The sequence below is a fragment of the Streptomyces sp. NPDC058637 genome (assembly GCF_042717325.1).
Classification (GTDB): Bacteria; Actinomycetota; Actinomycetes; order Streptomycetales; family Streptomycetaceae; genus Streptomyces.
In genome coordinates this window covers 1-82,925 of the sequence record NZ_JBHXRD010000006.1, presented here as the reverse complement: position 1 = coordinate 82,925, position 82,925 = coordinate 1, and the positions used below count along the sequence as shown (strand labels likewise).

The following is an 82,925-nucleotide window of genomic DNA, read 5'->3' as shown; positions in this document are numbered from 1 at the left end:
GGACACCGCGCCGCCGACCGTTGAAGGGACGGTGTCGACCGAGGAACTCGACGCGATCGGGGTGGAGCTGTCCGCCGGCCGGTCCATGGAGGCGGTTCTCCTCGGTGGCCGACTGCCCGTGGACGGACTGGAACTTACTCCGCAGCAGCTGCGCCTCCTCCTGCGCCACCGGGCCGAATCCGCCACACCGCCACCGCCACCGCCGGAGCCTGAGGCTGAGGCTGAGCCGGAGGTGTCCGGGACCTCGCCGACGCACCTGCTGCTCAACTCCCCCGAACCGTCGTCCCCGGGCAGCTCCGTCGACTCCCTCGACATGATCCTGGACTGGGAGGACGGCGAGGACAGCGACGGGGAGGACCGCGAGGACAGTCCGCCCGCCGAACCGGACCACCACCAGATCCTGGTGGACCTCTACGGCCCCGGCATCGGGGACCACGCGCTCTACCCGGCCCTGCGTGACACCTTGGAGCGGCTGGACACCCTGCGCCGGGCCGGACCCGGATTGGCTCTGCGCGAGGGCCCGTTCGACCTGGACGCGGTCACGCGGTACGTGCTGGGTCTGGGCGAGCACGACGTCGTGACCAAGGCGCAGCACGGCGAGCTGTTCCGGGTGGCACTGGACGAGAACACCGAAGGCGCGGTGGGTCTGGCGGAGCTGGCCGCGTTCCGTCTCGTCCTCGAAGGCGTGTTCTCCGTCGCCCGTACGCTGCCCCGGACGGGCGGCAGCCGGGGCCGGAACTGGACCGGCGGAAAGATCACGCGCCTGGACCTGACGGGAGCGGGCCGGTCCGTCCAACAGCCGCAGGGCGTCCCCGTGTTCGACGGCGACGGCCCGGCCCCGTACGTCGTCCTGGCGTCCGAGGGCGGCCAGGACCACGTCGTCGTCCTGGACGGCGACGGTACTCCGCACCGCGTGCCGTCCGAGGTCTTCGCCGAACTGCTGGCCATGGACCCGGTGCTGGCCGCCCTTCCGGCCGACGTCCCGGTGGTCCTGCTGGTCCCGGAGGCGGGCGCCGGGGGCCTGGACCTGCCGCGCCTGGCCGCCGACCGGACCGGCCGTACGACCTGGTCCCACAGCGGCCGGCTCCGCTTCACACCGCAGACCCAGGACGGTCCCGCCACCGTCTCCCCGGAACAGCGCCCCGGTGAGGCCGCAGGGGTCTGGATCGCCGACGAGCCGGGCCAGGTGCCCGACGACGCCGCACGTCAGGACGCGCCGGACTGGGAGAGCGAGGTGGTCTCGTACACCCAGGTCTCGGACGAAGGGCGGTCCGTCGGACGGTTCGTCTTCCAGCCGGAGGAGGCCGCGCGCTTCGCGGGGCTCATGCGGAAGATGCCGGACACCACCGAGCTCTGGCACCAGAACCCGGTCACCGGCGTCCTGACCCAGGACCCCGACCCGGTGCCCTGGGCGGGCCGCCCCGCCTACTTCTTCGCCGTCCACGGCTTCCCGGGCGTCACTGAGATGGTCCTGAAGGGCGGCGGCGTCCACCACGCGCGCGGCCCCCGGACCGGCGGATTCCTCAAGCGCAGGCCGAGCGTGGCCCGGCTCTCCGACGACCATGTGATCGTGATGGACGCCTGCTGGCACGCCACGCCGGAGAGCCGGGACTTCTTCAACGGGGACTCCCCGCTGGATCCGTACGTGGCCGACCGCCTGGCCACCGTCAGCGACGCCCAGCACACCGCCAACGAGACCGGCCGTACGGTCTTCGGCTCCACCCGGCCGAGCGGGATCCAACAGCTCGGCGCACAGCAGGGCGGCGGCCACGTCCGCATCATGAGCACCGACCCGCAGGGCAGGCGGGGGCGCTGGGTCGAGTACCGGCCCGAGCCCACCGGCAGTGCGCTCGACGAGGCGGCCCGCACGGCGGGCCTGCATCCGGACGACGGCCCCGCCCCTCCGGAGGTCCGGGACGCGACCCTGCGCCTGGTGCGTGCGCTGCGGATCGTCCTCGGCGCGGGCATCGACCAGGACCCCTCGTACCCCCGGCTCCTGGCGGGAGCGGGGGCGCTGGAGACGATGCGGGCGAACGACCCGTCGCTGGCCGGGAACACACCGTTCACCATGGACCTCCTGGAGCAGGCCGTACGCGCGATCCGGGGGCCGCGCCCCGACGCCGGGACGGACACCGCGCTCACCCCGGCCGACCACCGTGCCGCCCTGCTGCACGCGGCCACGGCATCGGCGTCGGCCTCCGGCACGGCGCTCACCGCGTTCCTGCCCCTGCCCTCGCTCGTCGCGGCGGCACGGAAGCTGGCCGCCTTCACCGACCCGGCGGCCCTCGACGCCGAAGCCGCCCGGGTCCTGCGGCCGGCGGCCGGTACGGAGACCGGTCCGGTCCTGCGGGCCCAGCTCTTCCGGGCGATGGCGGCCGCCCTGGAGTGGGAGCGCCGGACCCCGGACCCCGACGCCGCCGGGGCGAGGATCCTGCACCGGGACCGGCCCGACCCGGCACGGCGCGAGGAGGTCATCGACCTGGTGGCCCGGGCGGCAGCGGCCGGACGAGACCTGGACAACCCGGCGGCCCTGGCGGCGTTCCACCTGGAGGTGCTCGGTGCCCTCGCACCGGAGACCCGACTGCTCGGCCCCGACGGCGGCGTGGCGGGCCGTACGTGGTTCCTGAACGCGCAGCAGCCCGGACGCCTGTCCACACGGCGACTCGTCACGGCCGTGCCCCAGCCGTCCGGCGGCCACCGGCCCGGCACACAGGCCCCGGCGCCGTGGACGGCCCCGGGGAGCCCCGATCCGTACGTCGTCTGGGCCCCCGGGAACTCCACGTACGTCCTGATGTCCTTCCCCGGCAGCCCCGTCCTGCGGGTGCCCTACGACGAGGTCGGTGAACTACTGTCACGCGACCGGGAGCTGGTCGGACGTCCGCTGAGTGTCGACGTGGTGCTCGCCGTCCGGGAGGCGGGAACGGTGACCGGCACCGATCCGCGTGCCGTCGTCGGCGGGGTGACGGGCCGGGGGGTCTGGTCCACCACGGACAAGGTGTTCCTGACCGGCTCCCCAGGGCCGACCGGTACGTACGCCGTCGTCGTCATCCGCGACTCGACGAGCGCGCAGGGACCGGCGTCGGAGTCGTGGTCCGTCGTCCGGCCCGGGGACGCGCAGCCGGAGCCGGCCACTTCGGTGCCGCCCGTCGGCGAACCCGGATTCCTGCTGGACGAGGCGGTACCCGTTCCGCACGGCAGCAGGTGACCGACGCCCGTACACCCGCGCTGCGTGGTGCCGGGCGCGGTCGGCTGTGCCCCGTTGCCGTGTGTTCATCCAGGCTTCACCTGTCAACAGCCGTGTGACGCAGAATGGTTATCGCCCCCTTGATGGTCTGGGTAGGGGATCTTTGGCGCGCTTCGACACGTGAGGACCGTATGACTGAGCTCGGAGCCGGGCAGTGAGCCGGTGGTCCCTGAGACGCAGGGGGACGTCCGGGCACACCGACGGGCCGCAGGCCCGGGACGAGCCGGTGTTCGCCGTCGAGGAGTACGACGGAATCGTGCTGCTCCGCCTGTCGTCCGACGACGCGCTGAGCGCCGCAGACGTCGACGAGCTGGCCCGGTCCCTGCCCTCGGACGACGGCACGGTGACCGTCGTGACGGGGACGGACGAGTCGACGGCGGACGCGCTGTGGCCACGCCTCGCCACCCTGCTCGACTCCCTCCGCGAGGAGGACGTCACCTCCGTCAGACTGGTCATGTCCGGTGCGGGGTACGACCGTCCGGGCCACGAGGCGCCGGCCCGCCGCATCGCCGAGGCGTGGGGCATGGAGGTCATCGCGCCCGACACGGTCGTCCTCGTCGTCCCCGGCGGCGGCCTCTTCGTGCCCGGGCTGCGACCCGGATCCCGGGACAGCGGCAGCTGGTGGCGCTTCGCGCCCGGCGCCGAGCCGGTCGCGCTGGGGCCCCGGCAGCCCGCTCCGGCCTGGCAGCCCGGCCCGCCGGGCCCGCAACCGGTCACCGCGGGCGGATGCGTCGTCGAGCAGATACCGGCGGGCCTGCTCGTCCGGCCCAAGGACGCTCTCGCCCCGCGCCTCGGCGACCTCTGCTACGCGATACCCGTCGACCGGCACGGCCCGCTCGTCCTGGTCGGCGTGCCCGACGGGGAGGACGTGCTGACCACCGACGTCGGCGAGGCTGTCGACTCCCTGCCGCCCGCGGCACGTTCCCGGATCAGGATCGCGCCGGGCGGACGCCGCGACGTACTGGAGACCGGCCGCTCGCTCGCCGGCACGCTCGGCCACGAGGTGGTGGTCCACACAGGACTGCCGCTGCTGCCCACGGGCGGACTGACGGCCCGGCACGGCGTACGGGCCACGCTCGCCGACGCGGACGGCAACCCGCGCTGGCACCCGTACGTCGACGCCGTGGTCTGCGCCCCGGCGAAGGTGCCGGGCGAGGCCGCCCCGGCGCCCCGGCTGCTCCGGTGGAGCTCCCCGATGCCGGGGCGCGGCCGGGGGGAACAGGGCGTGCTGCCGCTCTCCGACCGCTGGCAGGTCACCTTCACACGGGCCGGCCTGTGGATCAGCGGACCGGACGGAGCCCCCGTGCCGCTCGCGGCACGCCCGGTGGCCGCCGACGGGCCGCTGATCGAGGTGGGCCGCCCCGGGGAACCCCTGGACATGTCGCTCTGGCCGGAGCTTTCGCGGCTGCTCACCGCGCTGGGAACGCATGTCTGCTCCCGGGCCCGGCTGATGGTGCACGGCACGTGTGTGGACGGCGGACGCGCCCTGCGTGGTGTGGCGGGGCGTCACAACGTACGGAGCCTCCGCTTCGGCAGGCTCCGCGCGCCCGCGTCCGCAGCGGTGCCGGCAGCGACGCGGGCACCGGCACCGGCACCGGTTCGATCGGAGGCCGGGGTGCCTGTTCCCGTGCTGCCCGCTCCTGCGTCCGCTTCGGTGCCCGTTCCTGCGGCGTCGAGACGGATCCCGCTGGCCGAACTCCTGGAACCGGATACGGAACCGGTGACGGCGACTGATCCTGCTCCGCCGACCGCCCCGGCGTCCGGCACGGAGGGGTCCACGCCCACGAGCGCACCGGAAGCGGCCGAGCCCGCGCCGTCGCCCACGGCGAGTGCGGTGGCGCAGGCCACGGCGACTACGGTGTCCGCCCCGGAGCCGGCCGCCCCGGAGCCGGCCGCCCCGGAGCCGGCCGCTCCGAAACCGGCCGTTCCGAAGGCATCCGCCCCGACCGCATCCGCCCCGAGGACGTCCACCCCGAAGGCATCCGCCCCCGAACCCGCCCCCGCCGCCCCGCCCGCGCGGGTCCTCTCCACGTCCTCGTCGCCGGGCCCGGCCGTGCCTGCCCCGGCCGTGCCTGCCCCGGCCGTGCCTGCCCCGGCCGTGCCCGCCCCGACGGCATCCGGAGTATCCGAGGTCGCCCCCTCACAGACATCCGCCCCGCCGCTCGAACCGGTTCCGTTCCTCCCGGGGTACAGCAGCACCGACGCCGAGCGGGCCGCGTTCCGGGTGCTCGCGGAGTCCGGATGGGAACGGCACGGGGCCGCGGTGGCCCGCATGCTCACGCGGATGCCCGCACTGCGCGGGCAGGAGCAGGAGGCGGCCAGGGCCGACCTGATCGCCGCGCAGCTCTATGTCCGTGGCCGCGAGGGCCCGTTGAGCCATACCGCCCTGCACCTCGCCCTGCGTACGGGGGACGAACGGCTGCTGCCGTACGTGGCCTGCGTGGCGTCCGGGCTGCGCCGCCTGCCCGCCTTCCGGGGCGCGGCAGTGCGGGGCGCCCCGGAAGGTGAACTGCCGGTGCCGGGTGGCTGCTTGCGGGACCCCGGTCCGGTCAGTGCGCTGCCGGTCGAGGGCGGTGCTCCGGCGCCGGGCGGTACGCGGTACGCGATATGGTCGGTCACCGGGCGGCGCGTACGGCAGCTGTTCGACGGGCCGGCGCCCGACGCGCGTACCGAAGAGGTGGTGTTCCTGCCGGGAACGGTGTTCAGGGTCCTCGACGTCCGTACGGACGTCGCCTCTTCCCTGATCCTGCTGCGTGAACTCCCCGGCGCCCCGGCGTCGGCCGCCCCCGGGCAGGAACCGCTCGACGACCAGGACCGCGCCGCGCTCGCGCGCCTGGACGCCTCACTGAGCGGCCACCCCGCCGGGGCGGGACCGTCCTCCTGGCCGGACCGCTGCTCCGGTCCGGTCGGCTCCCACGGCAACGGCAGGATGGGCTGATGCGTAGTCAAGAAGGAATCATGGGAACGGCGGTGCGACGGGTGACGGCCCTGCGACGGTGCCGTCCGGACCGTAACCACGCGGGCAACGGCCAATGCCTGGACGTCGTGGGCCCCGAGGTTTCGGTGGCCGGGGCGCCGACCTGATGCCGTTCGACTGCTCGGACCGGGACGACCCCCTGTGGCTGTTCTCCTGACCCCGGCGGGCCCGTCCCCGTCCCCCTATCCCACGGAGGATTGATCCGATGTCCGCTCCCCGAGCTTCCGAGGAACCCGAGGCCACCGCAGCGGCCTCCCCGCCGGCCGACCCGGCGGCGGCGGGTCCGCCCGCCGTGCGTCAGGCGGTCACCCTCCCGACGGCGCCCGGAGCCCCTGTAGGTGCTCTGACCCCGGCGGCCACCGCCGCGCGCCGGACCGCCCCCGCATCCCGACAGGCCCCCGCCCCGGAAGGCGAGGCCGCCACCGCGACCGCCGCCACCGCCACCACCGCCGCCGAGCCCGAGGGCGAGGTGGCCCCGGCGGCCGAGGGCGCGGAGCCGGAGGCCGAGACCCGGGCGACGACGGGCGAGCCCCGGGCCGCGGTGGCGGCCTCGGCGTCCCCGCCCGGCGACGCGGCCGGTACCGGCGAGGCACATGCGGCGGGGCGCCCCAAGAAGCCGCTGCTGGCCGCCGCCGCGATCGTGGGATCGCTGCTGCTCGCGCTGCCGATCGTCCTGGCCTCGGACGGCGGGCGTGACGATTCGGCGAAGGGTCTCGTCGCGGCGCCCACCGCGGGCACCGTCCTCCAGGACGACCCCCTTGTGCGGCCGGGGGCCTACAGCGCCGAATCCTCGTCCCCGTCGGCATCCCCCTCGCCGTCACCGAAGCCGGGCAAACCGAAATCCGCGAAGATACCGGGCCAGCCCGCCGCGTCCGCGTCCGTGAGCGGTACCGGTGCCGGTGCGGGGGCGGCGGACGAGCCCGCGCCGAAGAAGAGGACCGCCGTCTCGCCGAAGCCGAAGGCGACGGCCGCGGCCAACACGAAGAAGGCGGCCGTCGTACCGCCCGGACGCGCCCTGGTCAGCGCCCAGTCGGGCAAGTGCCTGAGCGCGGGCACCGGCAAGGACGGCACCCAGCTGCGACTGTGGACCTGCGACGGATCGGCGGCCCAGCGCTGGGACTTCAGGGCGGACGGCACCGTGCGGGCGATGGGCATGTGCATGGACGTGGCGTGGGCGTCGACGGACGATCGCACCGCGATCCAGGTCGCCCACTGCAGCGGCAACGCGGCCCAGCAGTTCTACCTCAACTCCACGCAGGACCTGGTGGCCCGGATCGCGACGAAGTGCGTGGACATCTACGGCGCGGGCACCGCGAACGGCACTCCGGCCGTGCTCTTCCCCTGCTCCGGCAGCCCCAACCAGACCTGGTCCAAGGCCTGACCGGGGCGCGGGCTCAGCGGCCCGCGTGCTCCGTCGGCTCGGACTCGTCCTCGCTCACGAACCTGCCGCACGCGGGGTTCCGGCACGGGCCGGGGCCCCACAGCGGGACGAAGATGCCGAGGGTCTTGTGCCGCGCCAACACGGTCGCGACGGTGTGCTTGCAGGCCGGACACGCGTACTCCGCCTGCCTCTGGGTCTGACGCTTGGTACTGGCCATGTATTTACGGTAGCCCAAAAGGGTGCAAAGCGAGACTTTTGGCATTCTTTACCCGGGCCCCAGGAAAGGCGCCCGCCGCCGGAACCTGGTGCCATGGAAGGGGGACACCCGACGAAGGGACCACCCGCTCATGGCAGCCGTACTGTCTCCTGCCGCGTGCCTGCGTTCCGTGCGCGCCGTGGTCTTCGACACGGACGGGGTGATCACCGACTCCGCGCCGGTGCACGCCGCCGCCTGGAAGAAGGCGTTCGACGCCTGTCTGTCGTCGCACGAGGGGCAGCGCCCCTTCGACGAGGACGGCGACTACCGGCGCCATGTCGACGGCCGGTCGAGGAAGGACGGCGCGGCGGCCTTCCTCGCGTCACGCGGGCTGGACCTCCCCGAAGGAAGCCCCGACGACCCGCCGGGCACGGCGACGGTGTGGGCCGTCGCCGCCCGCAAGGACGAGGCGTTCACGGAGAGCCTGCGCGCCGCCCCGGTCGCCGTCTGGCCGGGCACGGTCCGCCTCCTGCACGTGCTGAAGGAGCGGCGGGTGCCCTGCGCCGCGGCCTCCGCCTCCCGGCACGCGACGGAACTGCTGTCCGGGGCCGGTCTCCTGGACCTGTTCGAGACCGTGGTCGACGGAAACGAGGCGCGCCGGCTCGGACTGCCCGGCAAGCCGGACCCCGCCCTCTTCGTGGAGGCGGCCCGGCGGCTGCGCACCCCCGTGGAGGACACCGCCGTCGTGGAGGACGCCCTCGCGGGAGTGGCGGCGGGCCGCAGAGGCGGCTTCGGGCTGGTCGTCGGCGTCGACCGTACGCACACCCCCGCCGGAGCCGCCGACCTGCGCCACCACGGCGCCGACGTCGTGGTCCCCGATCCCGGGGACCTGCTGATCGGCGGGGACGACTGATGGCGCGGGCCTGGGCCTGGTCCTACGAGGGGTACGACCCGGCGAAGGAACGCCTGCGCGAGGCGCTGTGCACCCTGGGCAACGGCTACTTCGCCACCCGGGGAGCCGCAACGGAGGCCCCCGCGGGCGGGCCGCACTACCCGGGCACCTATGTGGCGGGCTGCTACAACCGCCTGACCTCCGCCGTCCAGGGCCGCCAGGTCGAGAACGAGGACATGGTCAACCTCCCCGACTGGCTGCCCCTGCGCTACCGCATCCACCCGGCGGGAGCGCCTCCCGGCCCCTGGCTGTCCCCCGACCACCCGCACCTGGTGGACCACCGCCAGTCGCTCGACCTGCGCGGCGGGACCCTGACCCGCCGGTCCGTGTACGAGGACGGGGCCGGCCGCAGGCTGACCGTGGAGCAGGACCGCCTGGTGCACATGGGCGACCCCCATCTCGCCGCGCTGCACACGGAGTTCACCGCCGAAGGCTGGGCGGGCGAGGTGGAGGTGGAGTCCGCGATCGACGGCGACGTACGCAACACCGGGGTCGCGCGGTACCGGGACCTCGCGAACCGCCATCTGACCGGCTGGGAGACCGGCACGGAGCCCGGCTCCACGGTCTGGCTGCGCTGCCGCACGGTGGAATCCGACATCACCGTCGCCCTCGCCGCCCGCACCGTGGCCGTGAGCGGAGCCGGGGTGAACGGTTCCGCGAAGGGCGCCCCACCTGCCAACGGTCCGGCTGCCAACGGTCCGGCCGGGAACGGTCCGGCTGGGAACGGCGGTCCGGCGGCCGGGAGGAACCACCGGGCACTGCCCCGGCAGATGCCGCGCTCCGTCCTGCAGACCCTCGTGCTGCCGCTGGGACCGGACGCCGGCGCCGCCGTCGACAAGACGATCGCGCTGTACACCTCCCGCGACCCGGCGATCGGCAGCCCCCGGCAGGCCGCCGTGTCCGCGGTCCGCCGCGCCCCGGCCTACGCCGGACTGCTCGCCTCGCACCGCGGGGCCTGGGCCAACCTGTGGCAGCAGGCCCGACTGGAGGTGCCGGGGGAGCCGGGCCGCATCCTGCGGCTGCACCTCTTCCACGTCCTGCAGACCCTCTCCCCGCACACCGCCGAGCTCGATGTCGGGGTACCGGCCAGAGGGCTGCACGGCGAGGCGTACCGGGGCCACGTCTTCTGGGACGAGCTCTTCGTCCTGCCGTTCCTGAACCTCCATCTCCCCGAGATCTCAAGGGGGTTGCTCGACTACCGCTACCGGAGGCTGCCCGCGGCCTGCCGCGCGGCGCGCGAGGCGGGCAGGGCCGGGGCGATGTACCCGTGGCAGAGTGCCGCCGAGGGACGTGAGGAGACCCAGGAGGTCCACCTCAACCCGCGCTCGGGCCGCTGGCTGGCCGACCGCTCGCGGCTGCAGCACCACGTCGGCTCGGCGGTCGCGTACAACGTGTGGCAGTACTGCCAGGCCACCGGTGACACGGAGTACCTGTACTCCAAGGGCGCCGAGATGATGCTGCGGATCGCCCGCTTCTGGGCCGACAGCGCCACCTGGGACGACGGACTGGGCCGGTACCGCATCCGGGGGGTCGTCGGTCCCGACGAGTACCACGACGCCTACCCGGACGCCATGGTCGCGGGGCTCGACGACAACGCCTACACCAACGTGACGGCGGCCTGGGTCCTGGCCCGCGCGGGCGAACTCTGCCACGACCTGCCCGACAGCAGGTGCCGTCAGCTCCTGGACCGGATCGGGCTCGACCCCGCCGAGCTGTCCCGCTGGGACGACATCTCCCACCGGCTGCACGTGCCGTACCACCGGGGCGTCATCAGCCAGTTCGCCGGCTACGGCGACCTGGCCGAACTCGACTGGGAGGGCTACCGGAAGAAGTACGGGGACATCCGGCGGCTCGACCGGATCATGGAGGCGGAGGACGACACCGTCAACCGCTACCAGGCTTCCAAGCAGGCCGACGTCCTGATGCTCGGCTACCTCTTCTCCCCCCAGGAACTCGCCGCGCTGTTCCGGCGGCTCGGCCACGAACTCGACGACGAAACCTGGCGGACCACGGTCGACTACTACGTGGCCCGTACGAGCCACGGCTCCACGCTCAGCTCCCTCGTCCACGCCTGGGTGCTCGCCAGGGTGCACCGCGACGACGCGTGGACGTACTGCGAGGAGGCACTCACCGGCGACGTGGCCGACATCCAGGACGGCACGACGGAGGAGGGCATCCACCTGGGGGCGATGGCCGGCACCCTCGACTTCGTCCAGCGCGGCATGACGGGTCTGGAGACCCGGGAGGACGCGCTGTGGCTGAGCCCGGCCACACTTCCCCAGCTGTCGAAGTTCGGGGTGCGCCTCCGCTTCCGCCGGCACTGGGACGTGGACCTGCGCATCCGCGCCGAGCGCCTCAGGATCGCCGTGCCCGACGACGGCAGGCCGGGCGTGCGGGTCGTGCTGGGCGGGCACACCTATGTGATCGCTCCCGGCACGGCCCGGTGGCTCGAACTGCCCGAGGAGTGACCCGGCCTGTCCGGGTCGAAAGGGACGGCGGGGCAGGGAGGTCAGGACGGCCGCGAGGACACCAGCACGCCGATCTTGTCGATGCGGTGCTCCGGATTGCCGTTGCTGTCGCGCCAGTGGTTCCCGGCGGCGTCGTCCTCCGGCGTCGCACACGTGGAGAGGGTGATCATCGCCCGGGCCGGCCTCTCACCCGGCTCGCCGGGGACCTCGGCCCGCTGCTCGGCCAGGGAACGCCCGGACCGGAACGACGTCTCCCGCGTCCCGGTGATCTCGTACGCGTACACCGTGCCGCCCGCCGTGACGAGGACGGTGTCGCCCTCGTCCAGGGACGGGAGGTCGCGCAGCGGCCCGCCCGCGGAGAGCCGGTGTGCCGTCACCAGGTAGTTCCCGACCTCGCCGGGACCCACGCCGCCCTCCTCACCGTACGGACTCGCGGCGACACCACGGTCCTGGATACGGGTCCCCGCCCGGTCGTCCGTCGTGCCCTCGTACGGAACGACGCGCAGATCCGTGAGGCCGATCTGGGGGATCGTCAGCCTCGCCGTCCCGGTACGCGGGTCGGTCCGGTCGGCCGGGGGCCGCACGGGCGGGGCGGCGGGTGCCGGGGCGGCGGTACCGGCTGCGGCGACCGCGGCGGAGGCCTTGGCGGGGGCTGTGGCGACGGGCGTCGCGTCCGGGGGTGACTCGGCGGCCACCGCCGCACAGCCGGTCGCGAGGACGACGGCCGCCGCGCCCGCGACCGCCCGGGGCGCTCTGCGGAGTCCGTGGAGAGGATGCATGGGGGACCGGGATTCGGTAGCCGGTGTGTGCCGGGGGGCGGGCCGGGAGGTGCGGGCCCGCCTCCTTCCAGTACAACACCGGCGGCCCTCACACGCCCGGGTCCGGGGCGTCGAGCAGCTCGCGCACCTCCTCGGCGGTGGTCTCCCGCAGCTCCTCCCCGACGAGCAGCCAGCGGGTGATGCCGACCGACTCCAGGAACGCCAGGTCGTGCCCGGCGATCACGAGCGCGCCCTCGTAGGCGTCGAGCGCACCCGCCAGCTGCCGGACACTGGCCAGGTCCAGGTTGTTGGTCGGCTCGTCCATCATCAGGAGCTGCGGGGCCGGTGCCGCGAGCATCGTCGCCGCGAGGGCGGCCCGGAAACGCTCACCGCCCGAGAGGGTGCCCGCGAGCTGCTCGGCCCGCGCCCCCTTGAACAGGAACCGGGCGAGCTGGGAGCGGATGTGGTTGTCGGTGACCCCCGGTGCCGTGCGGGCCACGTTCGCCGCGACGCTCAGCCCCTCGTCCAGCACATCCAGCCGCTGCGGCAGGAAGCGCAGCGGTACGAAGGTCCTGGCCTCGCCGGACAGCGGCGCGAGCTCCCCCGTGAGGGTGCGCAGCAGCGTCGTCTTGCCGGCGCCGTTGCGCCCGACCAGCGCGATGCGTTCCGGACCCCGGACGTCGAGCTCCCCGTCACGGAGCGTTCCGAAGCGGGGCCGCAGCCCGCGCGCACTGAGGACGGTGCGGCCCGCGGGTACGGCGGTGTGCGGGAGGTCCACCCGGATCTCGGCATCGTCGCGGATCGCGTCCGAGGCCTCGTCGAGCCGCTCCCGTGCCTCCTGGAGCCGGTCCTCGTGCAGCCCGCGGAGCTTGCCCGCCGCCTCCTGGGACGACCTCTTGTGCGCTCCCGCCACGATCCTCGGGGCGCGCCGCTGGGCATCCATCTTCTTGTTGTGCCGCTGCCGCCGGTCCACCTTGACCTGGGTCTCCTCCAGCTCGCGCTTCTGGCGCCGCACGTCGGACTCGGCGGCCCGCAACACGCGCCCCGCCGCCTCCTGCTGGGTGGCCAGCGCCTCCTCGTACGCCGACCAGCCGCCGCCGTACCAGCTCACCGACCCGGCGCGCAGCTCGGCGATGCGGTCGACCCGTTCCAGCAGGTCACGGTCGTGGCTGACCACGACGAGCACGCCGGAGCGCCAGGACTCCACGGCCTCGTACAGCCGACGGCGCGCGAACACGTCGAGGTTGTTCGTGGGCTCGTCGAGCAGAGTGACGTCCGGGCGTTCCAGCAGCAGTGCGGCCAGGCGCAGCAGGACGGTCTCACCGCCGGACAGCTGCCCCACGGTGCGGTCCAGGCCGACGCCGCCGAGGCCGAGCGACCCCAGGGTCGCCAGGGCCCGCTCCTCGACGTCCCAGTCGTCCCCGATCGTCTCGAAGTGCTCGTCGGCGACGTCCCCGGACTCGATGGCGCGCAGCGCCGCACGCCGCCCGGCGATGCCGAGGGCCACGTCGACGCGGAGTTCGGTGTCGAGGGTGAGGTTCTGCGGGAGGTAGGCGAGGGCGCCGCCGACGGTCACCGAACCGTGGGAGGGCCGCAGCCGGCCGGCGAGCAGGCGCAGCAGGGTGGACTTGCCGGACCCGTTGGTGCCGACGAGGCCCGTGCGGCCCCGGCCGATGGCGAGCGAGAGCCCGTCGAAGACCTCGGTGCCGTCCGGCCACCGGAAGGACAGGGCCGAGCAGGTGAGGGAGGCCGTGGGCGTGAGGGGGTGGGACATGGTGGTCCTCGCAGTCGCAAGCGTGTGAACAGGGGCTTCGTATGCGAGCACCACGCGGCGACCCGGGCCGGGAAGGGAAAGGGGTGCGGTCCTCCGGAGGGCGGGGGACGGCTCATGCACCGAGGTCGCATCCACGCGGGGTCACGGGCGGCAGGAAGGCCGACAGGGCGTGACGGGTTACGGCAGGGCCGTACCGCGCGATGATCGCGGACCTCAGATGCGCAACGTCCACCTCTATCGGAGACAACAGGACTCGAAAACGGTACACCGGACGGTCTCCGGACGTCCGGGCATTTACGCCGGGCAGCCGGTGCGGGCGGGCCCGTCCTCCCCGGGCCGGGCCCGCTGCGGTCAGGGCGACGACGTACCCGTCGGCGATCGGCGAGCCGGCGGTAGGCGAGCCGGCGGTCAGAGGATCGGCGGGCGGCCCAGCCGGGTCATGCGCCAGACCGTGAGCCACCTCATCGGCCTGCGAGGCCCGCACGGGGTCCGCACGCCCTCGGCGAAGCCGCCCCACCAGGCTTTCAGACCGGTCAGGGACCGCATCCGCATCATGGTGAGAAGGATCCACACGCCGAGGTAGACGGGGACGAGGGGCACCGGCAGCCGACGGCGGGCGAGCCAGACGCGGTTGCGGGCGGTGTACCGGTAGTGGCCCGCGTGCCGGGCGGGGGACGTCTTCGGGTGCTGGAGGACGAGCTCGGGTTCGTAGAGGATCGTCCAGCCCGCGTCGAGCGCCCGCCAGCCCAGATCGGACTCCTCATGTCCGAAGAAGAACTCCGCGGGCCACAGGCCGATCTGCCGGAGCATCGGCAGCGAGAAGGCGTGGCCGCCGCCGAGGAAGGCGGTCACCGGGCCGCGGCGCATCGGATCGTCCGCGCGCAGCCGGGGCACCCAGCGCCGCTCCGTGTGGCCGTGTTCGTCGGCGACCCTGAAACCGATGATCCCGAGCTCCGGGTCCTCTGTGAACAGCCTTTGGACCGTGCGGAACACGTCGTCGGCGATGAGCAGGCCGTCGTCGTCCAGCTCGACGGCGACATCGACCTCGCCCGAGTCGAGCAGCGTCCGCAGACCGACGTTGCGCCCGCCCGGACAGCCCAGATTCTCCTGGAGCGGGATCTTGACCGCAGCCGTCGCGACCTCGGTGAGTGGTGTCGCGTTGCCCACCAGCACCACACGCGTGGCGGGAACGTCCTGCTTCGCCACCGAAGCGAGCAGGGCCTCCAGCTCCCGTGGGCGCGTGCCCATGGTCACGATGACGACTCCGATGCGCGGCAGGGACATGGTGGTGAACTCCGGAGGTCGGCGGAGTGCCGATGCTAGTGCCGCGCGACATCTCCGCCTCGGCGCCTCACACGCATGTCCTCGACGTGCCGTCCATGCCGATCGGCGCACCGAGGCATCCCAGGGGTGCCACGGGGCTCCGAGGGCTCCGGAGCAGGCGGCCGGGAGGACCCGACGCCCGCGCCGTGCACGGGAGCGGGAGCGCGCGATCGACCCCACGTGACGCCACTCGATGCCGAGCAGAGACAAATTGGCGCAGCGCGGTGCCATGTCTTCCGACCTGCGAAAACTGGAACATGGCCTGTGCTGCGCACAGTCGTGAGTCACTCATGGCACCTAAGAGCTTGCGCATGGCGCCATAGTGATGCCAGTATTGCGTCATGGACCTCACGCCGTACGTCGAAACACTCCGCAGGGAACTGGCCGCGGCCGTCGAGGCCGGGGATGACGAAGCCCGCGATCTCGCCGAGCGGCTGACCGTGCCGCTGGAGTCGGCCACCCGGCTGGCACTGCTGGATGTGCTGTCCGCGGCCATGGACGAGATCACCCGTGAAATCGCTCCCGGCTCGGTCGACGTACGACTGCGCGGCCTCGACCCCGACTTCGTGGTGGTGCTGCCGCGGTACGAGGACCGGATCGAACCGTTCGGCGCGCCGACGCCCGCACCGGCCCCGGTTCCCGCCGGTGCGGACGAGGGTGGCGCCGCCCGCGTGAACCTGCGCCTGCCCGCCCACCTCAAGGCCCGCGCCGAGGAAGCGGCGGGCGGTGACGGCCTGTCGGTCAACGCATGGCTCGTACGCGTCGTCTCGGCCGCGGTCGACACGGGCGGCGCCGCCACCCGCCGCACGCCCGCGAAGGCCGTGAGCATCGGCGGGAGCTTCACGGGCTGGGTGCGCTAGCCGCCCTTCCGGACCACTTCACACGCACCACGTCCCGCCGGTCGGGACGCCACCGACATCCAGGACGACCCAGGAGGACGGGACAGCCATGCCTTCTTTCGACACCCCCAGCCCGATTTCGGTCAACGCCCACGTCGACGCGGGAGCCATCCGGTTCGCCGCGGCCGACCGTGCCGACACCGTCGTGGACGTAACCCCTCGCGACGCCAGGAAGGACCAGGACGTGCGGGCCGCCGAGAAGGCCGAAGTCACCTACTCCGGAGGCACGTTGCGGATCAAAACGCCGAAGCCCGGTGTCCTCGGACGCGTCGGGACCGTCGACATCACCGTATGCCTGCCGGCCGGCTCCCAGGTGGAGGCGACCGGCGGGTGGGCCGAGGTCCGCGGCGAAGGGCGCCTCGGTGAGGTAAGCGTGAAGACCTCGTCGGGCGATGTCCGCTTCGGCACGACCGGCCCGCTGCACCTGACCGCGCCCCACGGGGCCGTCACCGTGGACCGCGTCGAGGGGCCCGCCGAGATCACCACCAGCTCCGGCAGCATCCGCGTCGGTACGGTCGCGGGCATCGCCGTACTCAAGAACGCGCACGGCACCACCAGTGTCGGCGACGTCACCGGCGACCTGCGGGTCAGCGGTGCCAACGGCGACGTCATCATCGACCGCGCCCACGCCTCCGTCGAGGCCAGAACCGCGAACGGCACGCTGCGGATCGCCGAAGTCGCGCGTGGGTCCGTCCAGTTGGAGACCTCCTACGGGGCCATCGACGTGGGCGTACGCGAGGGCACCGCCGCCTGGCTCGACGTCAGCTCCGGCTTCGGAGCCGTGCACAACTCGCTGAGCGGGTCAGGCGGCCCGGAGAAGTCCGAGGACAACGTCGAGGTCCGCGCCCGTACGCGCCACGGAAACATCGACGTCCGCCGCGCCCGCGCCTGAGAAACCACCTTCCACCCCACTCCAGCCTTCGATCGGTAGGGCCCCATGCCTTCATCTGTCATGCCCACATCCAAGAGCGGTACCGCCCAGGAACCGCCCGCCGCCGTCTCCGCCGTCGGTCTGCGCAAGTCGTACGGGGACAAGCTCGTCCTCGACGGGATCGATCTGCGCATCCCGGCCGGGTCCGTGTTCGCCCTGCTCGGCCCGAACGGTGCCGGCAAGACCACCGCCGTGAAGATCCTGTCCACACTCATCGGCGCCGACGGCGGACAGGCCCAGGTCGCCGGCCACGACATCGCCACCGACCCGCAGGCCGTACGGTCCGCGATCGGGGTCACCGGGCAGTTCTCCGCCGTGGACGGGCTGATCACCGGCGAGGAGAACATGCTCCTCATGGCGGACCTGCACCACCTGTCCAGGAGCGAGGGCCGACGGGTCGCCGCCGACCTGCTGGAGCGCTTCGACCTGGTGGACGCCGCGAAGAAGCCCGCCGCCACCTACTCCGGCGGCATGAAGCGCCGCCTGGACATCGCCATGACCCTGGTCGGCAGCCCGCGGATCATCTTCCTCGACGAGCCGACCACCGGCCTCGACCCGCGCTCCCGCCACACCATGTGGGGGATCATCCGCGAACTCGTCACCGGTGGCGTCACCGTCCTCCTCACCACCCAGTACCTGGAGGAGGCCGACGAACTCGCCGACCGCATCGCCGTCCTCAACGACGGAAGGATCGCCGCCGAGGGCACCGCGGACGAGCTGAAGCGGATCGTCCCCGGCGGACACGTCCGGCTCCGCTTCGCCGACCCCGCCGCCTACCGGTCCGCCGCCGCCACCCTGGGCGAGATCACCCGGGACGACGAGGCCCTGTCCCTGCAGATCCCCAGCGACGGCAGCCAGCGCGAGCTCCGCACCATCCTCGACCGGCTCGACTCCGCCGGCATCGAGGCGGACGAACTCACCGTGCACACCCCCGACCTCGACGACGTGTTCTTCGCCCTGACCGGCGGGACCGGCATCCCCCACCAGACCAAGGAGGACGCCCGATGAGTTCCCTCCCGCTCGCCGTACGCGACTCGTCCACGATGCTGCGCCGCAACCTCCTGCACGCGCGCCGTTACCCGTCCCTCACCCTGAACCTGCTGCTCACCCCGGTCATGCTGCTGCTGCTCTTCGTGTACGTCTTCGGTGACGTGATGAGCGCGGGGATCGGCGGCGGCGGCGCGGACCGCTCCGCGTACATCGCCTACATCGTCCCCGGCATCCTGCTCATGACCATCGGCGGCACCACGATCGGGACCGCCGTCTCCGTCTCCAACGACATGACCGAGGGCATCATCGCCCGCTTCCGCACCATGGCGATCCACCGCGGCTCGGTGATCGTCGGGCACGTCGTCGGCAGCGTGCTGCAGTGCGTCGCCAGCGTCGTCCTCGTCGGAGCCGTCGGCGTGGCCATCGGCTTCAGGTCCACGGATGCCACCCCTCTGGAATGGGTGGCGGCGTTCGGGCTGCTCGTGCTCTTCTCCATGGCGCTCACCTGGATCGCGGTCGGTATGGGACTGGTCAGCCCCAGCGCCGAGGCCGCCAGCAACAACGCGACGCCCTTGATCCTGCTGCCGCTCCTGTCCAGCGCATTCATCCCGGTCGACACGATGCCCGGCTGGTTCCGGCCGATCGCCGAGTACCAGCCCTTCACCCCCGCCATCGAGACGCTGCGCGGCCTGCTGCTCGGCACCGAGATCGGCCACAACGGCTGGCTCGCCGTCGCCTGGTGCGTGGGGCTCACGGTGCTCGGTTACGTCTGGTCGACCTCGAAGTTCAACAGCGACCCGGCGTAACCGCCTTCAGGAACTCGGCCCGGCCGCGCAAGCACCTCACGGCCCGAGACCGACGGAGCCCCAGGCCACCGGCCTGGGGCTCCGCGGCTGTCCCGTAGTGCACCTGCGGCTTCCAGCAAGGGGTGTTCAGCACTTCGCGCACCGTGCTGCCGGCTCGCTTCACGACTGCGGCCCGTCAGGCCGGCAACCCGGCGAGACCCCGGCACCCATGGGCAGCCCAGGTGTTACGCGGGCCCGTTCGCCCGACGGCGCGCCCGCGGTCATGTGGCGTTCCTCACAGCGAAAACACAGGTAGTGAAAGCAACTGCACCCTTTCGTCTTTTCTGTCTGTCGGCACGTCACGGTGCGGGCCGGAACAGGTGAAGAAATCGTGTGGGCCGGTCGTTGTCCCGGCCATACGATCACCCCAGGTCGCATCTGCGTGTCCCATTCCGCTGCGACTTCTCTTATCTCGGACCCGAAGGGCTCTTGTGAAGATTCGCCGGATTCTTGCCACGGCTGTTGCCGCCGCAGTGACCACGCCCGTTCTCCTGCTGTCGGTTACCCCCGCGTTCGCCGATGACAAGCCGGCAGCGCAGACGCAGGAGAAGAAGCAGTCCATCGCGGAACTGGAAAAGGCCGCCGCCGCGGCCAAGGCGGTGTACGACGACGCCGTGGCCGCCGAGAGCGCCGCCGAGGCGGCTCTGGAAGCCACCATCGCCGACACCTTCCCCCTGACGGTGGCCGCCAAGGCCGCCGAGGTCGTGGCGGCCGAGGCCGCCACCGCCAAGACCGCTGCCGACCAGGCGGTCACCGATGCCAAGGCGGTCGTCGACGGCCTTCCGGAAACGGCCACCGAGGAGGAGAGGACCGCTGCGGCGACGGCTCTCACCGAGGCGGAGGCCGCCGCTGTGACCGCCGACCAGGCCAAGACCGCCGCCGACGCCGCGGTCGTGACGGCCGTGGACGCGCGGGACGACGCGCGGGTCGAGGCAGCCCGGGCACTGGGCCAGGCGCAGGAGGCCACGAAGGTGGCGCTCGCCGACAAGACCGCTGCGGACAAGGCGCTGGCCGACGCGAAGGAGGAGGCCGAGGAAGAGGGCGAGGACTGCGTCCCCGAGGCCAAGCTCACGACGGTCGTCACGGGCCTGCCGTCCACCGTCGTCGCCGGTACGAAGGTCAACTTCAAGCTCCGGGTGACCAACGGCACCGACAGGACGATGGACGAGGTGCTTCCCTTCGCCTACGTCCACGCGACCGACAAGAGCGGGCTCGACGAGCTCGACGACCTGGTGAAGCTGCAGTGGCTGTCCGGCTCGTCCTCGAAGTGGAAGACCGTCGACAACGAGCACTACATGGACGCCATCAGCCCGCTGAAGGCCGGCGCCCACGCCGACATCAAGATGCGCCTCGCGATCGACGCCGCCGCCCCCGCGGGCAACGGCGTCACCTTCGTCGCCGGTGACTACTTCAACGACAACGGCACCTGCGGCGGAACCCCCGACCTCGAGGGCTACGAGTTCATGATCGCCGCCGCGGGCAGCAAGCCCGGCAAGGTCGACGACGCCAAGCCCGGTGCGACCAAGCCGAACACCTCGGACCTCAAGCCGCAGAGCGGCACGTCGGCCAGTCCCGTGAACGGCAGCCTCGCCGCCACGGGCTCGTCCTCCGCGACGTCGCAGCTCGCCCTCGCGAGCGGCGCGGCCCTGGCGATCGGAGCGGGCGCCATGTTCGTCGTACGCCGCCGCAAGGCCGGCTCCCACGCCTGACGCCTGAGACGGGGCGCGCGGCCACGCACCCTGTATGAGGCCGGGCGCCGGCACGCACCCCGCATGAGTGCGGGGCGCCGGCACGCACCCCGCATGAGTGCGGCCGCCGCCCGGCCTCCGGCCTTCGGACTCACGCGCCGAATGCCCGACGGGCCCGACACCGACCGGTGTCGGGCCCGTCGTGGTGACACGGACGCCCTGTCGAATGCCCTGAACCCGGCAGCTACTCGAGCGGGTTGAGCTTGCGGAAGTACGTCCAGCTGGTCTCGTTCGGCTCGCTCCACTCCTCCGGCGCCCGGGCGAACTCCGGGTGGTGGTCGGCGATGTAGGCACGGGTGCGCTCGGGAACGTCGTCGTACGAGTCCAGCTTGCGGCCCCGGCAGTGGAAGGTGAGGCCGCCGGGCGCCTGGCCACGGGCCATCCACGGGAGCCACGGGGACATCCTGGTCCACGACATGGTGGCAGGGACACCGGGAGCGGGGCCGGCCAGATCGGCGCGGTCGGCGAAGAACTGGAACAGCTCCAAGGCTTTGTACGTGTCGCCGGCCGAGTGGACGGGATACTCGGCCACCGGCAGTGGCGAGGGGTAGGCCAGCGGGATCTCCAGGCTGAAGCAGACCTGTCCGCCGAGCTCGGTCGTCGGGATCGGGAAGGGCCGCCACTTCTGGTTCGCGGGATCGTTCCAGACGTGCACCACCGGCAGGTCCTGCCACGTCTCCAGGATCTCGCGGGTGCCGGGGTCCAGGTAGAAGGCGGCCTCGCGGGTGAGCAGCCGGTAGGCGTCCGGGCCGGCTTCGGCGTCCCGGACCAGCCGGGCGACATTGAGCCCCTCGAAGCCGAACACGCGCTGATAGGGCTCGTCAGGCCCCCAGGAATACACGTCTCCTGACCACCAGTACGTGACGTGCTCGCCGTCGAGCGAGGCGCGGGTGCGGGCGAAGGACCGGAGCAGCTCTGCGGGTGTCGTCCCCGCGTGTGTCGTCATACGGACCACTCTGCGCGGCCGCTGTCCCGGCCGGACGGGAAACACCGCACCCGGGACGGAACAGGCGGGAAGAAGCCGCTGCCACGTCCTCGCCCCCACCGCTTCGCCGGCCTCTTCGGCGGCCGCTGTCCACAGCCCGGACGGAGTCGGGCGGAAACAATCCACCCGCTTTTGATTCGATGGAAGCTTTCGCTCGTTACGGAGCACTATGAATGCGCATTTTGCTCGCGTATCTCCCGTCTCGCACGGTTCCGCAATCGCATGCTCCGCGCGTGCTGTGTTTCGCGGGTGATGTGGAGTGAGAGCCCTCGTTCTCCCGGTCGTAATTACTTGGAGGTTGACCGCTGTCGCTGTGAACGTGAGGCTGCGGGTAATGGAAAGTGGGTGATCATTTTCGTGGTAGAGTGTTAATGAATTCACAGGACGCCGCGATCAAAAGGGGAATGGCGTGAATACCGAGAAGGTTACGGCTCGACGTCTTACGGCCGATGAGGTTTCAGGCTTGGGCCTTCAGGACGGCATCTTCGTCTCGGCGGGAGTGGACGACCTCTCTCTCGACTGCTATGCGCCGGCTTTCCTCACGGAACCGGGCAAGAATTTCGAGGGAGGTGCCTTCGTGGCGAGGACCGTCTTCGGCGAGGAGGTCCACGTACTCCCGGACAATGCCGAAGAGGGCGGCATCTGGATCGCCGACAAGGCCGGGCAGGAAATCGAGGTCCTCCAGAGCGCCGGCGTCCTCCTGAACCTCGCCCTCTTCGTGCCCGCCGGGAACAAGGATTCCCTGGATTCGCTCTACTCCGCCGCGCGGGACGCATTCGGTGCGGGGGTCGTGCAGCGCTGGAGCGAGGAAATCGTCGCGGTGCCGGACGTCAAGGTCGACCTGTACGAGGAGCCGGCCCGGGGCCGGAAGAACACGAACAGCCAGAACCGCGACCGCCGTGCCCTGGACATCTATCCGACCCGCGTGCGGTTCCTGGAGCCCAGCGAAGGCTGGAAGTTCATTGTCGAGCCGCACAAGGAAATCGTCGACGACACACCGACGATCTGACCTGACGGCATTCTGGAAGCCGCATTCCAGAAGCCCGCCGGAGGCCCGAGCCCCTTTCCGGTGATGAATTCGGGAGGGCACAGCGACCAACCGCTCCGGCGGCTGTGGTCAACAGTTCGAACAGACGCCCGGCCGGAATCCCCGGCCGGGCGTCCGCGTGTGCGGACAGAACCCGTGCCCCGTGGAGATCAGCCGCCGGCGGTCCAGGTCCTCGCGTCCCCGTCCGTCGCGGAATTCGCGTGTATGTCGCCGGCCCACTCCGCTTCTGTCTGTGATCGGTAACAGAGGGAGCCTGCTGGGATGTTCGTACGTCTCCATGGGCGCAGGACATCGGCGGAGACGACAAAGGGGCGGGCTGACATGGCGAAGCACAGGGGAAGGGGATGGAACAGCCGGCTTGTCGCGGCAGCCCTCGGGGTGACGACGCTGGCCGCCGCCGCCTCGGTGTGGACCGCGCAGGCCGACCCCCTCGGCGGACGGCAGCCGCAGGCGCGTGTCTCGGCGCCGGGCCCCGAGCAGGAAGTGACCGAGGTGGCGGCGGACATCGCGCACGCGTCGGACCGTGGCGCACGGGGTGTCAACATCACCATCGACGACGGCCCGGACCCGGCCTGGACCCCGCAGGTGCTCCAACTGCTGAAGGACAGTGGTGTGAAGGCCACCTTCTGCATGGTGGGCCCGCAGGCCCAGATGTATCCCGACCTGGTCAAGGAGGTCGTGGCGGACGGGCACCGGCTGTGCAACCACACGGTCTCGCACGACACCACCATGGACACGAAGTCCGAGCAGTACCAGTCCCAGCAGATCCTGGACGCCGAACGCATGATCATCAAGGCGTCCGGCGGCGTACGGTCGCAGTACTACCGGGCCCCGGGCGGTGCCTTCACCCCGTACAGCCGCAAGCTCGCCGCGTCGCACGGAATGCGGCCGCTGGGCTGGAACGTCGACTCCAAGGACTTCGAGCGTCCCGGCGCGGACACCATGGTCGCCACCGTCAGGAACGAGATCTCCGGCGGGCCGACCGTCCTCTTCCACGACGCGGGAGGCGACCGCTCCCAGACCGTGGCAGCGCTGCGCGAGGTACTGCCCTGGCTGAAGGAGCAGGGGTACGTCTTCGGCTTCCCCGTGCGATGAGCGAGGCACCTGCGGGCGCCGCGGTGCGGAACCCCCAGCCACGGAAGGCCTGTACGCGGTCGTCACACACGCAGGTCCAGCAGCATGACGTCATAGAGGTCCGGGTTTCCCAGGTGCGCGCCTCGCCGGTCGTGCGATAGCCCACGCCCGGTAGGCCGCCGACGCGGCCTTGCCGTCCGGGTGGACGTTCGGCAACACCCGTCGGGCCTCGACGCGGTTGAGCAGGGTCTCGTGCAGACACCGCGCGACACCCTGCCCGCGCCACGGTCCGCGTACGGCGAGTTCCATGAGGCCGAAGGTGTGGCACCCGTCCTCGCGCCGCATGTCGTCGGGTACGGGCTCGGTCAGTTCGTCCCACCACCCCGTGTCCGCCTCGACCGCGAAGCCGTACGCGGTGCCGACGGGCTCGCCGTCCTCGGCGGCCGGAGACCGGAGCCTCATGACCGGCCGCCGTCAGCGCTCACGCCGCCGCCATGAGGCGCGAGACGAACGGCGCCCGGCCGGGTGGGGAAGGCGCCGCCTTCCTCCACGCCGTCCTCAGGTGCAGCAGGTGCATCCGGGGCGGCACCCGCATGCGTCTTCCGCCATTGCGGGAACGGCTGTCGCGGGGGGCACACAGCAGCCCTTGCCCTGCCAGGCGTCGCGGCCTTCCTTCACCGCGATGACGGCGATCACCAGAGCGGCGATCGGGTCGGCCCACGACCAGCCCAGGGTGGCGTTCAGGACCAGGCCGACCAGGAGTACGGCGGACAGGTAGGTGCACAAGAGGGTCTGCCTGGAGTCGGCGACCGCACTGGCGGAACCGAGTTCGCGCCCGGCCCCGCGCTGTGCGGCCGACAGGAACGGCATGATCGCGAGTGAGAGGGCGGCGATGACGATGCCGGGGACGGAGCGTTCGGCCTCGCCGGTGCCGGCCAGCGCGCGTACGGCGTCGATGCCGACGTACGCGGCGAGCGCGAAGAAGGAGACGGCGATGATCCGCAGGGTCGTCCTCTCGCGGGCCTCGCGCAGCGCGTGGTCGCGGGCCGAGAACTGCCAGGCGACCGCCGCCGCGGAGGAGACCTCGATGACGGAGTCCAGGCCGAAGCCGATCAGCGCGGTGGAGGAGGCGATCGTCCCCGCGGTGATGGCGACGACGGCTTCGACGAGGTTGTAGGTGATGGTGGCGGCGACCAGCAGCCGTATGCGCCTGGTGAGCGCGTCGCGGCGGGCCGGGGTGGGCCCGAGGGATATCGCGGCCATCTCAGCAGCAGTCCTTCGTCGCCGCGTCCGGGCAGGTCCTGTCCGCCTCGACGGCGACCACAGCGGTGCGCAGATCGTCCAGGGCGTGGCCGAGACGGTCGTCGGCCAGTTCGTAACGGGTCCGCCGGCCGTCGGGCACCGTGACGACCAGTCCGCAGTCGCGCAGGCACGCCAAGTGGTTCGACAGCCGGGTGCGGGAGACGCCGAGCGCGTCGGCGAGATCGGCGGGGTAGGCGGGGGCATCGCGCAGGGCGAGCAGGATGCGGCAGCGGATCGGGTCGGCGAGCGCGCGGCCGAACCGGGTCAGCGCCTCGATGTCACGGGCGAGAGTCAGCACCCGACAGAGAGTACAGCGCATCCTGAATTCAGAAAACCATGAACAGGCGGGGTGCGAGATCAGCGCAGCCCCCACCTTCGAAGGGGAGACCCGTACCCCGAACTCCTCGCCGCGCGCCCGGTCCACGAGGTGGCCGGGGATCACGGAGCGAGTGACGAAGCTCGAACTCGCCCTCCAGGCGCGCGAATCCCCCGCCCCTTGGTCCCGTGTGCAGCGACCACTAGAGTGCGATGCTTGTTCGATTCGCCGTGAGGCGGAGGGGGAGGGGGTTGTGGTGGGCGCACAACTGCGCAGCACTGCCGAGGAATTGGCCGTCATCCTGTGGCGGGAACACACCGTGTACCGGGAGCGGTCCGGCGGTGTGGTCATCCGGGGTGAGCATGTACGGCGGTGGATCAGCCTCGCTCCCGCCGGCGGCCGGGACGAAGTCCTCGTACGCGCGGGGCGCATCCTGGACGGCGGGACCACCGCTCCGGCGCGTTCGGAGGCAGTGGTGCCCCTGACCGCCGGTACGGGCGTGCTCGCCGCGACCTGTCGGCGCCTGCTCTCCGAGGCGGCTGCCGAGGTGGCGCCGGTCGCTCCGGGACGGGCGGCGCCCAAGCGGCCGAAGCAGTTCAAGCGGTCCGGGAAGGCCAAGCGGTCCGGGAAGGCCACGCGGCCCAAGGCCAGGGGGAAGCACACCGGCTTCGGCTCATGGGCGATCCTCGTCTGCGTCGCTGCTGTGATCGCCCTGTACGTCTACAGCACAGCGACGCGCGGCTGACTTCCACGGCCGCCTGGCCGCCTGCCTCTCCGCACGCCCAATCCCACGACGCACCAACCTGGTTGGTGCGCGTTCGCAACGCTTCGGCGCGGCGGAACCGGCAAGGGAAGTGAAGCTCAAGCTCGGCGCCGCGGCCGGCGGCCTCCCAGTGACACCTGTCCACCGCTCAGCGCTCCTTTACCGGGAGGCCGAAACCGGCCGCCCGATTCGAGGAGGCCTTGTTCACTTGCGCATCCACAAACGCACCGCCGTCGCGTTGGCGACAGCACTCATCGGCTCGCTGTCCCTGATCGGGGCGGGAGCGGGGACGGCCACGGCCGAGGAGACGAGTGTGGCGCTGCCCAGCGCCTCGTTCGGGGACATCGTCGTCGACGGAGTGCACGATCGGGTGTTCGTCAGCGATCCGACCGGTGGCAGCATCGTCGTCACCGACTACACGGGCGCGGTTGTCCAGCAGATCACCGCCGAGGAGGGGGCCGCGGGCCTCGTGCTCTCGGCGGACTCCACCAAGCTGTACGTGGCCCTGTCGACGGTCGGTGCGATCGCCGAGATCGACACCGCCACCCTCACCGGGACCGGCCGCTACCCGACCGGAGCGGACACCGCGCCCCAGAGCCTGGCGATGGCGGGCGGCAAGCTGTGGTTCGGCTACACGGTCGGCAGCACCGGCGGCATCGGCTCACTCGACGTGGCCTCTCCGGCCCCGGCGGCGACGCTCGTCCCGAGCGGCCGGTACTGGTACTACGCCCCGGCCCTGGCATCGTCCCCCGCCGACCCGAACGTCCTGGTGGCAGGCGAGGAGGGCGTCAGCCCCGCCTCGCTGGCGGTCTACGACACGGCGGACGGCAGCCTGCGCAAGCGCACCGAGCGCTCCTTCATCTCGGCGCCGTCGATCTCGTATCTCAACGACTTCGCGGTGACGGCGGACGGCCAGAACATCGTCGTCGCGGCGAACAACCCGTCCGAACACCAGATCGTCCGTCTGTCGGACCTGTCGTCGAACGGCTTCCACTCGAGCTGGCAATTCCCGAACGCCGTGGCCGTGGCGGCCGACGGAACAGTGGCGACGGGCGCGGACGGCGACTTCGTGAAGACCTACCGCCCGGGCACCACCTGGCCGGCGTTCCGCGAGTACGTCGTGGACGACCTCCAGCGTGACGGCCTGGCCTGGGCACCGGACGAGAACCGCCTCTTCGCGATCACGGGATTCTCGTACGGCAGCGCTCCCACGCTCCACGTCCTCCCGGACGCCGGCAAGCTGGACACCACCCTCGGCCTCCAGGCCCCCGCGACCTCCCGCAAGGGCCGGGACCTGACCGTCACCGGACAGCTGTCGGCAGCGGAGTCCTTCCCCACCGGCACCACGGTGGAAGTGACACGCACGGACGCGGAACACCCGGCCGGCACACCGGTCGGTTCCTTCCCCCTCTCCACGACGACGGGCGGGTTCACGATCACGGAACGCCCGCGCGAGGCAGGTGACATCACCTACACCGCCACCTACAACGGTGACGGACTGCATACACCCGCGACGGCCCAGGTGACGGTGACGATCACCAGGTAGCCACCCGGAACACCCCACCGAAGGCCCCGGACCAGCCAGGTCCGGGGCCTTCGACCCCAATACGGTTGCGGTACGAGGACGGCGGATGGACCGCGTGGCTCGGGGCCGGACATCAGCGTGTCGCGGAGTTCGGTGGAAACGCGCTCCCTGGGTGCGGTCCCGTCGAGCCGGAGCGTCACGCTGTGCGCCTTGCAGTGGCCGGCCCGGTGCACGCTGCCGTCGGTCCGATTCCGGCTACGCGCGTTCGATGGGCGCGCGCGCTCAGCAGGCGCGGTTGAGGTGAGGCATGGGTACCTGAGACGTGGCCCTCTGCAGCATGCCGATCTTCTGCTGGAGGGGGCGCTGCTGCTCTCCGTGCAGGGCGTTCAGCACCACGATGGCACCGGTGAGGGCTGGAATGACCCACTGCATCAGCGCCAGGTGACTGCGGGCCTTGTCCAGGTCGACGGGGTGGTTGACCGCCTTCTCCAGATCGTCCGGATCGCCGGACGTGGAGAGTTCGAGTTTCTTGCCCAGCACCCGGCTGTACGCGGTCGCGGCCAGCGCGGCCCCGGTCAGCGCCGTCTTGGCAAGGGTCGAGGCGGCGACCCCCTGCTGGGTCTGCACACGGGCGGCGTTGGCGGCCAGCAGGCCGGTGCCACCGATCAGGTGCGCACCGATCGCCACGCCGTTCACCGGTGTCCACTTCGCCCAGCCGGCACTGGCGATCCTGGAGGATTCGTCCTCCGTACGGCCCTCATGCCGGGCGGCGCCGTTCAGGCCGACGGCGCCCATCAGGGACCCGCCGAACCAGGCGGCCATGCCCAGATCGTGCACGCTGCGCAAGACGGTATTGCGTTCCGACATCGTTGCTCCTCACCGAGAGAAGGCCCGAAGGTGTCCCCGGACCACCCCTCACGCTCGCCGCAGTGAAACCGGTGCACCACAGGGACGACGCATCCGGGCTACACGCACACGGCGGTTGGTCGGGCCGGCAGGAGAACCCCGGCCCCCTGGTCCGTCCTGAGCACTGCCTTCGCCCGGTCGCCCGCGCCCCCGTATGCGGGCTTCCGGAAGGTCCGCCGAGCGAACGGCAGCCGTGTACCTGTGTCCGGTCAACGGGTGGCCAGGTGGAGTGGACGATCCGGACACGGCGCAGACACGGTCGCCTCCGGGACAGGCGCTGCCCCAGGACCGACAGGTCCTTCGCCGGTACGCCCTCGCTCGGGCATCCGAGGGCCCTGCGGACGCACCCCTGGAGAAAGGGCGGAGCCGGAGTGTCGGCACCGGCCACGGCGCCGCACCAGCTCTCAGTTCCTCCCGGTGCCTTGGGCGGTACCCCGACCGGCCCGCGCAGGCCACAGGCGCTGCCCACCTTTCCCAACCTGACGGTGACATGGGGAAGCAGAAGCGGTGGCAGGTTCGCGGGCACTCCCCTCGCGCATCTGCCGGACATTACCTCTTACCCGAGTGCTGGAGAATCTGTGTTGGCGGTAGTAGACATTGGGCGGTGGTGTGGCTATTGTTTCTCTCGTAGCCAGAAAGACAGCAGGGCCTGGCAGAGACGAACTGCCTGGCTGAAGTACCCGAAGTTCCCCGCAGATGCAGTTCGCAGGACGGTTCGGCGGTGGAGTCGCGAAGCCAGGTTTCGTGCAGATGGCGACGGGACTGACAGTCGGACCGGGTGGCCCGCAGTGATCAGGGGCCGCCGGGAGCAGTACCCAGCAGTGAAGTGAAGTGAGCAGCACCTCGGTGAAGGCGTCGGCTGCGGGCGCGCGCACCGGGAGGTTCGGCAGTGGGGTTCCAAGCCAGAGCAGATGCAGGACGGGCGACGGGGCTGGCTGTCGAAGAGTGGCGCTACCAAGGGCCACCGAGCAGTACCGGTAGTAGGCGAGTGAATGATCCCTGAGGGAAGAACGGAGGAACCAGGCGCCATCAGGATCGCCCGGGCGGAAGTCTTGAGCCCGGGTACCGCAGGACATCGATAGTGAGGTGGTCTCCGGTCAAGCAACCGCGATCCCCGTACCCCCGACGACAGCATTCAGGTCGGGCATGCGGAAACAAAAGGCCGGCGCAGTATCAGGGCCGGCAGATGGTGTAGCAGTTCCTTCGGGGCCCCGGTGCACATGGCACCGGGGCCCCTCGACGCGTTCCACGAGAGAGGTGCAATGACAGCAGATGACTCCTTCGGTCGTCTCGACGACGACGACTATCCCGCTTACACCATGGGCCGGGCTGCCGAAATGCTCGGCACGACCCAGGGTTTCCTCCGCGCCGTCGGCGAGGCCCGCCTGATCACTCCGCTGCGCTCCGCAGGCGGCCACCGTCGCTACTCCCGCTACCAGCTACGCATCGCGGCCCGCGCCCGGGAGCTCGTCGACGATGGCACTCCCATCGAAGCCGCTTGCCGCATCGTCATTCTCGAAGACCAGCTCGAGGAAGCCCAGCGCATCAACGCCGAGTACCGCCGCACTGCTGAATCGGCGCCCACGACCGCGGCCGAAGACGGCTGACCGGCGGGTGGATACACATGGCGGTGTGGCGCGGGACGCCGCGGGCTGAGAGAGCTCGCGGAGGAATGGGCGGACCAGTTGTCCGGAGACCGGCGGCGAAAGCCCCCAGGCTTCGCCGCGGGACCCGGGGCGAAGCCCTGGCCGTGACCAGACAACGCGGCCTCAGTCCAGGCAGGTGTGTCGAGCCGTGGAACGGGTGACGAGAATCGAACCCGCGCACCGAGCTTCCGAGTTAACGGCGCCTGGGCTGCCGAAGTGGCTCTGACCTGCATGTTTGGCCAAATCGAGTGAGCTCGGCGAGGCCTCTGGACGCCGTGCTTGACCGCTGTTCTCCGCTCCGAAGGGCACGGATGGGGCACGCCGACGGCAGGTCATCAACCTGAGGTGATTTGCCGGAGCGGTGGCAGAAAGCGGAAGCTTTCCGTGGTGCAGACGCTGCGGTGGCGCAGACGTCAGGCCCAGAAGGCATCGGTGACGACGATCTGTGGGTCGGCGTGGCGGCGCATGAAGGTGTAGATGAGCCAGCCGCGTCCGCCGGCCAGGTCCACGATGTGGGGGCCGCCGGGGTTCGTGGAAGCCGGTGGCCGGACGGTCATCCAGTGCGGGAGCGAGACTTCGGCGTCGATTCCCCGGAAGTACGGGTCTTCGGCGGTGATCAGTTTCGCACGAGCACTCATGACGAGGTCACTGCCTTCGGCGGGCATGCTCTGGAAGTCGTGCTGTGCCTGCTTCGTCCAGTCCATCTGCCAAGGCGGCCGGAGTGGTTCGTCGATCACTCTCCGGGCTTCCTCTCGGCGGCTTCGTGCCGGAGGCGGCTGTACTCCTCCAGGAGCCGGATGGATTCCTCGGGGTCATCGGACTCGGCTGCGCGGGCTTCGAGATCGCGAACGTGCGAGTCGAGAACGGGATTTCGCGCGATGGCGTACTGCGTCCACCACAGGCGCATGAAGGCTGGCACGGGGGTGATGCTGAAGGCGTCGCCAATGACGCGCTTCCAGTGGGCCTCGAAGTCCGGGAGGAGGTGTGGGGCGTGTTCCTGAATGGCCAACCGGAGTGCTTGAGGCGTGCGTTCGGGCGCGTGCGTTCGGGCATGGGTGGCAACCGCAGGGGTTCCCCCTCGTACCCATCGAAGTGGAGTGCGTGGGCGGGCATGGTTCGGGCTCCTTGATAGGAAGGGTGGTCAGGCCGCCGGTTCTTACGCTTTTTGGAGGGGCTCTGACCTGCGATTTCGGGATGCGCAGGTGGATGGCTTCCTGCCTCTGGGAGCCGTATCTGACCGCTGTTGTCCGCTCTGCTGGGCACGGATGGGGCACGAGAGCTGGCAGTGCGACGCGTGTTCCGGGCGGGCCGACGAGTCAGAGGGGGACGACGCGGACCTGGTTGCCACAGAGCTTGGTCATGTCGTCGCCGTCGGAGGTCAGGAGGGCGACGGGTTTCGGCTGACGTAGGGCGACCTCGGCGACCGTCGCATCGATGGCGTACTTGTGCCCGTGCAGCCCAACGCCCTTGAGCAGTTCCGCTGCAGCTTTCGCCGCTTGTTCGGTGACCGGCTCCACTTTGACCCGGGAGAGGGCCCAGTTCAGGCGAGGCATGTTGGTGCGGGAGTGGCTGACTTCCGCGATGGTATTGGCCCCGATCACCAGGTCGGCTCCCATGTCGTGGAAGATCTGAAGCATCGCGAGGAGCTTGCGGTCCTGCGCGATCCAGGCGGAGAGCCCTTCCGAGTCCAGGACGACGGTTTCGATGCGCTCGCTCACGCGGCGTCCGCGTCCTTCGCTGAGCCGGCGGTGCCGAAGATCTTCGCGCGGGCTTCGGCGAGTTCCTCGTCGCTGAAGCCTCCATGCTCTTCCTCGTGGCGGCGGAGGTCGTCGCCCAGGAGCTGGTGCCTGATCTGGCGGGCCACGGCTTCCGCTACATAGCCGGAGACGTTGTCCGTGAGCTTGCGGAGCTCCGCCACCTGAGCGCTGGGGAGCGTGACGGTGATGCGAGTCGTTGAGGACATAAGTCCAAGCATGCTGGAGTATGCGCGAGAGGGTTTGGGTTTGCGGCACCGATCGTTCCGGTCAAGGTCTCGCGACTGGAGGGTGCGGCTTCCGGCGCTGGGAGTATCCGCCCTCAGGCCATCCGCGTATTGGTTGGAAGGGCGGTTCGAGATAGCAGCGGCCATCGCTTTGTGGCCCCCAGTCCCAGGGCTCCTCCAGGAAAGGCTCAGGCGCGGGGACGTCGTGGCCCCATGCTTCGAGCGCCTTCCGGGCAACACGCCGGTTGGGGTCATCGCCGCTGGTGTCCAGGATGGCGCGCGCGTGCACGGCGAGGTGATCGCGGTGCTCGGCGAGCGCGGGGTGCTCGGCGAGGATGAGCGCGGCGATAACGGCGGCTTCGCGCACGTCCTCGTGGCTGTCTCGGAGGAAGGGCGAGACAGCCTGATAGAACATCGGGCGCAGGTCCCGGAAGGACGCCACGATGGTGCCGGGGGCTAGGAGGTCAGGGAAGTACTGCTCCGTGCGGCCCACGATCTCGTCGGAGGCGTCGTAGGCCGTGGAAACCAACCAGTTCAACAGTGCCGCGCGGATGGGGACGTTGCGATGAGCAGCCTGAGGTGCATCCTGCCGAGCACGTCCGGTCTGTGCGCGGCCCTCAGTCTTCGTGCGGAGCCTCCTGCTCCTGGAGTCGCTCGCCGATGTCGCCGGCCCATGTCTGTGCCCACTGCCGCAGCCTGGTGATTGCTTGCTCGTCGAGTCCGTAGGCGGTGAATTCCGTGTCGTCGATCCAGTCGGCTCCGCCCAGTCGAGCTTGCAGCTCGCTCAGGTCGAAGGAGTCGCGGGCATGGCGCCGTCCGAGCTCTTCGAGTTCGACGTGACTCCAGTGGTTCGCTGCGGCCTGAACGTCGATCAGGTCTCTGGCGAGCCCGCGGTCGGACAGCGCGCGGACCTTGGTTCCAACGACATCTTCGAGTGACAGCACCAAGCCGTGCTCGGTGTGCACAGGCGGTCGCCAGAGGGCTTCCTTGAGGATGTCGACTTCGCACTCTTCACGGCTGGTGGGATCGGTGACGATCAGGCGCGCGGACAGCGGGTCTGTCTCCAGAGCGCTGACCTGCCACCCGCGCTGCTCCAAGCCGATGCGCACGGCAGTCGCAATGTCCTCCATGCGCTCGGGGTTCTCGGTCGCGACGTCGAGGTCCTGGCTGAGCCGGTCGACGAGGCCGTGCGCCTGGACCGCATAGCCACCGGTAAGCGCCAGAGGGTATGCACCGCCTACGGCAAGCACGTCAGCAAGCAAGCGACGGTGCAGGTCGGTCAGGTTCACGCCGCGGCCTGGGCCCTGTGAGCCAACTCGTCGAAGGAGCGTTCCCAGACTTCACGGACATCACGGCTGATCAGCATGCGCAGTGTGGGCCACAGGCTGATGAGAAGGCCATGATTGAGGTACCGGATCAGATCGTCATGCTGGCCCTCGGCCAGGACGATGCGGTAGTAGCTCATCCGCAACCGGGGCTGATCGAGGTTGAAAGTGGTCAGTCCCGACCACGCCAGGTGGAGTGGCAGGCTCACTGTGCCGTGCTCGGGGCCGACGAGCTCGGAGAGCGCCGCGGGTGCCCGCCGGGCGAACTTGGCCCGGCGGAGATCGGAAAGACTGGGCTGTGATGCCATACCCCGATTATCCAGGGAGGGGCCGCTGGTGGCCGACCGGACAGTGACAAGGTGCTGCATACAAAGAAGCCCCCGGCCGCTGGCCTGGGGCTTTTTCATGGAGCGGGTGACGAGAATCGAACTCGCGCTCTGAGCTTGGGAATCAACGGTTCTTACGCTGCTGGAGGGGCTCTGACCTGCGGTTTCGGATCGGGCAGGTGGATGGCTCCCGGTCTCTGGGAACCGTATCTGACCGCTGTTGTCCGCTCTGCTGGGCACGGATGGGGCACGAGAGCCGGCAGTGCGACGCGTGCTCCGGGCGGGCCGACTGGTCAGAGAGGGATGATGCGAACCTGGCTGCCGCAGAGCTTGGTCGTGTCGTCGCTGTCGGAGGTCAGCAGGGCGACGGGTTTCGTCTGGCGGAGCGCGACCTCGGCGACCGTGGCGTTCGATGGCGTACTTGTGCCCGTGCAGTCCGGCACCTTTGAGCAGCTCCGCTGCCACCTTGATGCGGGACAGCGTCCAGTTCAGGCGAGGCATGTTGGTGCGGGAGTGGGTCACTTCCACGATGGTGTTGGCCCCGACGACCAGGTCGGCTCCCAGGTCGTGGAAGACCTGAAGCGTCGCGAGGACCTTGCGGTCCTGCGCGATCCAGGCGGACAGCCCTTCCGAGTCCAGGACGACGGTTTCGATGCGCTCGCTCACGCGGCGTCCGCATCCTTGGAAGAGCCGGCGGAGCCGAAGATCCTCGCGCGGGCCTCGGCGAGCTCCTCGTCGCTGAAGGCCCCGTGCTCCTCCTCATGGCGACGAAGGTCGTCGCCCAGGAGCTGGTGCCGGATCTGGCGCGCTACGGCTTCCGCCACGTAGCCGGAGACGTTGTCCGTGAGCTTGCGGAGCTCCGCCACCTGGTCGCTGGGGAGCGTGACGGTGATGCGAGTCGTTGAGGACATACGCCAAGCATGCCGGAGTATGCACAGGAGGGCTTGTGGCTTCCCCGGACGCTCCACAGTCGAGGTCGCATGATGAAAGCGGCGCGGCTTTTGCCGCTCCCAGCTATTCGCAGCGGAATGAGAGCCCGCAGCGATGCCCGTGGTACCGGCGGCCCGGCACTCGACCGGGCATGGGCGTTTTGGGGTCTGGCAGGGCGCCGGACCCGCCCTGCCAGGTGTGTACTGCGGTTCGTGCGCATGGTGATTTGGTAACTAGGACTCTTCGAGGGACCCAGGCTCTCGGGGCAGTGCTCCGCGACCCAATTTGCTCGAGAGGTCAGCTATGCACGGGTACCTCGTCTCCTGAGCGTGCTTGCCGATGGAGTTCTGTCGCTGCTACCCACTGGGATCCGAGGGCCCTGATGCGCTGTCCTGCTGTGTGGACGCTGGCCGTGCAGCGGTAACGCTGCTCAAGGCGTTGAAGTACGCCGATTCGGGAAGAAGCCAGGAAGTCGAGGGCTTCCACGACCGTACCCTCGTCGACACGGTACTCACGGGTCCGAAGCTCGCGTCGAATCGACGTGAGATCGAGCCAACCACCCTCTTCCAGTGGGTCCTGTGCTTCCGCATTCAAGATGTCGACCAGCGCGTACTCGAGTCGGCTGCGCATGTCCTGGGCCTCCCAGTACCCGCGCAAGGCGTCGCCGCGCTGAGCTGCCTTCAGGGCTGGGTCAACGAGGGGCGCCAGTTGGATCAGGGTGAGCGGCGTCTGCTCCTGATGACGGACGACTTCGGCCAGCAGCCCGGTGTCGATCACGGCGATGGCGGGATCGTCGTCGGCTTCCTTGAGCATGCGACGTTCAAAGCCTGGCCCGATGAGAAGGTGAACATGAGCCCCGACCCTCGCTCGGTGTTCCGACAACCCGAACAACGGCTGGCCCCTGACCGGACCAGTGGCCGAAGTCTTCGCTTCGATAGCCAGGATCCGCGAGTCCGTACCGACACCGAATCGCACATGGCCGTCCACCGCTCCAGGGCCGCCCACGTGCTGACCTGGCATGCCCAGGTAGCCCAGCGCGACGACGGCGGCCTTCTCCAAGCGCTTGGGGTTAGCGCTGTCCCGTGCAGCATCCTCCAGCTCCGCTGCGATGTGCGAGCCCAGGAAACTGGTTTGGTGATTGATGCCGGTAGGGCTGTCGCGGTGGTGGTTTTCGGTGGCTCCGTCGGACAGTGCGTAATCCGCAGAGTTGTCCGGCTGGAAGCCGGGCAGCGACTCCTTGAACGCTCGTCCGAGAGCCGTCGTACGGTAAGTGGTCTGCGAGAGCCGGGTGACGAGCCCACAGGCATCCAGCAGGTTCAGACGGGTATTGACCGCGCTGCGGGACAGAGGCTTCCCGCGGTTGGGGAGGTAAAGCGAACTGCGTTCCGTAATCGTGCCGGTCGTGGGTCGAAGCGTCTGGTCAAGCTCGCCCAGCACCTCGCCGAAGAATGCGATCGAGGCGTGAACAATGCGTGCGAGGTCCAGCGGTTCACCAGACTCGACCCAAGCAAGGGCAGCGGGCGTGGCGGTCCAGCTCTCGGATGACGTCCGCTGAATCAGTCCGAGTGCCTTCAGAGTATCCTTGGCCGTTCGTGCCGTGGCCACAGTTTGGGCCTTGGGGAACGTGCTCTGCACGGATCGCACGAAGTCCGCGTCACTGATCGAGGGAATGGCCTCCTCGGTGAGCACCTGCAGTGCATCCAGGACCCCGCCGTTAGCGGCGACTCCCGGAATATAGAGATTCGCGCCGTCCGCCCTCTCCTTGAGGCCGGTTTGGTCGAGCTGTTCGACAAGCCTGGCGATGGCTTTGGGTGTGGGGCCGAGCTGCACGACGGTGTCGGTCTCGTCGGGATCGGGCTTGCCCAGCTCCATGGCCGCAAGGACGCGTCGGCCTGTCTCCGTCAGGTGAACCTGACGGTCGAAGAGGTCAACCATTCCTGTGACAGCGAGCCAACCTGTGCGGTCGCGCACAGGGGCCGCGGTGTCCCACTGCAGGTCGAAGTCGTCGCGGGCCAGCTCCAGCAACTGATCATGTGTACGAGGCCCGGAGGACAAGGCGCCCATGGCTTCGCCCACGAACCTGACGTTGCAGTGGAGCGCTTCCACGAGCACGGCTGGGTCGCCACTTTGATGCCAGGCGGCAGCAGCGGCACTGGGCATAACCGTCGATCCGTCGCGAGAGAGCAGTCCGGCGCGGACGAGCCGCTGAAGCTGATACCCGTTCAGTCCACCGGCCCGAGGCAGTGACGCGTGATCGCTTGAGGCCGGCTCTCTGTTGGCAGACAGCTCCTCGATCAGCGTGTGAAGAGTGACGAGCCAGGTCGACCTTGCGCCTGGCAGCACTGGCATACCTGTTGATCGTTCCGCCCATGCCCGGGGGCGTATGAGGTCTTCCATGGTCGTGCACGTTACGTTCATCGTGGCGGCTATGGAGCAATCTCTGGAGAAAATGCTGACGGGAATCACAGGGGTCATAGCGTGCATCGAGCCGACCTTCGCGTCCCCGGACTGAACACTGCTCATCAGGTGATCGGCGATCGCACGGCCTATGCGGGTGAACAGGATTCCCGGCTCACTCGTCGGTCGGCTCACCATGGGCGCCTGGCATCCAGCCTGACGTGTCCGAGGGAAGCTGCCTTGCAAGCCTGGCGCCGGGTGCTGAGACGTCCTCGCTGGTCACCCGACGTCTGAGGTGCCGGGCTTGTCAGCACAGCACCTGCCCCGCCGCGCTCCAGTTGACCGTGGCTGACCGCTTGATCTGGCATGGATCTGGCACGCCGACACCTGCCTTGTAAGTTCGATCAGTCAGCCTCTGCCGCCAGCGCCCTCATGGCTGCCCATGTCGCGCAGCGACGTGCATGACCACCGTGGTCCGCTGCCGCTGATGTCGGCTGTAGATGTCAGATCCCACCGCGGTATGGCCATCGGTACGCAGGCGGGCGCCCCGCCTGCCTCTGAGCGTCAGGCCGGCGGGGCACCTGGTACGCATCGCCTGGATCCCGAACGCGTGATCGAAAGTAAGGCCTACGTGCGTGATTGCCGCTGCTGACCCTTTGGGAATGTCTGAAGTTGATTGTCCAACCACTACTCAGAGGAAGGCCCCGACTACTAGCATTCAAGATCTCGACCACGGCACGAGGTGGCGATCTATGCGCAGGGGTGCGAGGTGGTACTCCGCAAGCACCGCCGACCGGGGTGCAGAATGTCCAATCAGGCCGCCCCCCTTCGTCAAAACGGGTGACGGGGTTGACCGCCGCTAGCGTCGCGGCCTGCGGGGACACCAAACCGCAACAAGGATCACGCTCGTTCGCACTGCAGGGGGGGTGCCCTTAGTGTTTACTAAAGTAGTCCGCAGGGTAGTCTGGAGAGGTAACGGTGAGTCATGTCATGATCGCGTAGAGTGCGCCATACGGACGGACAGGTCGTCTCCCGCAGTCGCATTCTGGGATCGCCTCAGCAGGGGAGACTGGGCAGATGATCCGTATTTCACACGACCTCCAGACGATGACCAGATCCACAATGCGGCGAAAATTTTCGCCAAGATCGAATACGTGGGTCAGCACGGAATCCCATTGAACCGCTCGGACATCAATAGCCTCCGAGACGGAATCTGGGAATTCAGGCACCATCATCACCGGCTCGCTTACTTTGACACACCAGGCGACGGCACCTTCGCGGCAAAGCGTCGCATCAGGGACCGCCAGATCGTTGACCCCGAAGGGGCAGATGATTTCTGGTGGTATCCGCACATGGATGCGGTTTTGCGATTGACAAATGGTTGGGCGAAGGAGGACCAGCTAGCCCCACCAGAGGAAATTGAGACAGCGTTGAGAATTCGAGAGGAGGATGTACAACATGACAAGCAACGAGAAAAGTCTGATTGATCAGTACCAGAGCTTCCCCCGGGGTGCGCAAGAACTCTCGGCCGCGCGACTGGCTCAGTCGGTCGCTAGGGCACTCGACAGCAGCCTTAGTGCAAGTGGTAAGACGGCTCGTGAGATCGCCAAGCTCCTCGGAGTCACCGAGGGCGCAGTTTCCCAAGTGCTGAACGCGGAAGGAAACGTGCGCATTGCAACGCTAGGGCGCTATCTCCGGGCGATGGGTTATCAGGCCCGGATTGAGGTGACGCCGATCGACGCTTCTGTTCCACCTGTAGCCCAGCCGCGACGCCGACAGCGTCGGGAGCCGACAGGTAACTCTGCGATACCGCGAGAAAAGTCGGTGACGGTCTCGGTCTCGCGATGCAATGTAACTGACGGGAACGTCGTGGCTCAGGCGCTGTTGCTTGTCCTCCCCCACGACGAACCGGCTGCGGCGAGCGCCGCACAGAGCCACGCCAACAGGGAAAACCCGGTGTGGCACATTCTCGACGCTGGCATGCCGGAGAATTCCTTGCGCGAAGGATGGCGAATGTCTGCTTCATCTCGGAGGGCTCAGCGTTCTAGCCGGTCGAGGTCGAGCGATTCTCGCGGTGTCGATGAGAGCGCAGGGACTCGCGGATGAGTGCAGCGAAAATAGAGCAAACGGTCCTCATCAGCGACTCCGCCTCCCTTCTCGAAGTTCTCCTTGGTGACGCCATGGTGACCAGGGGCCCCGCCCTAAATCACAAGCCGGGGCCCGTCGAGCTATCGATTGACTCAACGGCAAGCTTTTCTCCGCATTCGCATCCACCCAACGCCGGGGGGTTGGTTGTCTGCAAGGATGACTATGTAGCGGAGATGAAGAACCAGAACGAAGAACTGGTTGCCAAAATTAAGGCGTCTTTCGTTGCGGCATTTGCCGTAGATTTCGAGAACGATCCCGGACCAGACGTCTTGAATGAATTTGCCAACTCAACCGGCAGATTGGTCATGCGGCCCTACGCTAGAGAGTTCATGCAACAGATGTCCATTCGCATGGGACTGCCTGCACTCACTCTTGAGGTGCTCCGTTTCAAGGGTTCTGTTGTGGAAGAAGCAGACGGGGAGCAATCACTCGAAGGTGAAGGGTTCGGTACGTAGACAATCCGCGCCCAAGCGTTCGTGACAAAACGTCGCGTAATAACCGACCCCGGCCAGCTCTACTGGTTCGGGGTCGTTCGCATATCCGGAGCCATGATTCAATCGCAGGAGCGACGGCAATTTCTAAGGCGGGTCTACAGGGAGCGAGTAATTTGCTTGGCTGAGGGCCCCTCCCGAGGTCGGTGTAGCGGCTTTGGGCGGGAGCTGCCATGGGGCGAGAGATCGGGGCCCGTAAGCTTGCCGCGACTCGGGCAGTCTGCGGACCCGCCCGCTAAAGCCCGATGTGGGCCCCGATCTTCGAGGCTCGCCCCCATGGTGGCTGCCTAAAGCCGCGGAGCCGACCGCCCCAGCCCCGTGCCGGCCGTTCTCACTTCGGACAAGACGCCTCGCTCCAGCCGCGCGACTGGCGTAGCCGGGGACGGAGCGGGGCGGAGACAGGAGCGTCGTCCCCGGCGGTGACGCCGGGGAGCGCGCGGCGAGCGGAGCGAGACGCCTTGATGAAGTAGGGAAAGATCTACCACGCTGAAGTCGGGCACTGCGTGGGTCGTGCCCGAACATGGCCGCCGACCGCACCTGGTGGGAGCGGCCGACGGCGGGTCCGGAGATTGTCAGGCAGATGTGGCGGCCTCCCGGCCCCTTCGCGTCCGGCGGTGGAGGATCTCGTCGAAGGTGGCGCGGGCACCCGTGGGATCGATGTAGTGCATTGCCAGGAGGGCGGCGATGACGGCGCCGACCAGGTCGTTCTGGACCTCGGACCAGGTGTGGGCGTCGCCGCAGGTGGTGAGGCCCTTCAGGCCGTGGAGGGCGTGCATGGCCTCGCCGGCCTCCTCGGCGACCTTGCCGACCTGGAGGCTCTTGAGCTCCTCGTCGGGTAGGTGGGCGCCAGCCGCTCGGCAGACTGCGGAGAGCTTCTCGATGTTGTCCCACAGGGTGTCCACGTCGGACCTCCGATCAATGGGTTCGGTTATTCCTGTGCAGGTCGTCCGAGCTGGCGTACGGTCCATCCGGCCATGCGCCAGGCGTCGGCGTCGATGAGGTTGCGGAGGTCGACGAGGACCTGGTCCGCGACCAGTGGGGCGAGGGCCTTGGGGTCGGCCTCTCGGAAGTGGGGCCACTCGGTGGCCAGGACGATCAGTTGGGTGCCTTGGACGGAGTCGTCGAGGGCTTCGGCGTAGTCGAGCTCCGGGTGCCGGCGCAGTGCCGTGGGCACGGCGTGCGGGTCGTGGACGGTGACGGTCGCGCCACGCTGGTGCATGAGGGCGGCGACCGCGAGGGCCGGAGATTCACGGACGTCGTCGGTGCCTGCCTTGAAGGAGGCGCCCCAGACGGTGACGCGTACGCCGTCGACGGAGCGGCCGAGAGTCTGCTCGATGAGCTTCAGCGCAGCGGTGGGGCGGGATTCGTTGACCTGCTCTGCCGCCCGCACTAGGGTCGCTGCCTCGGTGGCTCCGAGGGTGCTGGCTGAGGCTGTGAAGGCGCGGACGTCCTTGGGGAGGCAGCCGCCGCCGTAGCCGGGTCCGGCGTTGAGGCCGCCGCGGCCGATACGGGGGTCGAGGCCGATGGCTTCGGTGAGCTGCTGGACGTCGGCTCCGGCGGCGGTACACATGTCGGCGACGCCGTTGATGAACGAGATCTTCATGCCGAGGTAGGCGTTGGCGGCGCCCTTGATGAGTTCGGCGGTGGCGGGGTCGGTGACGAACAGCGGGATCCCGTTCGCCAGGAGAGGTGCGTAGACCTGGCGTACGGCGTCCTCTGCGCGGGCCGAGGGGACCCCGACGACGATCCGGTCGGGTCGCAAGGTGTCGTCGATGGCGTGGCCCTCGCGGAGGAACTCCGGGTTCCAGACGACCTCCACGTCCTCACCGGCCGGGGAGAGACGCGCGAGGAGTGCGCCGAGGTCGCGTGAGGTACCGACGGTGACGGTGGACTTGCCGATGATCACCGTCGGGCGAGACAGGTGCGGGGCGAGGGCGCGGGCGGCGCCGAAGACCTGGCCGGTGTCGTAGCTGCGTCCGTCCGCGTCGATCGGCGTGCCCACGGCGAGGAAGTGGACGTCCGCGAACTCGGCCGCCTCTTCGAGGCTGGTGGTGAACCGCAGTCGTCCGGTGGCGGTGTGGGTGGTGAGGAGTTCGGGCAGGCCGTCCTCGTAGATGGGGCACTCGCCGGCGTTGAGGCGGTCGATCTTCGCCTGGTCCAGGTCTACGCCGATGACCTCGTGGCCGATCTCGGCCATGGCAGCGGCGTGGGGGATGCCCAGGTGACCGCAGCCGATGACGGATACGCGCATGGGGCCGACGCTCCTTTCCTTGCCTCTCGCCCGCCCGGTGAGTCCGGGCCGGCCGGGTGCGTCACGCTAGCGTCACCACCCGGGGCGGCCCTCTTCGTGCAGGTAAATCAACCAGCGTGCTGCTTCAGGAGATTGACCAGTGCGGGCAACGCCTCAGCGGCGGTTGCCCGGCACACCAAGTCACCGTCCTGGGGCCCCTCCAGCGGGTACGGCATGAACTGGCCGTCGTGCCAGAAGCCCTCCGGGTCCAGGTAGACGACCTGCATCCCGCGAGCGCGGGCACGAGCCTGGACCTTGCGTCGGTCGGCGTGAAGGCCGACGACGAGGAGGGCCTTGGCGCCGTCGACCCACTCGACGTCGGGTACGGCCTGGTCGTAGCGGCGCATAAAGCACTCGTCGAGCCCGGCCCGCGCGGCGAGCACGTCGAAGTTGTTGGTGATGACCGGACCGACGAGGTGCCCAGCGTTCTTCAGTTCCTTCAGTGCCCACATGGCTGGGGTCGGCTCAGCCAGGAAGCAGGCACGGAACATCTCCACGAATTCCGCAGTCTTCTCCTCCGGCTCCGTCAGCACCTCATGGAGGAGTGTGTCCGCTGTCGGGGAGAGGGTGAAGCGGTGCTCCCGCGGCTCGTGGCCCTGGCGGTCGGTGACCCGGTAGATCTCGTGGAGCCGGTGCAGGGGCGGGATGCCCGCCTCGACCGACGTACCGCATCCGATCTCCACCTGGAACGGCCGCAGGTCTGCGAGGACGGACAGGTCAGGCACGCGGGTCGGGATGCCGGGGCGGTCTTTGAACCGGATTCCGGTGGAGAGCACGTTCCAGGGCAGTTGCCGGACAGCGGGCGGCGGTGCGTAGGACACCGAGGCGATCTGCACGTCCAGGCTCCGGTAGCCGGCTGGGAGGGTGCGGCCCGCAGAGGCGTCCTGGGGGTGGACGTCGTGCTCGGTGATCCGGCACTTCAGATCCCGTCGGGTCCATAAGAATCCACCAGGAGCCTCCTTCCAGCCGCCAGCGGCGAGCGAATCCCACAGGGCGTCATGGTGCGCGGCGACCTCGTCGGCCGGGGCGGACGCGGAGTGATAGAGGTACAGGTCGGTCAAGCCGATGGCCGGCGCAGCCGTGGTGGGCACCAGGCCGTACCGGTAGCGGTAGTGGATGATCCGCCGCCGTGCGTCGTCGGAGGCCGCCCAGCCGGACTGGCCGGCGGTGGCCTTCTCCTGGGTGCGGCGCCAGATGCCTTCCTCGATGTAGCGGGGGCGGTCGGCGTCGCCGAAGTACGTCTTCCAGACCTGCTGCTGGTCGGGGACGAGCTGGTCGATGACGATGTACGGGATGTCCATGATCCCTCCCTGGGGAATCACGCGTGGATGTTCCACATGGCTGACGAGGTGCAGGCCGTCCCGCCCCGGGCAGCCGAAGCCGCGCTGAGCGGGGCGGTTCTTCAGCGCCGCTCGACGAGAGAGCAGCGTGGGAGGCTCCGGCGGTCGAGCGCGGGCAGACGGCGTCGGTATCGGGAGCGGCCTCAGCGGTCGGAGGGCAGGCTCGCGTCCGGTGCGACGGCGGTGGGCCGATGGCCAGCTCCTTCAAGCAACGGGCCGGCGTGCTCACGCAGTGCCCAGGTCGGGCCGACCAGGCCGGCGACGGCCAGAAACGTGAGCGCGATTCGCCCTCCGTGGTCGGCCCGTGCGGTTCTGGACGTGGCGATTCGGGCATGGCGGCGCCGCGCCCCGGTCACGAGGTACCGCCGAGGGCGCGTTCGTGTGCATCCAAGAGGCGGCTGGTCTGCGCGTACAACCGCTCCAGCTCGGCCGTGGTGAGGATGAGGGCGCCATTGAGGGTCGAGCCGTCATCGAAGTGGAACTCGACGGGAACCGAACCTTGCCGGGCCCTCGGGTCGTAGACCGCGTCCCGGCCGGCCAGCAGCGTGGCGTGGGTGGCCTTGACCGGCACGGGTCTGAGCGTCGTCCCGTCGGCGGGCGCGGACCACTGGGTCCCGCCCCCGGGCGGGCGCAGGTGGTAGGTCGTGGCGGAGCCCTCACCAGGAAGAGCGACCACGACCCCCACACGGTCCTGGCGGGCGCTGTCGGTGGCGAGGTCGCCAAGCCGGGGAACGAAGGGAGCTGCGGTACCTAACTCGGATCCCTGCGAGGGAAGGTGGGGAGAACGTCGTTGCGTCATGCCCTGAAGTTAGGGACAGGGCAACCCTCGAATATGAGCCGGAGGAATACGACCCCTATCCGTCCAGGTGAAAGCGGTCGGACATGCGCCGCAGCTTCTCCCGCGTGGCTGCTCGTTCCGCGTAGACGATGCTGCGAAGCGTCGAACGGGCGATGGGGTGGTTCCGTACGAGCTGGGGCGCGATCCGCTCAGCCGTCTCCAACTCGGTCAGGGCCTTTCCCCGGTTCCCGTCCCACAGCCAGGCGCGCGCGACGTCCATGTGGTGGTGACCCTGCCGGGAGTTGGGCAGTGACCCGACCAGTACTGGGCTGGTACGGCGGTTTATCTCCAGTGCCTTGCCCTGCTCGCCCATTTCCAGAGCCACGCTGATCGCGTGGATCTGCACGTTCCCGGCGGAGAACGTCAGCGAATGCCGGTCGTACACAGGTGCTCCGACGTACGCGTCCATGCGTTCGGCAGCGTCCTTCGCGTGTCCGATCCGGTCCTCAGCCTCCGAGGCGCGGCCGGCTCGGGCGGCAGAGACCGCAGCCCGTAGCTGCAGCGTGCCCCAGGCCCGCACGGCCAGCGGCTCGCCACGGTCGTACTCCTGCGCCACCGAGGTGATCGCCTTGTCCGAGAGCGTCAGAGCGTCGGCCCAGTCAGCCGTCGCCCACATGTCCCAGACCCTCATCCAGTCGGCGACGGCGGGCAGCACCGGATCTCCCGACAACCTGGCTGACCATGCGGCGCGTTCGCAGGCCATGGCGACCAGTTCGGGGTGTCCGAGGGAGTGGGCGGCGGTGTGTGCGAACTTGCAGCACACGGCGTAGATGGCATACGCCTCCTCCCGCTCGTGCCCCTCCGACTCCTCAGCCAGGGCGCGCGCCTCGCGGAACAGGTCCGGGAGAACCCGGAGAATCGCCACGTTGGAAGCGGTGTCCCGCAAGCGGTGCAGCCGGGTTACCTCACGCCACAGCTGTGATGCGGGCCGCGGTGCGCCGTCGAAGACGGGGACGAGGTCGTAGCGGCGCAGCTCGCGCAGGATCGACGAGGCGGCAACCTGCCACTGGTTGTCGTCGGGGGAGCTGCTGTATGGCCGCCCGATCAGGTCGTTCGGATGGACGTGCAGCTCTGCGGCCACCTGGTTGAGCAGCCCGACCCGGTCCAGCTCGATCAGGCCACGTTCCATCTTCGAGACCCAGCCCTGCGACTTCCCCAGGGCCGTCGCCAGGTCGGCCTGCGGCATACCCAACCGCAGCCTCGCCCTGCGGACGCGCTTGCCGATCTCCTCGGCTTCCTCCAGCATCAGGACACCTCCCGGCCGCCGGACGATCCGGTGCGATCGCCGGTCTGTCCGTACAGAGTTCGTCTCCAGCACGGTACCCATGACGCGGCTTGCGCGTGAGTCCCGCTGTCGGGACAGGCACGCCACAGCCGCGCCCCCTGCTTCGCCGTGAAGTGCCGACACGAGGCAAGGGGACTTGTGCCCTATCGGCGGCCGGCCTGTCCGAGCCAGGTGCCCAGTCCTACGCCGTTACTGCTCCACGACAGCGGATCATGTTGATGAGGAACACACCACGTCGCATTTCGCAGGAGGCATCCAGTGACCGTCGTGACCGTCTTGCACCCGGGATCCATGGGCGCGGCGGTCATCGCTGAGTTAGTCGCTAGCGGCCATGAGGTGCTGTGGGTACCCAAGGAGCGCAGCGAGAACACGTGGCGCCGAGCGAGGGAGGCCCGCGCCACACCTTGCGACTCGCTCGCGGAAGCGCTGTCCCGTAGCGCGGTGGTTCTCTCGGTCTGCCCACCGCAGGCGGCGGAGGACGTGGCAGCGGCCGTGGCTGCGCACGCCTTCGCGGGGGTATACGTCGATGTCAATGCCATCAGTCCCCAGCGCATGCGGCGCATCGCCGACGAGATCCGTCCCGGCTTCGACGTCGTCGACGGCGCCGTCTTCGGTCCGCCGCCATGTGAAGGGCGTACGGCACGGCTCTATCTCGCTGGGGCCGGCCCCGCCGTCGACCTGGTGGAGCCGCTGTTTGCGAAGTCCTCGCTGCATGTACGCCGGGCAGGCGAGGCCATCGGTTCCGCTTCCGCCCTGAAGATGGCCTTCGCCAGTTATCAGAAAGCCGCTCGTACTCTCGCAGCGGTCTCCCACGCGCTCGCACGCGCTCATGGAGTCGGCGACCAGCTCACAGCTGAAGCCGAGATCATGGTCTCTGCGATCCTCTCCGATCCGGAGTACCTGCCGAGCGTGGCTGCCCGAGCCTGGCGCTGGGCGCCCGAGATGGCAGAGGTCGCCGATACTCTCCGGGCGGCCGACCTGCCCGCGGACATGGCCGAGGCTACGGCTCGGACCCTTTCGTTCTGGGAGCAGGACAAGGACCAGTACGAATTGCCGGTCGCGCAGGTCCTCTCTCAGCTCCGGTCAGGAAGAACGACTTGACCCCGCTGCTGCTGAGGGTGCCCACCCAGGGTTGATCACCTCCGCCGAGGCCGAGAGGTAGCGGTGGGTGTGGCCGGTGCCGCAGGCTGCGGGTGGGTTACGGGGCGCAGGACGCTGCTGCGTGCCTGTGCCGCCTGAGCTTGCCGGCTTGGAGCGGGCCTCTGCGAGAGCCGTTGTACGCGCCAGGCCAGTGTGCGTGCTGGGGAGCGGGCGTCGTCGAGGGCGCGTTCGTCTGACGCCTGCTGCAACAGGCGTCCGGGATCGTGGCCTGCGGTCTCCGCGGCGGCCAAGGCGGTAGTCAGCGCATCGGTGGCGGGGTCGGTGAGGATTTGGTCAGCGTGTGCGGGGGTGGTCTGGCGGATGAGCTGGGCGTACCGGACTGCGACCTTCTGAGGCGGTCGGTGCTGGCCGGAGGCGAGCAGGTGCCCGGATGAGGTTCGTTCGTAGGCGGCCTGGAGGTGGAGCAGAGTCTGGTGGGCGGCTGCGGCCTGCTGGTTGTGCTGTTGTTGGTCGTGCCAGCGGGCGGCGGCGATGACGGCCAAGAGCGCGGCATCGAGGAACATCGCCAGGAGAGCTCCGTCCTTGGGTGATGGCTCGCGGAGCATAGATTTCACTGCCCCGCGCAGGGCACGGGCGTGGTGGTGTTCGGCATGAATACGTGAACGGGTCGCCCGTTCGAAGGCAGAGGCTGCCGCCCGAAGTTCACTACGGATGTCCGGTGGTGCGGTGAGGGCCACGGCGTCGAGTGCTTCGCCGAGGGCGGCCAGGTGGGCCTGGGCGGCTTCGGTGTCCGGTCGGCCGAGGTGGTGAGGGATGCGCTCCGTGGCTGCGGTGGCTTGGTGCCACGGGTACGGCCGTAGATGCCCGTTGGGATTGCCGGCAGGGATGTCTGCTGCGGTGAGACGGCTCTGGATCTTGGGGAGGGAGAGGTCCGGTGACAGCGTCGAGCCGGAGAACCACACCGGTTTTCCTTCGGTGTTCGTGTCGTGTTCCAGGGCGACTTTGTAGCCGCGGGGTTCTCCGGAGGGGAAGTGCAGGACCTCGACGAGGACGCCGTTGGTGCGGGTGAGTAGAGCGAGGAACTCCTCGGTGTTGGTGGCGGCAGCCGCTGCTGTGCGGACAAGGGTGCGCAGGCGTGCGCGGGCGGGCTTGTCGTGGCCGGCCCGGTGGGCCTTCTCCTGCTCGGCGCGGGTGGGCCGTTTCGCGGCGGTGCGGTCTCCGCGTACGACTTGGAAGAGGCCGTATTCCTTCTCGATGGCTGCGAGTTCGCGGTCGGCGGTGAGGTAGTCGTTCCAGTGGCGTGCGGTGCGCAGGTCGCCTCGGATCTTGGTGGCAGCGATGTGGATGTGGTCGTCGGCATGCCGGACGGCGACCCACCGGCAGCCGTCCGGATCGTCTGTCGGTGCGATGCCGGTCGCTGTGACGACACGGCGGGCGATGTCCGCCCATTCGGCGTCGTCGAGGATGCGGTCGCCGGGTGCGGCGCGGACGGAGCAGTGCCACACGTGCTGCTTCGGGGCCCGGCCGAGTCGCCTGGCCTGCTGGGCGCGTAGGTCGAGGTCGGCCACGAGGAGCTTCTTCGTGGCGGCGGTGTCGTCGGTGCGGCCGGGGTCGGGTGCGAAGCCGTCCCAGGAGGCGACGAGGTGCGGGTCGGTGTGCTCGTTGGCCCGGCCGGGGCCGTAGAGGTAGCGGATGAGGCCGGCTGTGCTCTTGCCGCTGCTGATCTTCGCGATCACCGTGGCCCCTTTGTGGCGGCAACCTGATTGGTGGCTGCTGCGATGTGGCGGACGGCTGTGCTGGCCGTGCTGAGGACGCGTTCCGCATGGTCGAGGAGTGCGGTGTCCCCAGGGTGTGGACGGTCGCCGGAGTTGAGCTTCTTGGCGATCTGGTTGACGTTGTGGCCGATCTTGGCGACTTCACCTCGGAGGGCTGCGAGTTCGTCGATGTAGTCGTCGAGCTGAGTGCGCTGACCAGGCAGCGTGAGGTCTCCCTGTATGTGGGCCATGACGACGGCGCCGACGTAGTGGGCGGCGGCGATGTTCAGCGAGCGGGCCACGGTGAGGATCGCTGTTTTCTCGTCGGTGCTGTAGCGGACGTCCACGCGTTCCTTGCGCTGGGTCTCTTTGCGCTGACGGCGGCGGGCGACTCGGTGCAGTGCGGCGGCTTCGGCGGCACGCTGCGGCAGCACGGTGCGGGTGGTGGTGTCGACGGGCTTGTTCCGGTCGAGCGCCCCCTGGCGCCCGAGCTCCTCCGCCACCCCCGGGGCGGAGGCATCTGCGTTGGACCGGCCCGTGGACGGTCCAATGCCATACCTTGCTCCGCCTGATGCCGGGGTGGAGGTGGTCTGCTGCTGCGCCGACGAGGGCTCGCGGACGGGCCTGTGCATGAGGGCTCCTGCAAGCGGTGGTGGAGGGAGAGGGCCCGTTCCTCCGGTGCTGGTTCATGGGAGGAACGGGCTGGGGTGGTGTGGGGTGCGAGGTTCAGTCGGTGCTTGTGGTGATGGCGTCGAGTTCGGCCTGCAGCAGGTCCTTGACCTTGTCCAGGCGGGCGCGTGACATGCCGAATCCGTTGTCCCGGATCGCTTTCTCGACGTTGCGGCGTGAAACGCCGTTGCCTCGTCCGAGGGGAGCCGTGCGGCCGATGGCCACTGCCTGCTCCAGGGAAACGCTCGACTGCTTGCCTCCCGGCTTACCGGGCTGCTGCGGCACATCCGTGTCCGTGTCCGTGGTGTGTGGCGGCGCGAGTTCACCGATGGTGTGTTCCGCGCCGGGTTCGTGGCGGTCGTCGCTGTTGCGGCGGTCGGTGGCTGTGGGGCGTCGGGCGACGAGGAGGTAGAAGTGGACGGCTCCGGCCAGGGCGAGTGGGGCGATGGCGGAGATGACTCCGACGGTGATGTTGTCGAGGGCGAGGTTGGTGTGGCGGGTCTGCTGGTTGAGGCGGACGGCGTGCAGGACGTTGGCCCAGATGCTTGTGGCGGTGGCGACGCCGACCAAGGCGGAGACGTAGAGGCGGGCGGACAGGGGTGCGGTCCGCAGGATGAGCAGGGCGCCGATCCCGATGGCGATGAACCCGTCGATGACGAGGGGGAAGGCGTAGGTGAGCGCCGGGTGGATGTGGCTGGCGGCGGCCATCTGACGCAGCGCGTCGTAGGAGAGTGCGAAGGCGGCCACGGCCAGCAGCGACACGCCCGTGCGGATCGCGGTGGCCAGTGGCAGCGGGGCAGACGGTGCCGCGGTGATGGCGGGGGAGGACAAAGGGAAATGCTCCAGAGTGCGGGGTGCGGCTGAGGTGGCCCTGAGGGCGGGGGACCCGTCACGACTCGTCGCGTGCCTGGTCAGGGCCGGTACGAGTGCGGCGGTAGTGACGAGTCGACTCGTCACCGGACCGCGACTCGTCACCGCGCTGACCTGCGCGGAGACGGGTCGTGACGGGTCGTGCCGGGTCAGGCCCCGGTCGCCGTTTCGGGGGTGGGCTCGGGGCAGTAGCGCGCCCAGGAGTCGGCGAACTGCAGGCGGGTGAAGCCTCGGGCCTGGACGTTGCCGTGGAAGCGGCGGGTGACCGAGCTGATGTCGTACTCCTTGAGCAGGAGTTGCAGGCCCCGAGAGGTCAGCCCGTGGGTGGTGTACTCCGCCCAGGGCATTTCGTCGTCCTGGTTGAGGATGTCGAGGAGCCGGCTGGTGCGGAGTGCCGGCGGGTTGCCTTCAGTGGTGAAGGCGCGGCGGATGTCGGCCAGGAGGCGGCTGCCCAGGCTGCTGCGGTCTTGGTCGTGCTCGGCTTCGTGCTTGGCCATGATCTGGCAGGCGGTGCGGGCGAGGTCCGGCCATGCTCCGCCGGCGAGGTCGGCAACGCTCACCAGCGGCTGCCAGGTGTCGGCCGCCCGGTCTTCGACCGGCATGGCCGGTGTCAGCTCCATCGCCTCGGCGTGCAGGGGAGTCAGCCAGGCGACGAGCCGGTCACGTAGCGCGTGGAGGGGCGGGGTGTCGCGGAAAGTACGGAACTCCGCCACCTTCTCGCCCGGCCTGCGGCGCCGCATCCGGATCACGATCGACCGGTCCATGATCGTGTCCGGCAGGTCGCCGATGCCGGCGAGGGCCGCCATGGCGAACGTGGGGAACTTTGAGACCTCGTGGTTGGGTCCGGAGACCCGCAGGGTGGGGCGGTTGCGCTGGTGCCCCGCGTTGAGCAGGCCACGCATCTCCTCGTTCTTCTCCGCGACCTTCGCAGAGCCGAAGAGCGTGTCGGCCTCGTCGACCAGCAGGGTGGGCGGAGTGGCGGTGATCGACCGGAACACCGCGGCGGCCGACGCGTTGACCGTGATCAGCGGATCGTGGACGCTCTCGGTGATCACGTCCAGCAGCCGAGACTTGCCGCACCGCTTCGCCGGCCCCACCACGGCCAGTCGCGGAGCGTGCTGCCACGCCGTCTGCAAGTGCGTAGCCGCAACCCACAGGGTCACGGCCGTGAACGCCTCCCCGCTCGGCAGTACGACGTAGCGGCGAATCTGCTCCCGCAGCTCCGCGAGCACCGCCTCACCCTCGGACGGCGGAGCAGGTTCGGGCTCCTCCGCCGACGGCCGTACGGGCTCGGTGGGGCGGCCGGGTATGGCCACCGGCGGCCATAGGGCGGCGGTGTTCGGAAGGGATGGCGTGCTCTGGGCGGGATCGTCCATACTGGACACGTAGCTCCTCCGCTTGCGGGCCAATGGGACGGCAATCCCGGCCTCGCAGGTCAGTCGTTCAGGGATGGGCGGCATGAGGTTTGCGCTCTGAGCCCCTCGGTGTTGGGTCACCGGGGGGCTTTTTGTATGTCGGGGGCTGGTAGAAGGCATGCCTCAGCGGATCGGTGCGGTCTGCTGGGGTGCTTTACAGTACCACGGACTATGCAGATCGCATAGCGCTATGCGATCTGCAGAACAGATGCTAATCTTGTTCCATGCCGCACAACCGGCGGTACACGCAGCGAACGGGAGGAGGGGGCGATGCCGGATGACGAGGGAAACCCTGAGGGCGTGCTCCTCAGCGGCGAGGACAACGCCGCTGTGCGGGTCAAACTGGAGCGCGAGAAACGCGGCTGGAGCACCACCACGCTGTCCGACCGCATGAACGACGTCGGCTTCGACATGAACCCGTCTGCGGTCTGGCGCATCGAGAACCGCAAGCGCCGGATCAACCTCGATGAGGCCATCGGCTTCGCCGAGATCTTCGGCGTCCCGCTCAGCAACTTCGTCGGGCCGCCCAGCCTGGCGACCATGGGCCGGGCCATGGAGCTGATCGACAACGTCGTCGCCGCCTACAGAGCCTCCAACCGTGCCAACCACGAGGCACGCAAGGCCCGCGACCAGCTCGACGCCTATCTCGCCGACCACCCGGACATCCGCGAAGAGGCTGACGTGATGGTCTCCAACGCCATCGCCACCGAACTGATGAAGCGCAACGAAGAGTACGGGCCCGCCTCGGACTCATAGCGGCCCACACCACCTGGCGCAGCGGGAACGCAAACCCCCGCTGTGGCCGTCCTGCCCATCCCATCCCTGAACGACATGAGGCCAGGCCCGGGGTTGCCGCCCCGTCCGCCGGCCGGAACCGGAGCACTCACTTGCGCCCTTCGGCGATACCGCACGCCCCTGTTCAGCACCCGCGACCGCAGGGGGAGGTGACCACTACCGACACCCTCCTCACCGTGGAGCAGGCAGCCGAGCGGCTTGGCACCGGCGTGCGCTTCATCCGGCGACTCATCCAGGAGCGCCGCATCCGCTACGTCAAGCTCGGCAAGCCCGTACGGATCCCTGAGAGCGCCATCGCCGCGTACATCGAGGAGCGCACCGTTCCGACTCTTGGCGACGCGCGTTCCCGCTTCGGGAAGGCAGCCTGATGGCCGTCCGTAAGCCGCAGCGGCGGCGCGAGTTCGGCACCGTTCGTCAGCTCCCGTCGGGGCGGTGGCAGACGCGCTACTGGGCTCCGGACGGCAGCCGTCGCACCGCCCCGGAGACCTTCGAGACGCGTACCGAGGCCCAGACCTGGCTCACGCTCACCCAGGCCGACATCGAGCGCAAGCACTGGGTTGATCCCGACGCCGGCTCGATCAACTTCGAGACGTACGCCATGAAGTGGGTCGAGGAACGCGGGCTCTCCGCCACCACGGAGGAGCTGTACCGAAGGCTCCTGCGCCTGCACCTGCTGCCCGTGTTCGCCTCGGTGAACCTGGATGACATCACGCCGCCGGGCGTGCGCACCTGGCGGGTCGAGCGGCTGGGGGCTACCGGTGCGACGACCGTGGCCAAGTCCTACCGCCTTCTCAAGGCCATCATGGAGACGGCGGCCGACGACGAGCTGATCCGCCGCAACCCCTGCCGGATCAGGGGCGCAGGCAGCGAGAAGGCCAAGGAACGCCCGACGGCCACCGTCGAACAGGTCGACGCGCTCGCCGACGTCATGGGACCGAGGTGGCGGCTGATGGTCTACCTCGGCGCCTACGGGCCCATGCGCCCGGAGGAGCAGGCCGCCCTTCGACGGCCCGACGTCACCCTCGAACCGCTTGCGGTCAAGGTTCGGGACGCTGCACCCGAGCTGACCACCGGGCGTCGCGTTGAAGGCGACACCAAGTCGGCCGCGGGAAGGCGAACCCTCTTCCTGCCCGCCTTCCTGTACATCGAGGTGAAGCGTCACCTCGACTGGTACGCCGAGAAGGAACCCGACGGGCTCCTGTTCGTCGGGGAGAGGGGCGCCCCCTTCCGCCGGTCCACCTTCGGCCGCAAGTGGCGCAGGGCCCGCGGCCAGGTCGGCCTGCCGGAGGGCTTCCGCTTCTACGACCTCCGGCACACCGGCCACACCCTGTCCACCCAGTCCGGCGCCACGCTCAAGGACACGATGGTCCGCGCCGGCCAGTCCTCGGAGAAGGCGGCGCTGATCTACCAGCACTCCGATGGTGAGCGGCAACGGGAGGTCGCCAGGGGTATCGATGCTCGCGTCCAGGCCGCCCGCCAGTGTCCGGCGCGCGAAGCCTGAATTGGCCGCAGGGGCGTGTGGCACCACACCGCGCGCCCTTGCGGCCCGGGCGATAGATCTTGGCGGCGTGGAAGATTCATCGAAAGTGCAAGATTCGCGTGATCGACTAAAGTTCCTGCGGTAGCCTCCTCGGAGTAACGCAAGCTGTCGTGGATCGGAGTGATGCGTGGACGCGAACGTCGACGGGCCTATGCCGTCTTGGGCCAGTGGTCGATTTGGGGAAGATGTCGCCGGCCTTCGACTCGCGATTCAGATGGGGCTCCTCGACACGGAGTCGGCGATGCTTGAGTCGCATCTGGCTGGTCGGTCCAAGCACAAGTTCGCTGCTGGGGCGGCGCGCATGACCAATCAGTACGACCGGATCGCTGAGCACGTGCTTGACCTTGGCATCCCCGGGACCGAACTCATCAAGCCTGGCACGTTCTACGAGCTTGTGTTGGTGCACAACACCATCCTCTGCCCCTACCGCGTGGACTCGGTCGACGGCTTTGAGCCGGGCGACAAGTGGCCGAAGAAGCTGTCTCTCGTGATGCGGGAGCTGTTCGCCCTTACCGATGCGCCAGCACCCCGATGGATCGCGGATCCTCTGGTTGTAGTGGAAGGCCCGGAGCTGCTTCTTCGGCGATCACTGGCTGATCTTGCGCAGAGGGACCCCCGCCCCGGCCTGGTCCTCATCCCGTACGAGATGAACATGAGTGGTCTGCAGCGCGCCTGGTGGGGCCAGGCGAATCTCTTGGACGATGCTGGGAACCTGCAGTGGGTGACCGAGAAGTCTCTGCTCACGACCGGTGCCGAGAGCCGTATCTACGCTGTACCGAACCAGCGCGCAGGGGATAACTTTGCCTCTGGTGATCTTCCTGAGGTTGCGCTTTCCACACGCAGCGAGGCGGCCCGTGCCACGGGAACTCCGCCGCAGAGTGAGACCGAGTACGAAGCGTTCGTGAACGCTGCTGAGGACAATGAACATTGAGCAACCACTACTGCCGGGGACGAGCCTGGGCGGTACTTCGCCGAGGGCAGTCTGGGACGGTTTCCACGCACCTAGGCTGACTCAGGCACGTCGCCTTGCCGGCCTCACCAAGCGCGAGGTCGCGGACGGTATAGGCGTGTCGGCAGCTGCTGTTGGCCAGTACGAGGCGGGTACCAACCGTCCTCGCCCTGAGCTCATTCCTCGGTTGGCCGACGTGCTGGACGTGCCCATTCAGTTCTTCGTCGCAGGCCGCCCGATGGGTAAAGTCGATAGCTCCATGGCTCACTTTCGGGCCTTGCGTTCCACATCCGGGGCGCAGCGAGAGCGGGCCCTCGGCTTCGTCGAACAGGTTTGGGAACTCACTCACGCGCTGGAGAAGCGCGTGCAGCTTCCTCTCGTGAACCTTCCCGGCTTCACAGGAGGCGAGGTATGCCCCGGCGCCGAGCTACCTGACGACCCCGTGGGTGCTGCCCGAGCGCTCCGGCATCACTGGGGGCTGGGTGACGGCCCTGTGCGCCACCTAGCTCGCCGGATGGAAGCGAATGGCCTCATCGTCGTCGCGCCGGCGGAAGCCGAGGAGGCTGCGGCTAAAGTCGATGCTTTCTCCAGCTCTGGGCTGTTGAGACCCGTTGTAGTCCTCACGCCAAATCGCGCCGACGATGTCTACCGATACCGCTTCAGCGCGGCCCATGAACTCGGGCACCTGGTTCTCCACGCGGGTGCTACTGGCGACAGCCGTTTGGAGCGTGAAGCAGATGCGTTCGCTGCCGAGTTCCTCACCCCTCGGGAATCGATCCATCCGCTGCTACCGCAGAGGGTGGACCTTGCGCGGTTGGCCGGCCTGTCGCAGACCTGGGGCGTCTCGGTGAGCTCGCTCGTCTACCGGTACCGCGAACTTGGGCTTGTCTCTGATGCGACGATCAGTCGTGCGTACCAGCGGTTGCGAGGGCTCAGCGCGCAGCCCGGTTTCGCCCCGCAATCGGTACGTGGGTACCCCGGCGAACAGCCGGTGATGCTCAGTAAGGCATTCGAGCTGGCAGAGCAAGACACGGGACTGACGATACGTGCGCTTGCTGCGGAACTTGCGTGGAAGCCGGCGAGGGTACGTGAGCTGCTGGGGATGCCCGACAGCCGCCCTGTACTGAGACTTGTCTGATGAGTGGCTGGGGGAAGGGACTTGCATCGCTTCCCCAGCGACTGCCAGTCCATTGCCGTGGGACGAGAGTCAGAAATCCATCAAGAGCCCGCACTCTCGACGTACTTGATGACGTAAGGGGTCCCATCGCTTGAGTGACGTAGAGACTGCCCTGGCCATCGCCACGCGCGTGCTGGTGCTGGGCGTCATCGGCGCGGTGCCGACCATCGCCTTCGCCGCCGCCGAGTCCAAGGTGGGCCGGTGGCGGCGGAGACAGGCCGACAGAGTCCGCACCCTCCGCAGACGGCTGACCGTCCGCTTGGCACGGCACACGCTCACCCGGGCCGACGAGGCGATTTCCCCGGTGCTCCCCGACAATGGACTACACACCAGGCCGCTGATCGAGCAATCCATCACGCGCTGGTGGCACGAGGCCGTGATCGGCCTGCCCGCCGGCCTCATCTTCATGGCCTTCTTCGGCTACCTCGCCTCGTACGCGGTGGAGGTCTCCGAGGTCTTCCGCCGACCGCTGCCCCCACCGAACGCGAACCCGCAGGAAGAGGAAGGGGCGTACAGCGGCCTCGACCCTCTCGCCAGCCTCTACGCCGGGACCAGGGACGCGGTCCTGTTCTTCGTGGACCAGGCGGAGGATCTGGTACACCGCCTACAGAAGCTGTGGGGCCAGCCGTGGGAAAAGCCCTGGGACACGGCCACCACGCTCGTGTTCCTGATGCTCGTATACGTCGTGATCGACCTGGCTCGCCGGATACTTCCCGCAATCCTCGCCGCCTTCGGGGTAGCCCACAGGAAGAAGGAGCCGCCGTCGCTGCGCTCCGGCCTCGGTGTCGTGTTCGCCCCAGCCGTCGACAACCATGACGAGCAGCAGCACCGGCCGGTCGCAGTGATCCTCAGCTACGCCACTGGCGCCGCCCGAGCCCATCAGGAGATGGGTGAACGGTCCCCTCTGGACGCCCAGCGAGTCTCGGTGCGCGGCGTCGAAAGTGTCATACGACGGGCCTGGAAGGTCCGCCACGGCAAGCCCAAGCCGCCCCACCGTCGTGAACTCAAGACCCACGCCGCGAAGGTCGTGGGCGCGCTGCGCCGGGCCGAGGAACGCCAGTACACCGACGAAGACCCGGGCATGGCGTTGAGGGACCTCACCGAGATGCTGCTCACCATCGCCGAGCGATACGCGGAAGGCCGCACCGGACAGCTCCTGGACGATGTCGACGAGATCGAACCGGTGACCGACCGGACCGCGCTCCGCGTGGCCGGCGCCGTCGCCGTGTTTCTCCTCATCCTGTTCGGCGCCCCCAAGCTCGGCCTGCCGGAATCCGTCACAGGATCACTCCAAGGGATCGCCGCTATCGCGGCCGTCGCCCTATTCTTCAACCACCGGTACAACGCTACAGACCTGGTCGACATCTTCCGAGGCGCCGACCGTAAGTGAGAGGTACGGCCCGCATGGCAGTTCCTCCGCGATTCGCCAGCTTGGCTGCTGGACCGGGCCCCCACCTGGTCCGTCAACAACACGGCCGCAGCCTGGCTCAAATTGGCGCTGAGAGCCTTGCTTGAACCACCGAGGCTTGAGCGACTCCGCATATGGACGGTCTGGCAGCAGTAGCTCCGGGCGTCACGGCATCGATTCCCTGAGAGTCAGCGGAGATTACGGGCTAACTAACGCAGTCCGTACGCGTGGCTGTAGGGCGCTTCGGCGTCGGTGGCGCGGAGGAAGTGAGGCTGCTTTTTGGGCCCGGACATGGAGATGATCGGCAACTCCTGTCGCTGGCCCTGAAACGCCTGGGCCAGCGACATGCCCTGGCCGAGTAGGTGGGTGTTGTCTGCCCGGGCCTCCTCGTCGTCCGGCTCCTACAGAGGCAGAACGGCACGGCAGCCCATTCCAGTGTCGCGGGGTCGTGGTGGGCGTCCGATGCGACAAGAGATGCGGCGGAATCGAAACGTAACTCCAGACGATTCAGGCACGTCAGAAGCTCCGCCCCCGCGGGTGCGGCACCAGTCATGTGGTCAAACGCTACCCACTGGTCCCGCTGCCTGTGGGGCGTTTCCTGATACCAGCGACGTCCCTCTGCCCAATGGGGAGAGTCTTGGCTTTTCCCGCAGCAGTGAGCGTGCCGGGAGGCGGGCAAGTGGCCCGGATCACGGACCATGCGTCCCACTGTCGGACGCGGGTGCCGCCCGAGGTGGTGCGGGGTGGTGCGCCGCGTGCCCTCCGGGCTGGGTATTTCCGGGAGATAGGGCACGTGGAGGGCACGGCAGGTCGTGAGAGGTCTAGACAACGACGAACCCCCAGGTCGATGACCTGGGAGTTCGTGGAAGAGCGGGTGACGAGAATCGAACTCGCGCTCTGAGCTTGGGAAGCTCATGTTCTACCATTAAACTACACCCGCGAAGCGCGCCGGTGATCGGCGGTGCATCGTCGCACACTCTACCCCATGGCAGGCCCCCGGCACGCTCGCCGCGGGGTCTGTGCCGCGTTTCGGGGAGTGGACGCGGGTGCGGGTGCGGGGAGTTGGGGGCGTAGCGTGGGTGGGCGGAGTGCCGCGTGGAGTGGCGTCCTGTTCATCCCCTAATGTGGCGGTCTCGTCCAAGGCTTGGTTGGGGAAGGGACTTGATGGAGTCGATGGAGCGCACCGTCGTCCGCTGTGCCGCAGGGCACGTTTTTGCTACCTCGTCGTTCCCGATGCAGCAGCTCGGGTCCGACCGGATCGGTCCCGGGCGGCTTCTCCGCTGTCCGCGCTGTGCCCGGTTGCGGCAGGCCGTTCCGGTGGGGGGCGAGCGGCGGTAGCAGGTGGCAGGGCAGGCGCGCGGGGCGGTCCGGTTGGGGCGGGCTCGCGCGTTCTGCGTATCCTCGGTGCGTGCTTCTCTCAGATAAGGACCTCCGGGCCGAGATCGACGCCGGGCGGGTTCGCATTGACCCCTTCGACGCCTCGATGGTGCAGCCCTCGAGCATCGATGTGCGGCTCGACCGCTACTTCAGGGTGTTCGAGAACCACCGCTATCCGCATATCGATCCCGCGGTCGAGCAGGTGGACCTGACGCGCACGGTCGAACCGGAGGGCGACGAGGCGTTCATCCTCCACCCCGGTGAGTTCGTGCTGGCGTCGACGTACGAGGTCATCTCGCTCCCCGACGACCTCGCCTCGCGGCTGGAGGGGAAGAGCTCGCTCGGCCGGCTCGGGCTGGTGACGCACTCGACGGCCGGGTTCATCGACCCCGGGTTCTCGGGCCACGTGACGCTGGAGCTGTCGAATCTGGCGACGCTGCCGATAAAGCTCTGGCCGGGTATGAAGATCGGCCAGCTGTGCATGTTCCGGCTGACCTCGCCGTCGGAGTTCCCGTACGGCTCCGAGCGCTACGGGTCCCGCTACCAGGGGCAGCGGGGGCCGACCGCCTCGCGTTCGTACATGAACTTCCACCGGACGCAGGTGTGATGCGGCATGGCTGGTGAGGCGCGGGAGAATCTGACGTACGAGGCCTTCGGGCTCGCCGTGCGGGAGCTTGCCCAGGCGGTCGCCGACGACGGGTACGAGCCCGACGTCGTGCTGAGCATCGCGCGGGGCGGGGTCTTCGTCGCGGGCGGTCTGGCGTACGCGCTGGACTGCAAGAACATCCACCTCGTGAACGTCGAGTTCTACACCGGGGTCGGCACCACGCTGGACATGCCCGTCATGCTGGCGCCGGTTCCGAACGCGATCGACTTCACACGGAAGAAGGTCCTCATCGCCGACGACGTGGCGGACACCGGCAAGACGCTGAAGCTGGTGCGGGACTTCTGCGTCGACCACGTCGCCGAGGTGCGCAGCGCGGTCATCTACGAGAAGCCGCAGTCGCTCGTGAGCTGCGAGTACGTGTGGAAGAAGACCGACCGGTGGATCAACTTCCCCTGGAGCGTCGACAAGCCCGTCGTGCGGCGTACGGGGCAGGTCCTCGACTCGTAGGAGCCCTGGACGGGTGAGTACGGGCCAGGACACCAGGAAGGGCCCGGTGCCGGGAGGCGCCGGGCCCTTCCTGGTGTCCGGTCGGGTCAGATCGTGCCGAGCTTGATGATCGAGAGCAGCGCGATCAGCTGGATCGCGGAGGCGCCCAGCGCCTTCGGCCAGGGCAGGTCGTGCGACTTGCTCACCATGGACGTGAACAGCGCTCCGGCGGCCAGCCAGGTGATCCAGCCGAGGATCTGCACCAGGGAGTTCTCGCCGCCCAGGAACAGTGCGAAGAGCAGGCGGGGGGCGTCCGTGATCGACATGATCAGCATGGACAGGCCCACGGTCGGCTGCCAGGAGCCCGTGCCGCCCAGCTGGCGGGCCAGCGTGTGCGTGACGGCGCCGAGGACCAGGCCGCCGAGTACGAAGCCGATGCCCGTGATGATCACGTACGGGGCGGCCGTGGAGACCTCCGCGTGGATCGCCTCGTCGCGGGCCTGGTCGAAGCCGAAGAGCGCGAGCAGCCCGTAGACGAACGTGACGACGAGCGCGGGGCCCCAGACGGGGTAGTCGCGCATCTGCCAGAACGTCGGCCCCGGTCGCAGCACGACACCGCTCAGCAGCTGCTTCCAGTGCAGCCGCGGGCCCGTGGGCTGGGCGGGTGCCTGGCCGGCCTGGTAGGTGTTCCCGTCGGCGTACGGGTCGTCGTTGATGCTGAACGCCTGGGTGTGACCCGGGGCGTTGGCGTAGGGGTCCTGTTGCGGGGGCTGGTGGTACGGATCGCCGAAGTACTCCGGCTCATCGTGCCCGCCCCCGTGTCCGTTCCCTCCGTGTCCCTGTCCGTTGCCGCGCCGCCCGCCGCCGTACGGGGCGCCCTGAGGGCCTCCGTACGGTGCGCCGCTGCCGCCCGTGGGCGGCCACGACGGCCCGCCGTGCGGCGGCGGTGACGCCTGCGTGCCGTACGGCTGTTGCTGCTGCGGGTGTTGCTGCGGTGTGCGGTTGTCCCGGCCGCGTCCGATCCTGAATCCAGCCACGTATCGAACGTACCTGGTCCGTGCGGGTGTGGTGGGGGCGCCGGGGGAACACGGGCGCCTTTGCGGCCTAGCTGTGACATCCATTAGGGGAACCCCGAGGGGTCTGCCGGGGGTCCGGGCAGGAGGCAGCCGCACCCCGCGCACCGGCCGCAGGACCGACGGAAGCGGCCGGTCCTGCCCCCGAGGCAGGTCCGGCCGCTTCCGTCGGTGGGAGCGCGTGTTACTTCACGGGCTCGGGTTCGGGCCGGTCCGCAGTCGCCGCGTCGTCCGCGGGGTCGGCGGGCGTCTTCACGGACTCCAGGAGGAGCTGCGAGACGTCGACCACCTGGATCGACTCCTTGGCCTGGCCGTCGTTCTTCTTGCCGTTGACCGAGTCGGTCAGCATGACGAGGCAGAACGGGCAGGCGGTGGAGACGATGTCGGGGTTGAGGGAGAGGGCTTCGTCGACGCGCTCGTTGTTGACGCGCTTGCCGATCCGCTCCTCCATCCACATCCGGGCACCGCCGGCGCCGCAGCAGAAGCCGCGCTCCTTGTGGCGGTGCATCTCCTCGTTCCGCAGACCCGGGACCTTCGCGATGATCTCGCGCGGGGGCGTGTAGATCTTGTTGTGACGGCCCAGGTAGCAGGGGTCGTGGTAGGTGATCAGACCCTCGACCGGCGTCACCGGGATCAGCTTGCCCTCGTCCACCAGGTGCTGGAGCAGCTGCGTGTGGTGGATGACCTCGTACTCGCCGCCGAGCTGCGGGTACTCGTTCGCGATGGTGTTGAAGCAGTGCGGGCAGGTCGCGACGATCTTCTTCGTCGCCTTGGCCTTCTTCGTCGAGTCGTCGGCCCCTTCCTCGCCCGGGGCGGACTCGCCGAACGCCATGTTCAGCATCGCGACGTTCTCCTGGCCGAGCTGCTGGAACAGCGGCTCGTTGCCCAGACGGCGGGCGGAGTCACCCGTGCACTTCTCGTCGCCGCCCATGATCGCGAACTTCACGCCCGCGATGTGCAGGAGCTCCGCGAAGGCCTTCGTCGTCTTCTTCGCCCGGTCCTCCAGGGCGCCCGCGCAGCCGACCCAGTACAGGTAGTCGATCTCGCTGAGGTCCTCGATGTCCTTGCCGACGATCGGGACCTCGAAGTCGACCTCCTTGGTCCACTCGACCCGCTGCTTCTTGGCGAGCCCCCAGGGGTTGCCCTTCTTCTCCAGGTTCTTGAGCATCGTGCCCGCCTCGGACGGGAACGCGGACTCGATCATCACCTGGTAGCGGCGCATGTCGACGATGTGGTCGATGTGCTCGATGTCGACCGGGCACTGCTCCACACACGCACCGCAGGTCGTGCACGACCACAGGACGTCCGGGTCGATGACACCGTTCTCCTCGGCCGTGCCGACGAGAGGCCGCTCGGCCTCAGCGAGGGCGGCCGCGGGAACGTCCTTGAGCTGTTCCGCCGAAGCCTGCTCGTTGCCTTCCATGTCCTTGCCGCCGCCGGCCAGGAGGTAGGGGGCCTTGGCGTGCGCGTGCTCGCGCAGCGACATGATCAGCAGCTTGGGGGAGAGCGGCTTACCGGTGTTCCAGGCGGGGCACTGCGACTGGCAGCGCCCGCACTCGGTGCAGGTGGAGAAGTCGAGGATGCCCTTCCAGGAGAACTGCTCGACCTGGGACACACCGAACACGGCGTCCTCGGCGGGGTCCTCCCAGTCGATCTCCTGCCCACCGCTGGTCATCGGCTGGAGCGCGCCGAGCGCGACCTCGCCGTCGGCGTTCCGCTTGAACCAGATGTTCGGGAAACCGAGGAAGCGGTGCCAGGCGACACCCATGTTGGTGTTGAGCGAGACCGTGATCATCCAGATCAGCGAGGTGCCGATCTTGATCATCGCGGTGAGGTAGATGAGGTTCTGGAGCGTACCGACGTCCAGTCCCTCGAAGGCGAGCACCAGGGGGTACGAGACGAAGTACGAGGCCTCGTAGCCGTCGACGTGGTGGATCGCGCCTTCGAGACCGCGCAGGGCCAGGATGGCCAGCCCGATGATCAGGATGATGTACTCGACGAAGTACGCCTGCCAGGCGATCGAGCCGGCGAAGCGCGACTTGCGGCCGGCCCGCGAGGGCAGGTTCAGCAGCCGGATGGCCATCAGCGTGACGATACCGAGCACGGTCATGATGCCGATGAACTCGATGTACATCTCGAACGGCAGCCAGCCACCGACGATCGGCAGCACCCAGTCGGCCTGGAAAAGCTGTCCGTACGCCTGGAGCAGCGTCGGCGGCAGGGTCAGGAAGCCGATCGCGACGAACCAGTGGGCGAAGCCGACGATTCCCCACCGGTTCATCCGGGTGTGGCCGAGGAACTCCTTGGCCAGGGTGATCGTGCGCTGCTTGGGGTCGTCGGTGCGGCTGCCTGCCGGGACCGGCTGTCCGATACGGACGAACCGGTAGATCTGCGCGACGGCTCGGGCGATGAGCGCAACGCCGACCACAGTCAGCACCAGCGACACGATGATCGCGGCGAGTTGCATTTGGGGGCTCCTCGGGCCTGCGAGGGTGGGATCCAGCACGTACACACGTACAAGCGATTACTAAGCAGTAACTTAATCAGTCTGTGCTGACACTATCCACTTATTCCGTCACGCTGTAGCCGGGCAGGCGGTGATCTGTGTCGCTCAGGTGAGCCTTTCCCGGGCGGACGAGTCCGAGCACCGCCGTACGCAGTGGGATGTGTACGGACCGCGCGAGGATCGCCAGGTCGAGACCCGTCCCATGATGCTCCGCGTAGTGCGCGTCGAGCAGGGCGGGTTCGTCCCAGGGCATTCCGGAGCGGGCGCGCACCTGCGCCAGACCGGTCAGGCCGGGGCGCAGCTCCCGCCGCCAGCGGCCGGCGCCGGGCCCGCAGACCTCCGGGTCGTCGGGCGCCAGCGGGGCCGGCCCGACCAGCGAGAGCTGTCCCCGTACGACGTGCGGCAGGCGGGACAGCAGGTCGAGCCGCAGTCGCCGGGTGCGCAGCGAGCGCAGCTCGAAGGTGTGGCCGCCCAGGCCCGTCCGGAGTTCCCGGCTCAGTACGCCTCCGGGGCGGCGGCCCGCCCGGAGCGCCAGGGCCAGTGCGGCGAGGGTGAGCGCGGGGGCGGCCAGGAGCAGCAGAACGGAACCGAGTGCCAGGTCCAGGCTCCGCTTGACCGTCATGCCGGCCGGACGCGTGGTGACCCTGCGGGCGGCGCGTGCCGCCGCCCGTGATGCCGTTCGTGCCGCCGCCCGTGCCGCTGTGGTCGTGGTGGGGTGCGTCGTCCTACGTACCGCGGTCCGCTTCGCGTTCTGCATCGCACCTGCCCGGGATCGGTCGGGATCTGATTCGTGCCGTTATGACCGGCTCGCTGCATTTTGTGACAGAACGATCCCACGGTGCGATGGTGGGGCGGGGGTGCGTGGCGCGACGGAAGTGCGGGGTGTCGCGGGTGTTGCGTCAGCGTGACGCCGTCCCTTGCGTGTAGGAGCCGTATAAACGGCCAGCTCAGAGCATATGTGAGCACTTTAATTGAGTCGATATGGCTCAAGTCCTTTGACTCCGGGACGAGTGTCATGCATCCTTGAGTCAGATCCACTCAAGTAGTCAGTTGGAGGAATCGAAATGGCACGTGCGGTCGGCATCGACCTGGGCACGACTAACTCCGTCGTCAGCGTTCTCGAAGGCGGCGAGCCCACCGTCATCACCAACGCCGAAGGCGCCAGGACCACGCCGTCCGTCGTCGCCTTCGCCAAGAACGGCGAGGTGCTCGTCGGCGAGGTCGCCAAGCGCCAGGCAGTGACGAACGTCGACAGGACGATCCGTTCGGTCAAGCGCCACATGGGCACCGACTGGAAGATCGAGCTCGACGGCAAGAACTTCAACCCGCAGCAGATGAGCGCCTTCATCCTGCAGAAGCTGAAGCGCGACGCCGAGGCGTACCTGGGCGAGAAGGTCGCCGACGCGGTGATCACCGTCCCGGCGTACTTCAACGACTCCGAGCGTCAGGCGACGAAGGAGGCCGGTGAGATCGCGGGCCTCAACGTCCTGCGCATCGTCAACGAGCCGACGGCCGCCGCGCTGGCGTACGGGCTCGACAAGGACGACCAGACGATCCTCGTCTTCGACCTCGGTGGCGGCACCTTCGACGTGTCCCTCCTGGAGATCGGCGACGGCGTCGTCGAGGTGAAGGCCACCAACGGTGACAACCACCTCGGTGGTGACGACTGGGACCAGCGCGTCGTCGACTACCTGGTGAAGCAGTTCGCCAACGGGCACGGCGTGGACCTGTCCAAGGACAAGATGGCTCTCCAGCGTCTCCGCGAGGCCGCGGAGAAGGCGAAGATCGAGCTCTCGTCCTCGACCGAGACCACGATCAACCTCCCGTACATCACGGCGTCGGCCGAGGGCCCGCTGCACCTGGACGAGAAGCTCACGCGCTCGCAGTTCCAGCAGCTGACCGCCGACCTGCTGGAGCGCTGCAAGACGCCGTTCCACAACGTCGTCAAGGACGCGGGCATCCAGCTCTCCGAGATCGACCACGTCGTTCTCGTCGGTGGCTCGACCCGCATGCCGGCCGTCGCCGAGCTCGTCAAGGAGCTCACGGGCGGCCAGGACGCCAACAAGGGTGTGAACCCGGACGAGGTCGTCGCCATCGGCGCCTCGCTCCAGGCCGGTGTCCTCAAGGGCGAGGTCAAGGACGTCCTGCTCCTCGACGTGACCCCGCTGTCCCTCGGTATCGAGACCAAGGGAGGGATCATGACCAAGCTCATCGAGCGCAACACGACGATCCCGACCAAGCGTTCCGAGATCTTCACGACGGCCGAGGACAACCAGCCGTCCGTGCAGATCCAGGTCTACCAGGGCGAGCGCGAGATCGCGGCGTACAACAAGAAGCTCGGGATGTTCGAGCTCACCGGCCTGCCGCCGGCCCCGCGTGGCGTGCCGCAGATCGAGGTCGCGTTCGACATCGACGCCAACGGCATCATGCACGTCGCCGCCAAGGACCTCGGCACCGGCAAGGAGCAGAAGATGACCGTCACCGGTGGCTCCTCGCTGCCGAAGGACGAGGTCAACCGGATGCGTGAAGAGGCCGAGCAGTACGCGGACGAGGACCACCGCCGCCGCGAGGCCGCCGAGTCGCGCAACCAGGGCGAGCAGCTCGTCTACCAGACGGAGAAGTTCCTCAAGGACAACGAGGACAAGGTCCCCGGCGACGTGAAGGCGGAGGTGGAGACCGCGCTCACCGAGCTGAAGGAGAAGCTCAAGGGCGAGGACACCGCCGAGATCCGTACCGCCACGGAGAAGGTCGCGGCCGTCTCCCAGAAGCTGGGCCAGGCGATGTACGCCAACGCCCAGTCCGAGGGCGCGGCGCCGGGCGCGGACGCCCAGGGCGACGCCGGCGCGAAAGCCGACGACGATGTCGTCGACGCCGAGATCGTCGACGACGAGAAGGACACCAAGGGCGGTGCGGCGTGACCGAGGAGACTCCGGGCTTCGACGAGAAGCCTGACGTCCCCTCCGGCGCCAACTCCGACGAAGTCGAGCCGAAGGCCGCCACCCCCTCCGAGGAGGAGGCGGCGGCCCCGGCCGGGGACGTACAGCAGACAGTGGCTCTGACGGCTCAGCTGGACCAGGTCCGTACGGCGCTCGACGAGCGCACGGCAGACCTCCAGCGGCTCCAGGCCGAATACCAGAACTACCGGCGTCGTGTGGAGCGGGACCGGGTCGCCGTGAAGGAGCTCGCCGTCGCGGGTCTCCTGACCGACCTCCTGCCCGTGCTCGACGACATCGGCCGCGCGCGGGAGCACGACGAGCTCGTCGGCGGCTTCAAGTCGGTCGGCGAATCGCTGGAGACGGTGGCCGCCAAGCTGGGCCTCCAGCAGTTCGGCAAGGAGGGCGAGCCCTTCGACCCGACGATCCACGAGGCCCTGATGCACTCGTACGCGCCGGACGTCACCGAGACGACCTGCGTGGCGATCCTGCAGCCCGGGTACCGCATCGGGGAGCGCACCATCCGCCCCGCGCGGGTGGCCGTCGCGGAGCCGCAGCCGGGGGCGACGCCCGCGACCGCGAAGGAAGAGAAGACAGACGACGAGGAGAGCGGTGGCACCGAAGAGGTCTGACGTCGAGTCCGACCACTGCGGTGAACACCGACGGGGCGTGGGGGGGGGCCCCCCGCCCCGCCCCCCCCCCCGGGGCCGTCAGTGCTCGCGGCCGGAGCCCTTCACGTCGATCCGCACGATCTGCGGGTCGTGGTCGCTCGCCTGGTCGGCGAACTCCGCGTTGATGTGCACCACGTCGTAGTCGAAGCGGCGGATAGCGGGGCTGGTCAGGATGTGGTCCAGCGTCTGCGAGTTGCCGTCGTACACGTAGCTGTACCGCTCGCTCGCGGGCAGCGTCGTGATGAGCGGCCTGAGGACCCCGCCCCGGGTCAGCGCGTCCATCGTCGGGGAGAACGCGAAGTCGTTCAGGTCGCCGAGGGTGACCACCCGCGCCGACTTGTCCGCCTTCAGCAGCGAGGTGACGAAGGAGTTGACCTCCGCAGCCTGCTGCACGCGCTTCGTCTCCGAAGAGCGCACCGGCTCCTGGTAGCGGCCGTGCAGCGGCTGGTCGCCGCCCTTGGACGCGAAGTGGTTGCCGATGACGAAGACGGCCTCGCCACGGAAGCGGAACTCGCCCACGAGCGGCTTGCGGCTGTCTTCCCAGGCGGCGCTCGCCGGGTTGATCCGGCCGGGCGAGACGGAGAGGGTGACACCCTTCTTCGTCTTCACGGCCTGCACCGCGGTGGTCGCGTCGCCGCCCTCGCGGTCCACGAAGTCGACCCGCTCCGGGTCGAAGAGGAAGACGTTGCGGATGTTGCCGCCGGGCTCGCCGCCGTCCTGGCCGTCGACGGGGGCGACGTAGCGCCACGCGTACCGGGGGCCGCCGGCCGCGACGATCGCGTCCGTGAACCGCCGCAGCGTCGCCTCGGAGCCGACCGACCCGTCGTTCGTCGCGCCGTTGTCGTCCTGGATCTCCTCCAGCGAGACGATGTCGGGGGAGGAGAGGCTGACAGCGACCCCGGAGGCGAGCGTGTCGAACTTGGCCTGGTCGTCGAGCGCGTCGAGGTTCTCCACGTTGTACGTGGCGACCGCGAGCTCCTTGCGCTTCTGCTTCCGCGTCACCTCGCGCCGCAGCCCGTTGTCGGTGAGGGTACCGAGCTCGGTGGCCTGGAGGTTGTACCCGCCGAACGACGCGTAGTCGAGCACGCCCGTCGTGGGGCCGGAGAGCACGTCGCCCACGTCCGCCACGGGGACCGGCTGCGTGGCGTCCAGCGACATCACCTTGACGCGGCCGGTGTTCTGGTCCTCGTACGACGCGTAGAGGGTGCCGCCGCGCCGGGTGCGGTTCTCGTCCGGCTTGACCGTCACCCAGATCTCGTCGTACGCGGTCGTCGCACCCGTCACCCGGGTGTCGGCGATCTGGACACGGGCGCCTTCGAGCGACTCGTAGAGGTCCAGGGCGTACACCGCCGGGTCCAGCGCCAGCGCGTCGATCGACCCGCCGCCCGCCGTCGGGACGTAGCCCTCCGGCACCGACTGCGCGTCGAGGACGACGGGCGCCGGCAGGGCGTTGCCCGAGGACAGGACGGTGGACTTCGGGGCGGTGAGCTGGGTGAGCGACTGGGTGGTGGAGGACGGGTAGTACTCGGCCACCTTGCCGCTGACCAGGACCGAGTCGCCCACGGCCACGGTCGGCGCGGTGGAGCCGGTGTAGACGAACAGGCCCTCGCTCGTACGGGCGTCGCCGTCCGGCGTCGTGTTCTGGATCCAGAAGCCGCGCGAACCGCTCGTGCGCACAGCGCTGACGATGCCCGGGACCCCGGTCACCGACTGGCCCACGAGCGGGGAGACCCGCGTGGTGCCCTGGATGTCGTGCACCCGCACGGTCCCGGGCTCGGTCGGCCCGCCGGGCTCGCCCGGGCCGGAGCCGCCGGCGGTCTCGCCGGCCGCGTTGACCGGGGTCGGGGTGCCCGCGGTCAGGTCGGCGGCGTTGTCGTCGGTGTCCGCGAGGGACGTGCCGCGCGCCACGGAGGCGGTGGCCGACGTACCCGTCGCCGGGCCGCCGCCCTCGCGCACGAGGGCGGAGCCGTAGCCGACGAGGTCGACGATCCGGGTGTCCGCGGCACAGTCCGCGGCGGTCTTGCAGGTCAGCGGGGTGGTGCCGGACACGAGGGCGACGGTGCCGCTCGCCGCCGACATCGCGACGGTGCCGGTGGCGTCGGCGGTCGGCAGGGCCACCGTGCCGCCGGTGCCCGCGGCCTGCGCGACGAGGTAGCGGCCGCCGGGCGCGACGGCGCCGGACAGCTCGGAGACCTGCCACAGCGATCCGGCCGACGGGGTGCCCGGCAGGTACTGGACGCTGAAGCCGGACAGGCCGAACGGGCTCGAACCGGCGTTGGCCAGCTCGATGAAGTCACGGGTGAGCGTCGCACCGGAGTTGCCGCCGCCGCCGTACACCTCGGAGATCACGGCGGACGAGGACGGGGCCGCGAAGGCGGCGGGCAGCGCGGTCACCGAAAGCGTTACGGCGACGGCGCCGGCCAGCAGGACGGAGCCGGGTCTGGCTATCTGCACGGGAACTGCCCCCAAGTGTGTAGTGAGGGGGCAAAAACTATGCGCGTAGACCTCGAGTGACAAGGCATCAAGAGGTTAAATCCTGGAAACGTACGGGTGCGCGGCAGCCGCTACCGGCGGCCCGACGACCGTGTGCGACCTCCGTGGTGGTGCCTGGTCGTGTCACGGTGCGGCCCTACGCCGCCCACACCGCCTCGACGTCCCCCGACGCACGGTGACACGCGGGCGACGGCCCGTCCAGGCAGGGTGTCCGTCACGCGGGCGGTGGTGTGACCGCACATACGGCGTTCCGGACGTGGTGGGCGGTGTTCCGTCCGGCCGGGCTTGACGTCCTGGACGGGACCGGCGAGACCGTCCCGCCCGGCACCAACCCGTCCGTACGCGGAGCCGGTTATACCGCGTCCGTGCTCACCGGGCCCGCGTCGCGCCGCCGTTCGGCGGGGCGGTCGGCGGGGAAGGAGGGGTAGACGGCCAGCGAGAAGGAGTGCCCGGCCGGATCCGTGTAGACGCGGACGTCACGTGGACCGCTGTTGCTGTCCTTCGTGTCCACCGGCCGGGCGCCGAGGCCTATCGCCTCGCGCTCGGCCTCGTCCATGTTGCCCTCGTCCACCAGGATGCGCAGATGCGCCTGCTGGGAGTCCTCGGGGCGGGGCCAGCTCGGGGGCGCGTAACCGTGGTCACGGCGGACCGCCAGGTGCACGCCCGGGCCGCCGACGATCTCGACGAAGTCCGGATCGTCCCCGATCCGCATCTCGGCGTCCAGCAGAGCCGCGTAGAATCCGGCGAGCTCGAGGGGTTCGGCACAGTCCAGGACCAGAACGCTCGTTTTGAGAACAGTCATGTTCTCCGAGTACCCCCGGTAGGGCGGGACACGCCGGACCGCACGGCCGGGATCCGCCGGAACCTGGGGCCGCCGCCTAGGGTGCCGGTCATGGCAGAGAGCGCGGTGCACCGGGACCCTGGCTCTCCTCCCGGACCCTCCGACCCCCGTCGCTGGCGCGCACTCGCCGTCTGCCTGGTGGCGGGCTTCATGACCCTCCTCGACGTGTCCATCGTCAATGTGGCGCTGCCGTCCATCAAGGAGGGCCTGGACACGCCGGAGTCCGACCTCCAGTGGGTGCTGTCCGGCTACGCGCTCGCGTTCGGGCTCGTCCTCATCCCCGGCGGACGGCTCGGCGACGCCCGGGGGCGGCGCACGATGTTCATGTGGGGCCTCACCCTGTTCACCCTGGCCTCCGCCGCCTGCGGGGCCGCCCAGTCCAGCCTCTGGCTCGTCGTCGCCCGGCTGCTCCAGGGCGCGGCGGGCGGGCTGCTCTCCCCGCAGATCTCCGCACTGATCCAGCAGATGTTCTCCGGCCGTGAACGGGGCCGGGCCTTCGGCATGTTCGGCACCGTCGTCGGCATCTCCACCGCCGTCGGCCCGCTCGCGGGCGGCCTGCTGATCCAGGGCGCGGGCGCGCAGGAGGGCTGGCGCTGGGTGTTCTACGTCAACCTCCCGATCGGGGCCGTCTGCCTGCTGCTGGCCCACCGGCTCCTCCCGGACACCCCGTCCGCGGGCCGGGTCGGGCCACGCGACCTGGACCCGGTCGGCGTACTGCTGCTGGGCGCCGGGGTGCTGACCCTGCTGCTGCCGTTCGTCCAGGCCCAGCAGTGGCCGGGCAACGGGAAATGGCTGCTCGTCGTCGTGGCCCTGGCCCTGCTGACCGTCTTCGTCGGCTGGGAGTCCCGCTGCGCCAGGAAGGGCGTCCAGCCCGTGCTGAACCTCGCGCTCTTCCGCCTCCGGTCCTTCTGGCTCGGCTGCCTGATGATCCTGCTGTACTTCGCGGGCTTCACCTCGATCTTCTTCATCACCACGCTCTACCTCCAGTCGGGCCTGCACTACAGCGCCCTGGAGGCCGGTCTCGCGATCACCCCGTTCGCACTCGGCGCGGGCGGTGCGGCGACGATCGGCGGCCGGCTCGTCGGCCGGTTCGGCCGGCCCCTGATCGTCGTCGGACTGACCATGGTGGCCGTCGGGCTCGGCCTCACCGCACTGGCCGCGCACCTGGTGCCCGGCCGCGGCGCCGGACTGGCGATGGCGGCGCCGCTGCTGCTGGCCGGACTCGGCAGCGGACTCGTCATCGCCCCCAACCAGACGATGACCCTCTCCGAGGTGCCGGTGCACAACGCGGGCAGCGCCGGGGGCACCCTCCAGACCAGCCAGCGGGTCGGATCGTCCATCGGGATCGCCGCCGTGGGCTCGGTCTTCTTCGCCCAGCTGGGCCCCGACGGCTGGGCCGACGCGTACGACCGGGGGCTCGTCGTCTCCGTGGCGTTCGTCCTCGCCGCGCTGATCGTGGCCCTCGCCGATGTCGGAGCGGGCCGCCGGGAAAGAAGACGCCAGGAGACAGCCGCAACACCCGAGCCGCAGAAGGGAACACGATGAGCGAGGAAACGGAGCCGGGCGGGAACACCTCGTACGGCCACAAGCCCTTCAAGCGGTCGCGCAGCCACTTCGCCGACCGCATCACCGCCGACGGCCGTGACGGCTGGCCCGTCGAGGCCGGCCGTTACCGGCTGGTCGTCAGCAGGGCCTGCCCCTGGGCGAGCCGCGCACTCGTCTCACGGCGGCTGCTCGGACTGGAGAGCGCCCTCTCCCTGGCCGTCGCCGACCCCGTCCAGGACGACCGCAGCTGGCGCTTCACCCTGGACGAGGGCGGCCGGGACCCGGTGCTCGCAATCCGCTACCTGAGCGAGGCGTACGACGCACGGGAGCACGGCTACCCCGGCGGGGTCAGCGTCCCCGCGATCGTCGACGTACCGAGCGGACGGCTCGTCACCAACGACTACCAGCGGATCACACTGGACCTGGCCACCGAGTGGACGGACCTGCACCGCCCCGGCGCCCCCGACCTCTACCCCCGACCCCTGCGGGAGGAGATCGACGAGGTGATGGAAGGCATCTACCGCGACGTCAACAACGGTGTCTACCGGGCCGGATTCGCCGACGGCCAGGGCGCGTACGAGGCCGCGTACACCGATGTCTTCCGCCGCCTGGACCAGGTCTCGGAGCGGCTCGCCGACCGGCGCTACCTCGTCGGCGACACCCTCACCGAGGCGGACATCCGGCTGTTCACCACCCTGGTGCGGTTCGACGCCGTCTACCACGGCCACTTCAAGTGCAACCGCTCGAAGCTGTCCGAGGACCCCGTCCTGTGGGCGTACGTCCGCGACCTCTTCCAGACCCCGGGTTTCGGCGACACGGTCGACTTCGACCACATCAAGCGGCACTACTACCGGGTGCACACGGGCATCAACCCGACCGGCATCGTCCCGCTGGGCCCCGACCTGTCCGGCTGGCTGACCCCGCACCACCGGGAGCAGCTGGGCGGGCGCCCGTTCGGCGACGGCACCCCGCCCGGTCCGGTACCGCCCGGCGAGGAGGTACCTGCCCGGGGGCGCCCCTGGCCCCGGAGCGCCCCTGACCCCCGAGGACGCCCCTGACCCGGGCCGGGGACGCCCCCGACCCTCGCTCATCGCACTCGCGGAGCGGGGGCGGGGCTCCCCGTGGCCAGCGGGGAACGGGCCAGCACCACACAGCCCACGGCGATCAGGGCCACACCGGCCAGCTGCGGCAGCAGCCACCAGCCGGTGCGCAGATGCTCGCCGAACAACGTCACGCCGTACGTGACGCTGATCAGCGCGTCGCCCAGCGTCAACATCGGCTGCACGGCCACCAGAGTGCCGGAGTGCAGCGCGTTCTGGAGGAGGAACAGTGCCCCCACGCCGGCCGCCGCCGTGGCGTACAGCTGCCAGGCCGACAGCAGGGCCGTCACACCCCCTTCGTCCAGCTTCGCCATCGCGTCCTTCATCAGCGCCGCCGTCAGCGCGTACCCGCAGGCAGCCGCGAGGCCCAGCAGCGCGGCCCTCGCGTTGCCGCCGGTGCCGAGCGCCGCGACGATCAGCGCGGCCTCGAACAGCCCGGTGACGACCAGGGCGGGGATCCAGTCGGCGCCCGGCACACTGTCGCGACCGCCGACCGGTGCGGCGGCGGCCATGCCGAGGGCCAGCCCGGCCGTCACGGCGGCCACCCCGTACCAGACGGTCCGCGGCACCCGGGCCCGCATCACGACACCGGCGAGCAGCAGGGTCGCCGGCAGCTCGATCACGAAGATCGGCTGGACCACGGCGATCGGCCCGGTGGCCAGCGCCACCGCCTGGCAGACCGCCGCGACGATCACCAGACCGATCCCGCAGAGCCACACCCTCTGCCGCAGCAGATGCCCTATCAGCGACAGGCGCATCGCCTCGCCGGCGGGCACGTTCAGGGCCGCACGACGCTGGAGGACCGAGGCTGCACCATTGCTGAGCGCCGTGAGAACGGCGAAGAGGACACTGATCACGGGCACCATCATGCGGGCGTACGGCACCCGGGCAGCGGTGCCGCCGCCCCCTGCGAGTGTCGGACTCGAGCGCCGGTGCACGCCCTTCCGCGTAGCGTGCGCTCCATGGTCGCGAAGAATGCCCCCGTACTCTCCACCCGCGCGCTCAACCGGGCAACGATGGAACGCCAGTTGCTGCTCCGGCGCACCGCCGTGCCGGTCAAGGACGTCGTCACCCGGCTGGTGGGACTGCAGGCGCAGAACACCAGACCGCCGTACTTCCAGCTCTACTCCCGGATCGAGGGCTTCGACCCCGCCGAGCTCTCCGCGCTCATGGAGTCCCGCGAGGTCGTCAGAATCGTCACCCTGCGCTCCACCATCCACACGCACACCGCCGACGACGCGCTCACCCTGCGCCCCCTGGTCCAGCCGGCGCGCGACCGCGAGCTGAAGATGTTCCGCAGCGGACTCACCGGCGTCGACCTGGACCGGCTGGCCGTCCTCGGCAAGGAACTCGTCGAGGAACGGCCCCGCACGATGAAGGAGTTGCGCGAGGAACTGACCGTGCACTGGCCGGACGCCGAACCGCGGGCCCTGGCGGTCGCCGCCCGCTGCCTCCTCCCGCTGGTCCAGGTCACCCCGCGCGGAATGTGGGGGCGCAGCGGACAGGTCGCCCTGACCACCGTCGAGCACTGGCTCGACAGGGTGTCGCACCCGGCCCCCGCGCCCGACGGGACCGTCCTGCGCTACCTCGGCGCCTTCGGACCCGCCTCCGTGAAGGACATGCAGATGTGGGCCGGGCTCACCCGGCTGCGCGAGGTCTTCGAACGGCTGCGACCGCGGCTGGTCACCTTCCGCGACGAGCACGGCGTGGAACTCTTCGACCTGCCGGACGCCCCGCGTCCCGGCCCTGACGTCCCGGCCCCGGTCCGCTTCCTGCCCGAATTCGACAACGTGCTGCTCGGACACGCCGACCGGACACGGGTCATCCCGGCCGCGTACAAGGGGCGCAACGGCGTCGGCAACCAAGCGTACGGAACGGTCCTCGTGGACGGCTTCCTGGCCGCGATCTGGCGCCTCGACGAGACGGCCGACGACGCGCGGATCACCGTCCAGGCCCTGGGCGGCCTCGGCGGGGCGCAGCGCGAGGAGATCACGCAGGAGGCCGTGGAACTGCTCACGGTGATGTCGGCGGCCCCCGCGCACGACGTCCGGTTCGCCCCGTTCATCGACTTCGGCGACTGAAGCTCACGGCAGCAGTCCCGCCCGTCGCGCCGCCACCACCGCTTCGAGCCGGGTGTGCGCACCCAGCTTCCGCATCGCGGAGCGCAGATACCCCTTCACCGTCTCGGGCCGCAGCCCCAGCCGCTCGGCCGCCACCGCGTTCGTCGCCCCCGACGCGACGCAGGCGACCACATCCACCTCGCGGGGCGCCAGCCGTACCTGCCGCGCGGCCGGGAACCGGTCCGCACCCGTTGCCGAGGCGAGCCGGCCGCACACCGCGAGCAGCTCCTCACGCAGCGCCGGATCGACGATCCTCGGTGCCAGCGCCCGCAGTTCGCGGTGCGCCTCGCGGACGTCCTCCCACGTGCCGGGGCGCCCCGGATCGGTCACCTGCTCCCGGGTGACCGCCAGCAGATGCTGCACCTCGTCCCGGACGGCCAGTGCCTGCTCGACGTCGCGTGCCGCCGACGCCGCCGCGTCGAACGTACGGTCCCCCAGCGTGAGCGGTTCGCGCAGCGCCCCGTACAGCACTCCGCGCACCGTGCGGCGGACGACGACGGGCACCGCGACGACCGAACGCAGGCCCTCCGCGGCGACGGCCGTGTCGTACTCGTGGCTGATGTGGCGCGAGGAGGCGTAGTCGCTCACCGCGCACGGCCGTGACAGCGCGATCGCCTTCCCGCCGAGCCCGCTGCCCGCCGAGACGACGAGCCCGCGCAGCGCACCGGTCCGCGCCCCGTTCAGCTCGGCGATCCGCGCGTGGCGCGCGTCCGAGAGGAGCCCGCCGAAGACGACGGGCAGCCCGCTCGTACGGCGCAGCCTCAGCAGCGCCGCCTGCAGTTCGGTCGCCTCGCCCTGTTCCGGCACTCCGATGACTCTCCGTCCTGTCACGCCGTACCCCCGTTCGGGGGTGGTGAGATCTGGGTCACTGTTCGCATGATGTTAAAGGACGGGTCCGCAACGAGGAGGGCACATGCCGGCAACCAGCGCGACGGAGACGTTCCGGGCAGCCCGGGACTTTCTGCTCGAGCACCGTGAGGACTACGCGAAGGCCTACGAAGGCTTCAGCTGGCCGCGCCCGGACCACTTCAACTGGGCGCTCGACTGGTTCGACGTCATCGCCGAGGACAACGACCGCACCGCCCTGCACATCGTGGAGGAGGACGGCGGGCGCACCGAGGTGTCCTTCGCCCGGATGGCCGCCCGCTCCAACAGGGCGGCGAACTGGATGCGGTCCCAGGGCGTCGCGGCGGGCGACCGCGTCCTGGTCATGCTCGGCAACCAGAGGGAGCTGTGGGAGACGGCCCTCGCCGCGATGAAGCTGCGTGCCGTCGTCATCCCCGCCACCCCGCTGCTCGGCCCGGCCGACCTGCGCGACCGGGTGGACCGCGGCAGGGTCCGCCACGTCCTCGTACGGTCGGCGGACACGGCGAAGTTCGACGAGGTGCCCGGCGACTACACCCGTATCTCGGTAGGCGACGAGGTCGAGGGCTGGCGCGACTACAGCGGGGCCGACGCGTCGCCGGACACCTTCACGGCGGACCGCGAGACCGACGCCGACGAACCGCTGATGCTGTACTTCACCTCCGGCACGACGGCGAGCCCCAAGCTGGTCGAGCACACCCATGTCTCGTACCCGGTCGGCCACCTGGCCACGATGTACTGGATCGGGCTCAAGCCCGGCGACGTCCATCTGAACATCTCCTCGCCGGGCTGGGCCAAGCACGCCTGGTCGAACCTCTTCGCGCCGTGGAGCGCCGAGGCCACCGTCTTCATCTACAACTACACCCGCTTCGACGCGGCCCGGCTGATGGCGGAGATGGACCGCTCCGCCGTGACGAGCTTCTGCGCACCGCCGACCGCCTGGCGGATGCTCATCCAGGCGGACCTGACCCAGCTGAGGACACCGCCGCGCGAGGTCGTCGCAGCCGGTGAACCGCTCAACCCGGAGGTCATCGAGAGCGTGCGGCGCGCCTGGGGCGTCACCATCCGGGACGGCTTCGGCCAGACGGAGACCGCGGTCCAGGTGGCCAACTCGCCGGGACAGCTGCTGAAGACGGGCTCCATGGGGCGGCCGAGCCCCGGCTTCCGGGTCGAGCTCCTCGATCCGGTCACCGGTGAGGCGGGCGTCGAGGAGGGCGAGATCTCCCTCGACCTGTCCGCCGCTCCCGTCGGCCTCATGACGGGCTACCACGGCGACCCGGAGCGCACGGCCGAGGCGATGGCGGGCGGCTACTACCGCACCGGAGACATCGGTTCCCGGGACGAGGACGGCTACATCACGTACGTGGGCAGGGCCGACGACGTGTTCAAGGCCTCCGACTACAAGATCTCGCCGTTCGAGCTGGAGAGCGCCCTGCTGGAGCACGAGGCGGTCGCCGAGGCCGCGGTCGTGCCCGCCCCGGACCCGGTGCGGCTGTCCGTCCCGAAGGCGTACGTCGTGCTCGCGGAGGGCTGGGAGCCCGGTCCGGACACGGCGAAGGTCCTCTTCGCGCACTCCCGGGCGGTCCTCGCCCCGTACAAGCGGATCCGCCGGCTGGAGTTCGCCGAGCTGCCCAAGACCGTCTCCGGCAAGATCCGCCGGATCGAGCTGCGCGAGCGCACCGCCGAGGGAACGGGCACCGAGTTCGACGAGGGGGACCTGCGATGAGCGAGCCGTCCTACGCGCACGGCACCGGGACCACCGCACTGCTCGGCGACACCATCGGGCACAACCTCGACCGGGCGCTCGCCGCGTTCCCCGAGCGGGAGGCCCTCGTCGACGTGGCGTCCGGGCGCCGCTGGACGTACGCCGAATTCGGCGCCGACGTGGACGAGTTGGCCAGAGGGCTGATGGCGTCCGGTGTCGCCAAGGGGGACCGGGTCGGGATCTGGGCGGTCAACTGCCCGGAGTGGGTGCTCGTCCAGTACGCGACGGCCCGCATCGGCGCCGTCATGGTCAACATCAACCCGGCCTACCGTGCCCACGAGCTGGAGTACGTGCTGAGGCAGGCCGGCGTCCGTGTCCTGATCGCCTCGCTCGCGCACCGCACCAGCGACTACCGCGCGCTCGTCGGCCAGGTCCGCGCCGGTTGCCCGGCCCTGCGCGCCGTCCACTACATCGGCGACCCGACCTGGGACGAGCTGACGGCTGCGGCCGAGTCCGTGTCCCCGGAGCGACTGGCCGCGCGGGAGGCGGAGCTGTCCTGCGACGACCCGATCAACATCCAGTACACCTCGGGCACCACCGGCTTCCCCAAGGGGGCGACCCTCTCCCACCACAACATCCTGAACAACGGCTACTTCGTGGGGGAGACGGTCGGCTACACGGAAGCGGACAGGGTCTGCCTGCCGGTGCCCTTCTACCATTGTTTCGGCATGGTCATGGGGAACCTCGGCATCACCTCGCACGGTGCCTGCATCGTGATCCCCGCCCCGGCCTTCGAGCCCGCCGCGGTGCTCGCGGCCGTCCAGCAGGAGCGCTGCACCTCGCTCTACGGCGTCCCCACCATGTTCATCGCGGAGCTCGACCACCCGGACTTCGCCGCGTACGACCTCTCCTCGCTGCGTACCGGGATCATGGCCGGATCACCGTGCCCGGTCGAGGTGATGAAGCGGGTCGTCGCCGAGATGCACATGGACGAGGTGTCCATCTGCTACGGCATGACCGAGACCTCACCCGTCTCCACGCAGACCCGCCGGGACGACGACCTGGACCGCCGCACGGGCACCGTCGGCCGGGTGCTGCCGCACATCGAGGTGAAGGTGACCGACCCGGTGACCGGACTGACGCTGCCGCGCGGCGAGGCCGGCGAGCTGTGCACCCGGGGATACAGCGTGATGCTCGGCTACTGGGACCAGCCGGAGCGGACCGCCGAAGTCGTCGACGCGGGACGCTGGATGCACACCGGGGACCTCGCGGTGATGCGGGAGGACGGTTACGTCCAGATCGTCGGCCGGATCAAGGACATGATCATCCGGGGCGGCGAGAACGTGTACCCCCGGGAGATCGAGGAGTTCCTCCACGGCCACCCCAAGATCGCCGACGTACAGGTGGTCGGCGTGCCCGATGACACGTACGGGGAGGAGATCCTGGCCTGCGTGATCCCCCGGGACCCGGCCGATCCGCCGACGCTCGACGAGGTGACGGCGTACTGCCGCGAGCAGCTGGCTCACTACAAGATCCCGCGGCGGCTGCGGATCCTGGAGGCCTTCCCGATGACGGTCAGCGGGAAGGTCCGGAAGGTCGAACTGCGGGAGGGCTACGGCGGTTAGCCGCGCCGAAGGCCCCGGGGCGGCCGGGTGCGCGTAAGGCGCCCCGCGCCCCGGGGTCAGGCGGCTTCGATGATGTCGGAGCCGATGCCCCGGGTCGCCGCCGCCCACTCGATGAGCAGCACCTCGTACTTCTCGGACTCCACGGACGACCAGTCCTGGCCGGCGCGCGCGTCCACGAGGGCGCGGATCGCCTCGTTGGCTTCGACGGCGGACTGGTGCGTCGGCTGCGTCGGGAAAACGGGGTTGGCACGGGTGGGAAGTCGTGGAGTTAAGACCATGCCTTCACTCTACGTCCCCATACTGACAACAGCTCGAACATAAGCGGCTCGCGTGGCACAGGTGACTGAAATCATGGCCCGGGGCGCAAGGGGAGTTCGGCGCGCATGCACACGCGCGGCCAGCGGTTCAGGCCGTGTTCCGCCTCCTGTGCCGTGATCGAGCGGAGTTGCTCACCGAGCTCGTCCGCGGCCAGTGTCCGAAAACCGAGGCGGGCGTAGTAGGGGGCGTTCCACGGGACCTCGGCGAAGGTGGTCAGTGTCACTGCCGCCAGCCCCTGCCCCTCGGCCCAGGCGGCGGCACGGCCGATCAGTGCGCGGCCCACGCCCCGGCGAGAGGCCGCGGGACTCACCGACACCTGCTCGATGTGGGCCGCGCCGTCGACACGGTCCACGATCAGGTAGCCGACCGGGAGGTCCGTACCCTCCTCCGCCGCCGTCCAGCAGCGCCCGTCGCGGCGGTAGCTGTCCAGCATGCAGAGCGGGGGCGGGTCGTCGTCGGCGACGGAGGCCATGCCCAGCGTCCTGAACGGCTCACCGGCGGCGCGCTCGATGTCCTGGAGCAGGGGGAGTTCGGCGCGGCGGGCGGGGCGGATGCGCATGGGCCGAGTATGGCGGGCGGTCAGGGGCCGGTGCCGACCAATTCGTCGGCCGCGCCGTTCACCGGCTGGGGCGTCCCCGTGAGGTCCAGGACGAAGAGCGGGATGCGGAGGCCGTCCGCCCGCGCCCGGGCGTCGTCCGCGTAGCCGGCGAGGGAGAAGAGCACCCCGGACACCGATGTGTTGAGCGCGTTGAGCCAGAGGCACTCGACATCGCGCAGGGTGGTGGCCCGGGTGGTCGAGTCGACCTGCGCGATGAGCCCCGCCGCCCTCAGGTCTATCCGGGAGGTGGGCCGTATCTCGGGCTGGACGACGTCGCGGAAACCCAGCCAGGTCAGGTAGAGCGCGGCGGCGCTCACCGCGTCGCGCGCCGTACGGATCACCAGGGGCTGGAACGCCGGGCGCGGATGCGCGGCGGTGCGCGGGAGCGGTGTGCGGGTCGGGGCGGGCGGGGCGGAGAGGCCGCGGGTGGCCACCGGGCGCACGGGTATCCGCAGCACGGTCCCGCAGGGGCAGCACAGCTCGGGATACGGCCAATGGTCGTGGCGCCCGCAGGAGTGGCAGCGCACGCTCACCCAGTCGTCCTCCCAGGTGCGGTGGGTGACCGGCTCGACCGGGGCGCCGCGCATCAGCGGCGGGGCGGTCGGGGAGCCGCACGGACACGGATACACCGGCGTGACGTAGGCGTGGTCCCGGCTGCAGACCGGGCAGCGCACCGGTACGGACTCCACGTTGTACCCCTCCCCACCGCCGCTGCCACGACGACTGCGTTCCGTATCCCCATCGTCCACCAGGAGCGACGCCCGGGGGAGGGACTTGGCGTACTTCGTCCGATCGTTCCGGCCGCGCGGCCTCCGTGGCTCCCTTGACGACCGTACGGGCCCGCCCTAGATTGATTCCGTATAGCAGAACAATATTTCCGCAATACGGAATTGGTGCTCTCAGGTGGCGCGACAGAGCCCGACTCCACCGAGTCCGAGCAGGAGCACTCAATGCCTCGTATGACCGCTGCCCGAGCGGCAGTTGAGATCCTCAAGCGTGAAGGTGTCAGTAACGCGTTCGGCGTGCCCGGTGCGGCGATCAACCCGTTCTACGCGGCCCTCAAGGCCTCCGGCGGGATCCACCACACCCTCGCCCGCCACGTCGAGGGCGCCTCCCACATGGCCGAGGGCTACACCCGGGCGAAGGCCGGGAACATCGGCGTCTGCGTCGGTACGTCCGGCCCGGCCGGCACCGACATGATCACCGGCCTCTACTCGGCCGTCGCCGACTCGATCCCGATCCTCTGCATCACCGGCCAGGCGCCGACGGCCGTGCTCCACAAGGAGGACTTCCAGGCCGTCGACATCGCGTCGATCGCCGCCCCGGTGACCAAGGCGGCGACCACCGTCCTGGAGGCCGCGCAGGTCCCGGGCGTCTTCCAGCAGGCATTCCACCTGATGCGCACCGGACGGCCGGGGCCGGTCCTCATCGACCTGCCGATCGATGTGCAGCTCACCGAGATCGAGTTCGACCCCGAGCTGTACGAGCCGCTGCCCGTGCACAAGCCCGCCGCCACCCGCAAGCAGATCGAGCGCGCCGTCGAGATGCTGAACGCCTCCGAGCGTCCGCTGCTCGTCGCGGGCGGCGGCATCATCAACGCCGACGCCTGCGCACTCCTGGTGGAGTTCGCCGAACTGACCGGCGTCCCGGTCGTCCCGACCCTGATGGGCTGGGGCATCCTCGCCGACGACCACGAGCTGAACGCGGGCATGGTCGGCCTGCAGACCTCGCACCGCTACGGCAACGCGAACTTCCTGGAATCCGACTTCGTCCTCGGCATCGGCAACCGGTGGGCCAACCGCCACACCGGCAGGCTCGACGTCTACACCCGGGGGCGTACGTTCGTCCACGTCGACATCGAGCCCACCCAGCTCGGCAGGATCTTCGCGCCGGACCTCGGTATCGCCTCCGACGCGAAAGCCGCGCTGGAACTCCTCGTCGAGGTGGCGCGCGAGCTGAAGGCCGCCGGCGAGCTGAAGGACCGGTCGGCCTGGGCGGCGTCCACGCAGGAGCGCCGTGCGGCGCTGCAGCGCCGCACGCACTTCGACAACGTGCCGCTGAAGCCGCAGCGGGTGTACGAGGAGATGAACCGGGCGTTCGGCCCCGAGACCCGGTACGTCACGACGATCGGCCTCTCCCAGATCGCGGGCGCGCAGATGCTGCACGTCTACCGGCCGCGCCACTGGATCAACTGCGGCCAGGCCGGACCGCTCGGCTGGACGATCCCGGCCGCGCTGGGCGTCGCCACGGCCGACCCGGACGGCTTTGTCGTCGCGCTCTCCGGCGACTACGACTTCCAGTTCATGCTGGAGGAGCTGGCGGTCGGCGCGCAGCACCGCATCCCGTACGTGCACGTGCTGGTGAACAACTCCTACCTGGGGCTCATCCGGCAGGCGCAGCGCAACTTCGACATCGACTTCCAGGTCAACCTGGAGTTCGAGAACCTCAACTCCCCGGAGCTGGGTGCCTACGGCGTGGACCACGTCAAGGTCGTCGAGGGTCTGGGCTGCAAGGCGATCCGGGTCACCGAGCCGGACCGGCTGCTGCCGGCCTTCGAGGAGGCGAAGAAGCTGGCGGCGGAGTTCCAGGTGCCGGTGGTGGTGGAGGCGATCCTGGAGCGGGTCACGAACATCTCGATGAGCGGGACGGATATCGCGTCGGTCAACGAGTTCGAGGACGTCGCGACGGAACCGGGGCACGCGCCGACGGCGATCCGCGCCCTGACCGCGCCCTGACCCGTCCCGGGGTGTGTCCTCAATCGCCGGACGGGCTCGAGTTGGCATAACTGAGCCCGTCCGGCGATCGAGGACAAAAGGCTTGCTCCGGAATGGTTGTGCCCGGCGGGGGCGAGTTGGCCCGACTCGCGTATCCAAGCCCGTCCGGCGACCGAGGACGAGCAGGCGGCAGAACAGGGGGCGGGGCCCCCCGGGTACCCCCGGGGGGGCCCCCCCCCGGGGGTGGGGGGCCCCCCCCCCCCGCGGCG

General features: G+C 69.7%; 70 protein-coding genes, 1 tRNA gene and 3 pseudogenes. 34 read left to right on the top strand and 40 right to left on the bottom strand.

Features of this window, described 5'->3' with window-relative positions:
- The 3 genes from ACFWVP_RS07805 to ACFWVP_RS07795 all read left to right on the top strand — a co-directional run.
- A partial coding sequence (locus ACFWVP_RS07805; protein WP_384494482.1) for a lonely Cys domain-containing protein occupies positions 1 to 3,205 on the top strand: 3,205 nt, incomplete at its 5' end.
- A gap of 193 nt (positions 3,206 to 3,398) precedes the next feature.
- Entirely contained in the window at positions 3,399 to 6,182 is a 2,784-nt protein-coding gene (locus ACFWVP_RS07800; RefSeq protein ID WP_384494480.1) for a hypothetical protein, read from the top strand.
- 244 nt (positions 6,183 to 6,426) lie between these two features.
- Positions 6,427 to 7,602 carry a ricin-type beta-trefoil lectin domain protein gene (locus ACFWVP_RS07795; RefSeq protein WP_384494478.1) on the top strand — a complete coding sequence of 392 codons (1,176 nt, stop codon included), beginning with the start codon at positions 6,427 to 6,429 and terminating at the stop codon, positions 7,600 to 7,602.
- Between the two features lie 13 nt (positions 7,603 to 7,615).
- Here the strand turns inward: ACFWVP_RS07795 and ACFWVP_RS07790 are convergent, their stop codons facing one another.
- Positions 7,616 to 7,819 carry a hypothetical protein gene (locus ACFWVP_RS07790; protein WP_384494476.1) on the bottom strand — a complete coding sequence of 68 codons (204 nt, stop codon included), beginning with the start codon at positions 7,817 to 7,819 and terminating at the stop codon, positions 7,616 to 7,618.
- A 130-nt stretch (positions 7,820 to 7,949) separates the two neighbouring features.
- Between ACFWVP_RS07790 and ACFWVP_RS07785 the strand changes: the two genes are divergently transcribed.
- Positions 7,950 to 8,711, top strand: a complete 762-nt coding sequence (locus ACFWVP_RS07785) for an HAD family hydrolase (RefSeq protein WP_384494474.1) — start codon at positions 7,950 to 7,952, stop codon at positions 8,709 to 8,711.
- A complete protein-coding gene (locus ACFWVP_RS07780; protein ID WP_384494472.1) occupies positions 8,711 to 11,218 on the top strand; it encodes a glycoside hydrolase family 65 protein in 2,508 nt (835 codons plus the stop codon). The genes ACFWVP_RS07785 and ACFWVP_RS07780 overlap by 1 nt, the downstream gene beginning before the upstream one ends.
- Positions 11,219 to 11,259: 41 nt before the next feature.
- Here ACFWVP_RS07780 and ACFWVP_RS07775 read toward each other — a convergent pair whose 3' ends face one another.
- The 4 genes and pseudogenes from ACFWVP_RS07775 to ACFWVP_RS07760 form a co-directional block, all read right to left on the bottom strand.
- Positions 11,260 to 11,997, bottom strand: coding sequence for a class E sortase (locus tag ACFWVP_RS07775; protein ID WP_384494471.1), 738 nt, complete (start codon positions 11,995 to 11,997; stop codon positions 11,260 to 11,262).
- Positions 11,998 to 12,273: 276 nt separating this feature from the next.
- A pseudogene (locus ACFWVP_RS07770) lies at positions 12,274 to 12,919 on the bottom strand (ATP-binding cassette domain-containing protein); the annotation flags it as partial.
- 231 nt (positions 12,920 to 13,150) lie between these two features.
- Positions 13,151 to 13,750 (bottom strand): annotated as a pseudogene (locus ACFWVP_RS07765) (ATP-binding cassette domain-containing protein); the annotation flags it as partial.
- 408 nt (positions 13,751 to 14,158) lie between these two features.
- Positions 14,159 to 15,034, bottom strand: a complete 876-nt coding sequence (locus tag ACFWVP_RS07760) for a glycosyltransferase family 2 protein (RefSeq protein ID WP_384494469.1) — start codon at positions 15,032 to 15,034, stop codon at positions 14,159 to 14,161.
- A 380-nt stretch (positions 15,035 to 15,414) separates the two neighbouring features.
- Between ACFWVP_RS07760 and ACFWVP_RS07755 the strand changes: the two genes are divergently transcribed.
- The 5 genes from ACFWVP_RS07755 (at position 15,415) to ACFWVP_RS07735 (ending at position 20,447) form a co-directional block, all read left to right on the top strand.
- The gene (locus ACFWVP_RS07755; protein WP_384494468.1) at positions 15,415 to 15,933 is read left to right on the top strand and encodes a hypothetical protein; all 519 of its coding nucleotides are present in this window, start codon (positions 15,415 to 15,417) and stop codon (positions 15,931 to 15,933) included.
- A gap of 88 nt (positions 15,934 to 16,021) precedes the next feature.
- A complete protein-coding gene (locus ACFWVP_RS07750; RefSeq protein ID WP_384494466.1) occupies positions 16,022 to 16,864 on the top strand; it encodes a DUF4097 domain-containing protein in 843 nt (280 codons plus the stop codon).
- A gap of 45 nt (positions 16,865 to 16,909) precedes the next feature.
- Positions 16,910 to 17,911, top strand: a complete 1,002-nt coding sequence (locus tag ACFWVP_RS07745) for an ATP-binding cassette domain-containing protein (protein WP_384494464.1) — start codon at positions 16,910 to 16,912, stop codon at positions 17,909 to 17,911.
- A complete protein-coding gene (locus ACFWVP_RS07740; RefSeq protein WP_384494462.1) occupies positions 17,908 to 18,699 on the top strand; it encodes an ABC transporter permease in 792 nt (263 codons plus the stop codon). The genes ACFWVP_RS07745 and ACFWVP_RS07740 overlap by 4 nt, the downstream gene beginning before the upstream one ends.
- A gap of 470 nt (positions 18,700 to 19,169) precedes the next feature.
- Complete coding sequence (locus ACFWVP_RS07735; RefSeq protein ID WP_384494460.1) at positions 19,170 to 20,447, top strand: LAETG motif-containing sortase-dependent surface protein; 1,278 nt, start codon at positions 19,170 to 19,172, stop codon at positions 20,445 to 20,447.
- A 223-nt stretch (positions 20,448 to 20,670) separates the two neighbouring features.
- Here the strand turns inward: ACFWVP_RS07735 and ACFWVP_RS07730 are convergent, their stop codons facing one another.
- A complete protein-coding gene (locus ACFWVP_RS07730) occupies positions 20,671 to 21,432 on the bottom strand; it encodes a DUF1838 family protein (protein ID WP_384494458.1) in 762 nt (253 codons plus the stop codon).
- Positions 21,433 to 21,880: 448 nt separating this feature from the next.
- On the opposite strand from ACFWVP_RS07730, the gene ACFWVP_RS07725 reads away from it, so the two are divergent.
- On the top strand, positions 21,881 to 22,480 hold the full coding sequence (locus tag ACFWVP_RS07725) for a hypothetical protein (protein ID WP_384494456.1): 600 nt from the start codon (positions 21,881 to 21,883) through the stop codon (positions 22,478 to 22,480).
- Positions 22,481 to 22,840: 360 nt separating this feature from the next.
- Complete coding sequence (locus ACFWVP_RS07720) at positions 22,841 to 23,614, top strand: polysaccharide deacetylase family protein (protein WP_384494455.1); 774 nt, start codon at positions 22,841 to 22,843, stop codon at positions 23,612 to 23,614.
- Positions 23,615 to 23,704: 90 nt separating this feature from the next.
- Here ACFWVP_RS07720 and ACFWVP_RS07715 read toward each other — a convergent pair whose 3' ends face one another.
- From ACFWVP_RS07715 to ACFWVP_RS07705, 3 genes are all read right to left on the bottom strand, one after another.
- Entirely contained in the window at positions 23,705 to 24,055 is a 351-nt protein-coding gene (locus ACFWVP_RS07715; protein WP_384494454.1) for a hypothetical protein, read from the bottom strand.
- A gap of 96 nt (positions 24,056 to 24,151) precedes the next feature.
- Entirely contained in the window at positions 24,152 to 24,856 is a 705-nt protein-coding gene (locus ACFWVP_RS07710) for a cation transporter (RefSeq protein ID WP_384494452.1), read from the bottom strand.
- Position 24,857: 1 nt separating this feature from the next.
- Positions 24,858 to 25,193 (bottom strand): ArsR/SmtB family transcription factor, encoded by a 336-nt coding sequence (locus ACFWVP_RS07705; RefSeq protein ID WP_384494450.1) that lies wholly within the window; start codon positions 25,191 to 25,193, stop codon positions 24,858 to 24,860.
- Between the two features lie 274 nt (positions 25,194 to 25,467).
- Here ACFWVP_RS07705 and ACFWVP_RS07700 point away from each other — a divergent pair, with 274 nt between their 5' ends.
- Together ACFWVP_RS07700 and ACFWVP_RS07695 are read left to right on the top strand one after the other, a co-directional pair.
- A complete protein-coding gene (locus ACFWVP_RS07700; protein ID WP_384494733.1) occupies positions 25,468 to 25,956 on the top strand; it encodes a hypothetical protein in 489 nt (162 codons plus the stop codon).
- Positions 25,957 to 26,182: 226 nt separating this feature from the next.
- A complete protein-coding gene (locus ACFWVP_RS07695; RefSeq protein WP_384494448.1) occupies positions 26,183 to 27,520 on the top strand; it encodes a YncE family protein in 1,338 nt (445 codons plus the stop codon).
- Positions 27,521 to 27,781: 261 nt separating this feature from the next.
- Here the strand turns inward: ACFWVP_RS07695 and ACFWVP_RS07690 are convergent, their stop codons facing one another.
- Positions 27,782 to 28,366, bottom strand: a complete 585-nt coding sequence (locus ACFWVP_RS07690) for a hypothetical protein (RefSeq protein WP_384494446.1) — start codon at positions 28,364 to 28,366, stop codon at positions 27,782 to 27,784.
- A 1,301-nt stretch (positions 28,367 to 29,667) separates the two neighbouring features.
- Between ACFWVP_RS07690 and ACFWVP_RS07685 the strand changes: the two genes are divergently transcribed.
- Entirely contained in the window at positions 29,668 to 30,012 is a 345-nt protein-coding gene (locus ACFWVP_RS07685) for a MerR family transcriptional regulator (RefSeq protein ID WP_384494445.1), read from the top strand.
- A gap of 452 nt (positions 30,013 to 30,464) precedes the next feature.
- Here ACFWVP_RS07685 and ACFWVP_RS07680 read toward each other — a convergent pair whose 3' ends face one another.
- The 10 genes and pseudogenes from ACFWVP_RS07680 to ACFWVP_RS07635 form a co-directional block, all read right to left on the bottom strand.
- Positions 30,465 to 30,788, bottom strand: coding sequence for a hypothetical protein (locus ACFWVP_RS07680; RefSeq protein WP_384494443.1), 324 nt, complete (start codon positions 30,786 to 30,788; stop codon positions 30,465 to 30,467).
- Positions 30,785 to 31,060 carry a hypothetical protein gene (locus ACFWVP_RS07675; protein WP_384494441.1) on the bottom strand — a complete coding sequence of 92 codons (276 nt, stop codon included), beginning with the start codon at positions 31,058 to 31,060 and terminating at the stop codon, positions 30,785 to 30,787. The genes ACFWVP_RS07680 and ACFWVP_RS07675 overlap by 4 nt, the downstream gene beginning before the upstream one ends.
- A gap of 307 nt (positions 31,061 to 31,367) precedes the next feature.
- Positions 31,368 to 31,769: a DNA-binding protein gene (locus ACFWVP_RS07670; protein ID WP_384494440.1), complete on the bottom strand. Its 402-nt coding sequence runs from the start codon at positions 31,767 to 31,769 to the stop codon at positions 31,368 to 31,370.
- Positions 31,766 to 32,014, bottom strand: coding sequence for a hypothetical protein (locus ACFWVP_RS07665; RefSeq protein ID WP_384494438.1), 249 nt, complete (start codon positions 32,012 to 32,014; stop codon positions 31,766 to 31,768). The genes ACFWVP_RS07670 and ACFWVP_RS07665 overlap by 4 nt, the downstream gene beginning before the upstream one ends.
- A gap of 61 nt (positions 32,015 to 32,075) precedes the next feature.
- Positions 32,076 to 32,561: a hypothetical protein gene (locus ACFWVP_RS07660; protein WP_384494437.1), complete on the bottom strand. Its 486-nt coding sequence runs from the start codon at positions 32,559 to 32,561 to the stop codon at positions 32,076 to 32,078.
- Positions 32,562 to 32,649: 88 nt separating this feature from the next.
- Positions 32,650 to 33,321: a nucleotidyl transferase AbiEii/AbiGii toxin family protein gene (locus ACFWVP_RS07655; protein ID WP_384494436.1), complete on the bottom strand. Its 672-nt coding sequence runs from the start codon at positions 33,319 to 33,321 to the stop codon at positions 32,650 to 32,652.
- A complete protein-coding gene (locus ACFWVP_RS07650) occupies positions 33,318 to 33,665 on the bottom strand; it encodes a transcriptional regulator (RefSeq protein WP_275536047.1) in 348 nt (115 codons plus the stop codon). Before ACFWVP_RS07650 ends, ACFWVP_RS07655 begins: the two co-directional genes overlap by 4 nt.
- Before the next feature lie 311 nt (positions 33,666 to 33,976).
- A pseudogene (locus ACFWVP_RS07645) lies at positions 33,977 to 34,349 on the bottom strand (DNA-binding protein).
- Positions 34,346 to 34,594, bottom strand: coding sequence for a hypothetical protein (locus tag ACFWVP_RS07640; RefSeq protein ID WP_384494434.1), 249 nt, complete (start codon positions 34,592 to 34,594; stop codon positions 34,346 to 34,348). Before ACFWVP_RS07640 ends, ACFWVP_RS07645 begins: the two are co-directional and overlap by 4 nt.
- Positions 34,595 to 34,910: 316 nt before the next feature.
- Positions 34,911 to 36,689 carry a hypothetical protein gene (locus ACFWVP_RS07635; RefSeq protein ID WP_384494432.1) on the bottom strand — a complete coding sequence of 593 codons (1,779 nt, stop codon included), beginning with the start codon at positions 36,687 to 36,689 and terminating at the stop codon, positions 34,911 to 34,913.
- 1,475 nt (positions 36,690 to 38,164) lie between these two features.
- Between ACFWVP_RS07635 and ACFWVP_RS07630 the strand changes: the two genes are divergently transcribed.
- Positions 38,165 to 38,497 (top strand): hypothetical protein, encoded by a 333-nt coding sequence (locus ACFWVP_RS07630; RefSeq protein WP_384494430.1) that lies wholly within the window; start codon positions 38,165 to 38,167, stop codon positions 38,495 to 38,497.
- Positions 38,498 to 39,112: 615 nt separating this feature from the next.
- Positions 39,113 to 39,613, top strand: a complete 501-nt coding sequence (locus tag ACFWVP_RS07625; protein ID WP_384494429.1) for a hypothetical protein — start codon at positions 39,113 to 39,115, stop codon at positions 39,611 to 39,613.
- A 608-nt stretch (positions 39,614 to 40,221) separates the two neighbouring features.
- Here the strand turns inward: ACFWVP_RS07625 and ACFWVP_RS07620 are convergent.
- The 5 genes from ACFWVP_RS07620 to ACFWVP_RS07600 all read right to left on the bottom strand — a co-directional run bounded on the left by ACFWVP_RS07620 (position 40,222) and on the right by ACFWVP_RS07600 (position 45,363).
- Positions 40,222 to 40,551, bottom strand: coding sequence for a MazG-like family protein (locus ACFWVP_RS07620; protein ID WP_384494427.1), 330 nt, complete (start codon positions 40,549 to 40,551; stop codon positions 40,222 to 40,224).
- A 26-nt stretch (positions 40,552 to 40,577) separates the two neighbouring features.
- Positions 40,578 to 41,900 (bottom strand): UDP-glucose dehydrogenase family protein, encoded by a 1,323-nt coding sequence (locus tag ACFWVP_RS07615; RefSeq protein WP_384494426.1) that lies wholly within the window; start codon positions 41,898 to 41,900, stop codon positions 40,578 to 40,580.
- 107 nt (positions 41,901 to 42,007) lie between these two features.
- Positions 42,008 to 43,240 (bottom strand): hypothetical protein, encoded by a 1,233-nt coding sequence (locus tag ACFWVP_RS07610; protein ID WP_384494425.1) that lies wholly within the window; start codon positions 43,238 to 43,240, stop codon positions 42,008 to 42,010.
- 391 nt (positions 43,241 to 43,631) lie between these two features.
- Complete coding sequence (locus ACFWVP_RS07605; RefSeq protein ID WP_244167327.1) at positions 43,632 to 43,955, bottom strand: hypothetical protein; 324 nt, start codon at positions 43,953 to 43,955, stop codon at positions 43,632 to 43,634.
- A gap of 178 nt (positions 43,956 to 44,133) precedes the next feature.
- A complete protein-coding gene (locus ACFWVP_RS07600; protein ID WP_384494423.1) occupies positions 44,134 to 45,363 on the bottom strand; it encodes a helix-turn-helix domain-containing protein in 1,230 nt (409 codons plus the stop codon).
- 297 nt (positions 45,364 to 45,660) lie between these two features.
- Here ACFWVP_RS07600 and ACFWVP_RS07595 point away from each other — a divergent pair, with 297 nt between their 5' ends.
- The gene (locus tag ACFWVP_RS07595) at positions 45,661 to 46,503 is read left to right on the top strand and encodes a DUF1932 domain-containing protein (RefSeq protein ID WP_384494421.1); all 843 of its coding nucleotides are present in this window, start codon (positions 45,661 to 45,663) and stop codon (positions 46,501 to 46,503) included.
- A gap of 35 nt (positions 46,504 to 46,538) precedes the next feature.
- Here ACFWVP_RS07595 and ACFWVP_RS07590 read toward each other — a convergent pair whose 3' ends face one another.
- From ACFWVP_RS07590 to ACFWVP_RS07575, 4 genes are all read right to left on the bottom strand, one after another.
- Entirely contained in the window at positions 46,539 to 48,239 is a 1,701-nt protein-coding gene (locus ACFWVP_RS07590; RefSeq protein ID WP_384494419.1) for a relaxase/mobilization nuclease domain-containing protein, read from the bottom strand.
- Complete coding sequence (gene mobC / locus ACFWVP_RS07585) at positions 48,236 to 48,889, bottom strand: plasmid mobilization relaxosome protein MobC (protein ID WP_384494418.1); 654 nt, start codon at positions 48,887 to 48,889, stop codon at positions 48,236 to 48,238. The genes ACFWVP_RS07590 and mobC overlap by 4 nt, the downstream gene beginning before the upstream one ends.
- A 94-nt stretch (positions 48,890 to 48,983) precedes the next feature.
- Positions 48,984 to 49,757: a DUF2637 domain-containing protein gene (locus tag ACFWVP_RS07580; protein WP_384494417.1), complete on the bottom strand. Its 774-nt coding sequence runs from the start codon at positions 49,755 to 49,757 to the stop codon at positions 48,984 to 48,986.
- A 188-nt stretch (positions 49,758 to 49,945) separates the two neighbouring features.
- Positions 49,946 to 51,172, bottom strand: a complete 1,227-nt coding sequence (locus ACFWVP_RS07575; RefSeq protein ID WP_384494731.1) for a DUF3631 domain-containing protein — start codon at positions 51,170 to 51,172, stop codon at positions 49,946 to 49,948.
- 309 nt (positions 51,173 to 51,481) lie between these two features.
- Here ACFWVP_RS07575 and ACFWVP_RS07570 point away from each other — a divergent pair, with 309 nt between their 5' ends.
- From ACFWVP_RS07570 to ACFWVP_RS07545, 6 genes are all read left to right on the top strand, one after another.
- A complete protein-coding gene (locus tag ACFWVP_RS07570; RefSeq protein ID WP_384494415.1) occupies positions 51,482 to 51,967 on the top strand; it encodes a helix-turn-helix domain-containing protein in 486 nt (161 codons plus the stop codon).
- A 188-nt stretch (positions 51,968 to 52,155) separates the two neighbouring features.
- The gene (locus ACFWVP_RS07565; RefSeq protein WP_014046958.1) at positions 52,156 to 52,374 is read left to right on the top strand and encodes a helix-turn-helix domain-containing protein; all 219 of its coding nucleotides are present in this window, start codon (positions 52,156 to 52,158) and stop codon (positions 52,372 to 52,374) included.
- Complete coding sequence (locus ACFWVP_RS07560) at positions 52,374 to 53,507, top strand: tyrosine-type recombinase/integrase (RefSeq protein ID WP_384494413.1); 1,134 nt, start codon at positions 52,374 to 52,376, stop codon at positions 53,505 to 53,507. The genes ACFWVP_RS07565 and ACFWVP_RS07560 overlap by 1 nt, the downstream gene beginning before the upstream one ends.
- Positions 53,508 to 53,673: 166 nt before the next feature.
- Positions 53,674 to 54,477, top strand: a complete 804-nt coding sequence (locus ACFWVP_RS07555; protein ID WP_384494411.1) for a hypothetical protein — start codon at positions 53,674 to 53,676, stop codon at positions 54,475 to 54,477.
- A complete protein-coding gene (locus ACFWVP_RS07550) occupies positions 54,467 to 55,633 on the top strand; it encodes a helix-turn-helix domain-containing protein (RefSeq protein WP_384494409.1) in 1,167 nt (388 codons plus the stop codon). Before ACFWVP_RS07555 ends, ACFWVP_RS07550 begins: the two co-directional genes overlap by 11 nt.
- Positions 55,634 to 55,763: 130 nt before the next feature.
- Positions 55,764 to 57,062 (top strand): hypothetical protein, encoded by a 1,299-nt coding sequence (locus ACFWVP_RS07545; protein ID WP_384494407.1) that lies wholly within the window; start codon positions 55,764 to 55,766, stop codon positions 57,060 to 57,062.
- 887 nt (positions 57,063 to 57,949) lie between these two features.
- On the opposite strand, the gene ACFWVP_RS07540 is transcribed toward ACFWVP_RS07545, so the two are convergent.
- A tRNA-Gly gene (locus tag ACFWVP_RS07540) sits at positions 57,950 to 58,020 on the bottom strand.
- A gap of 468 nt (positions 58,021 to 58,488) precedes the next feature.
- Here ACFWVP_RS07540 and dcd point away from each other — a divergent pair.
- Together dcd and ACFWVP_RS07530 are read left to right on the top strand one after the other, a co-directional pair.
- On the top strand, positions 58,489 to 59,064 hold the full coding sequence (gene dcd / locus ACFWVP_RS07535; RefSeq protein WP_329209486.1) for a dCTP deaminase: 576 nt from the start codon (positions 58,489 to 58,491) through the stop codon (positions 59,062 to 59,064).
- A gap of 6 nt (positions 59,065 to 59,070) precedes the next feature.
- A complete protein-coding gene (locus ACFWVP_RS07530) occupies positions 59,071 to 59,571 on the top strand; it encodes a phosphoribosyltransferase (RefSeq protein WP_384494405.1) in 501 nt (166 codons plus the stop codon).
- 86 nt (positions 59,572 to 59,657) lie between these two features.
- On the opposite strand, the gene ACFWVP_RS07525 is transcribed toward ACFWVP_RS07530, so the two are convergent.
- The 3 genes from ACFWVP_RS07525 to ACFWVP_RS07515 form a co-directional block, all read right to left on the bottom strand.
- Positions 59,658 to 60,587 carry a Yip1 family protein gene (locus tag ACFWVP_RS07525; protein WP_384494404.1) on the bottom strand — a complete coding sequence of 310 codons (930 nt, stop codon included), beginning with the start codon at positions 60,585 to 60,587 and terminating at the stop codon, positions 59,658 to 59,660.
- Positions 60,588 to 60,807: 220 nt separating this feature from the next.
- Entirely contained in the window at positions 60,808 to 63,090 is a 2,283-nt protein-coding gene (locus tag ACFWVP_RS07520) for a heterodisulfide reductase-related iron-sulfur binding cluster (protein ID WP_384494402.1), read from the bottom strand.
- A 100-nt stretch (positions 63,091 to 63,190) separates the two neighbouring features.
- Positions 63,191 to 63,886, bottom strand: coding sequence for a sugar transferase (locus tag ACFWVP_RS07515; RefSeq protein ID WP_384494401.1), 696 nt, complete (start codon positions 63,884 to 63,886; stop codon positions 63,191 to 63,193).
- A gap of 307 nt (positions 63,887 to 64,193) precedes the next feature.
- On the opposite strand from ACFWVP_RS07515, the gene dnaK reads away from it, so the two are divergent.
- Positions 64,194 to 66,047 carry a molecular chaperone DnaK gene (dnaK, locus tag ACFWVP_RS07510; RefSeq protein ID WP_384494399.1) on the top strand — a complete coding sequence of 618 codons (1,854 nt, stop codon included), beginning with the start codon at positions 64,194 to 64,196 and terminating at the stop codon, positions 66,045 to 66,047.
- Complete coding sequence (grpE, locus tag ACFWVP_RS07505; RefSeq protein WP_384494397.1) at positions 66,044 to 66,694, top strand: nucleotide exchange factor GrpE; 651 nt, start codon at positions 66,044 to 66,046, stop codon at positions 66,692 to 66,694. The genes dnaK and grpE overlap by 4 nt, the downstream gene beginning before the upstream one ends.
- A gap of 78 nt (positions 66,695 to 66,772) precedes the next feature.
- Here the strand turns inward: grpE and ACFWVP_RS07500 are convergent, their stop codons facing one another.
- Entirely contained in the window at positions 66,773 to 69,187 is a 2,415-nt protein-coding gene (locus ACFWVP_RS07500; protein ID WP_384494395.1) for an endonuclease/exonuclease/phosphatase family protein, read from the bottom strand.
- A gap of 391 nt (positions 69,188 to 69,578) precedes the next feature.
- Positions 69,579 to 70,028 carry a VOC family protein gene (locus ACFWVP_RS07495; RefSeq protein WP_384494393.1) on the bottom strand — a complete coding sequence of 150 codons (450 nt, stop codon included), beginning with the start codon at positions 70,026 to 70,028 and terminating at the stop codon, positions 69,579 to 69,581.
- Between the two features lie 90 nt (positions 70,029 to 70,118).
- Here ACFWVP_RS07495 and ACFWVP_RS07490 point away from each other — a divergent pair, with 90 nt between their 5' ends.
- The gene (locus ACFWVP_RS07490) at positions 70,119 to 71,612 is read left to right on the top strand and encodes an MFS transporter (protein WP_384494391.1); all 1,494 of its coding nucleotides are present in this window, start codon (positions 70,119 to 70,121) and stop codon (positions 71,610 to 71,612) included.
- Complete coding sequence (locus ACFWVP_RS07485; RefSeq protein WP_384494389.1) at positions 71,609 to 72,670, top strand: glutathione S-transferase family protein; 1,062 nt, start codon at positions 71,609 to 71,611, stop codon at positions 72,668 to 72,670. The genes ACFWVP_RS07490 and ACFWVP_RS07485 overlap by 4 nt, the downstream gene beginning before the upstream one ends.
- A 29-nt stretch (positions 72,671 to 72,699) precedes the next feature.
- Here the strand turns inward: ACFWVP_RS07485 and ACFWVP_RS07480 are convergent, their stop codons facing one another.
- The gene (locus ACFWVP_RS07480) at positions 72,700 to 73,569 is read right to left on the bottom strand and encodes a DMT family transporter (protein WP_384494387.1); all 870 of its coding nucleotides are present in this window, start codon (positions 73,567 to 73,569) and stop codon (positions 72,700 to 72,702) included.
- 105 nt (positions 73,570 to 73,674) lie between these two features.
- Here ACFWVP_RS07480 and ACFWVP_RS07475 point away from each other — a divergent pair, with 105 nt between their 5' ends.
- The gene (locus ACFWVP_RS07475; protein WP_384494385.1) at positions 73,675 to 74,793 is read left to right on the top strand and encodes a winged helix DNA-binding domain-containing protein; all 1,119 of its coding nucleotides are present in this window, start codon (positions 73,675 to 73,677) and stop codon (positions 74,791 to 74,793) included.
- Between the two features lie 3 nt (positions 74,794 to 74,796).
- Here the strand turns inward: ACFWVP_RS07475 and ACFWVP_RS07470 are convergent, their stop codons facing one another.
- The gene (locus ACFWVP_RS07470) at positions 74,797 to 75,639 is read right to left on the bottom strand and encodes a response regulator transcription factor (RefSeq protein WP_384494730.1); all 843 of its coding nucleotides are present in this window, start codon (positions 75,637 to 75,639) and stop codon (positions 74,797 to 74,799) included.
- Positions 75,640 to 75,745: 106 nt separating this feature from the next.
- Between ACFWVP_RS07470 and ACFWVP_RS07465 the strand changes: the two genes are divergently transcribed.
- Together ACFWVP_RS07465 and ACFWVP_RS07460 are read left to right on the top strand one after the other, a co-directional pair.
- Entirely contained in the window at positions 75,746 to 77,422 is a 1,677-nt protein-coding gene (locus ACFWVP_RS07465; protein WP_384494384.1) for an AMP-binding protein, read from the top strand.
- Positions 77,419 to 79,026 (top strand): AMP-binding protein, encoded by a 1,608-nt coding sequence (locus ACFWVP_RS07460; RefSeq protein WP_384494382.1) that lies wholly within the window; start codon positions 77,419 to 77,421, stop codon positions 79,024 to 79,026. The genes ACFWVP_RS07465 and ACFWVP_RS07460 overlap by 4 nt, the downstream gene beginning before the upstream one ends.
- Positions 79,027 to 79,082: 56 nt before the next feature.
- On the opposite strand, the gene ACFWVP_RS07455 is transcribed toward ACFWVP_RS07460, so the two are convergent.
- The 3 genes from ACFWVP_RS07455 to ACFWVP_RS07445 all read right to left on the bottom strand — a co-directional run bounded on the left by ACFWVP_RS07455 (position 79,083) and on the right by ACFWVP_RS07445 (position 80,631).
- Positions 79,083 to 79,304, bottom strand: a complete 222-nt coding sequence (locus tag ACFWVP_RS07455) for a hypothetical protein (RefSeq protein WP_384494380.1) — start codon at positions 79,302 to 79,304, stop codon at positions 79,083 to 79,085.
- A gap of 71 nt (positions 79,305 to 79,375) precedes the next feature.
- Entirely contained in the window at positions 79,376 to 79,903 is a 528-nt protein-coding gene (locus tag ACFWVP_RS07450) for a GNAT family N-acetyltransferase (RefSeq protein ID WP_384494378.1), read from the bottom strand.
- A gap of 20 nt (positions 79,904 to 79,923) precedes the next feature.
- Complete coding sequence (locus ACFWVP_RS07445) at positions 79,924 to 80,631, bottom strand: hypothetical protein (protein WP_384494377.1); 708 nt, start codon at positions 80,629 to 80,631, stop codon at positions 79,924 to 79,926.
- 261 nt (positions 80,632 to 80,892) lie between these two features.
- Here ACFWVP_RS07445 and gcl point away from each other — a divergent pair, with 261 nt between their 5' ends.
- The gene (gcl, locus tag ACFWVP_RS07440; protein WP_384494375.1) at positions 80,893 to 82,677 is read left to right on the top strand and encodes a glyoxylate carboligase; all 1,785 of its coding nucleotides are present in this window, start codon (positions 80,893 to 80,895) and stop codon (positions 82,675 to 82,677) included.
- The last annotated feature ends 248 nt before the right edge of the window (positions 82,678 to 82,925 follow it).

Excerpts from the sequence above, each read along its gene's own strand:
- ACFWVP_RS07785 (WP_384494474.1), top strand. The coding sequence starts at position 7,950 with ATGGCAGCCGTACTGTCTCCTGCCGCGTGCCTGCGTTCCGTGCGCGCC.
- ACFWVP_RS07455 (WP_384494380.1), bottom strand. The coding sequence starts at position 79,304 with ATGGTCTTAACTCCACGACTTCCCACCCGTGCCAACCCCGTTTTCCCG.
- ACFWVP_RS07560 (WP_384494413.1), top strand. The coding sequence starts at position 52,374 with ATGGCCGTCCGTAAGCCGCAGCGGCGGCGCGAGTTCGGCACCGTTCGT.
- ACFWVP_RS07625 (WP_384494429.1), top strand. The coding sequence starts at position 39,113 with ATGAGTGCAGCGAAAATAGAGCAAACGGTCCTCATCAGCGACTCCGCC.
- ACFWVP_RS07665 (WP_384494438.1), bottom strand. The coding sequence starts at position 32,014 with ATGTCCTCAACGACTCGCATCACCGTCACGCTCCCCAGCGCTCAGGTG.
- ACFWVP_RS07685 (WP_384494445.1), top strand. The coding sequence starts at position 29,668 with ATGACAGCAGATGACTCCTTCGGTCGTCTCGACGACGACGACTATCCC.
- ACFWVP_RS07485 (WP_384494389.1), top strand. The coding sequence starts at position 71,609 with ATGAGCGAGGAAACGGAGCCGGGCGGGAACACCTCGTACGGCCACAAG.
- ACFWVP_RS07780 (WP_384494472.1), top strand. The coding sequence starts at position 8,711 with ATGGCGCGGGCCTGGGCCTGGTCCTACGAGGGGTACGACCCGGCGAAG.
- ACFWVP_RS07745 (WP_384494464.1), top strand. The coding sequence starts at position 16,910 with ATGCCTTCATCTGTCATGCCCACATCCAAGAGCGGTACCGCCCAGGAA.
- ACFWVP_RS07730 (WP_384494458.1), bottom strand. The coding sequence starts at position 21,432 with ATGACGACACACGCGGGGACGACACCCGCAGAGCTGCTCCGGTCCTTC.
- ACFWVP_RS07690 (WP_384494446.1), bottom strand. The coding sequence starts at position 28,366 with ATGTCGGAACGCAATACCGTCTTGCGCAGCGTGCACGATCTGGGCATG.
- ACFWVP_RS07710 (WP_384494452.1), bottom strand. The coding sequence starts at position 24,856 with ATGGCCGCGATATCCCTCGGGCCCACCCCGGCCCGCCGCGACGCGCTC.
- ACFWVP_RS07615 (WP_384494426.1), bottom strand. The coding sequence starts at position 41,900 with ATGCGCGTATCCGTCATCGGCTGCGGTCACCTGGGCATCCCCCACGCC.
- ACFWVP_RS07775 (WP_384494471.1), bottom strand. The coding sequence starts at position 11,997 with ATGCATCCTCTCCACGGACTCCGCAGAGCGCCCCGGGCGGTCGCGGGC.
- ACFWVP_RS07750 (WP_384494466.1), top strand. The coding sequence starts at position 16,022 with ATGCCTTCTTTCGACACCCCCAGCCCGATTTCGGTCAACGCCCACGTC.
- ACFWVP_RS07610 (WP_384494425.1), bottom strand. The coding sequence starts at position 43,240 with ATGGACATCCCGTACATCGTCATCGACCAGCTCGTCCCCGACCAGCAG.
- ACFWVP_RS07650 (WP_275536047.1), bottom strand. The coding sequence starts at position 33,665 with ATGGCATCACAGCCCAGTCTTTCCGATCTCCGCCGGGCCAAGTTCGCC.
- ACFWVP_RS07600 (WP_384494423.1), bottom strand. The coding sequence starts at position 45,363 with ATGCTGGAGGAAGCCGAGGAGATCGGCAAGCGCGTCCGCAGGGCGAGG.
- ACFWVP_RS07490 (WP_384494391.1), top strand. The coding sequence starts at position 70,119 with ATGGCAGAGAGCGCGGTGCACCGGGACCCTGGCTCTCCTCCCGGACCC.
- ACFWVP_RS07715 (WP_384494454.1), bottom strand. The coding sequence starts at position 24,055 with ATGAGGCTCCGGTCTCCGGCCGCCGAGGACGGCGAGCCCGTCGGCACC.
- ACFWVP_RS07495 (WP_384494393.1), bottom strand. The coding sequence starts at position 70,028 with ATGACTGTTCTCAAAACGAGCGTTCTGGTCCTGGACTGTGCCGAACCC.
- dnaK (WP_384494399.1), top strand. The coding sequence starts at position 64,194 with ATGGCACGTGCGGTCGGCATCGACCTGGGCACGACTAACTCCGTCGTC.
- ACFWVP_RS07520 (WP_384494402.1), bottom strand. The coding sequence starts at position 63,090 with ATGCAACTCGCCGCGATCATCGTGTCGCTGGTGCTGACTGTGGTCGGC.
- ACFWVP_RS07795 (WP_384494478.1), top strand. The coding sequence starts at position 6,427 with ATGTCCGCTCCCCGAGCTTCCGAGGAACCCGAGGCCACCGCAGCGGCC.
- ACFWVP_RS07760 (WP_384494469.1), bottom strand. The coding sequence starts at position 15,034 with ATGTCCCTGCCGCGCATCGGAGTCGTCATCGTGACCATGGGCACGCGC.
- ACFWVP_RS07575 (WP_384494731.1), bottom strand. The coding sequence starts at position 51,172 with ATGGACGATCCCGCCCAGAGCACGCCATCCCTTCCGAACACCGCCGCC.
- ACFWVP_RS07475 (WP_384494385.1), top strand. The coding sequence starts at position 73,675 with ATGGTCGCGAAGAATGCCCCCGTACTCTCCACCCGCGCGCTCAACCGG.
- ACFWVP_RS07450 (WP_384494378.1), bottom strand. The coding sequence starts at position 79,903 with ATGCGCATCCGCCCCGCCCGCCGCGCCGAACTCCCCCTGCTCCAGGAC.
- mobC (WP_384494418.1), bottom strand. The coding sequence starts at position 48,889 with ATGCACAGGCCCGTCCGCGAGCCCTCGTCGGCGCAGCAGCAGACCACC.
- ACFWVP_RS07460 (WP_384494382.1), top strand. The coding sequence starts at position 77,419 with ATGAGCGAGCCGTCCTACGCGCACGGCACCGGGACCACCGCACTGCTC.
- ACFWVP_RS07515 (WP_384494401.1), bottom strand. The coding sequence starts at position 63,886 with ATGCAGAACGCGAAGCGGACCGCGGTACGTAGGACGACGCACCCCACC.
- ACFWVP_RS07740 (WP_384494462.1), top strand. The coding sequence starts at position 17,908 with ATGAGTTCCCTCCCGCTCGCCGTACGCGACTCGTCCACGATGCTGCGC.
- ACFWVP_RS07550 (WP_384494409.1), top strand. The coding sequence starts at position 54,467 with ATGAACATTGAGCAACCACTACTGCCGGGGACGAGCCTGGGCGGTACT.
- ACFWVP_RS07465 (WP_384494384.1), top strand. The coding sequence starts at position 75,746 with ATGCCGGCAACCAGCGCGACGGAGACGTTCCGGGCAGCCCGGGACTTT.
- ACFWVP_RS07570 (WP_384494415.1), top strand. The coding sequence starts at position 51,482 with ATGCCGGATGACGAGGGAAACCCTGAGGGCGTGCTCCTCAGCGGCGAG.
- ACFWVP_RS07720 (WP_384494455.1), top strand. The coding sequence starts at position 22,841 with ATGGCGAAGCACAGGGGAAGGGGATGGAACAGCCGGCTTGTCGCGGCA.
- ACFWVP_RS07755 (WP_384494468.1), top strand. The coding sequence starts at position 15,415 with ATGGACCTCACGCCGTACGTCGAAACACTCCGCAGGGAACTGGCCGCG.
- ACFWVP_RS07640 (WP_384494434.1), bottom strand. The coding sequence starts at position 34,594 with ATGTCCTCAACGACTCGCATCACCGTCACGCTCCCCAGCGACCAGGTG.
- gcl (WP_384494375.1), top strand. The coding sequence starts at position 80,893 with ATGCCTCGTATGACCGCTGCCCGAGCGGCAGTTGAGATCCTCAAGCGT.
- ACFWVP_RS07530 (WP_384494405.1), top strand. The coding sequence starts at position 59,071 with ATGGCTGGTGAGGCGCGGGAGAATCTGACGTACGAGGCCTTCGGGCTC.
- ACFWVP_RS07790 (WP_384494476.1), bottom strand. The coding sequence starts at position 7,819 with ATGGCCAGTACCAAGCGTCAGACCCAGAGGCAGGCGGAGTACGCGTGT.